The sequence below is a fragment of the Desulfovibrio sp. genome (assembly GCF_041907885.1).
Lineage (GTDB): Bacteria > Desulfobacterota > Desulfovibrionia > Desulfovibrionales > Desulfovibrionaceae > Desulfovibrio.
In genome coordinates, this window is record NZ_JAYRGM010000001.1 from 115,343 (window position 1) to 229,548 (window position 114,206).

The window sequence follows — 114,206 nt, forward strand, 5'->3', positions numbered from 1 at the left end:
TTTTATGACCTTTGCGCGCGATATTGCCCACCACCACCATCAAAAATGGAACGGGCAGGGCTATGCTGGCCCCAGCAACGCGGGCAGGCTTGCGGGTGAGGAAATTCCCATTGCAGCGCGTATTACGGCCATTGCCGACGTTTTTGACGCCCTGGTTTCGCCCCGTTCGTACAAGGCCGCGTGGCCCCATTCAAAGGCGCTGGCGCTTTTGCGCGAGGAGGCGGGCAGCCATTTTGACCCCCATCTTGTGGCCTGCCTTGAAGAAATAATTGATGTTGTGGCCAAGATTTACGAACGCTTTCCCGATGCGGAGCCGGAACAGCCTAACCGCGAACCGGCAGCATGAAGCTGAAGGCTGCAATGCGGCATTTCCTGCGCCAACCCTGGCTTTTTACGGCCATGGTGGGGCTGTGCGGCGGTATTGCCATGCTGGCGCTGTATGTGGTGCAGCCTGTTGCATTGCAGCGCCTTGACCTCAGAATTTACGATGCGCTTTTGCCCTTGCGGCGGTTAAGCCAGCCCTCGGCTGTGCCGGTTGTTATTGATATTGACGAGGAATCGCTGGCCCGACACGGCCAGTGGCCCTGGCCGCGCTATCTTGTGGCCGATCTGGTAGACAGGCTGGCCAGCAGGGGTGTTGCCTCCATAGGGCTGGATATAATGTTTGCCGAGCCGGACAGAACCTCGCCAGCCCGCATGCGCGAAGGCCTGTACCGCGATAGGGGCATTAGCCTTGAGATTGCGGGCCTGCCTGCTTTTTTGGCAGATTTTGACACGCTTTTTGCAGCATCTGTGCGGGCAGCGCCGGTGGTGCTGGGCGCTTTTGCCCGGTATTCTGGCGAGCAGTACCATGGGCCCACGCCCCAGCCGCCAGCCATGATTGCGCGCGGCGGCAAGGATGCGCCCCCTTACGACAGTTTTTTGCCCTTTGCTCCTGGCGCAGTTTTACCGCTGCCGCAGTTTTTTGAAGATGCCCCTGTGGGCTTTGTGAATGTTTCGCCCGATGCCGATGGACTGGTGCGGCAGATTCCGCTGCTGATCAGGTTTGGCGATGCGGTCTATCCCTCGCTGGCCTTGCAGGCTCTCATGCGGGCGCTGGGCACAGATGCCCTGCGGCTCTACACCGGGCCGGATGGCCTGTTCAGCGTGGCGGCGGGTGATTTCAAGATTCCCGTATCGCGTGAGGGCTACATGCTGGTTCCCTTTCAGGGGGGGCGGCGCACATACAGATATATCAGCGCGGCAAGGGTGCTGAACGGTACGGCCACGCAGGCTGATCTGGAAGGCTGCATTGCCTTTGTGGGCACATCGGCCCCTGGCCTGGCCGATATCCGCGCCACGCCCTTCGACCGCGTAATGCCGGGGGTAGAGGTACACGCTGCGGCCATAGATGCCATGGTAAACGGCAACTTTGTGCAGTCGCCCTCGTGGGCACCCGGCGCGCAGGCCCTGATAATAGCCTTTATGACCTGTGCAGCCACGCTGGCTTTTGGCTTTGCCGGGCCACGTGTGTATGTGCCTTCTTCCATCGGTCTGATGGGCGCAACGGTGCTGGCGTCGCGCCAGCTGTTCATGAGCGGGCTGTTTCTCTCGCCCTTGTATGGTCTGCTCACGTCACTGCTGTGTGGTGGTTTGTTGCTGAGCGTGCGTTTCTGGCATGAAGAAAAGCAGAAGATCGTTTTGCGGCGGGCCTTTTCGCGCTATGTGTCGCCTGAGGTGGTCAGGCAGATCAGCAAACGTCAGGGCGATCTGCTGGCAGGCGAAAACCGCGAGCTCTCCATTTTGTTTACGGATATTCGCGGCTTTACAAGCCTTTCTGAATCGCTTTCGCCTCAGCATGTTGTGCAGCTGCTGAACCGCTATTTTACGCCCATGACAGCCATTGTGCGCAGCAGAAGCGGCACGCTGGACAAGTTTATCGGTGATGCGCTCATGGCCTTCTGGAACGCACCCCTTGATGTGCCCGGCCACCCTGCGCTGGCTGTGGATGCCGCCTTGTGCATGCAGGAGCAGCTGGAAGCCCTGAACAGCGAAATTGAGGCCAGTTTTGGCATTAGGCTTGCCATGGGGGCGGGTATTCACACCGGGCAGGCCTATGTGGGCAACATGGGCTCTGACGACCTGATCAACTACACCCTGATTGGCGACAACGTAAACCTGGCCTCTCGTCTGGAGGGCCTGTGCAAACGCTATGGCGTGCCAGTGGTGGTGAGCGAGCATACCATGCAGGGCTGCGGCGATGCCTTTAGCTTTATTCACCTTGATGTGCTGCGGGTCAAGGGAAAAACCAGACCCGTCAGCATCTACTGGCCCATGAGACCGGGTACGGATGAAATTTTTCAGCAGGCCATGCCGCAATGGAGCTTAGCCCGCTCGCAGTACGAGCAGGGCGACTTTGCCGGAGCTGCGGCCAGTTTTGCCGTGCTTGCGGCGGCATATCCTGCTGTGCGCCTGTTTGGGCTGTATCATGAACGGTCGCTCACACTGGTGCAGACGCCCCCCGCAGACTGGGAGGGCATATGGACAATGGAAGGCAAGTAAACACGAACATATAGCTCTGTGGGGGGAGAATCATGATTCGTTATGCGCTGGGGCGCGGGGCCATGGCCCTGTGCCTGATTTTGCTGGTCGCAAGCGCTTGTGCGGCCAAGGATGTGGGACAGGTCATTTCCTTCAAGGCTGGTGTTACCGCACAGCGCGGCGGGCAGCCCGTGGCTCTGGGCATGAAAAGCCCGGTGGGCGATCACGATGTGCTGACCACCGACGCCACTGGGCGCGCGCAGATTCTGTTTGACGACGACACAACCGTTGCCCTTGGTTCCAACACCTCGTTGAGTCTGGAAACCGTGGTGGCCGAAGGCGCAAACCCCGCCTTCAAGGCCAGGATGGGGCAGGGCGTTGCCCGCTTTATCACGGGCAAGATTGTGGAGAAAAATCCTGACGGTTTTTCGGTGGTCACGCCTGATGCCACGGTGGGTATTCGCGGAACCATCTTTGCCGTACAAGTGGGCAACGGTACCACTACAGTCTATGTTACCAACACGACCAAGCAGGTTTTTGTCAACGGAGTGCTGGTTCCTTCGGGCTTCAAGATAACATTGCCGCAAGGCACGCTTAACCCCATGACTCCCGCAGATATGAACCATGTGACCGGCAGTGTGGCGACGCGCGAATCCGGCCCTGCTGGCCCCGCCCTTCTTGCGCCTCCCTCGCCGGTAACGGGAGGCGTTGCAGGTGTTCCCACTGCCTTGGCGCAAACCCAGTTTGGGCAGCAGACCCTTGGTGAAGGGTTCAGGCAGCTGGGCAATGCCAGCGTGTCGGGCACATTATTCAGCGATCTAGGCAACGGGTCTTTTAGTTTTCAGGTCAATCTTGCCAGCGGTGCTGTAAGCAATGGTGTCATGCAGTCTGGTCATTCAGACTTGCCCAGCCCTCTTACTGGGGGAGCTGGCAGTATCAGCGGTTCCAGCCTGAATGTGGGAGGATTCACCGACGGAAGCCACACCGGAACCATGACTGGGTCTGCTCTGCGAACCGGGTCTGGTCTCTCTGTCTCCGGCGATTTTCAGATAAAGGATACATACGCAACAGCTATTGATTGTGGCACGTTTTCCGGATCAGGCAGGTAAAGCAATATGAAGTGTACAGTACAAATTACTGCTGCTCTGCCCAAAGCATGCCACTGCCTTGCGCTTGCGCCGCTGTTGCTTCTCTTGTTGGTAAGCCCCGCTGTCGCCGCAGAGGATTCACCCGGCCTGCGCACGGCGGTGGGGTCTGCAAAGGCAGATGCCGCTGCCCTGATGCAGCAGGGCAAGTATGCCTCTGCCTACGAAATGTACATGCGCCTGCTGCGCGAAGCGCCGGATGACGACGAGGTGAACCTTAACCTCGCCCGCAGCTCCATGCGCAGCGGCCGGTATAATCAGGCGGTAATGGCCTATGAGCGGCTTACGGAAAAGTACCCCAACGAAGCTGTGTTGTTCAGTGAACTGGCACAGGCCTATATGGCGCTTGAAGACCGCAAGAGTGCGGAAAGCGCCATGGCCACAGCACGTTTGTTGAATCCCAACATAAACAAGGCTGACAGCGACAGGCTGCTTGATTCGCTCGAAAAGCGGTATGAGCACTGGCAGATTCATGGTAAGGTGCGCAGCGGACTGCTGTATGATTCAAACGCCACATTTGGCCCCTCAAGTACGTCTATGGATCTTGGTGTCTGGCAGGTAAATGTGCCCGATGCCGAGGCAAAAAATACCTTTGGCGCGTACCTTGGAGCCAACCTTGACGTGGGCTGGAAGGCCGAGCGCGACACCCCCTGGTGGATTGTGGCCGATGTGCAGGGGCTTGCGCGCGGCAATGGCAATCCTTCGCTGGATGACGTTCACAGCCGCACGTCGGAATGGGGCAGGGCTGCCGTAGGTGTACGCCACCTCACGCCAACCACCATGTTTGATCTGCGCTTCAAGAGTGAAGTGTTTGACAACCAGTGGTATCAGAACGTGTCGGCATCCGGGCCGGAAGCCACGTGGCTGTGGGCCGTAACCCCCTCGTGGCATCTGATTACACGCGGAACCCTCGACGCGCGGGCCTACTCGCGTGACGGTGACCGCAACGGCGCGTACTGGACCCTGGGGCAATATGTGCGGCGTTATTTTGGCGAAAGCAACCATGAAATCATGGTGGGCCTGAGCTATGTGGGCGGTAACACGCCAGAAACTGCCGATTACTGCTATACAGGTATTGAGGCCAGCGCGCGCGTTGTGCTCAAGCTGCCCAAGGGATTTGAACTGGCCCCCTTCGTGTCCTTTGAAAAAGACTGGTATAACGGCCCCGCCACCGCGCTGGAAACCACAAACAGGCTGGACCAGAAGTGGCGCACCGGCGCAACCCTTACCTGGCATGTTACCGATGCCTGGTCGGTGGAAACATCGTACCAGTACACGCATAACAATTCAGAAAGCCCGCTCTACAGGTTTGATCAGTCGCTGGTTTCGTTGGGCGTTGCCTGGTCGTTCTAGTGAGAATATGGGCGTAGAAGTCGCGTTGCTGCCATCTGCAATCGATACGTAACTATCTGTGCGCCTGCCCAAAACGGGCAGGCGCACTCTTTTATGCGCGGCAGTGCTGGCAGGGTAAAGTTGACGCACAAAAAAAAGCCACGGTTACCCGTGGCTTTTTTTGATCTGTAAGGATGCATGCCTAGCGGGCGCAGAGCCGCTCCGCAGGGATAATCACAAAATTATGGGCGTGGAGCACTTCAATGGCCTGATCAACCTTGTCAAAGCGGAAGATCATGACCGCGCTTTCTGCTTCGCGCTGTACAAAGGCATACATGTATTCAACATTGATGCCGTTCTTGGAAACAGTTTGCAGCACAGAATCAAGACCGCCGGGAGTGTCAGGCACTTCAACGGCCACAACACTGGTGCGGCCCAGGGTGAAGCCTTTTTCTTTCAGCACAACCTTGGCTTTTTCGTGATCGCACACAATCATGCGCAGAATGCCAAAGTCAGAGGTATCGGCGAGCGAAAGGGCGCGAATGTTGATTCCCGCCTCGGCCAAGGTGTGTGTAACCTCGGCCAGACGCCCGGCGCGGTTTTCGAGAAACACAGAGAGCTGTTCTGTTTTCATGACAAATCCTTTGGGTTCGTCAGGCCTGTTATGCCTTGTGATTGGGATCGTCAGTGGACGTGGGTTGTTTTTTGTCCTTGGGGGTTATGTCAATTTCATCAGGCTCGGATGAAGCACGGCGAAAGTTACGGATTGCCCGACCAAGCCCACCACCGATTTCCGGCAATTTATTAGACCCGAAAAGAAGCAGAACAACAACCAGTAAAAGCAGCAATTCAGGCATGCTTACGCCGAACATGCGGGGAGCCTCCGTTGAGAGTTGGGCAAATAAAGCAAATTACACCCTTAAATATAAGCCCTGAAAAACACGAGGTCAAGATGATTCCTGAAGCCGGTCAGGTTTCAGGCTGTTTCTTGGTGTCAGGCAGAGGCTGTCAAGCAAAGCCTGTTGCCAGGGGCAGTTATTTGCCCATGGCGTTCATGAAATCCTTGTTGGATTTGGTGGCCCGCATTTTGTCCAGCAAAAATTCCATGCTGTCGATGGACGACATGGGAGCAAGAATTTTGCGCAGAATCCACACGCGGTTGAGCACATCGTCGGCCAGCAGCAGATCTTCCTTGCGCGTGCCGGTGCGGTTGATGTCGATGGCGGGGAAAACACGCTTTTCCGAAAGGTGGCGGTCAAGGTAGATTTCCATGTTGCCGGTACCCTTGAACTCTTCAAAAATAACTTCGTCCATGCGGGAGCCGGTATCAATGAGCGCCGTAGCAATAATGGTAAGGCTGCCGCCTTCTTCAATATTGCGCGCCGCACCAAAGAAACGCTTGGGGCGTTGCAGGGCGTTGGCATCAAGACCACCAGAAAGCACACGGCCAGATGAAGGCGTAACGGCGTTGTAGGCGCGGCCCAGGCGGGTGATGGAATCGAGCAAAATAACCACATCGCGCTTGCGTTCCACAAGGCGCTTGGCTTTTTCAAGAACCATCTCGCACACTTGCACGTGGCGCTGCGGGGGTTCGTCAAAGGTAGAGCTGATAACCTCGGCCTTTTTGACCGTGCGCTCCATGTCGGTAACTTCTTCCGGGCGCTCGTCGATCAGCAGCACAATAAGGTAAACATCGGGATTATTGGCGTTAATGGCATTGGCCAGCGATTGCAGCAGTATGGTTTTACCTGTGCGGGGCGGGGCAACAATAAGGCCGCGCTGCCCACAGCCAATGGGAGCCATAATGTCGATAACGCGGTTGGAAAGATTTTTTTCGCCATTTTCCATGACGAGCTGGCGATCGGGATAGATTGGGGTGAGGTTATCGAAAAGAACGAGGTTTTTGGCGTGTTCCGGGGGCTCAAAACCGATTTCGGTAACCTTGAGCAGGGCAAAGTAGCGTTCGCCTTCCTTGGGCGGGCGAATCTGCCCCGAAACAATATCACCCTTGCGTAACGAAAACCGCCTGATCTGCGAAGGCGACACATAAATATCGTCTGGGCCGGGCATGTAGCTGCACAGCGGCGAGCGCAAAAAGCCAAAGCCGTCGGGCAAAATTTCAAGCACGCCATCGCCGTAGATGGAGCCATTTTGTGAGGCACAGGTGGAAAGCAGTGCAAAAATGAGTTCCTGCTTACGCATGGAACTGGCATTTTCGATTTCATACTGCTCTGCCAGCTCCATGAGCTCTTGCATGCTACGCGTCTTCAGGTCTGTGAGGCTCAAGGCGCTGTCGGTCAACAGTGTGGAAGTAGCTTTCTTTTTGCGCATAACAGTCCGATATTTTGATAAGACAAGGGTAACACTTACAGTATTTGCATACTGTAGCGTGGTAGGCGGATGATATTGGGAACAAAAAAGATGTGTGAAATTGCGATTAGCCCATCTTTGCAGTAATGGCAAGGAAAAAATACGTCACATTTCACAAAAAATTCAAAAAAAGCGCGTGCGGCCTATCCGGCAGGATCCGGATCAACTGGCGGAGGCGCGTATAACTCAAGCAGCTCGTCGCGTACCTTATCTTCTTCAACTTCCAGCACTTCCGAAAGCTCGCCCGTGACAAGGCTCATAGCCTGTTCCTGCAACCGTCGTTCCCCAAACGACAGTTCCTTGCTGCGGCCAATGAGCAGCAGCTCGCGCAGAACCTCGGCAACAATGGCCAGGCTGGGACTTTTAAGGCGTTCGGAATATTCGCGAAAACGGCGGTTCCAGTTCTGGCCGGTGTAAACGGCCTTGCCCGATTCGTTGCGCAGCGATTCAAGTATGGTGACTGCTTCGTCCTTGGGGGTTAGCGTGCGCAAACCCACATGGGCGGCATTGTTCACCGGAACCATAAGTGTGACGTTGTTCGCCCGAATGCGCACAATATAGAGCTCACAGACAAGCCCCCCAACGGTTTTGCTGTCTATGCGTTCTATTTTGCCCACACCTTGGGCTGGGTAAACAACGAGATCGTCCGAAGTGAACATGATGCCACCAACACGCCCGTTCAGGGCGCAAATAACGAGACCAGAAGCGATTTAGCTGGAAGTCGCGAATTAAGTGAATATAAAGAAGAGTCTGAAACCAACTCTTCAAACAGCTTAGTCCAAGAAGGAGTAAGAGTCCAGTTGAAAAAGTATTTTGCTCGTATTCATGTATTTGGCAAAAATAAGAGCAGCGCGCAGAAATGCCTGGTGTTGTTGGTGCAGCCTCGCCGCACCAATTTGCCAGCAAATCTTGTAGGGCGTAGGCGCACGGCCTACTACGCCCGCCTTTACTGGCAAAATCCCCTAAGAGGCTTTTCTGGAGGCCCTTACGGCACTTTCCAGGCCTTTATCTGCAAACGTAAAAAGAGTGTCGGCGGCGAGGGCCATTGCAGCTTCTATGTTCCTGGCATCTTCCCCATCGGGGCGGCCCAGAACCCAGTTGGTAACATCTCCCTTGTGCGGGGGGCGGCCTATGCCCATGCGCAAACGGTAAAAATCGGGCGTGCCCAGCAGTTCGGTGATGGATTTAAGCCCGTTGTGCCCGGCATTGCCGCCGCCAAGCTTGAAGCGCAGTTCACCAGCAGGAATATCAAGTTCGTCGTGTACAACCACAAGATCCTGAGGCTTGAGTTTGTGCCAGGCAAGCAGGGGCTGCACACACTGGCCGCTCAGGTTCATAAAGGTTTGCGGCTTGGCCGCAAGCCAGCAACCCCCAAGTTTGGGCAGGCGCAGCCGCCACAGCTCGCACGAAAACTTGCCGCCATTCTGCTGGCTGACCTCACCCTCTCTGCCCGCAAGGTCAACAAGGTACGAAACAAAATCAAACCCGCAATTGTGCCGGGTATGGTCATATTTGGCTCCGGGGTTTCCCAGGCCAACAACAATGCCTTTATAGTCCATGGGGTGCGTCTCCAGACATTACTTCGCTGCTTTCAAGGCGCAGCGGCAGGCCCAGGCCTGCGCAAAAGGCTGCGGCGGTGCGGGCCGTAAACCGGCAGAGCGGTGGGTTCATGGCTGCCAGATGCCCGCCCCCGGCAAGCCACACCAGCTTCTTGGCCGGGGCCTCCAGGCTGTCATACGTGGCCTGGATGATGGCAGGGGTGAACAGGGCGTCGTTGCGGGCACTGAACATGCACACCGGGCAGCGCAGCCGGGTTGGCAGATGCGCGTTGAACAGGCTGGCCAAAAATTGCAGGGGATACGAAAACCGTGCCCTGCGGCGGTTTGAAACCGTGCGCCGAGCCCCGGCCAGAATTCTGTGCGGGGCAAGGTATGCGTGCAGCGGCAGGGGCAGCCTTGGCAACCAGCGGGCCAGCGTGCTGAAGGCTTTTTCAATTTTCTGCCTGTTGTCAGCCAGAGCAGCAAATCGTGTAAGATACACGGCCTCGCGCATCTGCGGCAGCACCCCGGTTATGGGAAAAGCCGCCACAATGCCAGACGATGCCGCCGCATGCGCCAGCGAAAGTATGCCCCCCTGGCTGTGCCCGCATACGGCAATTTTGCTGTAGCCCGACTGGCGCAGCCAGTTTTCCGCATCCAGACCGTTTTGCAGCAGATCATCAAAGGTAAAGCCGGTATTGTGCCGGTTTAACCCGTGGCCGGTCAGGTGCAGAGCCGCCACGGCAAAGCCAGCTTGCCGCAGTGCAGCGAGCATGGGCCGGTACTGGAATGGCGACAGCATGGTGCCGGGATAGAACAGCACAACGCCAGCCCCGTGGTTGGGCCAGATTTCGAGCTGTAGCTCCCGGTTGCGGGAAGGCAGCTTGCGGGTGACAATGGTAAAGTTGTGCATAGAACCGCGCGCATAAAAATGAGGCCGGTTCCTCGCGGAACCGGCCAGAACAGTCGCACGAAGGCCGGAAAAAACCGGCCCAGGGCAAACAGTATTAGCTGGCAGCCTCAGCGGCTTCCTTGGCCTTGGAAATGACGCTGATGATGGCAAAGTTGTGGTCGTACACAGCCTTGACGTTTTCGGGCAGCTCAAGGTCGGCCACGCAGATGGTGGTGTTGATGTCCATGGAGGAGATGTCAACCACAATCTTCTTGGGCATTTCGAGGGGCTTGCTGCTCAGGCGAACGATTTCGCGGTAGGTTTCAAGCTGGCCGCCAAGCTTCACGCCACGGGACACGCCCACGAATTCAACGGGCACATCAACGGTGATGGGCTTTTCAATATCCACACCGTAGTAGTCGATGTGGCTGAATTCTTTTTTGTAGGGGTGGTACTGCACGTCCCAAATGATGACAGGATGCACAGTCTTGGTGCCGTTGTCGTCGATTTCGAGGTCAAACACAGAGGTGCGGCCCGCTTCGGCAAAAATCTTTTCCAGCGGCAGGGCAGGGGCCTGCACAGAGATATTGTCACCCTTGGCGGTGTAGAACACGCCGGGGATCAGATCTTCGGAACGCAGGCGGCCACTCGCGCCTTTGCCGCTACCTTCGCGCTTCTGCACGCTCAACGTTTTTTCAATCTTCATGTCCTGCTCCTTGGCTTACCGCCGCCGAAACGTGCGGAAAAAGTTCTGTTATTATGGAACCGGCCTGGTAGGCTGGTTTGGGTCTAAACACCTGCCGCCCCAGAGGGACTAAACAAACAACACGCTTACCGACGAACCGGTATGGATGTTGTGAATGGTTTTGCCCAAAAGGGCAGCCACAGAAACAACCTCAAGCTTGGAGCAGCGTTCGAGCTTGTCGCCAAGGGGGATGGTGTCTGTGACAAATACCTGCGAAAGGGCCTCTGTGCTGTTGATGCGGTCAATGGCGGGGCCAGACAGCACGGCGTGCGTGGCACAGGCCACAATCTTGGTGGCACCGTTTTTCAGCAGCACATCAGCGCCGGCGCACAGGGTGCCAGCGGTGTCGATCATGTCGTCCACCACAATGGCAAGGCGGCCCTTCACGTCACCAATAACGTGCATGGCCTGAGCCTGATTGGGCTTGTCGCGGCGTTTGTCCACGATAGCCAGGGGCGCATTGAGGCGCTTGGCGTAGGCACGCGCTCTTTCAACACCGCCCGCGTCGGGCGAAACAATAACGATGTTGTCATCATGCAGGCGGCGCAGGGCTTCAAGCATGACCGGCACGGCAAACAGGTTGTCCACCGGACAGTCAAAATACCCCTGAATCTGCCCAGCGTGCAGATCAATGGTAACCACACGCTCTGCACCGGCAACGCTGATAAAATCTGCCACCATTTTTGCGCTGATAGGCGCACGGGGGCTGACCTTGCGATCCTGGCGGGCATAGCCGTAATAGGGAATAACAGCCGTTATTCTGCCAGCGCTGGCCCTTTTGAGGGCATCAAGCATAAGGCAGAGCTGCATCAGGTTACGGTTGATGCTTGGCGGGCAGGTGGGCTGCACCACAAAAACGTCATCACCGCGAACATTGTCGCCTATTTCTATCCGCAACTCGCCGTCGCTGAACGTGGTAGCCAGCGTGGGTGTCAGCTGACACCCCAGATGGTTGCAGATGGCCTTGGCCAAATCCGGATTGGATGACCCGGTGACGATCTTGAGATCGCTGTACATGAACCGCCCTGCCTTGCGCGCCAAAGAGCACTTACGGTTATACATCCTTGCTGCCGTCGCCGGGAGAAAGGCGGCGCTTTATTGCCAGGCCGCCGAAAGCCGACGGAAGGCGCAGTTATACGCCCAAGGCGCGAAGCAGCAGTGCGTGGCTGGGATGGAAGGGTTCGAACCTTCGAATGACGGAGTCAAAGTCCGTTGCCTTACCACTTGGCTACATCCCAATACTTACAGCACATGCGCGTAAACGCGCCTGTTCTCTCCTTGCAGCATGGCTGCCACTGCCTGCGATTCCACATGAAATTCGCGTGCAAAAAGCGCCACAATGCTCGAACCGCTACCACTCATGGCCACGGCTCCTGCTCCAAGGCGCAGCAAGTTCGCCTTGATTTCTGCAAGCTGCGGATGGCGTGCAAACACAACGGCCTCAAGGTCGTTGTGCATGTCCAGATCAATCCGCACCCCGGAGAGAAAAGTTCCATTAGCCTTGCTTTCAGGCTTTGTCAAGCAATTTTGCCCAGGAATAGTGTTTGAAGCCTGTACGGCGGCGTCATAATCAGCATATGCCTGCGGGGTTGAAGCATGAATATCAGGACATACCAGAACAAGGTGCATTCCCGCAAGCGCATCAGGCCCACATGGCTCAATTATTTCGCCAATACCCCGCACGCGGCAGGGCGCGTTTTTGAGAAAAAAGGGAGTATCTGCACCAACAGCAAGGGCAACTGCTGCCAGTTCCTGTTCACTGAGCGGGTCTGGCAGTTTTTTGTTGAGCCATTGCAGCAGGGCCGCAGCATCGCTGCTGCCGCCGCCAAGCCCGGCCCCTGTGGGGATGCCCTTGACTAGCCGCACCTCAATGCCCGGCAGATCTGGCACGCGCCCGGCAAGGGCCGCGTAGGCCCTGGTGAGGGTGTTGTGCTCAAGGTCAATGCCCGGCGTGTCGCAGCGCACCACAATGCCGCTTGTGCCGGTTTCGCTGATGTGCAGCCGGTCGCAGGGGCGGGGCAGGGGCCAGAAAAGCGAATCGAGTTCGTGGTAGCCGTTATCCCGTATGCCTGTAATGCGCAGACCAAGATTCACCTTGCAGCCAGCAACAACTACGCTCATGGGCTTATACCTGATTGATGATTACAGGGTTTCAACCGTCAGGTTGCCGTTGGTGAACACGCATATTTCGGCAGCAATGCGCATGGCCTCGCGGGCAATGGCTTCTGCATCCATATCGGTGTGCCGCACCAGGGCGCGCGCCGCAGCAAGGGCGTAGGGCCCACCGCTGCCAATGGCCGCAACTTCGTCGTCGGGCTCAATCACGTCGCCCGTGCCAGAGAGCATAAGAATGTGTTCCGTGTCGGCCAGCAGCAGCATGGCCTCAAGCTTGCGCAGATATTTGTCCTTGCGCCAATCCTTGGTCATTTCAACGGCGGCGCGCACCATGTTGCCGCGCAGTTCCTTGAGTTTGGCCTCAAAAAGTTCAAACAGGGTAAAGGCATCGGCAGTGGCACCGGCAAAACCCGCCAGAATCTTGCCCTCATGCAAGCGCCGCACCTTTTGCGCGCCGTGCTTCATGATCATGCTCTGGCCCAGGGTTACCTGTCCGTCGCCAGCAATGGCCACGCGGCCATTTTTTCTGACTGCCAGTATGGTTGTGGCGTGTGTTTCCATCATCAGTTTTTATCCCATATTTCCTTGCGCTCTTTATAGGCCGCCTCAAGCCGCTGAAAATCGCGCGGGTTGGCTGCCTTGCCAGACAAGGCCTTGGCCTGGTTAAAATAGCGCTCGGCCTGTTTTTTATTGTTGGAATACAGTGCGCTGTACGCCATGTGAATGTAGGCCCCGGCAGAGTCGCCAGCCTTGCCCAGAGAGCGGGCATAGGCTTCGTGAACTTCTGCGTCTTCGGGCACATAGCGCAGCACTTCTTTATAATACTGAGCGGCTTGCGCCTGCCTGCCGGTTTCATCGAGCATGCGCGCGTAAAAAAATGATGCCATGTAATCGCGTGGATCAAGGCGCATGGCCTGACGCAGCAAGCCATCGGCGCGGCTCATGTCGCCCTTGCGATAGTGGAAGGCTCCGGCCTCGCGCAGTATGAGGGGATCGTTGGGCGAGGCGGCAAGGGCATCGTCAAAGGCCTTGTTGGCCTCGTTGACGCGGTTGATTCTGGCCAGCACAATGCCGCGCCCCATGCACGAAAGGCCGTCCTTGCCCGCAAAGCGCTGCTGTGCGGCCTGCTCGTCGCCATAGCGGGCCCACAAAAGGGTTTTGACACGCGTAAAGCGTTTGTTGTCCTGTGTGCGGCCCTGTACGGCCTTGCCCATGCCCTGGATGCGGGCCTGTAGCCCGTTGATGCGGTCGCCAATGGCGGGGTGGGTGGAAAGGTAGGTGGGCACGTTGGTGCCGCTCATCCAGCTTTTCTGGCGCAGCACCTTGAAGCCGTCCACCATGCCCTGGGGCGGGTAGCCCGCTGCAACAAGGTATTGCAGGCCTATCTGGTCGGCCTCTGTTTCGTCAATGCGGCTGTAGTTGAGCATGGCCGACTGCCCGGCACCCAGTGCGCCCACTGCAAGCGCGCCGCCGCTGGAACCGCCCACCGCAACACCCGCAATGGCCAGCAGCAGTGAACCAATGGTCACAAACTGGGCGCGCTCAAGGCGCGAGGCCACGTGGTGCTGGGTTACGTGCGCAAGCTCGTGAGCCAGTACGCCTGCCAGGTCTTCCTCTTTATCCAGATTCATGATCAGGCCGGTGAACACGTAAACGTAGCCACCGGGCACGGCAAAGGCGTTGAGCGAATTGTGCAGAATAACAGCCGCCTTGAAATTGAACGGCTGCGGCGGAAGGGTTTTAACAAGGCGTTCCACGATCTGGTTGACGTACAGGCTCACTTCCGGGTCTTCAACAATCCCCATATTTGAGCGAACCATTACGTCAAACTTGTGGCCCATCTCCTTTTCGTCCTTGATGGTGACACCGCCGAAAAAGAAGGCCTGGGCAGGCACTGCCACAAGCTGGGCTGCCAGAAACGACAGCATGACCAACAGCGCCAGAACCCGGCGCACGGCAATACGGTGCAACATGTCATCCTCACTGGGCCGCAGTAAAAAAAGCCCGCGCCGAAGACCGACGCGGGCCACGGTTTACTCCAGATCCCAAACCTGACCTTCGGGGGTATCGCGCACGCTTACGCCCAGGTCGGCAATCTCCTGACGCAGTGAATCCGAGCGGGCAAAGTCTTTGCTGACGCGGGCTTCCTGCCGGGCAAGCATGAGCTCTTCCACACGGGCAACGTCAATATTTGCACGGCGGGCACGCTGGCTGCGCAGATCGGCCAGAAAAGCCTGCGGGGGCAGGCCAAAGAGGCCAAGGCGTTTGTTCCACTCCTGCGCACGGGCAAGAAAATCCTGCAACAGATCGCGACCGGCTTCGCCAGCGCGCAGGCCCTTGTCTTCAAGCAGGCGGTTCACAAGGCGCACCTGGGCAAAAACCTGGCCCAGTGCCTGGGCGGTATTGATGTCGTCTTCAAGAGCGGCATCAAAAGCCTTGGGCAGGGCAGCCCATTCCTCGGCCATTTCCGGGGGCAGGGGGGTCTTTTTCCACTTGTCGCGGGCAAGGGCCTTTTGGGCCTCGTGCAGGGCCGTGTACACGCGGTGCTGGGCTTTTTCCGCTTCGTCCATGCTGTCGGCGGTAAAGTCGATGGGGCTGCGGTAGTGCTTGCCCAGCAGGAAAAAGCGCAGGGTTTCAGGCAGATAGTTTTCAAGAATATCGCGTATGGTCTTGAAGTTGCCCAGTGATTTGGACATCTTTTCGGCATTTACCTGCACAAAGCCGTTGTGTACCCAGTAGCGGGCCAGCGAACAGGCGCAGGCGGCTTCTGACTGGGCAATTTCGTTTTCGTGGTGTGGAAAAACAAGATCCTGCCCGCCGCCGTGGATATCCAGCGGCAGATAGGGCTGGCTCATGGCCGAGCACTCGATGTGCCAGCCGGGGCGCCCCTTGCCCCAGGGGCTTTCCCAGAAAGGTTCGCCGGGTTTGGCGGCCTTCCACAGGGCGAAATCGAGGGGGTCTTCCTTTTCTTCACCGGGGGCCACGCGCGCACCCGAAAGCAGGTCGTCGAGGCTGCGGCCAGAAAGTTTGCCATAGGGCTCGTAGGCCCGCACACGAAAATACACGTCGCCCGATGGCGTGGGGTAGGCCTTGCCCGACTCGATAAGGGTTGAGCAGATGGCCTGAATCTGCGGAATATAATCGGTGGCGCGTGGTTCTTCATCCGCCCGCAGCACGCCAAGGCGGTCCATGTCTTCATGGAAGGCGGTAATATAGGTTTGGGCCACCTCGCGCCAGTCGCGGCCTTCCTTGTTGGCGCGGTTGATGATCTTGTCATCCACATCGGTAAAGTTGCGCACAAAGCGCACCTCAAGGCCCATGTGGCGCAGTTGCCGCGAAAGCACGTCAAAAACAAGGGCCGAGCGGGCGTGGCCAATGTGGCAAAGATCATAGGCCGTGATGCCGCAAACATACATGTTTGCCTTGCCCGCGTGAACGGGAACGAATTCTTCCTTTTTGCGGCCCAGTGTGTTGTAGATCAGCATGTATGTCCCTTACCCGGCCTGGCCGGGAAGATTGATCATGTCGATGCGGCGCTGATGCCTGCCGCCCTCAAACGAACCTTCCAGAAAAGCATCAACAATGGCCTGGGCCAGCTCCACACCGATAATGCGCGCACCAAGGCAAAGCACGTTGGCATTGTTGTGCTGGCGCGAAAGACGCGCTTGCAGCTCTGTGGCGCACAGGGCAGCGCGTATGCCCGCATGGCGGTTGGCGGCAATGGAGATGCCTATGCCCGTGCCGCAGATAAGAATGCCCATGCCCTGTTCATTTTCAACCGCGCTGCACAGCTTGTGGGCCAGCACGGGGTAGTCGCAGCTGTCGGTGGAGTTGGTTCCGTCGTCCACCACGTTGATACCCTTTTGGGTAAGAAACTGCACAAGGTGTGTTTTCAGCGCGTAGCCCGCGTGGTCTGAGGCAATGTGGATGGTTTGCATACGTGCTCCTGAAAAGTTGCGGGCGGTGCGTCCGGACTGGCCGAACGCACCGCGTAGTGTCTGTAGGCAGACTGCCCTGATGCCGTCTGCACCAAAAAAGGGCTTGGCAAAAGGGCAGAAGCTATTGCTGCTGCTTGAACTTGGCAAGGGGCAGCAGAGGGGCGGCTTCCGGAAGGGGTAAGGCCATCTGCTCTTTTGTAAAGGGCTGAGAAACTTTTTCCCTTTCCTTGATAAGCACAATGGCGCGTTTGCCATTGCTGTGTGCAAGGTTCAGGCGGCGGGGCAGCGGCGTGGGATCATCAGAATACAGAATCTCCATGCTCCAGCCCTTGCCGTTGGGCTGTTCCTGCCATTCGGTGGGCAGGCCCTGCTCGTTAATGGTCACGCGGCCGCCGGGCTGACCGTTAAGGTCGTACACGGACTTGCCGTCTGTGGTGAGGGCAGATTTTTCAAACTGCTTGCCAAACACGGCGGCGTATCTGCCGTTGAGCAGATCGGCCAGGTGTACAAGGTTGAAGGGAACAGGCACACCCACCTGAAGCAGGGGCTTGGTTGCCCCCTGATAGAAGTAGGCCTTGTTCTCGCTTGGGCTGTACACAAGGAAGTGCTGGCCGTCTTCAAGAATTTTGGCAACGGTTGTACCCACGCCGGCCATCACATCCAGGCGCAACTGGCGCTGGCTGTTGCCCCAGAACAGAGCCGTGACACGCCTGGTGTCACCCTCTGTGCCAAAACGCAGGCTCAGTTGCAGGCGGTAGGGCTCTGCCTTTTCAACAGCACCAATGGCGGCAAATTTTTGCCAGCGCTGTTCAAGGGCCGCACGGTTTTCAGGTGAGGTTTCCAGCACGGGCTGACGGGCGCACGCGCAGAGCAGCGCCAGGCAACAGAAGATAACGAATTTTTTCATAGATTTGAAAGCCGCTGCCGCAATGCTTCCGCATCGTCGGGTTTGAGTTCCATAGCTTTTTGATAGGCGGTACGGGCCTCGTCCTTATGACCAGCCCGAGCGGCGATATCGCCATAGTGTTCCCATATGGAGGCATCCGTGTGCTCGTCCAGCGTGACGGCGCGGCGGATTTCTTTCAGGGCATCATCAATCTTTCCGGCCTTGTAGTAGGCCCAGGCAAGCGAATCAACAATATAGGACTGGTTGGGCGCAATTTCATTGGCACGCACAAGCAGGGTCATGGCCCGGTCGAGATCGCGGTTTTCCTCGGCAAGGGTATAGCCCACATAGTTGAGGGCCTGATAGTTGTCGGGGTGCAGGGCGATGAGCTGTTCCATGGTTTTGAAGGCGGCTTTTTTATCGCCGGTTTCGTCCTGCAACGAGCCGAGCAAAAAGAACACTTCGGCATTGTTGGGCCAGTGCTTGGCGGCTTTTTGAGCTGTTTCAAGCGCCTGCTTCATCTGCTTTTGACGGGCCAGCAAACGCACTTCAACCTCGACCAGCTCTGAGGAATCGGGGCTGGTCTGACTGGCCTTGCGCACCGCAGCAAGCGCCTCGGCATCGCGCCCGGCCTCGGTCAGCAGCTGCACGCGCAGCAGCTCGCCGCGCACTGCCGCCTTGCTGGTGGCGGGAATTTTATCGAGCCACGAAAAAGCCAGATCAAGGTCGCGGCGCTGGTCGTAGGCCAGCTCTGCCAGCAGCAGATACACATCCATGGGTGCGTCACCCTGGGCCACAATCTGCTTGAGCAGGGTTTCTGCCTGCAAAAAGTGGCGTGATTCCATAAACATACTGGCAACAGTAAGGCGGAAGGGCGTATTGTCTGGCCCCTGCTGCATGTACTTGAGCGCCTTTTCGGGCTGGCCCATGCGCAGCGAAATGTTTACGAGGCGCAGCAGCACATCCTGCGAAGAGAAGTTGAGCTTGAGCAGTTTTTCGTACATGCCGCGCGCGGCCTTGAGATCTGGCTTTTGCTCATAAATAAAGGCCAGTTCGGCCATGGCTTCCACAAAATCGGGCATTTCCTTGATGGCACGCTGCAAAAAGGCCACGGCCTCGTTGGGCCTGTCCATGCCTATGAGCGCCCGCGCGTGGTAGTAGTCCACAAGAGGGGTACGCTGCTTGCCGCTAACGCTGTTGAGCAGCTTTTCTGCCTCGGGGTACTGCTTGCTTTTGACCAGCAGCAGGGCCAGCTCCATGCGGGCATCCACTGAATCGGGATGCTTCTTGAGGTATTCGCGCATGAGCTTGACGCCCTGTTCGGGGGTGCCCTTTTCCATTAGGGCTTCGGCGTAGAGCAGATTGAGCGAAATATCGTCCGGCCAGACGCTGAGCGCCTGTTCCATCACCGTGGCAGTATGGGGCGACTTGCGGCTCAGCAGCCACACGCCGCCTTCAAGCCAGATATTGATGGGCATGTGCGCCTTGGCCAACAGTGAAGATGCTGCGGCAAGGGCGTTTTCGTCCTCGTTGTTCAGGGCCTGCGCAAAAACCAGAAAAGCATAGGTATTGAGCGCATTGGGCGAAAGCTCTGTCTCCACCGAACGCAACGACACACCCTTGAGATCAAACTTCTGGGCTTTTGCCGTGGCAGCGGGAGCGGCAGACTCTGCTGCTGGTTCATCCGATTTGTCGGCAGCCTGATGGCGCGCGCCAGAACAGCCGCCGCACCCAAGCAGAGAAAACGAAGTGGCGGCGGTAAGGGCCAGGGCGCACAGCAGCGCAACGTGGTTACGTTTCATATCAGGATTGTATCCATGTGTCTGAAAAGTCCTTGATATCCACAGCAAGATGCTGCCGGATTTTTTCCAGCAGCCGCGCCTCCAGCTGGCGAACGCGTTCGCGCGTGACGTTATACCGTTCGCCTATCTCACGCAAGGTTACAGGCTCGTCCGTGAGCAGGCGGTTGTGCAGAATGTACAGCTCTTTTTCGTTCAGTTTGGGCAGTATGGTCTTGAGCTTGCTGCGCACGAGCCCGGCGATTTCGTCGCTGGCAAGGGTGTCTTCTATGCCGGGGCCAAGGGCGGGCAAAAAGTCCATGCGTGTTGCGCCGCCAGCGTCTTCGCCCACGGGCACGTTGAGCGACATGTCTGTGGATGCCAGCCGCTGGTCCATTTCGTTGATCTGGTCTTCGGTCACGCCCAGGCGTTCTGAAAGCATGGCCGCATCGGGGTCAAAGCCCTGCACAATAAGCTTTTGCCGTTCGCGGTTCAGATTGTAGAACAGTTTGCGCTGCACCTGGGTGGTGCCTATCTTGACCATGCGCCAGTTGTCCATGATGAACTTGAGAATGTAGGCCTTGATCCAGAACGAGGCGTAGTACGAAAACTTGATGCCCTTGTCGGGGTCAAACTTGTTGACCGCGCGCATGAGCCCCACGTTGCCTTCCTGAACTAGATCAAGCACGTTCTGCATCCAGCGGCGCTGAAAATCCATGGCAATGCGAACCACAAGGCGAAGGTGCGACGATACCAGCCGAAAGGCGGCATCCGCATCATTGTGGTCGCGCACGCGCAGGGCCAGCTCGTGCTCTTCGTCGGGTTTGAGCAGCGGAAAGCGGCTCACCTCGCGCAGATACAGGTGCAGGCTGTCGCGTGGGCCAACAGCGGGCAGGCGGGCCGTAGACGGCGCGGGCAGGCCTTCGTGTGCGTCGTCGTCCAGCACAAGGGGGTCGATGCCGTGGTCGTCTGCTTCAAGGTCAATGTCGTCATCAGAGGTGGCGTCAACCAGCGAATCCTCATCTTCCTGCTCGTCATCCACAGAGTCTGCGGGCACTTCCCTGACCTGTGCGCCGTCAATATCGAGAATATTCTTATCTGCCGTTTTTTTTCCGGCAGAGCGTGAACGCGGGGCAGAGGCAGCGCCACGCGTGCCGCCAGTGCCGGAAGCGGGCCGTTTGCGCGCTTTGGGGGCATCCAGAATTTCCACCTCTGGGGTGGAAATTTCGGATTCATCCGCCTTTTTGGCGCGGCGCGGGCTTGGGGGAACTATCGGACTATCTTTTTTCATGATATTTATGCTTGACCATCGCGGCCAGTAACCGGCTGCAATGTTTGATGCTATAGTTTTGATTTGTTCTTTTCAATGTTTTTCAGTAGTAAAAGGCCTGCCGGGGTCTACCCAGATTCTACGGCACGGCTTATTTTGTTGGCTCCGGCGGCGTACAGCCCCGGCTCCGGCTTGCGCGTTGCTGCCCGTAAAAATTGTCGGGCCTGCGGCCGCAAACAACCGAAGCCCCATCATACAGGTAATGCAGGCGGAAGGCAAAGGTGCTCTTTTGCCAGCGGCAGGTGTGCTGGGAACACAGCGAGATCACGATGACATTCAGACAAGCCCTCGGCCTTGGCAGGCCTCTTTTGCTCGACGGGGCCATGGGAACCATGCTTCAGGCCTCGGGCATGCCCGCAGGCGCTACCCCTGAAGAATTCTGCATGGAGAATCCCGATACCCTGCGCGGCATCCACAAGGCCTACCTGGACGCAGGCGTTGACCTGCTTACCTCGTGTACCTTTGGCGGCAATATTTACAAGCTGCCAAAAAGTCTGGATGTTTTATCGTTTAACCGCCGCATGGTTGAAATTGCCAAAGAGGCCGCCGCACAGGCGGGCCGTCCCGTATTTGTGGCGGGCAACGTGGGCCCCACCGGGCACTTTGCCAAGCCCCTGGGGCCGGTGGAGCCGCGCGACCTTATCGCCGCCTTTGCCTTGCAGATTCGCGGGCTTGTGGCGGGCGGGGCCGACCTTATCTTTATAGAAACCCAGTTTGACCTGGCCGAGGCGCGGGCGGCGGTGGCCGCTGCCCGGCAGGAATGTGACCTGCCCATCATGGTTTCCATGACCTTTGAGCAGGGCGTGAGCCTCACCGGCTCTACCCCCACCATTTTTGCCGAAACCATGCAGAACATGGGCGTGGACGTGGTGGGCACCAACTGTAGCCTTGGGCCCGACCAGATGCTGCCCGTGGTGCAGGAACTGCTCAATGCCTGTGAATGCCCTGTTATGGCCGAGCCCAATGCGGGCCTGCCCGAACTGCGCGACAACGTGACGGTGTTTCCGCTGGGGCCGGAAGATTTTGCGCAAAAAACCGCACCCTTTGCCCACATGGGCGCACGGGTGCTTGGCGGCTGCTGCGGCACAACCCCGGCGCACCTGGCGGCACTTGCGCAGGCCTTGCGCGGGGTGGAGAACATCACGCCGCCCCGTGTTTCGCGCAGGGGCATCTGCCTGACCAACCGTTCGCAGATGGTGCGCATTGCCGTGGGCGAGCCACTGACCATCATTGGCGAGCGCATCAATCCCACAGGCAAAAAAGCGCTTACCCAGGAGCTTCAGGCCGGGCTTTTTGACGTGGCCATGCAGCTGGCCGACGCTCAGGTGGACGCGGGCGCTGCCGTGCTTGACGTCAACGTGGGCGCGCCCCTTGTGGATGAAACACAGCTTTTGCCCGAACTGGTTCAGCGCCTTGTGGGGCGGCTGCCCATGCCGCTTTCCCTCGACTCTTCCAACGCCACGGCCATAGCCAATGCCCTGCCGTACTGCCCCGGTTCGTTTCTGGTCAATTCCATCAGCGGCGAAGCAGGGCGTATGGAACAACTTGGCCCCCTGTGCCGTGATTTTGGCGCGCCCTTTATTCTGCTGCCTCTGCAAGGGGCCCATTTGCCGGAAAAAGCCGCAGAGCGCATCCGCACCGTTGAAAGCCTGATCGAAAAAGCCGAGGCCATGGGTATTTCGCGGCGGCTGATGATGGTGGACATTCTGGCGCTTGCGGTTTCTTCCAGTGCCGACAGTGCCTTGCAGTGCCTTGAAATGACACGCTGGTGCGCGGCCAACGGCCTGCCCACCACTCTTGGGCTTTCAAATCTTTCGTTTGGTCTGCCCGCCCGCGAGCTGCTCAACGCCACCTTTCTTTCGCTGGCGGCGGGTGCTGGCCTTACCTCGTGTATCGCCAATCCGTCTGCGCAGCGCCTGCGCGAAGCGGCAGACGCACTCAAGGTTTTGTGCAACCACGATGCGCACGCGTCTTCGTTTATTGCCTCCTATTCTGGCTGGAAGCCCGGTGAGGGCTCTGTGCAGGTGCGGCAGGGCGGCAGCGCGGCAGCCAAAACCCTTGCCGAGGCCGTGCTCAGCGGCGACAAGGAAAACGTGTTGCCCCTGCTTGAAGCAGAACTTGAAAAAGGGGCCGACCCCTTCAGCCTGGTGCAGGAGAAGCTGATTCCCGCCATCACCGAGGTGGGCGCGCGCTATGAGCGGCGCGAATACTTTTTGCCCCAACTTATACGTGCCGCCGAAACCATGCAGACCGCCTTTGCCCACCTTAAACCGCTGCTTGAAGCATCGCGCGGCGCAGAAGAGCGCCCGGTGGTGGTCATGGCCACGGTTGAGGGCGATATTCACGACATTGGCAAAAATATTGTTTCGCTGCTTTTGGGCAACCACGGTTTTGATGTGGTGGATGCGGGCAAGGATGTTCCGGCTGAGGCCATTGTTGCTTGCGCACTTAAGCACAACGCGCGTATTGTCGGCCTGTCGGCCTTGATGACCACCACCATGGTGCGTATGGAAGACACCATCAAGATTGTCAGGGAACGCGGTTTGCCCATCAAGGTTTTGGTGGGTGGGGCGGCTGTTACCCAGGCTTTTGCCGATGCCATTGGCGCAGATGCATATTGCGCTGACGCCGTAGGTGCGGTAAAGGCCGCCAAGCAGTTTGTGTAGCCGCGCCCTGCGTGGTCTTGCTTCTACCCTTAAAAACTTCGGGTAAATTATGAAGAAAGTCATCCTGGCCTTATTGCTGTGTCTTGCCTTGCCGTGTTCGTCACTGGCGGCCCCGTCGGTTCCCAGCCTGAATCTGGTCGGGCTTACGGATATGCTGGCCAAGAACAAGGGCAAGGTTATCATGCTCAATTTCTTCGCCACATGGTGCCCTCCGTGCCGCGTTGAAATTCCAGAGCTTGTGAGTGTGCGCAAAAAGTATGCGGAAAAAGACGTTCTTATCATCAGCCTTTCGCTTGATGAAGACGCCAAGGTAGTGCCGCCCTTTGTGGAAAAAATGAAGATGACCTACCCCGTCTTTATGGCAGACCGCGATATCGCCAAGGCGTTCAAGATTTCGCAGATCCCGCACAATGCCTTTTACAGCAGGGACGGCCAGCTGATTCTCTCCGAGCCTGGCATGGCTGATGCCGAAATGGTCGAAATGGTCTTTAAAAAGTTGCTGGAACAGAAATAATGGAAAATACCCTTGTGGTGCGCAAGGCCCACATGGACGATGTAAAGTCCATGCATGGGCTTTTGCTGCAATGCGCCCAGAAAGGGCTGTTGCTGCCCCGTGCCCTTATTCATCTTTACGGGCACGTGCGCAATTTTATGGTTGCCGAGAACGCAGAAGGCGAAATTGTGGGCTGCTGCGCCCTGGCACCCGTGTGGGAAGACCTGGCCGAAATATGCTCGCTTGTTGTGCGTGAAGACGTGCGCCGTGCTGGCGCTGGCAGGGAGCTTGTGCATGCCTGTCTGGCAGAGTGCCAGAGCCTGCACATTAATAAGGTGTTTGCTCTCACATACCAGGAGGCCTTTTTTGACCGCCTGGGTTTCAAGGTTGTGGACAAGAGCGTTTTGCCGCAAAAAATATGGGCTGATTGCGTACACTGCGCCAAGTATCCCAACTGCGATGAAACTGCCGTTTATTTTGAACTGGATTCCGCTGCACAGGAAGCAGGAGAAGCACATGTCCAAGGCTAAAGATATCAAGGTTAAAGAACTGAAACCGGTGTTTACGCCGGAACAGATTGCAGCCCGAATCCAGGAGCTGGCCAGCGAGATCAATGCAGTTTACGGCGACGAACCGGTTGTGGCGGTTTGCGTGCTCAAGGGTGGCTTTATGTTTTTCAGCGATCTGGTCAGGTTTTTGCATAACAAAAACCTGGAACTGGATTTTGTTCGCCTTTCCAGCTACGGCAAGGGTTCCACCAGCTCAAAGCATGTGATCTTTAGCAAGGATGTAGAGATTGACATTTGCGGCAAGCATGTGCTGATTGTTGAAGATATTGTGGACAGCGGCCACAGCATGCGCTTTTTGCTTGGCCAGTTTGCCGCGCGCAAGGCACGTAGCCTGCGCCTGGCCGCCCTGGTAGACAAGGACGAGCGCCGTGAAGTTGACGTTAAGGTTGATTTTGCGGGCTTTAAGCTGAACCAGGGTTTTATTGTGGGTTACGGCCTGGACTACGCCGAGCATTACCGTATGCTGCCCGGCGTGTTTGAAGTTATTCCCGAATAGGCTTTTCCCGGCTCCGGCAGCCGGTAGGTTTTGGAGTAAAGGCATGGAAATAAAATGTCCCAATTGCGCTAGCCGCTTTAATTTGCCAGATCAGCTTGCCAAGCCGGGCGTCAAGCTGCGCTGCTCGGTGTGCAAAACGGTTTTTACCTATGAGCCCGAGGTGCCTCTGGCAGAGCAGGGCCCACTGCCCGATATGCCCATCAAAAAGAAGCTGCCGCTTGTAAAGATTGCGCTGGCTCTTGTGCTGGTGCTGGCATGCGCGGGCGGCGGCTGGTGGTATTATACCTCCAAGGGTGCGGCAAAGCAGCAGAGCGAGCAAGACATTGCAAAACAGGTAGAACTGCTGACCATGCGTAATGTGCGGCAGTACTATGTGGATAACGAAAAAGTGGGCAAGGTTTTTGTGGTTGAGGGCCGGGTGGTTAACGAGTTTCCGCAGCCAAAGGAACTCATCACCATTGAGGCGGCCATTTACGACAAGGACAAAAAACCTCTGGCTGTCAAAAAACAGCTGGGCGGCGTGCAGCTTTCACTTTTTCAGCTTCAGGTGTTGAGTGAGAAGGAAATGGAATCCTTCCTCAACAACAAGGTGGAGATTCTCACCAACAACACCAATGTGCTGCGTGGCGGCGAAGTACCCTTTATGGTGCTATTTTACGCTCCGCCCGAAGGTGTGGCTGAATTTGGCGTGAGGATCATTGATGCCAGGGATGTGCCAGAACAGGCCGCCCCTGCTGCGCCAGCCGCAGCGCCTGCTGCCCCGGCTGCGGGCAGTTCCGAACAGCCTAAATAGTTAAAGCAAACCCCGGTTGCTGACGCTCAAACGCGTTTGGCAATCGGGGTTTGTTGTGCCTTACACTTCACATCTGGGCCGGGTATACCGGCTAGAGGCCGCACTGCTGTTTGCTGCTGGTGTGGTTTTGTATTTTTGAGGGATGCTGGCTGTACCACAGCTGGCAGAAAAAGGTTTTGTCTGCCCTTGGGGGGTTGCGCGCCTGTGGTCGCAACGCAAGGGCAATGGGAGAAACCGGCCGCATACCGGGTTTTATGCAACAGGGCGACCCTTGCGGGGGTAGCCACAGCCAATTTGCTGCAAATGAAAAACAACAACACACCTGAATTGAAAAGAGCCTTGAAAAACAGGCATGTACAGCTCATAGCACTGGGCGGTGCCATTGGTACCGGCCTTTTTTTGGGCTCGGCAGGAACCATTCAGATGGCAGGCCCGGCAGTTTTGCTGAGCTATAGCCTTGGCGGTTTCATTGCCTTTATGATCATGCGTCAGCTTGGCGAAATGATGGCGCAGGAACCCATTGCCGGTTCTTTCAGCAACCTTGCCCACAAGTACTGGGGCGATTTTCCTGGTCTTCTTTCTGGCTGGAATTACTGGATTCTTTATGTACTGGTGGGCATGTCCGAATTGTCTGCCGTGGCAGTTTACGTGCAGTACTGGTTTCCCAGCATTGAGCCGTGGCAGACAACGGCATTTTTCTTTTTGCTGATTACGGGCGTCAACCTGTGTCATGTGAGCCTGTTTGGTGAACTGGAATTCTGGTTTGCTTCCATCAAGATTTTTGCCATTGTTTCCATGATTCTGCTGGGTTCGTTTTTGCTGTTCAGCGGCCATGCTGGCCCCGATGCGGCGGTGAGCAACCTGTGGGCGCACGGCGGCTTTTTGCCGCACGGCTGGGAAGGCGTGTTTACCGCGCTGGCGGTGGTGGCCTTTTCGTTTGGCGGCCTTGAACTTGTGGGCATTGCGGCGGCAGAGACCGATAACCCCCGCGTGACCATTCCCAAGGCTGTGAACCAGATCATCTACCGTATTCTTATTTTTTACATCGGTGCGCTGCTTGTGCTGCTGACCCTGCACCCCTGGAGCCAGCTTGGCGCTCCTGTGGATAAAAGCCATTGGGCCCAGGCCATGGTGGCAAGCCCCTTTGTGCAGATTTTTGACCTTATCGGCATTCCTTCTGCTGCCCATGTGCTCAATTTTGTTGTGCTTACGGCAGCACTTTCGGTTTATAACGGCTGCGTTTACTGCAACAGCCGCATGCTGTACGGCCTGGCCCTTCAGGGCAACGCTCCCAAGGCTCTTGGCACTGTCAGCGCCCGTGGCGTGCCGGTGTACGCCCTGCTGATCTCGTCGCTTGCCACGCTGATCTGCGTGATCATCAACTATGCCATGCCCGGCAAGGCCCTTGGCATGCTCATGTCGCTGGTGGTGGCCGCCCTTGTCATCAACTGGGCCATGATCAGCCTGACACACCTGAAGTTTCGTGCGGCCATGAACCGGGCTGGCGAACTGATCCATTTCAAGTCGTTCTGGTATCCTTTTACCAACTATCTTTGCCTGCTGGTCATGTGCATGGTTCTCGTCGTGCTTGTGATCATTGGCGAAAGCCTTGCGGTAATGCTTGCCCCCATCTGGATCGCCTTTGTGTGGGTGGGCTACAGGCTCAAGAAACAGACCAAACATCTGCCCCCACGCGCCTAGCAGCGCATCGGGCTGACCACGATTGAAATTTGGCCCGCGTGGCCTGCACGGTGTATGCCGTGCGGGCCACGCGGGTTTGTTTTGGGCATGCGGCAGGCGCGTGAGCATTCCGTAGCGGCGGTAAATGCCAGTACGTGCAGCACGGGGTTTGTGGTATAATTCTTTTGCAGGCAGGCTTGGATAACATTTTGCCGCGCACGGCTATCAGAGGGGCAACTGCGGATTGTATTCGGGGCAGAGGGCGACAGCGCAAGAACAGGGTCAGAAGAGATGGTGGCAAGACCGGGAGCAGCCCTCATGCCCTGCCATTTCTGACCATGCCTCAAATTGGCCTGCTGTTGCCATTGGCCTTTGCTGGAAAAAGCAGAAAGTTGCCGATTTCACAAGATCGGGAGAAGGCAGGGTAGAGTCTGGACTTGTTCTAGACGAGCGGATATTGTCTTGGGACAGATGAACGCCATGGAAAACCATAAAGCGACAATAAAAAAAGGTTCGTGGTTGAACCACGAACCTGAATTTTCTGGTGGGCCATCAGGGACTCGAACCCCGAACCAACTGATTAAGAGTCAGCTGCTCTACCAATTGAGCTAATGACCCGCATTGCGTGAAGAGGTGTTTACGCTTAAGCGGCCCTCCCTGTCAAGTAATTTGAAAAAAAACAGCAAAAAAGAGATATCACTTTGAAATATGCCCAATTGTCTGCATCCGCATTCTTGTCTGTGCGACTGGCAGGCGGTCGGTGCTGGCACGTCCTTTGCGCTGGCATTGCCGCTCTGGTTGCCATTGTTGTTCTTTGTGCCACCGCGCAGGCAGAAGACCTGCACCCCCGGCTGGAAACCGCCGTGGACGGACAAAGCCTGATTGCCGCACTGCACATTGTAATTCCTGCCGAGTTTCATGCTTACGGGCATGAACCGGGCGAGGCGGGCAGGCCCACCACGGTGGCGCTTTCTGTGGACGGTGGCCGCCCACTGGCCGTGCATTATCCTGAGGGGGCGGTGCAGCGCGATTTTTACGACCCTACAGCCACGGTAAACGTTTATGAGGGCAATGTGGCCTTTTACGCCACGCTGCCCGCAGATGCGGCGGGCAAGCCCTTTGTGGCCGATATCAGCATGCTCTTGTGCTCAAACCGCAAGTGCATGCCTGTTAACGAGCAGTTTACGGGGGTTATCCCCCGAGAATCGCCACCGATAAACAAAATGCCCTGGCTGGCGCAATGGCATGAAATGCGGCAGCAGCCACCCATTGTGGCCTCTGCTGCGCACACGGACGCCACTCAGGAAGAGAGCGGCAGCGACGATATTTCGGACGAAATATGGGCCAACGAAAATGCCCAGCCCAATGGCGTATGGGCAGATGATATTGTAAACAAGCTGCCGCCCCCAGATGGCTTTGACGTGCGCCTTTCTCCACGGTTTCTGGATGATGCGCTTGAAATTTCCGGGCTGGGCAAGGCCTTGCTGTTTGGCATCCTTGCCGGTCTGCTGCTCAATGCCATGCCCTGCGTGCTGCCGGTGCTTACCTTCAAGGTAAGCGGGCTGCTGATGGTAGGAGGGCGGGATGCTGCCGGGTTAAAACGCTTCAGGCAGCATAACCTGTGCTTTGCAGCGGGGGTAATGACTCTGTTTAGCGCGCTGGCCCTTGTGCTGGGGCTTGCAGACCTCATGTGGGGGCAGCTGTACCAGAATCAGGCCGTGCTCATGGTAATGCTGCTTGTTGTGTTTCTTATGGGGCTTTCCACGCTTGGCGTGTTCAGCCTGCCGGTTATTGACCTCAAAACCGGGGCAAACAGCAAAAATCCTTGTCTGCAAGCGTATTTTACAGGCCTTGTTTCCACATTTCTGGCAACACCGTGCAGTGGGCCGCTGCTTGGCGGCGTGCTGGGCTGGGCCTTTACGCAGCCGCTCATCATTGTGATGGTGGTGTTTTGGGCTGTGGGGCTTGGCATGGCCCTGCCATACATAATGTTTTGCATCTGGCCAGATTTTGCGCGCATATTGCCCAAGCCCGGCGCATGGATGCATGTTTTTGAGCGCATTGTGGGCTTTATGCTCATGGGTACGGCGCTGTATCTGCTCTCTGTGCTGCCGGTTGAGCGGCACATGCAGGTGCTGACCGTGCTGCTGGTGCTTTCGCTCTGCGCGTGGCTGTGGGGCCAGTATTGCGGCATTACCGCGCCCCCGTTGCGCCGCAAGATCATGAGCGTCATTGGCGTGGGCCTGCTGGTGGCCTCTGTTTTCTGGGTGCTGCGCCCTGTTGCGCCGCTGCCCCAGTGGCGGCAGTTTTCGCCAGAGGCATTTGAGGCAACCCTGGGCAAAAAGCCCATGCTGCTTGAATTTACCGCCAACTGGTGCCCCAACTGCAAGTTTATGGAAGCCACTGTGCTGACAGACGAGCGTATGCGCAAATTGCAGGCGCGTTACGGTATGGAACTGGTGCGCGTGGATCTGACCAATGCCAATGCATACGCAGTGCGTTTGCTGGACGCCCTGGGCAGCAAAAGTATTCCGCTTACTGCGCTTTTTCCTGCTGGCGATGAGGCCAATCAGCCGTTGGTGCTGCGCGATGTGTACAGCGCCCGCACGCTTGAGCAGGCCCTGAACGAAGCGTATGAAAAATAATGCTCTTTTTTGCAGCCTGCCCTATGGTTCTTTACTGTACTGCCGATATTGTCTAATGTGTGAGCATACAGCAGTGCTTGAGATGCAAAAGAGACCAGTGGCCTTGTGGCATCAACTCGTTTGATTTTTGGGCACACGACTGCGGCCTACTTGCGACAAGGGAGCAGACATGGATCTGAGTCAAAAAAAACAGGAAGACGAACTTCTGCAACTGGTGACGTTCAGCATCGGTGAAGAAGAGTTCGGGGTGAACATCCTGAAGGTTCAGGAAATCATCCGCACCATGGAAATTACCAAGGTGCCCCGCGCTCCGGAATTTGTGGAAGGCGTCATCAATCTGCGCGGCAAGGTTATCCCGATCATTGATCTGCGTCGGCGCTTTGGTCTTGCCCCCAAGGGGCATGACAAGAACACGCGGATTATCGTCATTGAAATTAACAATATTATCGTGGGTTTTGTTGTCGATGCCGTTTCCGAGGTATTGCGCATACCCGCGAGCACGGTGGAACCGCCGCCGCCGGTGGTTGCCGGGGTGGACTCGGACTACATCAGCGGCGTGGGCAAGTTGCAGGATCGCCTGCTTATCATGCTTGACCTTGATAAGCTGCTTTCTGGCGACGATCTGGAGATGTTGACGGCCGTGTAGCCCATGGTTCGCACAAGCTTTGGCAAACCTGCGGTTGCATGTGACAGTTGCATGCTGACGCCAGGAATCTCTGGTGTCGTCCGCAAGCTGGCTTTATGCGCTGAGCAGGCCCGACCGTATGATGCGGTACGGCCTGCGGAAAAGGCGCGTTGAAGCACGGTAAGCCGAAGGGTATTTAACAGACAGGCCGGTTGTTCCCGGCCTGTCTGCGTTTGGGCTGCAAAATCTGTTTGGGAGAGGCGTGGACGCACCCAGGGCTGGTGGCAAGGGACAGAGGCGAGGGAAAATGCGCCAGCTGGCGGAGCGTGTACGTGCGCGTATGCCCCGTGCCATGCTTTCCTGGTTACGCCGTTTGCATCAGTCTGGGTAACACGCCTTGGTGGCCAGATGCCAGAGCAGGCCAGATGCCAGCTTTGCGCTTGCCACCCAGATAATCAGGAGGCAGCCCGGCCAATGGATTGGCCAGCCGGGCAGATGCAATTAGGGGGGGCATGCCAAAACAGCCCAAAAGCACAGAAGGGTCTGTTATTCTGCACTACAGGCAAAAAACAAACCTTCAGAGAAAAATTATCAGCAGGCGGGGTTGGGCATGAAAATCCGCAGCCAATATGCCCCTGCCAAATCAGCCAGCCAAAACCCGCAGGCAAGCCGCACAGACTATAGCAGGCATATTGGGGGGGCTGTCTGATCTGTTTTGCTGTGTGGCTTTACAGCTTGCTCATGGCAGGCTGGTTCACGCGGCGGCTTGATCGCAAAAACAGCTCTTCCACAATGACCTTTTCGTAATCGGGCGCAAGGGCCAGATCGGTATGCAGAGCGCTGCAAAGCATGCTTTCGAGCTGCTGGGTTTCTTCCCAGATTTCAAGCAGTTCGTCGTCTGCCAAAGTTTTGACACGTTCTGCAAAGGGCTGTTCGTCAATAAAGGGGATACATGAACCCATTGTGTTCTCCTACTGTGCTGCACGCATGAAGGCGCGTACACATTCCTGCGCCATAAGCGTTTGCGCCATAAGGGCGCAGCCCTGCGAACCAGGGTGCAGCCCGTCGCTCAGATCATTCATATAGTCATTGGCATCAGCCAAAAAATCATACACCTGGGCAAAGGCTATGCCGCGCTTGGCGCACAGTTGCTGCTGCAATTTGCCAAGCTGCCCTATGCGGGCATTTGCTGCGGCATCCTTGATCGGCGGCGGGCTGATGACCAGGGTTGGCGCGACAATTGCCGCTTCTGCAAGCAGCTGATCCATAAGGGTTGCCGCCTGTTGCGGATCAGCTGGCTGGCCGCCGCCGGGGGCAGCCATATCAACCACGCCGGTGCAAAATACAAGGCGCGTAACCATGCCCGGTATGAGCCTGTTTTCCAGCTCGGAGCGCCAGCGGGCGGCTATTTTTGCCGTGCTGTGCCGCCGTGCGCCAAGATTGTAAAAAGTGGCGCGCGGTATGGGGCAAAGCCCGGCCTCGTGTGCCTGCACCGCCAAACGGCTCACCCAGCCACCCGGCATGTGGGCATCGTTGACACCCTGTGTCAGCGAATCGCCAAAAAAGAACCAGGCTGATGTGGTGTGCGGCATTGGCTACTCTGGATACGACTGCCCGTCTGTAAATATCTGCGCAGTTTTGAACAGGCCTATGCGTTGGCGCAGAACTTCCGGCTCTCCCAGGGTTTCAAGAATTGCCATACACAAAAGCATGGGAGAGAGATAACCGTTACCCCAGTCTGCCACAAATGTCACGGCTTCCACTGTCCCGTCGTCGTTGTGTTGCGCAGACCAGTTGCCAAGCATCAGCCGAATGTCGGCAGTGCGGGGGCCTTTTTTGGTTTCTCGCGTAAACATGCGCTCTGGCAGTGCGGCAAACTCGGCAAAGCAGCGGGCAGCGGCTTCGGTTTCTTCTGCCGTGGGCATGCGCAGGGTAAAGGCCTCTGCAACGGCCTGCTCGGTGCGACGGCTTTTTTCCACTGGTTCTATGCGCAGCACGTCCATACCTGGGGGCAGCAGCGGGGTAAGGCGCTCTGCCACCTCTTGCGGGGGCAGATCCTTGTGCAGGGTGAGGGCAAACCATTCGGCCCGGCTTTCTACCCCAACGGGCAGGGCACGGCCAAAGGAGAGCAGCGGCATGGGGTGGAAACCCTGCGAAAAGGCCAGCGGCATGGCGGCACGGCGCAGGGCGCGGTCGAGCACCGCCTGAAGTTCAAGCTGGCTCAGGTAGGCGCTGCCCCCGGCCTTGCTGTGCCATATGCGGTACTGCGCAGCCTTGATGGTCAGCTCTGGCGTAATTTTGGGCGGGCGGCTGGTTTGCGGGCGGCACACAAGGCGGCCTTCTTCGTCGCGGGTGGGGGCATGGGCCATCTGGTCGCGCTGGGGCAAAACAAGCCTGTTGCGGTGCAGTGGCTGACCCGGCTCGTCGCCTGCCGTGGGGGCAGAGGCGTGCTGCATGCGCGAGGGCGCAACCTTGGTATCGCATGCGCCGCACTGGCGGCATGCACCGTAGCGGCAGTCGTCGGTAATTTTTTCCTCCAGCGCCCGTTCACGTTCGCGGAGCAGAAATTCCTCAGAAATACCGGCTTCCAGGTGGCTCCAGGGCAGTGCAGAGCCGGGTTCGCGGGGGCCTGTACACTGCTCGGCACTGATGCCGCATTCTTCCAGCGCTTCAATCCACGGCGGCAGCGAAAAATGCTCCATCCAGCTCGTGAATACAGAGCCCTTGCGGTAGGCTTTTTCGAGCACATCGGCCATGCTGCGGTCTGCGCGCGACAGAATGCCTTCAAGGTGGCTCATGGCGGGTTCGTGCCAGCGAAGCTTGAGAAATTTTTGTCCCTTGAACTGCGTGCGCACCAGGTTGACGCGGCGCTGCATTTCTTCCTGGCTGATCTGCGGAACCCACTGGAAGGGCGTGAAGGGCTTGGGCACAAAGGGCGAAAGGGCCGCCGTTACCTGAAGGCGGGGGCCGCCCCTGCCTGCGGCATCGCGCACCTTGCGGCAGATATCGGCAATGGCCTCAAGGTCGGCGTCCGTTTCGGTGGGCAGGCCGATCATGAAATAGAGTTTGACCAGCCGCCAGCCGTGCTCGAGCAGTTTTTGGGCGTGCAGCAGCAGGCCTTCTTCTGTAACGCCCTTGTTGATGACATCGCGCAGGCGCTGGCTGCCAGCCTCTGGCGCAAGGGTAACGCCCGTGCGGCGCAGGTCGGCCATGCGCTCGATGATTTCGTCATCAATGGAGCCCACGCGCAGCGAGGGCAGCGAAAGGCCAATCTGCTCGCGGGCGCAGCGGTCAAGCACGCCAAAGCTCAGGGTTTTGAGGGCAGAAAAGTCGCCCGTGCTCAGCGAGAGAAATGAAATTTCGTCAAAACCTGTTTCGTTGAGGCATTTGGTCAGCAGATCATTGATATTATCGAGCGAGCGCTCGCGTACCGGGCGGTAAACCATGCCCGCGTGGCAAAAACGGCAGCCACGCGTGCAGCCACGGGCGATTTCGAGCGAAAGGCGGTTGTGTACCGCACCCACAGGAACAACCTGCCGCGTGGGGTAGGCGGCATTGTTGATATCGGCCACAATGCGGCGTGTGGGGCGCTGATAGTCTTCAAGCAGGGGCTTGAGGGGGAAAACAGGGCTGCCTTCTGCATCGTATTCCTGCCGGAACAGCGAGGGCACATACACACCGGGAATTGTGCGCGATTGCAGCAGCATTTCGCTGCGGGTCCAGCCTTCATCCAGCGCTTTTTCAAGCATGCGCAGCACGTCTGGCAGGCTTTCCTCGCCATCGCCAAGAACCATTATGTCCACAAAGGGGGTCAATGGTTCGGCGCTGAGCAGCGCACCGCCGCCCGCAATGACAAGCGGGCATTCGGTGAGGCTCTGCGGCCTGTCTTCCATACGCAGCGGTATGCTCGCCAGATCAAGCATGTAGAGCACATTGGTGTAGCAAAGCTCGTGCGTGATGGAAAAGCTCAGGCAGTGCATGCTGGCGAGCGGCGTATCTGATTCCAGCGTGGACAGAGGAGTGTTGTGGGCGCGCAAAATTTCTGCCGCCTCTTTTTCGGGGGCCATGACGCGCTCTGCCCACCAGCGCGGCTCGCTGTTGACAATATTGTAAAGAATTTTTTGCCCAAGATAGGACATGCCCACATCGTAGGTATCAGGAAAGGCCAGGGCCACGCGCAAACGCACTTCTTCGGGGTTTTTACGGCAGGCGTTGTCCTCGATGCCCGCATAACGGCTTGGTTTGGGCAATAGGGGCAGCAGTGAGCGCATGTCTATCCTTGTGTGGGTTTGAGAAAAGGCGATGGGTGCAAAAAGGGCGGCGCAAAACGCCGCCCCTGAAGTAGCAGAAAAACCGAAACATCAAATTTTTATCCCGCGCATGCGGCTGCCGCTGGGGCAGATCTGCCTTGCAAACGGGCTATCTGCGATGGCTTTTCAGTTGTTACTTGATAAGGCCGCTGCCAGAACCGCCAAAGGGTTCGGAGCTGAACTGCATTCTGCCAAGGCCGCCGGCCACGGTCAGATTGGTGCAAGCTTCGATGTACTTGTCTTGCAGTTCCTGGGGGGTGTTGGCATAGCGATAGAGGAAATTTTTGCCCTCGATGCTGCCCGTAAAGTCAGGTTCAAAAGGATAGCCGTAGGGCAGCAGCATCATCTGCACGCCCTGCTGGGTAGGAACGGTCTGAAGGGTGGCAACCTCGTTCAGGCAGTCCTTTTCGGCATCGTACTTGCCGATGATCAGTTCGCCCGTCACCAGCTTCATCAAACGGATATCATAAGCCATGCTCAACTCCTCGGTAGTCGTTGGTTTTACCTAGGCACTGCCGAAGCGCATGTCAAGGTATTTTATGTTGCCATCGGTCATGAAATGACTACAGTACAGCTATGCAAAATTTTGACGCTACACAAAATATGCCACCCAAGGCCGTGGCAAAATTGCTGGAACCTGTGCTGGGGCATACCTTTGCAAAGCCAGAGCTTCTTGATCTTGCGCTAACGCACAGCTCATGGGCCAACGAATGCGGTACAGGGCAAAATCATAATGAAAGGCTTGAATTTCTGGGCGACGCGGTGCTTGAAATTTGTGTTTCGGCACAACTGTACAGCCGTTTTCCTGATGCGCGCGAGGGCGAGCTTACCAAAATGCGGGCGCATCTGGTAAGCACGGTGAGCCTGGCAGAAAGAGCCAGAAAAATCGGGCTGGACACCATGCTGAAGCTTGGCAGGGGTGAAGAAAGCCAGGGCGGGCGCACCCGCGACGGCGTGCTGAGCGATGCCTTTGAGGCCATGCTGGCTGCTGTATACGAAGACGGCGGCTTTGCAGCGGCGCAGGGGGTTGTGGCCCGGCTTTTTGCCGACCGGTGGCCCACTGCGGCAAGCAAGACCATGCCCAAGGATTACAAAACAAGGCTTCAGGAAGCCTCGCAGCAGCTATTTGGCCAGGCCCCTCTTTATACCCGGCTGGGCAGCCGGGGGCCTGAGCACGCAAAGGTATTTGAAATTGGGCTGAAACTGCCCGATGGAACAGAATTTGTGGCGACCGGCAGCAGCTGCAAAAAGGCGGAACAAAATGCCGCCCAGCAGGCACTTGCCAAGCTTGAAGAGATCAAGAACACCCAAAAATGCTGACACATTCCCCAACATGCCAGCGCAGAGCGGGCATATTCGGGAATGTCCCGGTCCGGGGGCACAGCCCCCGGACCTCCCATCTTTGGTCCACCACAGCCTAGTTTATGATGGCCTAACCGCCGATAAGCTTCATGGCCATCTGCGGCAGCTGGTTAGCCTGCGAAAGCATGGCCACCGCCGACTGTGTCAAAATTTGTTGCCGCACGAACTGCGTCATTTCCGCAGACACGTCCACGTCAGAAATACGGGATTCAGCAGCCTGGAGATTTTCAGCCTGAGTATTCAGGTTGGTGATGGTGTTTTCCAGGCGGTTTTGCATGGCACCAAGGTGGGCGCGGATTTTGTCCTTGGAAACAATGGCCAGGGTGATGGCCTCAAGGGACTTTTGCGCGGCATCCTGAGTGGAAACCGTAGCACCATCGCGCATGCCGCCCGCGTCATCCAGGGCCTGGTTGCCCACGCCCAGCGACGATGCCGTGGTGCTGCCGATGGTGATGTAATAGTAGTCTTCGGCAGAGTCGTTGCCGGTGCCAAAGTGTACCTTCAGCTTGCCAGCCGATGTCATGCCGCTGCCATCGTGCGTGCCCGAAGAAAGCGTACCGTTCAACAGATGGATGCCGTTGAAGTCGGTGGCAGTGGCGATTCGGGTAATTTCCGAAGCCATGGCCTGATATTCCGATTCGATCATCAGGCGCTGCGTAGAATCATACGTGCCGGTAGCGGCCTGTTCTGCCAGCTCCTTCATGCGGGTGAGCTTTTCGTCAATGATACCCAACGCGCCGTCGGCGGTCTGGATCATTGAGATGGCGTCGTTGGCGTTACGCGCGCCCTGATGCAGAGTGGTAATATCTGCACGCTGCAATTCGCGAATTGCCAGGCCAGCAGCATCATCGGCGGCACTGTTTACACGAAGGCCCGATGAAAGGCGCTGTGTTGACTTGCCCAATGCCGCGTAATGCGAATTTAAATTTCTGGCCGTGTTGGCGGCCATCATATTATGGTTAATGACCAAAGACATGGGACACCTCCTGGTGGTTACTAAGCTGTACTCGCCGAGATGCAATCCATGTGCCAATAAAAAATATTCAAATTTTACAGTGTGTTATATTTACAAAAAATAAAGGGGAAAATTTTTCCTGCGGCAAGAAGGAATTTTTGACAGTATCACAAGGCGCTCAATATTCTGGCAAAGGCATAAATTGGGGGCCACCAGGCTGCCAGCGGCTGCGACATATGGCTGGGCAAAAGTGGGGCACACAACGGTGTATGAACATGTGCCAAGAGATATCGGCTTGAATCAGAGAGTCGTGGCACGGTACGAAACCATGCTTTGCCGACTGGCTGCCGCAAAATATGCGAAAAATTCTGGAAACTACCAATAATTCTGGACACTACTCACTACTCACTGCCTGCGCAGAGGAGGCCGTGCCAGTGGTGGGCAGATGTGCCAAAATCCTCAGTTGGGTGCATAACAACGTCAAAGCCCCGGCCTGACCTACCATGTGCATGGAGAGGTTCAGACCGGGGCTGAATTTTATGCGGCGTATGCGCTAGTGGGGAATGATGTTGGCCAGAAAATCCTTGGCGCGCTGGGTGGCGGGGTTGTCGAAGAACTTGTCCTTGGAGGAATCTTCAAGGATAGAGCCGTTCTCCATAAACAACACCCTGTTGGCCACCTTGCGGGCAAAGCCCATTTCGTGGGTAACAACCATCATGGTCATGCCCTCGTAGGCCAGTTCAACCATAACGTCCAGCACTTCGTTGATCATTTCGGGGTCAAGGGCTGAGGTGGGTTCATCAAACAGCATGGCAACAGGGTCCATGCACAGGGCACGGGCAATGGCCACGCGCTGCTGCTGGCCGCCCGAAAGCTGCGAGGGGAACTTGTCTGTCTGCGGTTCAAGGCCCACGCGTTTGAGCAGCATAAGGCCCTTTTCCATGGCTTCGTCACGGCTGCGCTTGAGCACTTTTTCCTGCGCCAGTACGAGGTTGTGGATAATGCTCAGATGCGGAAAAAGCTCAAAGTGTTGAAAAACCATGCCCACATGGCTGCGCAAACGGGCGAGATTGGTTTTTTTGTTGGTCACCTCTGTGCCATTAACAAAAATCTGACCAGACTGCACAGGCTCAAGGCCGTTTACGGTTTTGATAAGCGTGGACTTTCCCGAACCGGAAGGGCCACACACCACTACGACCTCGCCCTTGTGTATGCGAGTGCTACAGTGGCTGAGCACGTTGAAGTCACCGTACCACTTGGATACGTTTTCCTGAATAATCATGGCTTCATCGGTGGGATTGATCATAGCTTGAGTCTCTTTTTTACCATGGTTACGGTGACTGAAACACAGAAGCACACTATAAAATAGCCCGATCCTGCAAGCAGCACCATATCGATTTCGTAGCCGGTCGTTTTGCCAATGTTTGAAGCAGTGCGGAAAAAATCCGCCAGGCCGATGATATAGACCAGAGCCGTATCCTGAAACAGAATCATGCCCTGGGTCATCAGCAGGGGAGTCATGACGCGGAACGCCTGGGGCAGAATCACATAGATGAGCGTTTGCGACTTGGTCATGCCAAGCGCAAGTGCTGCGGAATACTGCCCACTGGAAACGCTGCGCATGCCCGCACGCACAATCTCTGCATAGTAGGCCGCCTCAAAGGCGGTAAAGGCCACAATGGCAGAAACAAGCCGTATGTCGGTTTGCGGCGAAAGGTTGAAAAACGAGCTCAAAAACTGCGGCACAATAAGGTAGAACCACAGCAGTACCATCACAAGGGGGATGGAGCGAAAGCAGTTTACGTATGCGGCAGAAAGCCAGCGCATGGGGGCGTACACAGAGATGCGCGCCACAGCCAGAAGCGTGCCCAGCACCATGCCCAGCGCAATGGCCGTAACGGTGATTTTAAGCGTAACCATTGCACCCTGGCCGAGCAGGGGCAGGCTCTGCTGAAGAATGCTCCAGTCAAAGCTAAACATTTTTGCCTCCTGTACTCGTGGAGGGCAAACGCATCTTGTTCTCCAGCAGTTTCATGGAACGCATCACCACAAAGTTCAGCAAGGCGTAGGCCAGCGTAACCGCGATAAATGATTCGTAGGCATAGCCCGAAAATTCCAGCAGGCGGTTGGCCTGGGCTGTGAGCTCGATAAGACCGACGGTAGACGCAACAGCCGAGTTCTTGACCATGTTGAGCATCTCAGAGGTCAACGGCGGAATAATGATGCGGTAGGCGTTGGGCAACAGAACATGCCGGTATGTTTGCGGCAGGGTAAGGCCAAGGGCCAGGGCGGCATAGCGCTGACCGTGCGAAAGCGCCTGAATGCCAGACCTGACCTGCTCACAGACGCGCGCGCCTGTAAAAAATCCCAGCGCGCATGTGGATATGATAAAAAATTGTATGTTGGGGTTCAGCTCTGCTTTAAACCACACACTGGCCTTGTAGGGCAAAAGGTCGGGTGCTGCGAGATACCAGATAAAAAACTGAACAATAAGAGGAATGTTGCGAAAAATGGTCACATAGGTTGCGCCAATGGTGCTGAGAATCTTGTTGGGCAGCGTGCGCAAAATGCCAAATAGAGAGCCCAGAACAAAAGCCAGAATCCAGGCGCAGACAGACAGGGCCACTGTTGTCAGAAAGCCATCCACCAGCCAGCTGAAGTAGGTGACGTTTCCAAACGGCGCCTGTTCAAAAAATATGCCCCAGTTCCAGTTAGCCTGCATTCGTTGGTTCCATCCCTGTGTAGTAAGCGTATATCATGTGCTGCGGGCTTAACCGCATGCTCTGGCGCGCTGCGTGCAGCGCGCCAGAGCACACCAAAATCAGTTCAGGGCCTTGTCGTTGGGGGCCTTGAAGAGAGCCTTCATTTCATTGGACATTTCAAAGTTCATGTTCATGTTCTTGGGCGGAATGGGCTGCATGAACCAGCGGTTGAAAGACTTTTCGGCATTGCCGTTGCCCTGTTCGGCAGCAATGCTGGCGTCAACCAGCTTCTTGAACTGGGCGTCGCCCTTGCGCACCATGCAGCCGTAAGCTTCAAAGCTCTGCGGCGTGCCAACAATGATCCAGTCGGCGGGCTTTTTGGCCTTGGCGCGTTCACCGGCAAGCAGGGCGTCATCCATAAAGAAGGCCACAGCGCGGCCAGATTCCACAGTGCGGAAGGCATCGCCGTGGTCTTTCACGCTGATGATGTTGACGGCAAGGCCCTTCTCGTCGTTCATCTTGTTCAGCAGCTTTTCAGAGGTCGTACCGGCGGTCACGGCCACGTTTTTGCCCTTCAGGTCGTCAAAGTCCTTGATGCCAGAATCTTTGTTGACCAGCAGGCGGGTGCCGATGATGAAGAAGGTGTTGGAGAAGTCAACCTGCTGCTGACGTTCCAGGTTATTGGTGGTCGAGCCGCATTCAAAGTCAAACGTGCCGTTCTGGATCAGGGGAATGCGGTTCTGCGAAGTGATGGGCACGTAGCGAACCTGCAAGTTGGGCATGTTCAGTTCTTTTTTTACAGCATCAACAATCTTGTTGGAGTAATCCTGAGCATAACCGATGACATTCTGCTGAAGGTCATAGTAGGAAAAAGGCACGGAAGATTCACGGTGACCCACCACAATAACGCCCGTTTCCTTGATTTTTTTCAAGGTACCGGTGAGCTCTTCTGCCTGCGCCTGACCGCCCTGAACAGAGGTCAGAAGAAGCAGAGCCGCCAAAGCGGACAAAATGGATTTCTTCAGCGCCATGGTTTCCTCCTGGAATGGCATTTACGGAAGGCGACGCCACTGTTGCCAAACAAAGCGCCGCGCAAGGAATGTTCAGCAAAAACTTTACCCAGCGCCGTCAGAAGCATGTGTCAACACATACCATTCTGATGGGTGAACGCCGCACACGGGCGGGCATTCAGGTAACCAGCTTTTCCCGGTTCTCCTGCCAGAGTATAATGGCTGCACACATGGCATGGCCTGTAGGGGCAGCCAAACACGCCGGGTGCGCAAGCAATATAGCGCACGCCGAATCACGCCACTGTAAACGATAAGACATCAATCAGCAAAGAAAAATACTGCAAAACCACCAGAGCCGTTTGGCGGCCCATGGCCCGTCGCTGATTGGTGCCTTGGGGGGGGAAGGCGCCTCTGCACTGTGCCAGAGTACATGAACCACAAGCAGTTATGTGGCGGCGAAATACATACAGCAGAATTTTCGTTAAAATACCTCGTCATCATTATAAATCTTGGGCATGCTGTCAATAAGCTCGTTGCTGTACGCCGGTTGAGCGCTGCTGAAATATGGAAGAGGCAGGGGCTGAATGCAATTTTTTTTGGTTTTGTGCTATTGGGTTGGCTTGTGTTGTCCGATAAAGAATAATATGACTAAACAACTCGGTTAATGCCGTTTTGACAGTTTTTTGCCCTCCCCCTGGAGTTCGCTTTTTAAAGGATGGGTTTATGGTATTTGTTTCCCATGCGATTGCTGTAGCTTTGCTGATTTCGTTGGCTGTTGCAGGCAAGATTGACGGTTTCTGGTGGCTGGCTTGGGTGGGTGTGGCCTTATGCCTGGCGGCAGATGCGGTGGTGTGGGTGCGTACTCTGGCAACCTCTGGGCAGATGCGCCAGCAGATGCAACAGGCGACCGGCGGTGGCGCAGCAGGCACAAGCCTTGCGGAAATGCTTGGTTCGTGTCTTGAACACATGGGCCGTGCAGATAAGCAGCTTGAGGCCGAGCGCCAACGCACCGCAGAGCTTGATGCAAGCCGTGCCGATCTACAACAAAAACTGCAAGCGGCGCAGGCTGAAAATGCCTCACTGGTTGACAAATTTGAGCGTGGGGAATCTGTGTTGCACAAGGCACACACGGTTTGCGCCAAGCTTTCTGCCGAGGCAAAAAATCTTGCGACACTCGTTTCTGAAGTAAACCAGGGGGTTGCTGTTCAACGCGACCGCCTGCACGAAACCGGCGGAGCCATGGATACGGTTTCGCAGGGCGCTCAGGAATCTTCCATGCGTGTGCGTGAACTTTCTGAAAATGCCCAGTTGGCCAGCGCCAGTGCCTCGGCCAGCAAGCAGGACGTAGACGGGGCTGTTGATTCCATCGGCAAGCTCAAAGACACCATCGTGCTTCTTAAGGAGGCCATGGCTGGACTGGGTGAAAAAGCCAGCAATATCGGCAAGGTAATGGCCGTCATTAATGAAGTGGCCGACCAGACAAACCTGCTTGCTCTCAATGCCGCCATTGAGGCCGCCCGTGCGGGCGAAGCCGGACGGGGTTTTGCGGTTGTGGCCGATGAGGTGCGTAAACTGGCCGAAAAGACCATGGGAGCCACCAGAGAGGTGGAAGAAGCCGTTAAAGCAATACAGCAAGAAACGCGGCGCAATGCCGACACGGTAGAGACGGCTTCGCAACTCAGCCTTGAGGGGGCCAATTCCGCATCCCTGGCTGGTGGCCGCCTTGGCGAAATTCTTGAAGCCATGTCTGGTACGGCGCAGCATCTGCACGCTGTGGCGGCTACGACAGGCGTGCAGTCTGACAATATTGAAGATGCCAACAAGGCTCTGGATGAAATACGCGTTGTGGCAGAGCAGACATCTGGCAACATGCAGGTGTTTACCGCAGCCTTGCTGACCTTTCAGGGTGGCATGGAAGAGCTTGATATGATTGTTAATGCCATGGTCAGCGGTGACTATGAGCGGGCAGCTTCCAGCAAGTTTGTGCAGTGGACATCAAGCATGGATCTGGGAATCGGCGAAATTGACCGCCAGCACCGCATGCTTGTTGACTATATCAATGATCTGCACAGCGCCATGTCCAACCACCGCAGCGCGCGCGAGTTGCTCGAAATTCTGCACAAGCTGCGCGATTATACCAGCACGCACTTCAGGGATGAAGAAAAGCATTTCGTTCACACCGATTACCCCACAGTCAAGGATCACCTTCAGATCCACAGGGAATTTGAAGCCAAGGTTGATGAAGTGGAGCGCGGCATCAAAGAAGGCACTATTACATTGAGCATGGACTTGCTGTCGTTTCTTAAAGACTGGCTGGTCAAGCATATTATGGGCATGGACGCGCAGTATGTGCCCTATGTCAAAAAGAGCAAGGGCGCGGCATTGGCCAAGGGCCGCACCCGCTGACAGTTATTTAAAGTGCGCCGTAATAAGGCCCGTTTTGTCCGTAAGTGTCTAATAACACAGAAGGGCACACGGGCCTTTTTTGTGGTGTGCCGGTTTTGCTGTATTTCATTGCAGAATACCACAAAATTATTCATATTACCCATTGGGAAAACTCGGCGCTACAGCCTTGCAGATTGCGGCAGCTCTGGCGTGAATGGTGTCGTACTTGCCTGTGTGGCACATGACCGTGCGCGCACAGCTCTGTTACAATTTGCGGAGAAAAAATGCCTATTCAGCATGTTGCAACAAATAACCGCCTTTGTGTGCTGGTCTGTGTACTGGCAAGCATGCTGTTGTCTGGCCATGCATGCGCCTTTGATACCGTTGGTGTGCAGCAGGATACGGTGGTGCTCACATCCGCAGAGCGTGCCTACATTAAAGATCACAAAAAAGTTACCCTCTGCGTTGATCCTGACTGGGTTCCCTATGAGCGCATAGACGCGGTCGGCAGACATGTGGGCATTGCCGCCGACCTTTTGTCGCTGGTTTCTGCCCGAACGGGCATCGAGTTTGAGCTTGTGCCCACACACGACTGGAACGAAAGCCTGAATTTTTCCAAAACAGGCCAGTGCCAGGTTTTGAGTTTTCTGAATCAGAGTACAGAGCGCAGCGAGTGGCTTATTTTTACATCGCCACTCTTCAGTGATCCAAACGTATTCATCACGCGTGAAGAGCATCCCTTTATTTCTGACCCTGCCGCGCTGGAAAACGAATCCATTGTCTTCCCAGAGGGTACGGCCATGGAGGGTATGGTCAGAGAGCGTTACCCAAACCTTGAGATCAAGCTTGCCAAGTCAGAAAACGAAGCCCTGGAAATGGTTTCTGCCAGGCGCAGTTCCATGACCATGCGCTCGCTGATTGTTGCGGCGTACACCATACGCAAGGACGGTCTGTTCAACCTTAAAATTGCCGGGCAGCTGCCCATGTATACCAATCACCTGCGCATTGGCGTGAGCAAAAGCGAGGGGGTGCTGCGCAATATTCTCGATAAAGGTGTGCAATCCATAAGCCCGCAAGAAAAGGGGCGGGTGGTCAACCAGCATGTGGCAATCAACGTGCAGACCGTGCTTGATCCCCGCTGGTTTTTTGCTGGCGGCGGTCTGGCGGCAATTATTGCAGCCCTGTGGGGATACTGGACATACCGGCTTCGCAAGCTCAATGCCGCCCTGTTGCACCTTTCCAATACCGACAGCCTGACCGGCCTTGCCAACAGGCAGAAACTGTCGAGCTGCATGGCCGAAGCAATGATACGCTCGCACCAGTTTGATCTGCCTTTTTCAGTGCTGCTGCTTGATGTGGATAATTTCAAAAACGTCAATGACACGTATGGACATCTGGCAGGCGACGCCGTTTTGCGGGCGTTGAGCGCCATTATCGTCAAAGAGTTGCGTGTGCAGGATACGGCTGGCCGCTGGGGAGGAGAGGAATTTCTTGTCCTTTTGCCAGAAACAGGAGCCGAAAAGGCAGTAGAGCTGGCAGAAAATCTGCGTAACAAGGTTGCTACGCATATGTTTGCTGCTGATCTGCACTGCACCATAAGTATTGGCGTGGCAGAAATGCGGCATGGTGATACGCCAGATACCCTTGTTCATCGGGCAGATACTGCGCTGTACAGTGCAAAGAAGGCTGGCAAGGACAGGGTTGCTTTGGAAGAAGAGCAATTATTTATTATCGAATAGTAAATAAACTGATTGTGTACTCAGATTATTTGTTGCTACACTTGCCTGTATTCCTGTTTTGAGTTATTTTTTTACTAATTTACGCGCTACATGAGCCGCATTCAATAGCTATCGGCTTTATCTTGTTGTCTATATTGCTTGCTGCATCAATGTGTTTCTGCTGTTCTGCCTTTTTTGCACCACACGCATTCTGATGCTGCGGGGTTCATATGTCAGAGGCCCATCCAAGCTTTCGCCCACAAACATCCATCAACGTTCCCTCATGGCTTCAATCGTACAAGCCCTTATGGGTTATTGCCCTGATTGATCTGCTTGTGCTGGGAATCATCCTCTTTGCTCTCTCAATAAGCCGTGAACGCGACTTTGAAACAGCAGCCAACACCCTTGAAAATGTCTCCCGCTCCATTGACGACATTCTTTCCTGGCGGTTTGAAAAAATTCACCTGGCGCTTCTTAGCACTGTAGACGAGGTGGAGAAGCAGGCGCACAATGGCAGCGTTAGCTGGGACAGTCTGGAGGGCTTTGGCCGCACCCTGGACGAAAGACTGCCAGAAACCTTGGGGTTTTTGCTTACCGATAGCCTGGGGCGGGTTATCTATGCCTCGCCGCGTGCCCTCACGGGTGATATATCTGTTGCCAATGATGAGCATTTTATTCAGCTGCGCAACAATCCCTTGCAGAGGCTTGCCATATCCAAACCCTTTTATGGTCATGCGTGGCCGCACCCCATCATTGTGCTCTCCATGCGCTACACGCAGCCCAGCGGCGAGTTTGGTGGTATTGTTGCCTGCGCTGTCTCCATAAACATGTTTTCAGCCGTGTTGAGTTCGGTGGATATTGTGGGCCCCTCTGCCATGGCCACGCTGTGGGATAACAAGCTTGGTCTGATAATTCAGCACCCGGAAGGGCAGTTTTATCTTGCTTCCAAGCCTTCGCCCCCGTTGCGCAAACTTATTGAGCAGGATGCCCCACCCACCATTTATCACCATAACCGTTCGGATTTTGATAATAAAAACAGAATTGCCTTTTTTCGCAAGCTCAGCCAGTGGCCGTTGTATCTTTCCATAGGCATATTTGAGCAGGACATACTGGTAAAGTGGCGTCAGGAAGTTTTTTCATTGGGTTTCCTGGGGCTGGTGTGTTTGTTCATTTCATTTTGGGGCGGCATTGCCTACTCGCGGCATGTTAACGCCCTGGCCGTGGGCGAAAAGCGCTACAAAGGCCTTTTTAACAACATGCATGCGGGCCTGGCCCTGTTTGAACCGGTTTTTTTGCATTCCGGTGCCATTTGCGATTTCAGGTATGTTGAGATCAACAAAGCCTACTGCACCATATTCAGGGCGAATCAGGAAGATGTAATCGGAAAAACCCTGCTGCACAGAATTGCTGGCAAAACCAGCAATGCCGCGCAGTGGCTCAACCCACTCATCAATACGGCCGAAACCGGCGAACCAGCTCGTTTTGATTTTTTTCTTGAAGGCAACAACCTGTGGATAGACGTGGTGGCCTACCGTCCCGAAGCGGGCAAAATTGCCATCATGTGCATTGATGTAAGCGAAAGCAAGTTTGCCCAGGCGCGCGCCAGCCGTGTTTCGCAAATGTATGCGGCCCTGAGCAGATGCAACCAGGCCATTGTGCGCTGCTCTACACGCGAAGAGCTGTTTGCAGACATATGCCGGGCAGCAGTGGAAGCTGGCGGCATGAAGGGGGCCTGGATAGGGCTTGTGGACAGCCAGACAGGCAAGGTAAACCCCACAAGCTCGTTTGGACTCAATGCCGATGATCTGCGCCGGCTCCATGTGTCAGTCTGGGAATCAGACCCCTACGGCTCTGGCCCCACCGGCTGCGCCATCAGAAACAACGAGGCCATCTGGTCAAACAATTCCACGGCCGACCCGCGCCTTGTGCCGTGGTGGCAGCTGGTGCAAAAAACCGGCTTTCTTTCAGTGGGGGCCTTGCCCTTGCGCCAGAGGGGAGAGGTCGTGGGCAACCTGACCCTCTACGCCATGGAAGCGGGAGCCTTTGATCCCGAAGTGCGCGAGTTGCTGGGCGAAATGGCCACCAACCTCAGCTTTGCCCTTGATAATTTTGCCTGGGAAGAAGAACGCCGCCGCAACGAGGCCAGAATCAACGAGCTTGCCTTTTATGATCAGCTTACCGGCCTTGCCAACCGCCCCTTGCTTACCGAGCGCATCCGGCTGGCCGTGGCAGCTGGTATGCACAGCAATCAGTACAACGCCCTGCTGTTTATTGATCTGGACAGTTTCAAAACCATCAACGACACATTGGGCCATGATCAGGGTGACACCCTGCTGCAACACGTGGGCAAGCGCTTGCTGGCGCTTGTGCAGGCAGAGGACACCGTGGCCCGTTTTGGCGGTGATGAATTTGTGCTGCTGTTGCAAGGCGTTTCTGACAGCCGCGATGAAGCGGTAAAAAAAGTTGCCTTTATCAGTCGCAAGGTGTTGAGCTCGGTACGGTCGCCCATTGTGGTAAACGGTGTTACTTGTCACTGTACTGCCAGTGTGGGGGTGGCGTTGTTTGGCTCTCAGGGCATTACGCCCGAAGAGCTGCTCAAGCAGGCAGATCTTGCCATGTATCAGGCCAAGGATGCAGGCAGAAACACCGTGCGGTTTTATGACCCGCAGATGCAGATGGTTGTTTTGGAGCGCATTGCCCTTGAGCGCGAGCTCGAAGACGCCATTGGGCTTGAGCAGTTTGTGGTACACTATCAGCCACAGGTCAACGAGGCCAATCAGGTGGTTGGGGCAGAGGCCCTCATACGGTGGCAGCACCCCACGCGAGGCCTGATAGGCCCTGCAGAGTTTATTCCTCAGGCAGAAGAAAACGGCATGATCGTGCGTATCGGCAACTGGGTGCTGCGCCAGGCCTGCGCCCAGCTGGCAAACTGGGCCGAGCAGCCAGAATTTTGCGGGCTTTCTCTGGCGGTAAACGTGAGCGTAAGGCAGTTTCGTGAAAGCGGATTTGTAAGGGATGTGATCGCGGCTGTACGCCAAAACGGCATTGATCCCAGCCTGCTCAAGCTGGAAATAACCGAAAGCCAACTGGCGCTCAACATGGAAGAAATTATCTCAACCATGGTTGAGCTGGGCAACCTTGGCATACGTTTTTCGCTGGATGATTTTGGCAAGGGCTATTCTTCCATGACCTATCTCAAACTGCTGCCTCTCGATCAGCTCAAGATCGACGGCTCGTTTATCCGCGACCTGCTTACCGATTCCAACGATGCGGCCATAGCCGGAACCATCATTGCGCTCTCGCAGAGCCTTGGCTTCACTACTGTGGCCGAATGCGTGGAATCACGCGAACAGTACAATGCCCTGCTCGAAATGGGCTGCAAGACATTTCAGGGCTACCTTTTCAGCCCGGCGCTTTCGGCAAAGGATTTTGAACAGTATATCGCCGATGCGGCAAAAGGGCCTTTGGCTCTGGCAGTTTAGGCACAGCCGTTCAGCAGATCGGGCAAAAAATAAGGGCGGGGTTAAACTCCGCCCTTTGCAGTCTGCATGCCTGTGGCCGCGCTAGGCGTTGCTGCCGTCCATTTGCTGCCATTTGGCGAGGTGGCTTTCAATATGTTGACAAATCGCCGCCTGTTCGTCCCTGCCCTGGCCTGTAATGCTTATGGGGCTTGCAAAATTGTAGCGTATGGCCATGCCAACCTTTACCGGGCCCAGTTCCTTGATTTTTTTGCCCTGGCCCCAGGCGTCGGTTTTAAGCGCAAGCGGCACAATGGGAACCCCTGCCTTTTTTGCAAGCTTGACGCCGATGGAGTTGAACATCTGCGGGTTAAACTCGCGCGAGCGGGTGTGCTGCGGAAACACTATGATGGAGATGCCCTTTTTCAGGCGTTCCAGGCCGCCCTCAAGCACAGCGGCGAGGTCTTCGCGCGGGTTGGTGCGGCCAACTACAATGGGGTCGCGCGAGCACATTACCGGGCCAAACAGCGGCATGGTGGTAAGGCTTTTTTTGACCACAAAGGTCACGGGGCGGCGGGGACGAATCATGGCGGGCAGCATGAATGTTTCCAGCGTGCTCATGTGGTTGGCCACAAACAGGCAGGGGCCGTCCACCGCTTCAATGGCATCCATTCCTTCCACCTCGATGGGGCAGCCCATGCGCTCAATGAGGTCTGAAACCCAGGCACTGGCATAAACCCATGCGGTATCGTCGCACTGCCCCTTGGAGGCACGCGCGCACAGCCAGCGCACCGGGCCGAGAAAAAGGCGGCTGTAAAAGCTGAGCGAGGGCATCATGCGGCTGAAAAAGCCCGCACTGGCATGTTGGCTGCTGTATGTGTCGCCCGTAAGAAACTTGGCTTCAAATGCGCCGTCAACAAAGGGATTCATGCCTATTCTTCCGTTTTTTTGATTTTGTGCAGTTTGCGCCACCATTGACTGAGGCGAGGTTCATCGCCGTTGTCGCGCGGCTGATAGAACCTTCTGCCCTCCAGCTCCTGCGGCAGATACGATTGTTCTATCCACGATTCCGGGTAGTTGTGGGGATACTTGTATTCCTTGCCGTAGCCCCATTCCTTTTGCAATTGTGTGGAGGGGTTGCGCAGGTGCAGCGGCACGGGCCGTGCGCCGTTAAGCTTAACCTCACGTGCTGCATTAAGGTAGGCGGCATAGGATGTGTTGCTTTTTTTGGCCAGGGCCAGATAGGTAACAGTTTCTGCCAGCGGAATGAAGCCTTCGGGCATGCCCACAAATTCCACCGACTGCTGGCAGGCCACTGCCAGCCCCAGGGCGTTGGGGTCAGCCAGGCCAACATCTTCAGAGGCGGAAAGTATCAGCCTGCGGCACACAAAACGCGGGTCTTCGCCGCCCTCAAGCAGACAGGCAAGGTAGTACAGGGCCGCATCCACATCGCTGCCGCGAATGGATTTGATGAGGGCCGAGGCCAGCTCGTAATGGTTGTCGCCGTCCTTGTCATGCCGAATGAGCACCTCGGGCAGCGCCGCCTTGATGTGCTCCAGATCGCGCCTGTCTTCGGGCAGGGCGCCCACGTATTCCACAAGGTTCAGCAGTGTGCGGGCATCGCCGTGCGATACGCCAGCCAGCAAATCTGCCACCTCGTCTGTCATTTGCAGTTGCAGATCGTTTGCGCCGCGCCGGGCCAGTTCCATCAGCTCTGTGCGGCCAAGAGGCCGCAGCCGCAGCACATGCAGGCGCGAGAGCAGCTGGCGCGTTACGCTGAACGAAGGATTTTCTGTGGTTGTGGCCAGCAGGGTAAGCTCGCCCGATTCCACCAGCGGCAAAAAAAAGTCTTGTTGCGCCTTTGAAAATCGGTGCAGTTCGTCCAGCACCAAAATTTCCACCCCGGTCAGCGAACGCCGCAAATGCTGCAAACCGGCCTCTGGCGCGCTGAGTCGCAGATAGGGCTTGCCGGTTGATTTGGCCAGCAGCAGGGCAAGGGTTGATTTGCCGCAGCCGGGCGGGCCAAACAAAAGCAGGCTGGGCAAGCGCCCAGACTTCATGATCGAGCGCAGCCGGTCGGCAAGGTGGCTCTGCCCCAAAAAAAGCGCGAGGTCATCGGGGCGCATGCGCTCTGGCAGCGGCTTGCTTACCGTCACCTTACGCTCCCTGGGGCGGCATCAACCTTACCGGCAAGCTGTGAGGCCCACCAGTGTACGCCAAGGCAGAGGGTGGCGGCGGTTTCACACCGCAGCACGCGTGCGCCGAGGCTTACAGGGGTAAAGGCAGCGGCTTGCAGGGCCGCCAGCTCACGTTGCGAAAAACCGCCCTCTGGCCCAACCACATAGACGGTAAGGCCTGGCTGGCCCGCCATTTCAGGGGTGAGCATGTGTACGCCGTCCTGAAGTTCCCAGGGCAGAATGCGGTGATCGGCTGCGTGCGAAAGATGGATGAGCTGATCCACACCGCCGGAAAGGGCGCGAACCTCTGGCAGCCAGGGGTTGCCGCTCTGCTTGGCCCCGGCAATCATCTGGCCCAGACAGGCTTCTTCTGCCGTGGCAGAAAGCTTGCCCTGGCTGTGGTCGCCCTGCCAAAGCCACACGCCGTGCGCGCCAAGCTCAACGGCCTTTTCCATAAAAAAGCCGCGCCGCACAGCCTTGCTGTAGGCCAGCGCCACCACGGCCTGCGCTTGCGGGGCAGGGGTGACGGTTTCAGAAACACGCTCAAGCTGCACGTTTTTTTTGCCAACCTTGCGCACCACAAAAATTCCCGAACGGCCTCTGCCGTCGAGCAGGCCAACTTCCGTGCCGGGTTCTGCCCGCAGAACCTGGCCGAGGTGGCGGGCTTCCTGCCCTTCAAGATTGGCCGTAGGCCCCCAGAATTCAGGGGCCAGATAAAAAAACGCTACGCTCATGATCCCACATTTTCCTTGCTGCTGCGCGCCTTGCGCACAGCCTTGAACCCGTCTTGCAGTGAAACAAGACGCCTGTAATTTTTGCGAATTTCCTGCCCGGCCGGGGTAAGCGAGTCTTCCGGCGGTTCCACATATTTGCGTTGCAGGTAGCTGTCGCGCAGGATTCTTTCCACACAGTCAATGACCGCGTCAACCAGACCGGGGAAAAAACTGACTATTTCAAATTTCAGTTCGTTAAGCAGATTGAGCGCCTCACGAAACATCTGCTGATAGGTGATGCGCGCACCCTTGAAGGTGCGCTGGCACAGGTCTTCGAGAATGCGCACGCGCCGGGCCTGCTGAATGTAGCTGAACCGCGTGCAGACCTCCTGATACAGTTCACGCAGATTCTCGAAGGCCTCGTCGTTGTCGGGCGAGAACAGATAATTGCTCAGCACCTTGCTGACGTTTGAGAAAAATTCGTCGCTGTAGCTGATCATGCGCCGCTGGTGCTTGGTAAGCCAGCTATAGAGGAACTTGAGCCTTTTTTCGTGCGTGCCCGTGTTTTCCACCACCTCGGTGCGCTTGTAGATGATGCGCCCCGTGTATTCGCCGCGCACAATATCGTTGAGGCGCAGGAACATGTTGGAGGTGTCCTTGATGATGTTGAGCCCGGTGAGCGCCTTGCCCGTAATGGGGTGCAAAACCTCCTGGGCCACAACCGAGAGGGCACGGTCTTGCCGCACGTTGCTGGGGTCAAAGGTGTGCTGGCGGTACTTGATGCGCAAAATGACCACCCGGCGCGGCTTGTCGAGAAAGAACCCGTCGCGGTCGATGCAGCTCAGCACTTCGTCCTGGTCGGCATCCACCGCCACAAGCGCCACTTTTTCCAGCAGGGGGTAACGCGTGTTTTCGCCATTGGCCATGTAGGTGGTGATGGTTCTGTCTGTCTGCCCAAGCACGCGCAGCAAAAAGCGCTCGCCCATCTTGTGCAGCTTGCGGGCAAACAGGGCGCTTGAGGTGCGGCGCTCGGAAACAATGGGAAAGCCGTACAGCTCCATAAGATACTGATACACAAACATGCGGTTGCGTTCGTAAATATCGCTGTCGCCGTATACAAACTTGCCTATGCGAATGCCAAAACGCTTGAGCTCGCTGTCGATATCCGAAGGAAACGAGGCAAAAATGCCAGCCAGGTGAAACTGCCTGTCTGCCCCCCAGGCCAGCACGTGGGCCCTGTCCATGCTGAGCAGGTAGGGCATGAGCGAGGGATAGGTTTCGAGCAGCACCGTGTCGGTAGAACGGAACTGCTGGCGAAAAATATCCTGATGCACGCGGGGCAGCCGCGATGCCAGGGTTTGCAGATTCTGCACCATCACCTGGTTTTCAAGCGGGCAGCATGCGCCGTCGCCCTCGGTAATAACCGGGTGCAGGCTGTCGAACTGAAAAATTTCCGAAAAATAGTCGAGCTGACGGGCAAAGGCCACCATGGCAAAACCCGGCAGCTCTTTGTATTCAAACATGTCGTTGTCAAACGAGGGCAGCAGCTCGCGGGCTTCGACCAGGGGATAGTTTTTGTTTTCCTGATACGGCTTGACGAGGCACAGCCGAATATGCACGGCATCAAGCAGATTTTTGAGAGCGTTGAGGTCGCTGACGGCAATAGAAGAGGACAACTGGGTAGCGTCCTGCCAGGGCAGGCCGTCCTTGCTGAATACCTCTTGCCATTTGATCATCAGTTTTTTCCTTATGGTAATTTGTTATTTACTACCCGCTTTTTAGAAATTTTTCCAGTGCCAATACAGGGGGTATCCGCAAAAGCGGCATCAGCAGCGGCTGCTGTGGTTTTTGGGGGATGGGTGTTGCCCTGCCGTACTGTTTGGGGGTGCAGGGTATGGAGCAAACAGCGGTGCAAAAGAAGTTGCGGCGACGCATGCCCTTTGCTACAAGAAATGCGTTACCCAAGAGCCGTCACGCTGGTGGGCGGCCTCACCATCAACCCCATGTGCCCATGACCGCCAACTCTGTTGAAAAGCATATTCTGAGCATCGTTTGCAGCGTTTTTGACGCCTATTCTGTGGTTCTTTTTTTGCCGGATGAAGAAGGCGAGGCCCACCACCTTGCGGCTGCCTTCAGCCTGGGCGAAAAAATTACCCCCAACGCATCGGTGCTGCCCGGCAAGGGCCTTGTAGGCTGGATTATCCGCAACCGGCAACCGCTGCTCGTGCCCAATTTTGATCAGCGGCAAAGCAACCTTGGCTATTACAGCGGCGGCGAAGAGGCCAATATCAAGGCCTTTATGGGCTGCCCCGTTCCCACGGGCGGCGCGCTGTGCGTTGACAGCAAGCGGCAGTATTCATTTTCGGACAAAGACCACAAGATTCTGCAGATGTTTGCAGAGCTCATTTCGCGCCAGCAGGGTTCTGCGGGGCGGCAGGAGCTTGCTGGTGATATTCCGCGCTATTTTGCCGAGCTGTCCGTTATTCAGGATCTGCGCTTTCGCTACAAGCGCTGGCCGCAGTTTGTGCAAAATTATCTGCGCATCATGGTTGAGGCCACAGGTTTTGACTATTGCGCGTTTGCCTCGGTGGACGAGCCAGGCGAAACCTATTGTGTCGAAAGCGAATCTGCCCGCCTGCTGCTGACAGGCGAGGAACCGCTGATTCTGCCCATGGGCAGCGGCATTACCGGCTGGGTGTTTCGCAACGACCAGCCCGTGATAGCAGAGGGCATAGAAGGTGCCCCCGCTGCTGTGCTGTTTGGCAAACTGCCCGACATGCCCGATTTTCAGGCGGCCATCTGCATGCCTGTTATGGTCAACAAAAGCACACGCGGCGTACTTTGCCTTGCGCACACAAGCCCCCGCCAGATAGACGAATCATTGCGCAGCTTTGTGCGTCAATCTGTTGACCATCTGGCCCTGTTTTTGGAAAACCTGTATCTCAAGATGCGGCTTAGAACCATGCTGCCCAGAGCGCGGGTACACAGCGAGGGCCCCAAGGCTTTTGATCCCGACACCGCTCCCGTGCCGCCTTCTTCAAAAGAATATTAAGTATGATATTACGGCGTTTTTTCAGATTCTTGTCAAAAGACATCGCCATGGATCTTGGCACTGCCAACACCCTGCTTTACACCAGGGCGCATGGCATAGTGATCAATGAGCCATCGGTGGTGGCCATTGATACGCACAAGAATTCTGTTCTCGCCGTAGGCGCTTCCGCCAAGGAATACCTTGGCCGCACGCCCCAGCGCATCAAGGCCGTGCGCCCCATGAAGGACGGCGTCATCGCCGACTTTGATATCACCCGCGAGATGATCTCGTACTTTGTGCGCAAGGCCATCACCGGTATGCGTCTGGTCAAGCCTTCCATGGTTATCTGCATTCCCACGGGCATCACCCAGGTGGAAAAGCGCGCGGTCATCGACTCGGCCATCATGGCGGGCGCGGCAGATGTGGCCATGGTTGAGGAACCCATGGCTGCGGCCATTGGGGCTGATCTGCCCATTCACGAGCCCCTGGGCAACCTGGTGCTTGATATTGGCGGCGGCACAAGCGAGGTGGCCGTTATCACCCTGGCGGGCATTGCCAATGCCCAGTCTGTGCGTGTGGCGGGCGATGCCATGAACATGGCCGTGCAGCGGTACATGCGCGATGTTTTTCGTATGGAAGTTGGCGACAACACGGCAGAAAATGTAAAGAAAATACTTGGTTCCGCCATGCCCATGCCCAACGCGCCCGTGCTTGAGGTTTCGGGCAAGGATCTGGTGCGCGGCGCACCCCGGGTGGTAAAGGTTACAGAAGGCCACGTGCGCGAGGCCCTGCGCGAACCTGTGCTTGCCATTCTGGGCGCAGTGATGCGCGCTCTTGAAAAGACCCCACCCGAGCTGGCGGCAGATATTTATCGTAACGGCATGCTCATGGCGGGCGGCGGTTCGCTGCTGAAGGGCCTTGACCAGTTTATTGCCAGAGAAACGCGCCTCAAGGTATTTGTGGACAAAGACCCGCTCACAACCGTGTTGCGCGGCACTGCGCGGGCCATGCTGGACAGGCAGCTCTACCACTCTGTATTTATCAACTAGCTCTGTTTTATGGTGTTTTTTGTCTTTCGGCAGCGGTAGAATGCCTTGTTGCCCTGCCAGAGGGCCGCTGGGTTTGCCCCCGTGCAAAATGGCATGTCTGTTGTGCCAGAAAACAGAACGACACCGTAAAACCAGCTTCCCTGAACATTGAATTTCAGGTCTTGCCACGGGCATCTGCAACAGGCCGCGTCAATCCCAACTTAGAACCCTACGCGCTGCGGGGCAACAGCCCTGCGGCTTCTGCGCGTTGCAGCAGTGCTGCCGCACATAAAGGAACAGACATGTTTGCATCACAGGATATTTTGCAAGGCTGCATGGAAATTGTGCGCCAGAGCGGCGACATCATACGCGAGCACTGGGCCAAACCCAGCAACGTGCGGCACAAGGGGCGCATTGATCTGGTTACCCAGACCGATCTGGCCGTGGAAGCTTTTTTGAAGGAAAAACTGGCTGATCTTGTTCCCGGTGCGGCCTTTATGGCAGAGGAGAGCAGCCAGAGCGAGCGCGAGCCAGACGGCCTGTGCTGGATCATCGACCCAGTGGACGGCACAACAAATTTTGTTCACCGTATTCCGCAGGTGGCTACCTCTGTGGCCTTGTGGAACAAGGATCATGTGGAACTGGGCGTGGTCAACATTCCCATGATGGGTGAATGCTTCTGCGCCCGGCGCGGGCAGGGGGCTTTTTTGAATGGCGCTCCCATTGCGGTAAGCCGGGCAGAATCCATTGGTGATGCCCTGGTGTCCACGGGGTTTCCCTACGACTTCACAGGTCGGCTCGAAAGAATACTAGAGCGCCTTGCCATCATGCTGCCCAAGAGCCAGGGCATGCGGCGCATGGGTGCTGCGGCTGTGGACATGGCCTACGTGGCCTGCGGCAGGGTAGACATGTTTTATGAAGAAGGCCTGAAGCCCTGGGATTTTGCCGCTGGTCTGCTGCTGGTGGAAGAAGCCGGGGGCAGGGTTACCAACATGCGCGGCGAGCCCCTGCGATTTGGCGATGTGCTGCTGGCCTCCAACGGTCTGGTACACGCTGAGGCCGTGGAGCTGCTTGGCCCCACAGACGTTTTGTAGGCTGCCGCACGGCCCGCACTGTCAGCGCGGGCGCATCAGCCCTGCCTGCAAAACCGTGCGCAAAAAAGGCGACAGCAGTTCGCCAAAATGCGTGCCCATGCCCCGCAGCTCGTCGTAGTCAACCAGCATGTGCAGGTCGGGATCGCGCACGGCTGTAGACGCCAGCGATACTGGCATGCGGCCTTCGTAAAGTTCAACAAAAGCATTAAAGCTTTCTGGCCCCGGCGGGGAAAGGCCCAGCGGCAGAATGCGGCCATCGTGGCCCCAGTCGTCAAAAAAAAGCTGCTGTGCCTTGCGTTCGCTCGATTGGCCAGCGGGCAGGCGTCCAAAGGACGACAGGCCCCAGCCAAGCCCTGGCCTGTGGGTGAGTAGGGCGCGGCCAAGGCGGTCGCGCACTAGCAGGCCCACGGCCCGATGGTGCAGGCCCTGCCGCAGCACATCCTCCTTGCCCATGACACACAGGGGCGTGTTGTTTTTGTCCACAACCTCCAGCAGGTCTGGAGTGTTGCTTAATGAAGGATAAAGGCTGATTTGCATGAGAGCTTCCACAGAGCGCGACGAACGCCTTCAGGTGCTAGGGCCGCAGCATGCCGCCGCCATGTATGAAATTGAGCGCCAGTGCTTTCCCTTGCCCTGGTCCATAGAGCAGTGCGCGGCGGCCTTTGGACAAAAGGCTTTTTCCGCGCTTGGGCTGTTTCGCAACGAGGCGCTGATTGGCTATATATCAGTGTACCACACGCTGGACGAACTGGAAATACTCAACCTGGCCGTTTTGCCGCACGAGCGGCGGCGGGGGCATGGGCGGCGTATTTTGGGCGTGGTCTTGCGCCTTGCGCGTAAAATGGCTATAAATAAAATCTTGCTTGAAGTCAGGGTGGGCAACAAGCCCGCCATTTGTCTGTATGAAAGCTGCGGCTTCAGGCGAGAGGGCGTGCGCAAAAAGTATTATACCGATACCGGCGAAGACGCTCTTATCTATCTTTGTTCCATCTGATTTTCGAGGAAGCCATGCAAAAGATATTTGCCGCCAACTGGAAGATGTATAAAACCCGCGCCCAGGCCAGCCAGAGCGCAGGTGAACTGGCCAATGGCCTTGGCCAGTTGCCAGCCGGGCACGAAGTTGTTGTTTTTGCTCCATTTACCTCCATCAGCTGCGTGGCCGATGCCTTTAACGGCAAGCCCGCGCTCTCAGCCGGCGGGCAAAACTGCTACCCGGCGGAAGAAGGCGCATTTACGGGTGAAACCTCGCCCGCCATGCTGCGCGACGCTGGCGCAAGCTGGGTGCTGACCGGGCATTCCGAGCGCAGGCACATCATGGGCGAAGACGACGCGCTTGTGGCCCGTAAAACCATTTTTGCCCTGGAACACGGCCTCAACGTGCTGCTGTGCATTGGCGAAACCCTCGACGAGCGCGAGGCTGGCAAACTCAATGCCGTGCTTGAAAAACAGCTTTCTGCCGTTTTTTCGGCCATGCCAGAAAACCTGCGCGGTGCTGCCCTTGTGGGCAGGCTGGCCGTGGGCTATGAACCCGTGTGGGCCATAGGCACGGGCAAGGTCGCCGGGCCGCAGGAAGTGCTGGATGCCCACACTGTAACGCGTGCCCTGCTGCAAAAACTTGTGGGTGAAACAGCAAACAGGCTGCCCATTCTGTATGGCGGCAGCGTCAAGCCGAACAATGCCGCTGGGCTCATGGCCCTTGACAATGTGGATGGCCTTCTGGTAGGTGGAGCGTCTTTAGAAGCACAAAGCTTCTTACAAATTATCGGGGCCTAAACCCCACTTCGGGCGCGCCATCGGGCAGTGGCCGGACGGCGAGGAGGAATTCGTGCAGACTCTCATTCTTACGCTGCATATCATTGTGTGCGTGTTGCTGGTGATTCTTGTGCTGCTTCAGGCGGGCAAGGAAGGCATGGGCGTGATTTTTGGCGGTGGCAACAGCTCTGTGTTTGGCAGCGGCGGCGCGGGCAGCATTCTTGCCAAGCTCACAGCCCTGATGGCCGTGATTTTTGTCGTCACCTCTATCAGCTACACCCTTGTGACCAGCTCGCGTCCTTCCAGTCAGTCTACGATTCTTGACGTGAAGATTGAAGAGCCTGCTGCTCCCCGGCCCGCAGCCCCGGCCGTTAAGCCCGGCGCGGATGCAACCCAGGCCCCTGTGGCTGCTCCTGCTGCCCCTGTCGCTCCTGCCGAGCAGAAAGCACCGGCGCCTGCGGCCCAATAACGGCAGCTTCGTTTACTGTTAAAGCCGCGGCCTGTGCTGCGGCTTTTTTTATTAGCTTAACCGAAGGGTGGGGCTGTTATGTCTGATGCAGACGCTTTTGGTGCAAATCCGTTCCGCACGCTCAATGCCAAGCAGTTTCCTGAAAAGCAGAAACAGGGCGGCGCGCCGCGCAAGCCCGCGCACCAGGGCCATGGCAAACGTGTGATTGCCGCGCCAGCCCCTGGGCAGAATGTGGAAGTTTCGGATGAAGACAGCGAGCTTTTTTTGAACGCCGTAAGCAGTGTCAAACCGACAAAGGGTGCGGCTTCCAAAAAATCCGCATCGTCAGGCACAGGCTTTTCGCTTGAAGAACGTGGTGCGCTGACCAGCATGGCCGATGCCCTGGGCGAAGAACGCGGCAAACCCAAGGACGCTGCAAAGGGCAGGCAAGGCTCTGCCGCGCCCAAGGTTGCTGTTGCCACCCAGGGCAAGGTGCTGGCTGGCGCGCAGGGCAAGCAGCCCCCACGCGTGCAGGCAGCGCCCTCTACCCCCGAAGAATATTTTGCCAATGCCGCCCAGCAGGATATGGACGAGGATGCCGCCGCCTTTTTGACTGCCATGGGTTCGGTAAGCCCGCTTACTGGCAGCGGGCGCGATATTGTTCCTGCGCCAGAGCCGGGCACACCGCCGCCGCATGCGGATACAAGCCTGCAAGATTTTTTGGATGGCAAGCTGGAATTTGCCCTCAGCTTTACGGATGAATACCTTGAGGGCCATGTGGTGGGACTTGACCAGATGATTTTGAACAAGTTGCGCGCCGGAGGCCTGAGCCCAGAGGCCCACCTTGACCTGCACGGGCTCAACGCCATGCAGGCCTTTGAAGCCCTGCGCGGCTTTTTCAAGGGCAGCTGGTACAAGGGGCTGCGCACGGTGCTGGTTGTGCCGGGGCGTGGCCGCAATTCGCCCGACGGCTTTGGCATTCTGCGCGAAAAGCTGCAAAGCTGGCTGACCCAGGATCCTTTCAAGCGGGTGGTGCTGGCCTTCTGTACGGCCCAGCCGCACGATGGCGGCCCCGGCAGCGTGTATGTGCTGCTGCGCAAATACCGCAAAAAGGGCCGCATTTACTGGGAAAGAATGCCCGCAGATTCTGATCTGTACTAATTGACGATAAAAATGGCCGGTTTTCCCGGCCATTTTGTGTTTTTGAGGGGCAGGCGGCGGCAGTGCTGCCGGTCAGCCCATTTTGCGCGAAATGTCAGAAAGCCTGTCCAGCAGGCGGTCGTAGTAGGGGTCGTCCTGTTCCAGATGAATGGGGCGCTGAAAGCGAACCTTGGCCTGCGTGACCATAAAGCGCACTCTTTGCATCTGGCGCACGCGCTCCTGTTCGTCCTCGCAGTGTTCGAGCAGGTCAACCAGCCGGTTGATTTCCTTGCGTTCTGCAAGCTCTGGGGGCAGGCAGCCAGCATTGCGCAGAATTTTGTAGGCCATGCGCATGTCTTCGGGCACGTGGCTGAGGTCTTCAAGCTCCAGCGGCCTGCCAGCACCGGGCAGATTGTCAAAAGCACCCTGCGACTGGGCTTCCTCAATGCGGCGCTCTGCCACAAGCTGGATTACAGACCAGGGATTGGCTTCACTCATGGTTGTTCCCGTCCTGCATGTCTTCTGGCAGTATCTGGGGCACAGCGTCGGGGCTGTCGCTCCACAGTTTTTTCCATTCCATAAGCAGGCGCAGCGCGTCCAGGGGGCTGAGCTCGTCGGGGTTGAGATTGCGCAGCAGCAAGACCAGCGGATGCTCAGATCGCGGCGGTGCGGCGGCAATTTCTGGTAGCTCAGGTTCTTTCTTGGCGGGTTCTGGCAGATTCAGGCCGGGCAGGGAAACCGCAGAAACCACGGTTTTGCGCGCGCTCTCGCGTCCACGTTCCAGCCCCTGCAGGATGGCTCTGGCCCGCTGCACCACCGGGCCGGGAACACCGGCAAGGCGCGCCACTTCCACGCCGTAGCTGCGGTCTGAAGGGCCGGGAACCAGCTTGTGCAAAAAGAGAATGTCGTTGTTGTACTCGCGTATGGCAATGTTCATGGTAAACACGCCGGCAATGCGGCCTTCGAGCGCGGTGAGCTCGTGGTAGTGGGTGGCAAAGAGCGTGCGCAGTTCGCCGCCAGCGCGTTTTGCAAGGTCTTCCACCACGGCCCAGGCAAGGGCCACGCCGTCGTAGGTGCTGGTTCCGCGCCCGATTTCGTCCAGGATCACAAGGCTTCTGCGGGTGGCCTGACGCAGGATGCGGGCCGTTTCCATCATTTCAACCATAAAGGTGCTCTGGCCCTGGGCAAGGTTGTCCGAGGCGCCCACGCGTGAAAACAGGCGGTCTACCAGCCCCAGACGGGCGGCGCTGGCCGGAACCATGGAGCCCATCTGCGCCAGCAGGCAGATTATGGCCACCTGTCGCAGCACGGTTGATTTGCCAGCCATGTTGGGGCCGGTGAGCAGGCACAGGCGACGCCCGGCATCAAGCCTGAAATCGTTGGGCACAAAGTTGGCCCGCCCCAGCATGGCCTCAACCACAGGATGCCGCCCCTCGCGGATGTCGAGGTTGGCCTCTTGGTCAAGTTCGGGTCTGCACCAGTTGTTGTTGCGGCCCACCTGGGCAAGGCTTTGCCAGTAGTCGAGCTGGGCCACCATGTCGGCAGCATGAATGATACGCTCGCGCTGGCTGGCCATGTGGCTGCGCAGCTCCTGAAACAGCGTGTACTCAAGGCTTTTGCGCTTGTCCGATGCAGACAGCAGCTCTTCTTCCAGCTCCTTGAGCTCCACGGTGGTAAAGCGCTCTGCGTTGGCAAGGCTCTGCCTGCGGATGAAATGGAAGGGCAGGGCTCCGCTGTGGGCCGCACGCGTAACCTCGTAATAATAGCCAAACACGCGGTTGTAGCCCAGCTTGAGCTTGCTGATGCCCGTTTTGGCCTGTTCGTCGGCCAGCATGGCTTGCAGCTTTTGTTCGCCGTGTTCGGCCAGGTCAAGCAGGCGGTCGAGCTCTGCATTATAGCCGTTTTTGAACAGGCCGCCGTCTGTGATGACTGCTGGCGGGCTGTCCACAAGGGCGCTTTGCAAAAGGGCCGCGCAGTCGTCCATATTGTCCCACGATTTGAGCACCTCGGCGAGGCTTTTGGGCTGGTCGGCTGCCGCGCTGGTTGCGCCTGTACTGGTCAGCGCGCTGAATACGTCCGGCAGGGCAGCCAGACTGTTGCGCAGGGCGATGAAATCGCGGGGTGCGCCCTGATTCAGGCTGATGCGGGTGGAGAGGCGCTCCAGATCATAAACATTTTTAAGGGCCTCGCGCAGGGCGGCGCGGCGGGCATCATCGGCATGAAAATACGCCACCGCGTCCTGTATGCGCGTGATGGGGCCAAGCTCGCGCCAGGGGTGGCGCAGCATGTCTTCGAGCAGCCTGCCGCCCATGGGGGTCATGGTGTCGTCAAGCGCGTGGCGCAGGGTTCCCTTGCCCTTGCGTCCGTTAAGCCGGGCAAAAATTTCGAGGTTGCGCTCGGTAACGTCGTCAATGATCAGGCGGCGGCCAAGGTCAAGGGGGGCAAAAGGCATGAGGTGGTCGGGATTGCGCATCTGGGTCTGGCCCAGGTAGGCAAGCAAGGCCCCGCAGGCGCGCATGAGCTCTGGCTTGCCCTCAAGGCCCAGCGCCCCCGCCTCGCGCACACCCTGAGCCGCCACAACGCGCTCTGTGGCGCGTTTGAGCTCAAAATGGGCTGCTGGCATGCGCACAAGGCGTATGCCCTCAAGAATGCAGCGAGGGGGCAATTCTGTGCCTTCAGGAACCAGTAGCTCGCGGGGGGCCAGTTTTTGCGCCCACTGCCACAATTCGGCCTCGCGTCTGAATTCAACCCCCGACCACTGGCCGGTCGAAATATCGGCCCAGGCCAGCCCGCCAGCCCCCCCGGTGGACGAAGGGCACATGGCCGCAAGATAGTTGTGGCTTTTGCTGGCCAGATTGGCGTCTTCCAGCACTGTGCCGGGGGTGATCACGCGGGTGACAGCCCGCTTTACCAGCCCCTTTGCCGCCTTGGGGTCTTCTGTCTGGTCGCAGATGGCCACATGGTAGCCCTTGTCGATGAGCTGGGCCACATAGCCCTCGACGGCATGCCACGGCACACCGCACATGGGAATGGGGTTTTCCGTATCCTTGCTGCGGCTGGTAAGGGCAATCTGAAGTTCACGCGCCGCCACCTTGGCGTCGTCGAGAAACAGTTCATAAAAGTCGCCCATGCGGTAAAACAGCAGGGCATCGGGATGCTCTGCCTTGATGCGCATGTACTGCTCAAACATGGGGGTCAGCTTTGCGGGAGCTTCAGACATATGGATTTGTGGGGGTGACGGTGAAGGCCGCACAGTTGCGGCCACAAAAAAATGGTGGCGCTGCCCAGACATCAGCCGAACAGCGCCACAAAACCGATTGCAAAAAAACTAGTGCTTGTCCGGATCGGGAGCCAGGGATTCTTCGGCAGCGGCAGCAACAGCAACGGGGGCCGCAGCTTCGGCCTTGCCGTTCTTGCTCAAAAACTGGGCACGGGCCGTGTCTGCACCAAGCTTTTTCTTGGTTTTTTCCAGCTCGCGTTCAAGGCTGCTGATCTGCCACTTCTGCTTCATCAGGCGGGCAGTAAGGTTGACCTTGTCCCACACCAGAAAGCCCAGGGTCATCAGCGCGCCACAGGCGAAAGCCGCAATGACCAGAAAATAGAAGGGCAGCGCGATGGAAGACATGGCGGGAACAAAGAACAGGTTGAGCGTGAGCACCATGCTCTGTGAAAGGGCACCCTGGTTCTGAAAAAAGAACACGAGCGCAAGAAAGAACACGACCGCGAGCAATAATACCTTGATATACCGCATAGACATACTCCTCAGGCTAAATAAAGCTATCTCAAAAAAACTTCACGGGCTTTTTGAGAATGCCGCATCGCCCAAGAGGGCACAGCATCGCGCTCTCCAGCCGGTCTTTGTCGCCCCCAGCGAAAAAGACAATCCCCGCCACAGGGTCAAGCCGCACGTTATGTGCCGCTGCCTTCCTGCCCCGGCGTGGAACCAGCGCGGTTGCCGATAGCCGCGCCATTCGTGAAATACGGTTTCATTACCGAGTAGGTTCGGCTCAAATGTTCGGGCATGGTGCGCACTTCATCAAATACTGCCATAAATGAAGAATCGCCGTTCCATCGCGGAACCAGGTGAAAATGCAGATGCTCGCGTATACCCGCGCCCGCAGCCTGCCCCTGGTTGAGGCCGATGTTTATGCCTTCACAGTTAAAGTGTTGCTTTAAGATTGTGGTGCAAAGTTGAAGAAGATCCATGATTTCATGGGTTTCCTCCGGCTTCAGGTCTGCCAGCATCATTACATGCCTGTAAGGGCAAACCATGATGTGCCCGTTATTATACGGGAACTTGTTCATGATTACAAAGGCCCTTTGCCCCCGGTGCAAGACCAGCCTTTGTTCGTCCTCTGCCGTATGGTCTGGCAGGCAGAACACGCAGGAATCCGGCTTGGGGCCAAGAATATATTCGATGCGCCATGGAGCCCAAAGTTGTTTCATAGTTGTTTTCTATACACCTCTTATAAACGCTGGGCAAGTGAAGAATTCCGACTGGTTTGTTCTTCATTGCCAGTGGCTGATATTTCGTTTTTTGCGGCATCTGCCGTTTCTGTCACCACCAGATTGCGGGCAAGCGCCAGCTGCTGCTCCTGGCTTGTGGCCTGACCGTCAAGCTTTGCCGCCAGCACGGCCTCAAGAATACGGCCAAAGGCAGGCCCGGGTTGCAGGCCCATGGCGCGCAGATCTTCGCCGCTTACATTGGCTTTTTCCCTGCGCCACTGGGTGATGTAGCGCGATATGTTTTTTTGCAGCGCGGCATCGCTTACGTCGGCCATGAGGTAGAGCAGAAATTCGAGCGAAAGTGGCCGCAGCATGGCGCAAAGGGTGCTGATTTTTTCCTGTGTGGCATCGTGGTCTTTTTGCCACGATTCAAGTTTGCCCCGCAGATTGCGCATGTGCTCTCGCTGCCTGAAAACCTCTGCCCGCTGGGGTTCTGGCAGGCCCATGCGCTGGTAGTGGTTGGCGGTATCGGCATAGCTCATATTGTGGTTGAGGGCCAGAAAATAGGCCAGCCACGGCTGCGCGGCCTGCTCAAAATACAGCAGCCTGTACCAGGTAAGAGTCTCCTGAAGCCGCAGCAACAGGCTCTTTTTGGTAGGGTTGAGTGAAAGCAGGGGGGAGATTGCCTCAAGCACGCCAAGCTGGTCGAGCCGTGCAATGCAGGCCGTGGGGTCATCCTCGTCACAGATGTGCTGAAATTCGTGGAACAGCCTAAAACCAGAGAGCTTGTCCATGAGATTGAGCTTGAGGGCGTTTTTGATGAGCTTTTCCGTGCCTGTCCCGATATGGAAGTTGTAGCGCTGCTCAAAACGCACGGCACGCAGGCAGCGGGTGGGGTCTTCAACAAAGCTCAGGGTGTGCAGAACACGTATGATCCGCTCTTTTATGTCGCGCTGCCCGCCAAAAAAATCCACCAGCTGGCCAAAGGGCTCGCAGTCAAGCCGCACGGCCAGCGCGTTGATGGCAAAATCGCGCCGAAAAAGATCCATTTTGATGGACGAAAGCTCCACCGTGGGCAGGGCTGCCGGGTATTCGTAATATTCCAGCCGGGCCGTGGCTACGTCTATGCGTGCCTCTGCCCCGTTTTCGTCCTTGTAGATGACCACCGAGGTCAGAAATTTCTGGTGTTCGCGCACCCGGCCATTGAGTTCCTTGGCCAGCGCCCGTGCCAGCGTGATGCCATTGCCCTCAACCACCAGATCAATATCCTGATTGGGGCGTTGCAGCAAAAGGTCGCGTACAAAGCCGCCAACAGTGTACACCGGCAGGCCGAGCTGCCGGCCAAGCCTGCCCGCAAGATGCAGCAGATCGCGGCTGGCGCGGGGCAGCCTGTCCTGTATGATTTTGCCGAGGTTGCGTTCCTTGCTGCCAGTGGTGCGCGGTTCGGGCATGTGGCCCGGTTCCTGGGCAAATACGTTGATAAGGTCGGTGCGCGTAACCACGCCGATGACCCTGCTGCCGTCCACAATGGGTACAAGCCGCTGGCGGCCGCCCACAATGGTGCTTGTAAGATCCTTGAGCGTTGCCTCGGGGGGCAGGGTGGTTATGCGGCGGGTCATGTAGTCTTCTACCGTGGCAGCCCCAAGGCCGTGGGCGCTGGCGCGCGAGGCCGTAAGGGCATCGAGCAGGCCCACGCACTGGCGTGTGCCGGGTTCGAACACCGGCACTGCCTTGAGCCCAAAATGCAGCATGAGCTCGTCGGCTTCGTGAATGGTGGCGCTGGCCTCGACACCCACTGCCGGTGACGACATGTATTCACGCGCGGTCTTGTCGGGGTAGGCCTGGGCGTACAGATGCCGCAGAATCACGTCGCGCACTTCGTGTACGGTCATGGTGCGCACAGAGGCCGAGGCCGCGTAGGCATGCCCGCCGCCGCCAAGGGCCGCGCAGATGTCGCCCACGTTGATGGATTCGTTGCGGCTGCGAGCCACCACCTGAATGCGGTCGTCCATAAGGCCGATGGCAAAGAGCACGGGAAATTTTTCCATTTCCATGAGGCGGTGCGCCAGATAGGCAAAATCACCCAGATAATGTTCCATGGCCGCTTCAGAAAGCGTAACCTGAACATTGTTGATGCTGTATGTCTGGGTGGATTCAAGCAGGCTGTTGAGCGCCTGAATGTGCAGGCTTGTCAGCTCGTGGGCGGCAAGTGCGTCGATGCGGTTCACATCCATGCCCATGCCCAGCAGCCAGGCGGCAGCCTGAAAATCGGCCTGCGTGGTGGAAGAATAGGTAAACGAGCCCGTATCGCCGTAAATGCCAAGGCCCAACAGGGTGGCGTCGTCTGCGCTCAGGCTCAGGCCGCGCCCGGCAATGGCCTGCACGATGAGGCTGGTAACCGAGCCAATGTGGGCCATGTGGGTGTGCGGGCTTGTGATGTCGTCGGTGGAGTCGGGGTGGTGATCCCACAGTTCAACGGTCACGTCATCCCTGTCGAGCAGCTGGGCAACATGGCTGATGCGCCCGCGCTGGCGGGTATCCACAACCACCAGACGCGTTATGTCCTTCCACGGAATAGCCGCTGTTTCCACAATGCCCAGCGCTGGCAGATCCAGCCCGGCAACCAGTTTTTGCAGACCGCGCTCCTGCGTGCCGGGAAAGAGCAGCACGTGGGGCGCGTACAAAAAGCGCGCGGCCAGCATGCCGGCAAAAGCGTCAAAATCTGCGTTGGCGTGGCATGTGACAAGGGTAATGCCCTCTGCATTCTGCTGGGTGGGAACCTCGGTAGCAGAGGAAGCTGAAGAAGTTGCCGCCTGTGGCGGAGTTTCCGGCGCGGGAATCACTGGCGGCTCCGGGGATGGAATTGGTGGTGTATGCCCCGCAGGCGGTCTGCCTGCACGTGGGTGTAAATTTCTGTGGCGCTGATGTCGGCATGACCCAGAAGCATCTGTACGGCACGCAGATCTGCGCCGCCTTCAAGCAGGTGCGTGGCAAACGAATGCCTGAAGGTGTGCGGCGAAATGGCCCGGCGAATTCCCGCCTCAAGAGCGTATTTTTTGACCATCTTCCATACGTATTGTCGCGTGAGCCCCCGGCCAGAGCGGTTTACAAACAGCTGGTTGCCCGTAGGCGTAAATTCGGGCCTGCATGTGGCAAGGTACTGGGCCAGCATTTGCTGCATCTGGTCGTGCAGCGGCACAAGCCTTTCTTTGGAACCCTTGCCAAATACGCGCACCAGACCGCGCTGCATGTCCAGATCGGGCACGCACATGGCGCACAGCTCTGAAACGCGCAGTCCGGCAGCGTATAAAAGCTCAAGCATGCAGCGGTCGCGCTTGCCGCACTTGTCGCGCAGGTCTGGCTGGGCAAGCAGGGAATCCATTTCGTCTCTGGTGAGCACCTCTGGCAGGTGCTGGGGCAGCTTGGGGTTTTCAAGCAGCTCTGCCGGATTTTTTTTCAGTCTTCCTTCGTCTACGGCAAAGGCAAAAAATGCCCGCAGGGCCGAGAGCCTTCGGGCCAGGGTGCGCCCGGTGTTTTGCCGCGCCCGCAGCCAGGCGAGGTACAAAAAGATTTCCTGTTCGTCGGGGTCACGCAGGGATTCTGGGTCTGAACCTTGCGCAAGTTCCTGACGATACAGAAAAAAGCTTTCAAGATCCTGCCCGTAGGCCTCTACGGTGTTAGAAGACAGCCCGCGCTGGGCCAGCAAAAAATCTTGCCATATGGGCAGCAGGCTTGCCAGGGCAAGGGTTTTGGTGCGTGGTTGTGCCATGCGATCATGCTAGCCGCCTTGGCACAATGGGGCAAGTGCTTTGCCCTGAATGTGGGCAGGGGAACCCGCCAGAATATTTCGTAATCGGGCGCTGGCTGTTGGGGCTTTATCCTTGCAGACAAAAAAGGTATAATTTGCGGATAAGGACTAACAATTCAGCAACAGCGCGGGAATATGATGGCAGACCAGCCGGTTTTACGGGCCTATGTGAGCCTTGGCTCCAACTGCGAGTCAGCGGCGGCCATGCTTGAGGAAGCGCGCGCCGCCCTGGCGGCCTTGCCCCATATGCTGTTGGGCGCAGTTTCACCAGTTTACCGCACTGAACCGCAGGAATACGCCGACCAGCCCTGGTTTCTTAATCAGGTGGTTGAGCTTTTTCCGGCTGAAGTCTGGCAGCCGTGCAGTCTTGTGGATGCCCTGCTGGAGCTGGAGGTCCGGCTTGGTCGGGTGCGCAGCGCAGACCCGGCCCTTCGGTACGGGCCGCGTGTGATTGATGCCGATCTGCTGGTTTTTGGGCAGGTGCGCAGCACAGACCCGCACTGCATTGTGCCGCATCCGCGCCTCACTGCCAGGGCCTTTGCCCTGCGCCCGCTGCTTGACGTGGCCCCCCGGCTTGTGGTTGATGGCTTGCCCGTCAGCCAATGGTTGGAGCGGCTTGACTGCCGCGTGGAAGGGGACAGAATTTTTCAGTGACGCGTGTTGCCCTCTATGATATTGTCTTCCACGGCTTTTACAGATGCCTTAAAGGGCTGCACCCCAGCCGCATGCGACCCGTGCCACGGGATCAAGGAGCATAACAGATGGTAAAGTGGCTTATTCTGATTTTGGCGGGCTACGCCCTATATCGCCTTTTTGCCAATGATTTGATCAAGAAGAAAAAGGAAAGCAAGCAGGAAAGCGCCGCAGAAACCGAGCGCAAAGTTGCTGCCGGTGAGCTGGTGAAAGACCCGGAATGCGGCGCATATGTTGCCGTGGACGGTTCTATTACCGTGCGTGACGGCGAAACGGTACACCGTTTTTGCAGCTACGAATGCCGCGACAAGTTTTTGCAGCGCCTTCAGGAAGGTGGCCGCGAACTGCCCCCGCGCGAAGAATAGTTTTTTCTCACCACAAAACAGCCCGCCCCCATCGTCTGTTGTTCCTGTTATGCTTCTGTGAGCTGGCCGGGGCAGACTGGCTGGCTAGTCTGGCGCGTCATAGCGTGCTGACCGGGCAAAATGCGCGTATATCAAGCGGCAAATCAAGGGTACCCACAGCTGACCCTTGATTTGCCGCTTTTGCCTTATTGCCAGTAATCCCCAGGGCTGTATCCTCCCGCGCCGCTGTAGGTGTGGCGTGCATGGCGGGCGGCTTCTTCCCTTTCTTTTTCCTTTTCTCTCGCAATGGCCATGAACAGCCGAATGCGGTTGAGCTGGTTGGCCTCGCTGCTGCCGGGGTCGTAGTCGAGTGCCATTATGTTGGCCTCTGAACGCTGGCGGCGCACGGCCTTGAACGCTCCGCGCCCCACCACATGGTTTGGCAGGCAGCCAAAGGGTTGCAGACACAGAATATTGCTGGTTCCGTGTTCCAGAAATTCCAGCATTTCGGCTGGCAGCAGCCAGCCCTCGCCAGCGCTGTTGCCAAGCGACATAACGCTTTGGCCCAGGCGGGCCAGGTCGTCTATGTGGGCCACGGGCATAACGTGGGCGCTCAGCGGCGAGGTGTTGAGCGCGCCGCGCATGTATCGCCGCACTCCTTCAATACGCCGCATCACAAGGCTGTTGCCAAGAGCCGCCCAGGCGCTGCCGCCCTGATACCGCCAGTCGTACACCGCGTCGCGCAGGCAGTAGAGCATAAAGTTGGTAAAATCTGGCAGCAGGGGTTCGCCTCCCTCCTGTCTGATCTGTTCCACAATATGGTTGTTGGCGTCAGCATGGTAGGTAAGCAGAATTTCACCCACCACGGCAACGCGGGGACGCGGGGTCAGCTGGGTGTGTATGCTGGCAAAGTCACGCACCAGCCGGGGCAGAAGTTGTCGCAGGGCGGATTCGTCTCCCTTGCGGATTATTGGCGAGATGGTTTGCAGCCAGTGCTGCACGCGGTCTTCTGTCTGACCGGCGGTGCATTCGTATGTTCCCGTAAACAGCGAAAGCCTTTGCAGCATGTCGCCCGCAAGCATGCCAAGCAGCATGCGCCAGAGCATGGCCTTGTCTGGCCGCAGGCCCGGCTGGCTTTCTGTGCCGGAAGAATTGATGGTGAGCACGGGAATGGGGTCGTAACCGCATTCCAGCAGGGCCTTGCGCAGCAGGGCCGGGTAGTTGCTCGCCCGGCAGGGCCCGCAGGTTTGCGAAAGCAGCAGAGCCGTGCGGCGCGGGTCGAGCCCGCCACTGCGCAGGGCATGCAGCAGTTGTCCAATGGCCACAATGGCAGGGTAGCAGGCATCGTTGTTTACATAGGCCTGCCCAAGGCTTACCGCCTCGGTACTTACGGTGGGCAGCAAACGCACGGTATGGCTGTTGCCAGCGATGGCCTCGGTTATGAAGGGCAGATGCAGTGGGGCCATTTGCGGCACAAGAATGGTGTGCGTGCCAGCATCGCGCTTGCTGAACACCGGCACGCCGGGCGTGGGTGCGCAGTTTTTTGCCCGATCGGCAGTGCTCACCGCCAGCAGTGAGCGGATGCGGATGCGTGCCGAAGCCAGGGCGTTGCCCTCGTCCATCTTGATGAGCGTGTACAGCTTGCCGTGGGCGCGCATGAGTTCGCGCATCTGGTCGGCGGTGATGGCATCAATGCCGCAGCCAAACGAGGTGAGCTGCACAAGCTCCACACGGGCATTGCCGTGGTCGGCCTCGCAGGCCCACAGGCCCGCCCGGTAGAGCCGCGCCGCGTAGGTCCACTGGTTGCGCGCCCGCAGGGTAAAGGCCATGCGGTGTGCTATCCAGCTGCGCGGCAGGGCGTCCTCGCTCACCACGGCAGTACCTAGCGAGGCGATAAAGTCGGGCAGGCCGTGGTGTACCTGCGGGTCGGTGTGGTAGGGACGCCCGGCAAGCACCACCATTGTGCCCCTGTTTCGCAGGGTTTCGCTGTAGATGTGCTCTGCCTCGGCACGCAGCTCACGCAGATAGTGTGCCTGCTCATGCCGTGCGGCGCGCACGGCGGCGCGCACTTCTCCCCTGGGCAGGTTGAATTCGCGGCACAGGTTGCGCACAAGCGACGCCGTGTGGGTGAGGTTAACAAAGGGCGCGTGCAGCACAGCTCCAGCATCCTTGATTTCTGGCAGATTCTCGCGCACCACCTGCGGGTAGCCGCAGGCCACCGGGCAGGAGAATGAATCGCACATTTCGGCAAATTCCTGCGCCTCGCGGGGTATGCAGGGAAAGAATATGCTCTTGATGCCGCTTTCCAGCAGAGCCAGCACATGGCCGTGCGCCAGTTTGGCCGGATAGCAGACACTCTGCGAGGGAACAGAAGACAGGCCCGCCGCAAACAGGGCCCGGCTGGTGGGCGGTGAAACCTCAACCCTGAAGCCCAGCGAGGTGAACAGGGTGAACCAGAAAGGATAGTGGGCGTAGACGTTGAGCACCCTGGGTATGCCCAGCCTGCCACGTGGGGCGGATTCGAGCGGCAGCGGCTCGTAACGGAAAAGCCGCTGGTTTTTCCAGGCAACAAGGTTGGGGGCGGTGACTGTTGCGCCGCGCCGCGATTCGCTGAACCTGTCGCACCTGTTGCCCGCAATGTGGCGCGAACCGTGCGAGAAGCGCGTTTCGGTGAGCAGGCAGTTGTTGCCGCAGTCGCGGCAGCGAAAGCTGCGCGTGCGCATGGCCAGGCCGCGTATGTGCGAAGCCGTGATGGACGAACGCAGGCTTGTGCATTCAGCCTTGTTGCGGGCCTCAAGCGCTGCTCCGTAGGCTCCCATAAGGCCGGACGAGGCAGGCCGGTGTACATGACGGCCAAGGGTGCGCTCCATGGCGCAGAGCAGGGCATCGTTGAGAAAAGCTCCGCCCTGAACCACCACATGCTCGCCCAGTTCTGCTGTGTTCTTGATGCGCAGCACCTTGTCGAGAGCATTACGCACCACAGAATAGCACAGGCCTGCGGCAATGTCGGCAATGGGCAGGCCGTCTTTTTGTGCCTGGGTGACGCGGGAATTCATGAATACCGTGCAGCGCGAGCCAAGATCAGCCGGGTGGGCCGCGTAGAGCGAAATGGCAACAAATTCCTGCATGCTCAGCCCAAGGCCACGGGCAAAACTTTCCAGAAACGCACCGCACCCGGCAGAGCAGGCTTCGTTGAGGCTCACGTCGCTGATGACGCCGTTATCGATCTTGAGGCACTTCATGTCCTGGCCGCCAATATCAATAACATAGCTCACTTCGGGAACCAGCCGAGTGGCCGCCTTGAAATGGGCCAGGGTTTCCACCAGCACGCTGTCCACCCCGAGGGCAGATTCTGCAAGGTGCGCCCCGTATCCGGTTGCCCCGGAAGAAGAAAGCCACGCCCCTTCTGGGATGCGGTCGAGCATGTCGGCCAGGGGCGGCAGCAGGGTTTGCAGGGGGTTGCCACCGTTGGAGGCATAGCACGAATCAAGAACGCGCTGCTCGTCATCAACCAGCACGGCCTTGACCGTTGTTGAGCCCAGGTCGAGCCCAAGAAAGAGCGGGCCGCGAGCCGTGCATATATCCGCGCTGGGCAGCACGCTTGTGGTGGCGTGCCGCTGGCAAAACCGGGCGTATTCGTCGTTATCGGCAAACATGCCGGGCAATATCTTGTCTGCGCTCACCCTGGGGGTGTGCGAAAGGCTGCCCGCCAGCACTGCCAGATCGGCAAGATTGTGCGGCAGGGCTGAATCTTCGGCTGATATGGCGCAGTGGGCAGCGCCAATGGCAGCCGTACACTGCGCATGTGGCAGGTGGGCAATGTGCTGGGGTGCAAGGTCGAGATTGTTGACAAACAGCTTTTTCAGCTCTGGCAAAAAGTGCAGCGGCCCGCCCAAAAAAGCCACCTTGCCCGTAATGGGTCTGCCGCAGGCAAGCCCGCCGATGGTTTGTTCAACCACTGCCTGAAAGATGGATGCCGCGATATCTTCGCGAGAAACACCGCCGTTGAGCAGGGGCACGATATCTGTTTTGGCAAAAACGCCGCAACGCGAAGCAATGGGGTACAGGGTTGTGTGGCGCGAGGCCAGATCGTTGAGGCCGCCAGCATCGGTGCTGAGCAGGCGGGCCATCTGGTCGATGAATGCCCCGGTTCCGCCAGCGCACGATTCGTTCATGCGCAGTTCCACATCCTGCCCAAGGTAGAGCAGTTTTGCGTCTTCGCCGCCAAGCTCGACCGCAACCGAAGTATCGGGCGCGCCGTGTGCAATGGCGCGGGCCGTTGCCAGCAGTTCTTGTACAAAAAGAATGGAGAGCTGATTGCTGAGATCTAGAGCGCCGGAGCCTGTCATGGCGCAACGCACGGTGGCGGAGGGGTAGAGCTGTGAAACCTCGGCAAGCAGATTTGCCAGGGTGGCGCGAACCGCCGTGCCGTGACGGCAGTAGCGTGTTTCGGCAACTGTGCCGTCTGCGTGCAGCAGCGCCAGTTTGACTGTGGTGGAACCGATGTCCAGACCAAGATAAAATAGTGGTGGAGACACGTACAAGTCCTCACATGATACAGGTGTATGTGATTCGGGCCTGATGTCTTCGTGAAAGCCATGTCAGAGATCATTGGCATTCTTTCATAGATTCAGGCTATACTTGAACGTGTCTAAAACACAAGCCCTTCTTTGCAAAAAAGAAAGGCCTGTGCAACTGATCAGTTTCCAAAGGAAGCGTATCGTTGCACAGGCCGTGAATTACAGGCCGGAGAGCGGGATTTACCGCACTGGCATTAGCAGTATTGCACCTATTGCTGGGTCATCGAGGCATCAATGCGCCCGGTGATGTTGTCGCGAATCCACTTGGGATCAAGCCATTCCAGCGGGGTTACTTCCACACCGCCCACCAGAATGCCAAAATGCAGATGGTCGCCAAAGGCAAGGCCCGTGCTGCCGGTATGGGCTATGGTCTGGCCTTTCTGCACCACGTCACCCACTTTGACGAGCTGGTCGTTGAGGTGTGAATACAGCGACATGAGCCCAAGGCCGTGGTCGATAACAATCAGGTTGCCGTAAATGCCCAGGTTGCCGCAAAATACCACGCGACCGCTGTTGGCGGCGGGCACTTCGGCATTGCGCACAGAGGCAAGGTCAAAGCCCAGGTGGTAAGATTCGCCCACGGGCTTGCCCTGATAGCTGAAGAAACGGTGGTCGCCAAAACCGGCGCGCGGGGCAGAGCGGGGCAGGCGTTCAAACACGCCGCTCCACAGCATGGCCGAGGCCGTGTCGCGGCCTATCTCGCGCAGGGTCTGCACATTGGCATTGCGCACCTGATTGTTGATATACAGGTAGCATTCAAGCGGGTTGGTGGCATCTGGGGCCAGATCGCGCAGCTTGCTTTCTACTGCCAGCAAAAAGTTGTCTGTCACTTCAATGCTGTCGCTCTTGAACACACGTTCAAATGTCATGACTGTCAGATGACTTTTGGTAACGTTGCCAGCAAGGTCTGTGGCGGTAATTTCGACGCTGTTCTTATAATCACGCGCCGTCATGGTATAGGGAAACGGGAAAAAGCAGATATAGCTGCCGTCTTTTTGCAGATAGCCGGGTACAAAATAGCCAGCCACCAGTACACCGCTGCTGGATACTTCTTCGTCAATGGTGTAGCGCACCACGGCAGTGCCGCCCCGGCGAACGTTGGGGGGCAGGGTTTTGACAGAAATGCGCGGCGGTTGCGTATCAAGGCGCATGGGCAGCTGGATGGTGCGGGTATTGCCCTGGCCAAATCCGGCAAGCGAGCCGTCTGTGGCGCGAATTTCAAGCTCAAACGCGCCCTCGCGCAGGTTGGCGTCCTTCATGGGAACGTCCACCTCGCGCTCTTCAACATATTTGTCAAAGTGCTTGCTGTAGATCACATTGAGAACGTTGTTCTTGCGCACGCCCACCGAAATGGAACGGATGCCGGAAGGGTCCTTCATGCGTACCTTGAGCACGCTTGCGGGCGAAACCTTGCCGGTGTTGGGCGTTACTTCTACAACCGGGCCGTCCAGATCCTTAAAAAAGACATAGCCACCCAGCACAAGCAGGGCGACCACCAAAATACCCAGTACCGATGAAAACAGACTTCTTTTGCGCATTGCCGACTCCTCAATCTCGCTGCCCGAAGGGTTGCATAAAGAAAGGCAAGTTTCAAGGAAAAGTCTGGAACTTCTCTTGATCTGTCCAAAACACGCAACGGCGCGCATTGACTTGGCGTAAAAAATCTGTTTTCACTTCCGCAGTATGCAGTACGGTAAATATTCTGCGGCTGGGGGTGTTCCCCGTGAGCCTTCTCCTTCCGTGGATCCCAAACGTCTACGGCGTCGTATGGTGCGCGAACAGCTCGAAGCGCGCGGCATAAGCGATCCGGCGGTGCTTGGGGCAATGCTTGCCGTGCCGCGCCATCTTTTTGTGCAGGAAGCGCTGCGCTCGCAGGCCTATGAAGACACCCCCCTGCCCATCGGTTACGGGCAGACCATTTCACAGCCATATATTGTAGCCCTGATGACACAGCTGCTTGAAGTGCAGCGGGGCATGCGTGTGCTTGAAATCGGCACGGGCTCCGGCTATCAGGCCGCAGTGCTGGCCACCCTTGGCTGCACCGTGTTTACCGTTGAACGCATGCGCGAGCTTTATCAAAACACCTCTGGCCTCTTGCGGCAAATGGGACTTAGGGGTATCCACATGCAGCGGCGTGATGGCACGCTGGGCATGCCCGAAGCCGCTCCATTTGACCGTATAATTGTTACCGCTGGCGGGCCGGAAGTGCCGCGCCCCCTTGTTGAGCAGCTTGACGAGGGCGGTATAATGCTTATTCCCGTAGGGGCCAAGCCTCGCACGCAGCGCCTTGTGCGCGTGCGCAAGGAACAGGGACGCGTTAGCAGCGACGACCTGGGGCCGGTAGTTTTTGTGGATCTGGTGGGTGACCACGGCTGGTAGACAGACCGTTGCCAAACCCGCCATAATTGAAGGAGATGTCATGGGATCCTGTTCATCCTGTTCTTCTGCGTCATCTTGCTCCAGTGCAAAGGGCAATGGCGGCAACGGGGAATGTAATGACCCTATGGCCAAGCAAGACCGCGCAATAGCCGACTGCCTGGGCCATATTCGCCACAAGATATTTGTCATGAGCGGCAAGGGCGGCGTGGGCAAAAGCTCTGTGACCGTCAATACCGCCGCAGCGCTGGCACGGCGCGGATTCAAGGTTGGCATTCTTGATGTCGATATCCACGGCCCCAGCGTGCCCAATCTGCTGGGCCTGACCAGCACTGTTGAAATCGACGAGCCCACCCAGCTGATGATTCCGGCTGCGTACAACGAAAATCTGTCGGTCATCTCGATGGATACGTTTTTGCAAGACAAAGACCAGGCCATTCTGTGGCGTGGCCCCAAAAAAACTTCGGCTATCCGCCAGTTTATTGCAGACGTAAAGTGGGGCAATCTGGACTTTTTGCTCATCGACTCCCCTCCAGGAACCGGCGACGAGCACATGACTGTCATGCAGTCCATTCCTGATGCCCTGTGCGTGGTGGTGACCACCCCGCAGGAAATTTCGCTGGCAGACGTGCGCAAGGCCATCAACTTTTTGCAGTACACCAATTCCAACGTGCTTGGCGTGGTGGAAAACATGAGCGGCCTTGTGTGCCCCCACTGCCACGCAGAAATTGACCTGTTCAAAAAGGGCGGCGGAGAAGAGCTGGCCAAGCGCTACGGCCTCAAGTTTCTTGGCGCTGTGCCGCTTGATCCCACCACGGTGGTTGCGGCTGACAAAGGTATTCCCGTGGTGTACCTTGATGCGGAGAGTGCGGCCAAGGAGGCCTTTCTCAAACTGGCAGATTCCATTGCCTCCGCTGCCGATGGCAGCCTCGAAGCACTTGCCAGCACCCACCGCTAAAGGCATGGCGAGCATGGCTCGGTAGAAATGCAGGCTTCCCTGGCGGTCGGGACCGGTCGCCGGGGGAGCTTTTTTTCTCCTTTTCTCTCGTATTCTTTTATGGTAACGCTTTAAAAAATTCGCACGGAGCGCCTGAGAGGAAGAATGCTTAATCTTGCTAATAAAATTACACTGTTACGCATTTTAATGACCCCTCTTGTGGTTCTGCTGCTCTATTTTGAAGGCCCTGTTGCCTGTATTTTGGCCACACTGGCCTTTATTTTTGCCTCGCTCACCGACTGGGCCGATGGATATATTGCCCGCCGTTCCAACATGGTAACCAGCATGGGCAAGTTTCTTGATCCGCTGGCCGACAAGGTGCTGATCTGTTCGGTGCTGATCATGTTTGTCAAACTTGGCTGGGCTCCTGCCTGGGTTGTTATCATTATTGTGTGCCGTGAGCTTGTGGTTACCGGCCTGCGCGCCATAGCCATTGACGAGGGCATTGTTCTTGCCGCCGACAAGTTCGGCAAGGCAAAAACAGTGCTTCAGATTTTTGCCATTGTGCCGCTTGCGCTGCACTACCCGCTGTGGGGTATGGATTTGCAGCCCCTGGGGTTGGCGCTGCTGTATGTGGCCCTGGTGCTGGCCGTTGTTTCAGGTTCCAATTATTGCTATGATTTTTACCGCAATACGCGTAAACAGGCAGGCTAACGGGTACAACGCATGAGCACGTTGCAGATCCGTCTCAAAAACTGCATCCAGACCATTCTGGAACTGGAACCCGACATGCGCGCCGGGGTCTGGGGCCGTCATTTTGATGAAGAACTGAGCACTCTCAAGGATTATCTGCATCAGGTAGATCAGATGAATCTGGCAGAGGAGGATGTTACGCGGCTGGAAAAAGCCACGGCCACATTTTTGGCCGAATTGCGGCTTTCGAATGGCGATGGCGCACAACCACAGCGGCTGTTACAGTAATGTTCTGGCGCACGTTTATTCTGGTTGTGCTGGGCCTTGTGAATGTGGTGCTGTTTGCACGCATGGTTTGGGGCCCCACCGGGCTTATCGAATACCGCGAGCTCAAGCAGCAGTATGCCGAGCTTGATAAGCAGATTGCAGCACTTGATGCGGAAAACCTCTCTCTGAGCCGCGAAATTCGCCTTTTGCAGTCAGACAGCCAGTATATGGAAAAGGTCATTCGTCAGCGCCTCCACTATGTTCGCGACAACGAGGTGCTCTATCTTTTTGGCGATGTGGCGAAACCGGGGCGGGAGCAGAAACCATGACGGAAAAAATTGAATGGTACAAAGAAGTCCTGGAGCTTGAGCCCAATTCCAAGGTCTTTTTTCCGTTGGCCCGTCTGCTGGCAGATGCCAAGCGCATTGACGAGGCAGTTGAAATTCTGGAGCAGGGCCTCGCCCGCCACGAGGAATTTCTTGAAGCCAGGCTGTACCTTATAGAACTGCTGCATTCTGCCAACAAGCTGGAAGCCTGCGAGAAACAGGTTGGTCGGCTGACAAAAATGTTTTCTACCTATGCCGGTTTCTGGCAGGCGTGGGCCGCGTGCATCAATGCCGCTGGCGATGCCCCGGATACGGCGGCTGTGCTGCGTTTTCTGGCTCTCAATTTTTCGAGGGGCCCGGTTTCTCTGCACGATGTGATCAACCAGGGGCTTGCGTCCATGGCTGGAGGTGGGGTGCAAGCCCCGGCGCAGCCGTGTGCGCCAGCGCAGCCTGTGGATGCCGAACCCGTACTTTCGCAGCCAGTGAGTTTGCAGCCAGAAGGTTTGCAGCCAGAAGGTTTGCAGAATGTCCAGCCGCAATCACCGGCCAGCAGCGATGCCGTGACGGAAATTGCAGATGTAGCACCGGTTGCTTCGGTGGCGGCTGCCGCTCTTGCAGGGCATGTTGCAGCCGAATACGCAGCTGATGCTGTTGCTGCTGGCCCCGGCGCTGTGTACGATGCTGAAAGCGCTCTGGGCGCGGCCGATCATGAGATTCTTCACGATTCCATTGATTTTGATCCTGATCTCGCCATGGCCGATGATGACGCGCTGCCGTCTGAGGCCGATGAGGGCGTTTCCCCCATGGTGGCCCGTGGGGCAGATGCCTACGCCGCCTATGCTGCTCCGGTTACGCAGACCGAGGCTGTGGTTGTGGATGAAGCGGACGAAGCCGAAGAGCGTTTTTCGCTGCGCACGCGTTCCATGGCAGAAGTATTGGCCGAACAGGGCGATATCAAGGGCGCGCTTGATATTTATCATGAACTTGCAGCCGCAGCGGTGCATTCTGAAGAAAGCGCCGATCTGCGCCAGCGCATAGCTACGTTGACTGCCCGCCTGGGCAATGTCCAGACGGTGGACGCCGTCCAACCCGCAGCTTCGGCAGAACAGGCCAGCGGAAAGGACAAGCTCATAAGCATGCTTGAAGCTTTGGCAGAACGTGTTGAAGCCAGAGCGCACAGTTAATGAGGGAGATCACTGTGTTGAAATCATATGTGCGTTATATCTTTTTGCTGGTATTTGCTGCATCGCTTGTAACGGGTTGCAGTTCATATCAGCCTACCAAAAACGTCTGGAAATCCACAAAGTCGTTTTGGAACACTTACGTGAGCCCCCCGGCCACTGTGGATTTTGATGAAAAAGGCAACCTTTCGCCCCAGGCGCTTTCCCTCACGCACAGCATGATGGGGATTGACGTTGAGCTGACGCGCCTTGAGCGGGTCATGCTCAATGCCGACAAGCCCCCGACGCGTGAATGGCTTACGTCGTTCCTTGGTTCGTTCCCCTGGATCAGCGGTTTTGCCGGCGTGAAGTACGACGGAACCATCCTTGGACAGGAACCCGCCAATCCCACGAAGCCGCTTGATTTCATCCCGCTGCTCTATGAAGACAAAAAGCAGAGCACCCGCGCCCTGCGTGCCGATGTGCAAAATTCGCCCTACGGGCCTGAAGTGCTGCTTGCCTCGCCGTTGTATGACGGTGTGGACTTCCTGGGTGTGGTTGTAGCCAACTTTGATATGCGTTCGCTCATGCAGTATTCGCATACGCCGCAGGAAGTGGTAATTCTTTCGCCCCAGGCCCTGCTCTGGCCCGGAAAGTACGACTTTGCCTCAACGCCCCTTGCTGGTGTGAACTGGGACGAAGTTGTTACCAAGAGTTCGTCGGGTACCTGCTCAAACGTGAACGGCAAGTTCTACTATAATGTTCGGTATCTCGGTAATGTCCCCCTGATCTTTGCGGTGGCAGAGTCGGGCAACTTCCCGCAGGGCAATGGCAGTGTTGATCAGGGCCTCACCTTCTTCCCCAAGGAACGCCCCAAGCTTCCCCCGCCGCCGCATGTTGAACGCAAGAACAAAAACCGCTTTGAAGAAAGCCAGAACGTGGACGTTACGCCCGAACAGGCCACCGGCGCTCCTGCCCAGGCCTCTGGCAAGCCCACTGGCGGTGCTGATATTCAGCCCGGCAGCAAGGACAGCATGCTGCTTCGGCGTAAAAATGCCGAGCGCCACAAGGTGCAGGAACGTCAGCTTGAAGGTGAAAACACCTCTGTTGACCGTGCGCCACGCCCGGCCAAGAGCAAGAAGGAAACCCCGCCCACGGGCCTTGGCATAGCCCCCGATGCTGATACCTCTACCTTGCCCGGTGGGCGTCCCAGCCCCTTTGGTCCCAAGGATGGTGAGGCTGCCGATAGCCCTGCTGATAGCCCTGCAAAGCCTGCGGAGAGCACCGCAAAGCCTGCGGAAGCCAAGCCTGATTCGGGCAGCGCAGGCAGTGAACCGGCAGCATTGCCGGGCGGGCGGCCAAGCCCCTTTGGCCCACGGAACTGACGCACTCAAGCTTAAACTTGCGCCGCCCCGGGGCGGCGCAAGTCTTTTGAAATGTGTTTCCCTGAAGCGCACAGTCCTGGCAAAGCATTTTGCCGGGCAAGCAGATTGCGGCGCGCAGACCTCTGGCTGCTCTTTGCAACCGATGGTTACTTTCAGGGCTAAATGTTCAACTGTTCCTCTCAATTTTCTGGATGTTGTAAGGAGCCCCCAATGGCTGACATCACGGTTACGGAACACCTGCTGCTGCACCAGAAGCGTACCCCCCAGGCAACGGGCCAGTTCACTGGTCTTCTGTACGACCTGATTCTTTCAGGCAAAAGCATTTCGCGGCGTATTGCAAAGGCTGGCCTGCTCGACATTCTCGGCGGAACCGGCGAGGTGAACGTTCAGGGCGAAAATGTGCAGAAGATGGATTCCATCGCCAACCGTATCATGCTTTACCGCATGGAGCGGTGCGGTGCTCTTTGCGCCATGAGTTCGGAGGAAGAAGCCGACCTTGTCCGCGTGAGCCAGGAATTTCCACGCGGCGACTATATTCTCATTTTTGATCCGCTGGACGGATCGACCAATATTGATGTGAATATCAATGTCGGTACCATTTTTTCCATTCTGCGCAGGCCAGAGGGCCACACCGGCGAGGTGAGCATTGATGAGGTTCTGCAACCCGGAGTAAAGCAGGTTGCGGCCGGTTATATTCTGTACGGCCCCTCCACCATGCTGGTGCTCAGCACAGGGCAGGGGGTACACGGATTTACCCTTGATCCGGGCGTGGGCGAGTTTTTGCTCTCCCATCCTGACATGCGCATTCCTGAGCAGGGGCATATCTATTCCGTCAACGAGGGCAACTGGAAAAACTGGGACGCTCCCGCCCGCGAGGCCGTGACGTGGTTTCATGGTTGTGAAACTTCTGACGGCAAGCCCTATTCTTCGCGGTATGTTGGTGCCCTTGTGGCCGATTTTCACCGCACGCTCATCAATGGCGGCATCTACATGTACCCGCCCGATGCCAACAAACCCAACGGCAAGCTGCGCCTTATGTGCGAAGCCAATCCCTTGGCTTTTTTGGCAGAGCAGGCTGGTGGCAAGGCAAGCGACGGGCATGGGCGCATACTTGAGCGTGTGCCGGACAAGCTGCACGCGCGCACGCCGCTCTACATCGGGTCTTCACTGGATGTCGAAGCAGTGGAAAAAATTTACGCGCGGCATGCGGGCAGGTAAGATTTCTGGCAGCCCTCGCACTGTTGCGGCGGCTGCCTTCTTGTACCGGCCTTGTGCCGAAAATGGCGAAATGAATGCTGTGCCTTGGAATTGAAAGTTCTTGTGATGAAACGGCCCTGGCCCTGGTGGAAGACGGCAGGCTGGTTGAAGCCGTGCTGGCAAGTCAGGCAGATGTGCATGCCCTGTTTGGCGGGGTAGTGCCAGAGCTTGCCTCTCGCGAGCACTACCGTTTTGTAGGTGCGCTTTTCGATGAGCTGATGCAGCGCAGTGGCAGGGCCAATACCGAGATTGACCTCATTGCGGCCGCCCGTGGTCCTGGTCTGCTTGGCAGCCTGCTTGTGGGGGTGGCCTTTGCCAAAGGGCTGGCTCTTGGTCTGGGCAAACCCTTTCTTGGGGTCAACCATCTGCATGCCCACCTTCTGGCAGTGGGGCTCGAGCACGAACTGCGCTTTCCGTCATTGGGGCTGCTGGTTTCAGGCGGGCATACACATCTGTACCGTATGGAATCGCCCTGGGATTGCCGTTTGCTAGGCCGCACACTTGATGATGCGGCTGGCGAGGCCTTTGACAAGGTGGGCAAGTTTCTTGGACTTGCCTATCCGGGCGGCAGGCTCATGGATGCTCTGGCGCGGGCGGGTACTGCACAGAGCAAGCTGTTTCCCCGTCCATATCTTGATAATGACAATCTTGATTTCAGCTTCAGTGGTCTAAAAACCGCTGCCACAGGGCAGGCTGCGCAGTTGCTGGCTGGGCAGGAATGGCCACGGCCCCTGACCAGTATTGACCATGCGCCCCAGGCCTTAAAGGACTACTGCGCCTCGTTTAACCTTGCGGTTGTCGAGACTCTGTGCGCTAAAACAAAACGCGCGCTTGACCGCAACCCTGATCTTGAAAATCTGATAATGGCAGGTGGTGTGGCCTGCAATTCTTTGTTGCGCGACAGTATTGGGCAGCTCATGTCGGGCAGGGGAGGTCGTGCCTTTATTCCCAGCGGCCAATTATGCACTGACAATGCTGCCATGATTGCACATGCGGCATGGCTTTTGGGGCGTAACGGTTACAGCCACAAGCTGAATATGGAAACCATACCCCGTGGCAAGGCCATACCAAACGATATGCTGTGCAGCTTGTGCTGAAATGGTCAAGAAACCATGCAAAACAAGAGATTGTCTTGACAGAGGGCACATTGGTATCTACTCTTACTCAATACAGAAGCATACACTTTAAATGCTCTTCTGTTCGCGTCACGGGTTAATGTGGTCGTGGCGCGACACAAAGCAACGTAAGGAGATAGTTATGGCTGAACAGGTCACTGACGCCACCTTTGAAAGCGTTGTGCTCAAGTCTGATCTTCCGGTTCTGCTCGATTTTTGGGCTCCCTGGTGCGGTCCCTGCCGTGCAGTAGGCCCGATCATTGACGAACTGGCAACCGAGTACGACGGAAAGGTGCGCGTTGTAAAAATGAACGTGGACGAAAATCCGGCCACGCCCACCAAGTTTGGCATTCGCGCTATCCCGACTCTTGTCCTTTTCAAAAAAGGCGAAACGGTTGAGCAGGTAACCGGGGCCGTCACCAAGGCTGCCCTTAAAGACCTTATCGATTCAAAGGCTCTGGCATGAATGAATATGATGCCGTTGTCATAGGCAGCGGCCCTGCTGGTATTACGGCCTCAATGTATCTGGCCCGCTCTGGGTGCTCTGTGCTCATGCCTGAGCAATTGGCAGCAGGCGGCCAGATTCTGCAAACTGAAGCCATGGAAAACTATCCCGGTTTTCCCAAGGGCATCAAGGGCTATGAGCTGGCGGATCTTTTTGATGCGCACCTGGCCGGTCTAGCTGTAGACCGGCCGGCCGCATCAGTAGAATCTGTAACCGGTTCTGCTGGGCATTTTGTGGTTTGCGCCGGTGGTGTGGATTACGCAGCCAAAACGGTTATAGTTTGTTCTGGCGCGCATCATAAGCCGCTGGGGCTGGAAAACGAAGACAGACTGCGTGGGCACGGCGTGTCGTATTGCGCCATCTGCGACGGCAATTTTTTTCGTAACCAGACAGTGGCGGTAGTAGGCGGCGGAAATTCTGCGCTGGAAGAGTCGCTTTACCTTGCAAAGATTGTAGGAAAGCTCTATCTTATCCATCGCCGCGATGAATTCCGCGGGCACAAGATTTATCAGGATAAGCTTGACGCCCATGGCGACAAGATCGAGATTCTGCGCAGCAGTGTTGTTAGCCGGTTGCACGGCGATAACGAGCTCACAGGTCTTACGGTTAAGGAACTGAAGACCGGTCAGGAACGCCATTTGCCTGTAGACGGACTTTTCGTCTACGTAGGTTATGAGCCTTCCACCGGCTTTTTGCCCGCAGAGGTCATACGTGACGAGCAAGGCTTTATTATCACCGACACAGAAATGCGCACCAATGTTTCGGGCATTTTTGCAGCTGGTGATATTCGTTCCAAGCTTTGCCGTCAGGTAATCACTGCCGCCGGTGACGGCGCAACTGCCGCGCAGGCGGCGTTTGTCTTTTTGGAACAGCTCCATGCATAAAAAACTGCTTCGCTCCCTTTTGCTTGTAATAAGCATGTTTGCGGTTTCCGGTTGCGGCATCATTGATATGATATACCTGCCGCCGGCGGAAGATACCGCCCAGGAGGTTTTTGAAGCCGCCAATGACGCCATGAGTGAGAAAAACTTCGTGCGCGCCGTGGAGCTGTACAACAAACTTCGCGATACCTACCCCTTCAGCCCCTACACGGTTGATGCGGAACTGTCGCTGGCAGATGCCTACTACCTTGACGAGGAATACGAACTCGCAGCCGAAACCTACAAGGATTTCGAATCGCTGCATCCCCGTCACGAAGCTATTCCCTATGTTCTGTACCAAACTGGCATGTCGCTGATGAAGCAGTTCCGCTCCATCGACAGGGCCACCACAGAACTTAAGGAAGCTTACGACTACTTTGACCGCTTGCGTCAGACCTTCCCCGACTCGCCCTATTCCAAGAGCGCGGAAGAGCACATGCGCGTATGCCGTCAGCTGATGGCCGAGCACGAGCTGTATATTGCCGACGTGTTCTGGCACATGAAAAAATTCGGCCCTGCCTGGCATCGTTACGAATACGTAATGGCCAACTTCAAGGATGTGCCTGAAGTGGCAGAGCATGCCAAGGAAAAGAGCTTGGCTGCCTACCATAACTACCGCGAAGCCCAGTCGGTGGAAGTGCGCGAAAACCGTGAGGGCAGCTGGAAGAAGTGGTTTACCTGGCTGTAAGATTTCGCAGCAGACGTTACTGAAGTTGCTCTAAAAATTACAAACCGGCTGTTTTGCAAAAAACAGCCGGTTTGTGTCGCATTGGGGCACAGCATACATATGGTATGCTGTGATATATGTGCAACTTAACGTATCGCGCTTCGGGCAATTCTTGAGCAGAAAATCTGCGCCTGGCAGCTCTGCCATTACCAGTCTTTTTTTTCACAATAAAGTCGCAAAACAGGGTGCGTTATGGATATGCATGCCAGTGGTACAGATGAAAAGAGCCGCGCCGCCATGTATTCTTTGCTAGCAGCCTTGGCTCTCACCAGCGTCAAGCTTGCTGTTGGGCTGTACACCAACAGTCTTGGTGTGTTGTCCGAGGCCTTGCACAGCGGCCTTGATCTTCTGGCTGCGGCCCTTACCCTGTTTGCGGTCAAGATTTCGTCCAAACCCGCAGATTCACGCCACCCATACGGGCACGGCAAGGCAGAAAATCTTTCTGCACTGGCGCAAACATTGCTGCTGTTTGGCACATGCGCCTGGGTGGTGTACGAGGGTGTACACCGCCTGACCTCTGGCGGCAGCCCTGTTGTGCCATCGCTCTGGGGTGTGGGGGTCATGGCGTTTTCCATGGCCGTTGACATCAACCGGGTGCGCGTTTTGCGGCGTGTGGCAAAAACTTTCAACAGTCAGGCTCTGGAAGCCGACGCGTTGCATTTTTCTACCGACATTCTTTCTTCAGCCGTAGTACTTGTGGGTGTGCTTGCCGTTTGGCTTGCCCAGGCCTTGAATCTGCCCGAACCCTTGAGCAGGGTGCTTTCGCAGGCAGATACGGTTGCGGCCCTGCTTGTGGCGGCCATTATTTTCAGGGCCAGCATGCATATGGCTTCTGATGCGGTTGACATGCTTATGGATACCGGCTCATCGCACGCCAGCGAGGCCATTGTGTCGGGTGTTAAGAGCATTGCGGGTATATCTGAGGTCAGACGGGTGCGAGTGCGCACCAGTGGCCCGCAGAGCTTTGTTGATCTTACGGTTGGTGTTGCGCCGGGCCTCAAGGTCAGCGACGGGCACAGGCTGGCCCATGAGGCAGAAGAAGCTGTGGCAGCGATTTTACCCGGTGCTGACGTGACTGTGCATGTTGAGCCCCGCAAGTCGTGCCGCATTGACGAGAACAATCCTTTTGCGCTTGTGCAGCTTGTGGCCTCTGAGCACGGGCTTGCTGTTCACGATGTGCATGTACTGAGCGCCGACACGGCCTGTCATATTGAGTTGCATGTCGAATTGCCCGGCCAGATGCCTTTTGACCGTGCCTACGCGCGCGTAAAGGCCTTTGAGGACACCCTGCGCGAATCTTTGCCTGGGGTTGAAATTGTAAGCCATATGGAACCCAAGGCCCCCAGTGCGGCTCTTGAGCCAGGGGCATCTGTTTCTGTGCCTTTTTCAGAAATGGCATGGCGTGAGATTCAGGCCGCAGTAGAAAGCGAACCCCTGGCTGGCAAACCGCACAAGTTTTCTACCTATGTGCTGCCAGAGCAGGGGGTCTGTATTTCGTTTCACTGCAATGTCAGTGTGGGCTTGTCGGTGGAAGAAGCGCACAATGTCTGCACACGGCTTGAAAAACGCATTCGGGCCGCAGTGCCACAGCTTGGGCGCCTGAGCATACATATGGAGCCAGCAGTGGTTACAGACACCAGCTGCAAGGGCCAGCCAGCCTGATCGTGGGCGGCTTTATGGCGTGATCCTTTCAGCCCCGTCAAATTCGGCTGTCTTGCTGGCTGGCAGCAATAAAACGTTGCCAACCCGTTGCCAGTCCAGTGCCAGTCCAGTGCCGCGCCAGTGTTATGTGATTGCAGCTCACGTGCGTGCCTGGGCTTGCAGCCTGCTCATAGCCGGGCATACTGACCGCAAAGCGGCGTGGGTAAGAGTGGACGCAGTAAACCCACAGCCGCCATGTTTGCTTTGCGAGATTTGCCTGGATACGGCACAGCACCAGGCAGGGCCGCTATCAGCTGTTAATCGCTGTTTTCTGCGTCCTGCTGTTCTTCCTGTCCGGTGACATCAGCTGTGTCCGGGGCCGCACGTTGAGGCACGGCTGTTTCAACCAGTACACGCCACAGATTGTCTATGCCATAGCGGTTGCTGGATGAGGTGACCACAGGGCGCGTACCCAGCAGCTCCTGCCATTCGTTCTGGCGGTTGGCGCGTTCGCGCTGGCTGCATTTGTCGGCCTTGGTCAGCACTGGCACAATATTCAGGCCATTGGTGCGTGCAAAGGATGCGAGATTTTTATCGAGCATCTGGGGTTCAAGGCGGCTGTCGAGCAGCAGGGCAAGCGCTTTGAGGCTGCTGCATTCCACCAGATACCGTTCAAGCAGGCGTGCCCACTTTTCGCGTTCTGAATGGCTGGCACGGGCATAGCCATAGCCCGGTAGATCAACCAGATAGAAATTGTGGGGCGTAACCTTGTAATAATTTACCGAGCGGGTTTTGCCGGGGGTAGAGCTGACCTTGGCCAGTTTTTTGCGGCCAGCCAGGGCGTTGATGAGCGATGATTTGCCCACATTTGAACGTCCCGCAAGGGCTATCTGCGCCTCGGGCATAGATATGAGCTGCTCAAGCGTATAGGCTGTAGTTTCTAGGGTGAGAACGGGATTCATGGTAAACCTCATGTGATACTTTAACTTTGTACCTTGACAAGCAAGCTTGTTTCAGCAAATATTTTCAATTCGGGGCTGAAGCTTTCAGCCAAACTTCCGTATAAGGTAGCCGCTCTTGCCGCAGTTGGCAAATGACCGGCCTTACTGCCAGCCAGCGCCGGTTTGCGGCGACATGTAGGAGGACAAATGTTTTCTACCACAGACTTTCGTAAGGGTCTGAAGATCGAAGTTGAAGGAACCCCTTTCGAAATCGTTGATTTTCAGCACTTCAAGCCCGGCAAGGGTGGCGCCATGGTGCGCACCAAGCTGCGTAATATCCTTACGGGCCGTATGCAGGATATAACCTTCCGTTCTGGTGAAAAAGTCGGCAAGCCCGACCTTGAAACCCGCGACATGCAGTTTCTGTATCGTCAGGAAGACGACCTTATCTTCATGGATATGACCACCTACGAACAGCTGCAAATGCACATCACCACCACCGACGGCAAGGAAGGCTTCCTTAAAGACGGTCAGGAATGCCGCGTGCTTCTTTACAAGGGCAGCCCCCTTGATATTGATATTCCTTTGAGCCTGGTGCTGGCCGTTGTTGAAACCGAGCCCGGCGCCAAGGGTGACACCGTAAGCAACGTCACCAAGGCTGCCAAGCTTGAAACCGGTATTTCGGTTCAGGTGCCGATTTTTGTCAACGAAGGTGATCGCATCAAGGTTGACACCCGCACCAAGGAATACCTGGGCCGGGAATGATGACCGGGTCGGGAGGGTAGCCCTACGGACGCCCATAAATTTGGCCGCGAGCTTTTTGGCCTTTTTCTTATCTTCTGGGCGCTGTTGCTCTTGCTCAGCCTGCTCAGTTTTGACGCCAACGACCCCAGTCTTAACCATGTGGTCAGCGGCGCAGTCAAGATAAAGAACAAGGCTGGCCTCTTCGGCGCGTACACTGCGGGTTTTCTGAACGACGTGTTTGGCGTGGCCGCCTATCTCTGCCCACTGATTTTCGGTGCGCTGGGGGCGGCCTACGTTTCTCCCTCGTACAGCCTGCATTGGTCGCGCTGGCTTGGCTTTTTTCTGCTCACCATCTGTCTGCTTGTCATTGGCGCTGCCGCAGATATCACCGTGGGTGACATGTGGGGCGGTGGTATGGTTGGCAATGCCCTGCACATCAATGCCAGCCGGTTTTTGAGCCCCGGCGGTTCGGCCTTGGTGTGGCTTTTTGTTGCACTTGTGGGCATGCAGCTTGCCGGCAATATATCATGGTTCAATGTGGTTGCCCGCGTGCTGCAATGGGCACAGGCGCGGCTGGCCGCACATCAGGGCCAATCTGCGCAGTCTGCACCGGTAAACGAACGGCAGCCCGAACAAGCCGGTGGCGAACGCTCCTGGTCGTGGCGCAATCTGCGTTTGCCTTCCATGGAATTCTGGACACGTTGGCGCGACCGTCTGGGCAACATTCAGCCCACGGCAGATTCGCTGCCAGAAGTGTTTGAAGAAAAAAAATCTCGCTCTGGTCAGGACAGGTCAGAAAGCAGCCGTGCGCATCAGGTTGATGCGGATGACCCTTTTGCCGTGGCTCACGACCTCAACGGCGTGACCATTTCGCCTGTGCTGGATGGGGCTGAAAATCCCGCCCCGCAGGATGCTTCCCCTGCTGAAGCGGATGAGCAGACTGAAACGGCAGACTACGAGGCCCAGCAAGCCCCAGCCGCACAGCGCACGGTTGAAAAGCCCCGTGCTGCCGCCCCTGCTGGTGCAGCCGATGCTCCCAAGAAACAGGGCGGCCTGACGGGGCTGCTCTCTGGCATGGCAGGCCGCAAGGCTGCCATACCGCTGCCTGGGCTCGATTTGCTTGCGCCGCCCGTAAAGGTGGCTGGCAATTCCAACAAGGAAGACCGCGAGGCAAGGGGCAAGGCCCTCATTGCCTGCCTGCGCGATTTTGACATTCAGAGCGAGCTTGTGCATGTCACGCCAGGGCCTGTGGTTACCATGTACGAGGTACGGCCAGCTCCCGGCATCCGGGTGAGCCGCATAGCCAACCTCAGCGATGATCTGGCGCTGGCGCTCAAGGCCGTGGCAGTGCGCATTCAGGCACCCATTCCCGGTACGGATACCGTGGGCATTGAAATACCCAACGATAACCGCGAAACCGTCAATTTCAGGGAGCTGGCAGCCAGCGAACCTTTCCGCAAGGGCTGCGGCCCTCTGACCATGATTTTGGGCAAGGACATTGCGGGCAAGCCCATCATGGCCGATCTTACCCGCATGCCGCACCTGCTTGTGGCGGGCGCAACGGGCGCGGGCAAAAGCGTGTGCCTCAACGGCATTCTCATAAGCCTGCTGTACCGCACGCAGCCCAAGGATATGCAGCTGCTGCTCATTGACCCCAAGCGTATCGAAATGGCCGTGTACGCAGACGAACCGCATCTGGTGCATCCTGTGGTCACGGAAATGAACGAGGCCAAGAACGCCCTTGACTGGGCTGTTCACGAGATGGACCGGCGCTATGAGGCCATGGCGCGCCTTGGGGTGCGCAATGTGGCGGGCTTTAACCAGAAGCTGGCCGCCTGCAAAAATGATCTGCCGCCGGATTTTGCCGACCTTGAACCCTTGCCCTACCTCGTTATTGTTATCGACGAACTGGCAGACCTCATGATGACCGCCGCCCGCGAGGTGGAAACCAGCATCGTGCGCCTTGCGCAGCTGGCCCGCGCCGCAGGCATTCACATGATACTTGCCACGCAGCGCCCCAGTGTGGACGTGGTGACAGGGCTGATCAAGGCAAACTTTCCGTGCCGTATATCGTTTCAGGTCACTTCCAAGCACGATTCGCGCACCATTCTTGATCAGGTGGGTGCGGAGCATCTGCTTGGCAGGGGCGACATGCTTTTCAAACCCAGCGGCGGCCGTTTGCAGCGTTTGCACGGCCCCTTCCTGAGTGACGAAGAGGTGGCGTGCGTGGTGAGCTACTGGAAGCGCCAGCTCAGCCCCTCGTACAAGGTCGATTTTGCCCAGTGGGGGCTCGATTCTGGCACTGGCGGTGGCACTGGCGGCGGGGGTGATGCAGCGCAAGACCCCTTGTACGGCGAGGTGCAGGCCTTTGTGAGCGATCAGGGCCGCGCATCCATATCGCTTGTGCAGCGGCGCTTCAAGATTGGCTTTAACCGGGCCGCCCGCCTGGTTGAACAGCTTGAACACGACGGTATCATCGGCCCGGCCGACGGCAGCAAGCCGCGTGCCGTGGTCAAGTAATTGCAACATTTGGCACAACTGACGGCTTTTGCCGTGGAGGTGTTATGCGCATAAAAAGTATTTATATTCTGGCAGCCGGGCTTGTTCTTATGGCGGCAACTGCTGCCCAGGCTTCAGATATAGCAACCACAATTCAGGCGCGGTATGAAAAACTGCGCACGTTTTCTGCCACTTTTGAGCAAACCCTCACCCACAAGGAAAGCGGCTCTGTTGAAAAGCGGCAGGGCAATCTGCTGTTTCAGAAGCCCCTGCTCATCCGCTGGCAGACCGACAAACCCCACGAAGAAACCCTTGTTGTGACCAACAAGGAAATTTGGGATTACCTTGCGGATGAAGAAATTGCCTACCGCTATCCCCTTGAGCTCGTGCGCGATTCCCGCACAATTATTCAGGTGATTACTGGGCAGGCCGCGCTGACCAAGGATTTTGACGTCAAGGAAGCCGGTACGGAAAACGGCCTCGCCAAGCTGCACCTTTACCCCAAGGAAGCCGCACCGCAAATGGTTGAGGCCCTGTTGTGGGTTGAGCCTGCCACCGGCTATATTCGCCGGGCCAGCATTATCGACTTTTACGGCAATTCCAACGACGTGCGCTTTACGCAGTTCAAGCCCGATACCTCGCTCAAGGCCTCTGATTTCACCTTTACCGCGCCCAAGGGTGTGGAGGTGGAAGACCGCATTGACCGCAAGGTGCAAGAGCGGGAGCTTTTCAAATAGATTTTGCTGATACGCAAAAAAGGCCGTGGTGCAGAAACGCCACGGCCTTTTTTTATTCTGTTTTGCCTGATTTTCAGACGCAAAGCTGTTTGAAAATTTCTGTGGCATCCTTTTCAACAATGGGAAAGGATGCCTGCAATTCTTCCGGCACACTCACAGGCCTTCCGCTGGCCATGTCAATAAATACCCACTGCGTTTCGGCCTCGGCCAACAGGGTTTTTGCCGCTGTGTTCCAAAAAACGTACCGGCGCACGCTGCGCCGGGATGCGTATGCGGCTATCCAGGTGGCGGCAGTGATCACGTCCCCCATAAAGGCGGGGCGCTTGTAGGTGATGGTATGCTGGCGCACCACCCATCCCTGACCGATGCTTTCATAGCGCTCCATGGGCCAGCCGCAAGCGGCAGAGTGGGCCACGGCCACATCCTGCATCCAGGCCACGTAGCGCAGATTGCTGACTCGCCGCTGCATGTCTATGTCATCTTGCCCAACAACAATCTGCTGCGTGTATATGTTTACCTGAGCCATATGTCCTCCGCGTGTGTGATGGCGCAGAACATACGCCTTGAATGCTAAACATTAAAGACACGCGGGCTTACATACATAGCCCGCGTGTCTTTAATGTTTAGCATTAGGTTGAGCTGTTTGCTGGTCATGTCAGCTCAGAGCTGCATGGCAAACCCCCTACGCATAGTTTTGGGCCAGTGTATCAAGCACCGCCGCTGAAAGGTGACGGGGCTGGGCACGCAGGCTTGGGGCAACGCCCCATTGCAGCAAAACTTCCAAAGCCTTGTCCTGGGCTGCCTCAAAGCTTTCGCTCACAGGTGTTGAGAGCGGGGCGGCCAGGGTCATGGCCGCAGGCTGCACACCAATGAGGGTGCAGTGGTTGGGTGCTGTGCCACGCAGTGCGGCAAGGCCCATTACTTCCGAAAAGCTGTTCTGGTGCGGGCCTATTTTCTGTGCGGTAACGTAGGCGGGCACGTTGTCACGCAGCAAAATTTCGCCTGGTTCAAGGCCAAAATCCACCGCATCCAGCACCAGCAGCCTGTCGGCCCGTTCCACAAATGTCAGCAGGGTTTGCCCTTGTGTGCCGCCGTCCACAATTTCCACATTTTCAGGAAAATCCCAATGGGCGTAGAGCCTTTGCGCCAAAAGCACGCCAAAACCCTCGTCGCCGTACAGTATGTTGCCAAGACCAAGAATGATGATCTGTTCCATGTGCTTTCCCGGTTCAGGAGAGGGCGCCCCCAGCGGGACGCCCTACGATATGTGCAAAGGCCTTGCTACGGCTTGCGCCGCTGGCGGAAACCGCTGAACATGGACGAAACCAGAGTTGTCTTGCCCATGATTTCTTCGCGTATGACCATGTACAGATGTACTGTCACAAAGGTGATGAGCAGCAGCATGCCCAGGCGGTGCAGGCTGCGTGTCATTTGCCCGTTACCTCCAAGCCAGTTGTTTATCCAGTCCTGCACAAAGGCAAAATAGCGTAGAAACGGTACGTGGCTGTCCTGGGCGTACATGCCAAGGCCCGTCAGCATGATAACAAGCATAAAGATCATGCCCGTACCCATGCCAATCTGTGCCAGCGGATTATGGCCGATATGCGCGCCGCATTCCTTGTTCAGAAACAGATACCAGCGCACATCCTGCCACAGGTCGGCCCACCAGTCCTTGCTCCACACTGGTATGATGATGAGCTCGCGTGAATAGCGGTTGCCCAACACAAGGCCATAGATGTAGCGCAATACGGTTGAAATGATCAGCACAAATCCCGCAATAAAATGCGCCATGCGGGTATAGCCCATGTAAAAAGTGTTGTACGGCTCGCCAGTGACTGAAAGCCATGGTTTGCCAATAATATAGCCAGTAACGATAAGCACGCAAACGCAGGCAACCATAACCCAGTGCCATATGCGGATGGGCAGCTGGTACACATAGATGCTCTTGCCCATGGGCATTTGCGGCAGCATATGTTGTTCGCTCATGACGTTCTCCCGGCGGAAGGCTTGTATTCCCGGCTCGGATTGCCCGAACGCTAGAAGCAGTTGTCTGTTCGCACGGATATGAGCTCTGACCCATCCGGCCCGATTATGTGCGTGGAGCAGGCCAGGCAGGGATCAAAGCTGTGCAGGGTGCGCAGAATTTCAAGCGGCTGATTGGGAACCGCCATCTGCGTGCCCATGAGCGATGCTTCATAAGCGCTGAGCTGTCCGTCGGGGCTGCGGGGCGCTCCATTCCATGTTGTGGGAACAACACACTGGTAATTATGGATTTTTCTGTCTTTAATGGTTATCCAGTGGCCCAGCGCGCCACGGGGAGCCTCGGTAAAGCCCACGCCGCGCAAGGCTGTGGTGGGCCAGCTTTCGGGCTTCCACAGTTTGGTGTTGGCTGTTGCGCGGTTGCCGTTCTTGAGGTTGGCCACAAGCTTGTCGTAAAAATAGCGCATCTTGTCTGCCGACCACACAAGCTCAAGCGAGCGGGCGGCAATGCGCCCAAGGGTTGATTGCAGGGCAGAAACCGGGGCCTTGGCCTGGCCAAGAAAATCATCGATGAGGCCATTGATTTCGTTGTCTTTTTTGGCGTAACCCACAAGCAGGCGGGCCAGCGGGCCCACTTCCATCTGATGGCCGCGCCACAGCGGTGTTTTAATCCACGAATACCGGTCGCGTTCGTCCACCTGCTTGAGGTCGGTGGGCGTACCCTTGATGTTGGGGCCGGGGGCATAGTTGGGCTCGGTCACACCGTCAAAGGGGTGCAGGCCGGTTTTGCCGCCGGGGTAGGGTTTGTACCACGAGTGCGCCACTGTTTCCTGAATTTCTTCGGGGTTGTGCAGATCAACGGGCAGCACTTCGTTGAAGTTGCCGTTGATGATGGCCCCGCGTGGCAGCAGCAGGCTTTTGTCCGAATAATCGTTGGCAATGTCGGGTATTGCGCCGTAGGCAAGCACAGAAAGTTTGGAAAGCCCGCCGCCGATGTTCAGCCAGTCGCCGTAAAAAGCGGCCAGCGCAAGGGTATCGGGCATAACCACCTGCTGGGCAAAGGTGCGGCAGCGTTCGATAAGCTGCAAGACCAGCTCCAGCCTTTCCTGATTTATCACGTCAGACGCGCCGTGCGCATCCAGATTGAGCGAGCAGGGCACACCGCCCACAAGCCAGTTGGGATGAGGGTTTTTGCCGCCAAAAATGGTGTGTATCTGCACCATGTCTTTTTGAAAATCGAGCGCTTCCAGATAGTGGGCAACCACCATCAGGTTGGCTTCTGGCGGCAGTTTGTAGGCCGGGTGCCCCCAGTAACCGTTGGTGAAAATGCCAAGCTGGCCCGATTCGATAACACGGGTAAGGCGATCCTTGATGGACTTGAAGTAACCGGGCGATGAATTGGGCCAGGGCGTGAGCTTTTGCGCGAGCTCGGAAGTGGCCTTGGGGTCTGCCTTGGCGGCAGAAACCACATCCACCCAGTCAAGACCGGCCAGATGGTACAGGTGTACCAGGTGGTCGTGGTACATGAGGCACAGGTGCATGATATTGCGGATGATATTGGCATTGTCGGGAATTTCAATGCCCAGGGCATCTTCTACCGCATGCACCGAGGCAAGGGCGTGCGTGCCCGTACACACGCCGCATATGCGTTCCACAAAGGCCCAGGCGTCGCGCGGGTCGCGGCCTTTGAGGATGATTTCTATGCCTCGGAAGATGGTTCCGCACGAAACAGCGTTGGTGATAATGTTGTTGTCGTCAAGGTTGACCTCGCAACGCAGGTGACCCTCGATGCGGGTAACCGGATCAACAACAACGCGGCGGCCAGAATCCTTAACGGCATAACCCTGTGAAGTAGTATATTCGTAGGCCATGGGGTATTTCCTCAGCTGTTGGAGTCGGTGTCAGAGGTTCCCTTGCTGTTCTTGCAGGCCGCATGGCGCACCATGCTGGCAACGCCGTGCGCTGCCACACCCGCCGCCACGCCCGCCACAGCGGCAACGCCCACGGTTTCTGCCGTGGCATTTGTGCCCAGGTGCGGAATGGTGGTTATGCGGTCATAAAACGATCCCTGATCCCAGAAGTTCTGTTCCGAACAGCCAATGCAGCCGTGGCCAGACTGAATGGGGAAGGACACGCCGTTATTCCAGCGTGTGGATGGGCAGGCATTGTAGGTGGTGGGGCCTTTGCAGCCCATCTTGTACAGGCACAGGCCAGCGCGCGCGCCATCATCGTCCCATGATTCCACATATTCGCCCGCGTCAAAGTGGGGCCTGCGGTAGCAATGGTCGTGCACGCGCTTGCCATAAAACATTTCGGGCCTGCCCTGCGAATCAAGAGTGGGAAGGCGGTCATAGGTAATGATGTAGGTCAGAATTGAACTCATGACCTCGGGGATGGCCGGGCAGCCGGGAACCTTGATCTGCGGTTTGTTGGGAAAGAGCTTGTGCAGCGGCGTTGCGCCCGTTGGGTTGGGGTTGGCAGCCTGCACGCAGCCCCACGAGGCGCAGGTTCCCCAGGCTACGAGAGCTTTGGCGTGTTCCACGCCTTCCTTGAGCTTTTCGTAAAAGGGCTTGCCGCCGTCAATGCAGTACATGCCCTGGCCATTGAGCGGCACGTTGCCTTCTACTGCCAGAATATACTGCCCCTTGTATTTATGGATAGCCTCTTCATATGCGGCATTGGCCTGATCACCGGCAGCCGCCATGATGGTATCCTGATAATCCATTGTTATCATTGAAAGCACAATGTCGGTTGCCAGCGGGTGGGCAGTGCGCAAAAACGATTCTGTGCAGCAAGAGCAGGAAAGCCCGTTGATCCAGAGTACTGGAAGCCGGGGTTTGGTGGACAAAGCCTGGGCGATTGCCAGATCAGCACCAGGGCCAAGGCCTAGCGCTACGGCGGTAAGCGCACAGAACTTCATAAAATCTCGGCGGCTGACACCACGATTACGCAAGATTTGTTCGGTAGTTTCGAGATGAGCCATAAGTACCTCGAGAAGAACATTGTTGCAGGGTTTTAATGCACAACTTTCCGCTAAAGCTTATAAACTCCTTTAAATGCAGCGTATCGCATGCGCAGTTTTTTCTGCACTATTGCTTATGGGAATTACGAAATACTTTTCTTTGTGGTTGTGTTATTCAGGTCGTTCATGACACCAACGAGAATGTCGGTCTGTTTGCGCAGTTCTCCAAGCACAGCTGTTGCCTGATCCATGGCTGTTGAGGTCATAAGGGCAAGCTGATTGATGTCTTCAAGGCTTCTGTGGATGGTTTCACTGGATGCGGATTGCTCTTCAGAGGCCGTGGCAATGGACTGGGCCTGGGCTGTGGATGCGCTGGCAAGCTTTACAAGTTCCTGTAAGGCATCACCCGACTGACGGGCAAGCACGGTGACAGATCCAATGGTTTCTGCTGTCTGCTCCACATGGGTAATGTGCTTGCGCGTGCCGCTCTGAATGGCATGGATGGCTTCCCCTACCTCCTTTGTGGCCAGCATGGTCTTTTCGGCCAGTTTGCGTACTTCGTCGGCCACAACGGCAAAACCCCGGCCTGCATCGCCAGCCCGTGCCGCTTCAATGGCAGCATTGAGGGCCAAAAGATTGGTCTGGTCTGCTATATCACTGATCACATTCAATATTTGTCCAATGCCCTCGGCCTGCTGACCAAGCACGCCCATGTCAATCTTCATGTCATCAGACTGCTTTTGCACCTGACCAATGGCGGAAATTACATTTTCAACAACAGACGAGCCTTTTGTGGCCTGCTGGTGCGAGTTGTCGGCTGTTTGAGCGGCATCCGCAGCATTTTTGGCAACTTCAACCACGGTAATGCTCATTTCCTGCATGGCGGCGGTGGTGCTTTCAAGACTGTTTGACTGATTTGTCGCGCCTTGTGTGGATGTTTGCACCTGTTCAGAAAGAGCATTAAGAGCAATGTTGAGCGATTCAACAACTCCCTGAATCTTGTCCACTGCCACCATAAGGGTGTTTGCACGCTTACTGGTGGCTTTTTCGGCCTCTTCTGCTGCTACACGGCACTGATCGGCCACCTTGCCCTTCTCTTCAGCAATGGATTGCTGTTTTTGGGCTGCCTGAATCTGTTCTTTGAGTCGCGCAACCATTTCGCGCAGCACGTCTGCAAGGCCGCCGATTTCGTCACGCTGATGCACCGTCAGCACGGCGTCAAAATCGCCCTGGGTTACGCCCTGGGCATAACGCAGGGTGCTGCGCAGGGGTCTGCCAATGGTTATGCAGATTCTCCAGCCCAGCAAAATTGTCAAAAAGGCAACCACCAGCGCTCCAGAGCAGGCAACCACAAGCTTTTGCTGGGCAGTGCGTACATCTGCCCTGGCAGTTTCAAGCAGATTCGCTCCCCACGATTTTTCTACTTCCATGAGGTTGTCTATGCGCCTGGTGGCGGCGGCAAACCATTCCTGTGGTTCCACCTCAAGATTTGACTTCTCAAGATTTGCGTATGCCGTATCACGATAGCGCGTTACATCGTCGTCGGCGGTCTTGAGTTTGTTTTGCAGCAGAGCCTGGGCTTTTTTGCCACCAAGCTCTTCAAACGAGCGCAAATAGGTGTTTTGCGCGCTCACTCGGTACAGCCAGTCGCGGTACAGCTGCTTGCTGAACGTGCCCGCAGAAAAGGCCGCGTTGAGCGTGGCCCGCTCCTGTCCGGCAATTTCCTTGCCGTGCATCAGCTGCAAAATGGATGTGAGAGCCTTGTGGCTTTGTTCGTTAAGACCTGAAATTGCAGTTATAAATTCGTTGATGCAATTGCCGTATGCAGCAATCGCCTGAAGTGCGTCGATTCTTGTATCTCTGGCTGCTGCGCGCACATCGGCAAGCTCTGCAAATTTTTTAGAGGCAGATGAAAAAAGTGGACTGAATGCGTTGTTCTCGTGGCTGTTAGCATCGGCAAGGGTAGCGGCAAACTGTTTGTATGCCGCGTCTGACTTTTTTTGCTGATCGGGAAGTTCAACGGAAAATTTTTTGCCCTTGCTGCCCACGTAGCCTGCTGTATAGCCCCGTTCTTTCTGAACCTCATGTATCAGTTCACCAGCAGAAAGACTCACAAGCATGGCGCGCTCTACAAATTTGAGCTCGTCTATGTCCTTCCAGCGTTCAACGCTCTCAACAGCTACAAGAAACAGAAATGTTGCCATCGGCAAAATGAGCAACAAGCTGAGCTTGCGGGCAATTTTTAGATCTGCAAGCATGGCGGCCCTCCTGACGATTGTTTCTGACTCAAGTTATGCGTTGGCGGTGGGGGGGGTCCTATTTAATGTTAACGACAAACATGTATGGCCTTTTATTTTAAAAAATTTAACATAGTGAGATGAATTATTGATACAGATACCATAAAAAAACAAATAACAACCACGTCATAAATAAATTTGTGCCTAACATTATGTTTGCATTAACAATAATTATAACTATATGGAATGGAAATATTTTTTTATGATGTTCAAGTGCATGACACAATTGCATAGGTTTTTTTATGATAGCATATTACTTTACTAATAATTTTTAGCATAGTTTTGCTTTAATACAACATACTAGTTTAACACATAAAAAATTATAAAATATTGCTTTCATGTATTTTTGATTTTATCTATCGCAGCTTGAGCCGAGCTTGTGTGTTATTAAAATTTATTTTGTATCACTGTGTTCTGTGCAGTTAAACTGATCAGCCAGCCAGGTCAGGCAACGCACAAATACGCACGGCCTCGCACTGGAGCCAGTGCGCAGAAAAAGTAAATGTTATATGAGTGCTGTTATGTGCAATTGTGGTCGATTAAGCTGAATTGCCATTACTAATGTAAAATTAATGAATAAAAATTTTTCAAAATGTCTTAATGCAATATGAAGTGCCGTAGCATTGTGTGTTCACAAATTTTATAAAAACGTAAATTGCGACATGTTGATCTCGCATTTTTATACAACAGATAATTTATTTTTTTACATATGATTGTTGGGTTACTATTTTGTGCGGGGCAATTTTAAAATATGAGTATTTGGCTTTGGTGATTATCCATTTTCCGAATAAAACTCCCAAAGACATTTTTTGTCAGGTACGTTATGAATCTGAAGAACTGGCAGATGACCAGGCAACTATCATCAACAAGGGGTGCGACATGGGCATTCAACGTTTTTTACCCTGCAACACCTGGCAAGCCTCTGTTTCAGAGGCGGGCTGGCTGCCGTTTTTGCGGCTACGGCGCTCGGGTGCAACAGCCATGCTTGGCTTGTGCTGCCTTATGCTGACCCCAGGAATTTCTGCTGTTGCTGCGCCACGCACCGTGGGCGATTTCAGTATTGATCTGCCTGCTGGCTGGAAAACGGAACAGGAAGGCAGTGGGCTGCTCTTTAGCTCGCCCAAGGAAGGCTGCTATATCACCGTGCTGGAGAAGGACTGCTTTAATGGCGATCTTGACCTACTGGCCAAGGCCTCTGCCAACGTGACTGGTGGTAACGATTTGCGCACGCTGGGCGAGGGCAAGGGTGTTGTTTTTGCAGACAGGGGGGCCCGATCCTGGGTTGGCCTGCTGGATAACAAATACATGGAAGTGACCGTTGCCCATAAATGCTCTGGGGTGGGGCCAATTATCAAGAGTCTCAAGCTTTCGGCCAAGGCCAGTGGCGCAGATGCGCTTGATAAGCTGCTGACTGTGGTGCGCAGCCCCGAAAATGCCAAATGGCTTGCGACCGGTGAGCGCCCTGACGATGCCAAGGTGGTCGAGCCGCCAGACCCCACGGGCGATATGCCCAACTTTACCGCTCTGGGTGATGGTTCTGCTGCCCCAGTGCCGCAGGAAAAGGCCGTTCCCGCAGGCTGGCGCACAACACGCGCCGGGCAATGGACAATCTATGAAAAGACGGAAGACAAGGTGTGGCTTGCCGTTGGATTGTATCCCCTCAAAAAAGACCCAGAAGGGCAGTGGGGAGCCTCACTTATAGAGCTTGCCCGCAAGCTTGGTGGCATCAATATCAGCACTGGTGAGGGGATGGTTGATTTTATGACGCGCGAAGGGGCCTTGGGAACAATGCAGAACACAGATACAAACACTGTTGTTGAAATGTATTATCCAGAAGAAGATGCCAGCCTCGCAGAACTGCGGGAAGCACTGCACTAGTGTACACAATTATTTTTTTTCGATTTATTATAGCAGCTTATAAGGAGCCAGTAAATGCAGATGTTAAAGGTTTGTGCGGTATGCCTTGCCGCACTGCTGCCCCTGATGCCTTCGACGGGGCAAGCGGCGGGTATTGTGTTAAAAAACAGTATGAATGCTGACATAAAATCGGTCTTTTGCGTAGGCAACAATGGCGAAAGGCTGTCTGTGGTCGAGGGGCTGCCCAAGCGTGCTACCAAAACTGTTGCAGCGGCCAAGTTTCCAGAGCATTCATGCACGCGCATTGGCATAACCATGCAGAACGGCGCCGGGTGGCAGTATTATCACGATCCCGAACCGGGCTCGGCCAAGGAAATCGAATTTTCGCTGGATTCAGCTGGCCAGAACGAAACCCGTAAATATCCATCAATGTTGATCACGCTGCCAGGCAACGATGCCTACGTGGCACCGGCGGGCGTGCCCATGTTTATTCTTGTGCAGCTCATGCGCAAGGGCATGGACCAAACCCGCTGGAAGGAATTTGCCTTTCCCGGGTATGAGACGCTTAAAGATCCCGGTGCGTTTGCCGTGTGCTTTGCAGACCAGTCTTGGAGTATTGCAGAGGGCGGCCTGAAGTTTGTGGGTTCTGGGGGGATACTTGAAACTGTTTCCATGTCGGCCCCTTTTGCCAACACAACTTTGGGCGCGGGCTTTGACGATCTGAAAAATAACGGCTGGCTGCCCCTTATGCTGGAGGCCAACGGTCAGGCCAGTGTGTTCTGCCCAGAGGGAGCGGCCATGGCCCCGCAGGGCACAGTCGTTGACTGCCCCCAGACCAAGGATGAGATGTGGCAGGCATTTGAAGCCCTGTTTGTGAGCAGTGTGGATAACCCGGATAAACCCGTGCGTATTGTGCTTGGCAGTGAGGGGCTGACCCTTGCCATGAATCTGAATCTTGATGCAGCCCTTGCGGATATTGTCCTTGCACGCAAACCAGCGGCTGTGAAGTAGCGGGCACTGCTGCAAACTGAAAGCGCGGCCTGTGGCGCTAGCGTAGAAAGCTGCAAAAATCGAGGCTTATACATCCGTTGCGGAACGTATAAGCCTCGATTTTTTTGCAAATTTTGCAGGCATGCGTGGTGACAGCAAAAAACAGACAGGCACAGTGCTGACCTACAGGCCGCCGCCTCCGCCCCCGCCAGATCCGCTGCCCGCGCCGCCGCCCCCCGAACTGAAACCGCTGGCCGAAGAAGTGTTGGCAGAAGCGGAAGATGCGCTCACTGCGCTGCCAAAACCATTGGAAAAATCGCTCCAGCCGTTATGCCCATGCACCAGGGCGACATCAACGCCGCAGTCTTCCAGCGCGGCAGCCTGTAGCTGGTCGGCAAACCTGTTGCACCAGGTTTTCTCCAGGCCCAGCACCAGCGCGTATGGCAGCAGGCGGCGAAACACTTCGGCTGTGTCTTCCGGCTGTTCATCCTGCGCGCCAGCCTGCTCCATGCGCGGCAATTCTGCGGTGCGCATGTACATGGCAAGCCCTTCGATTTCGTCCAGAACGGCGCGCGCGGCAGGGCTTGGCGCTTTGATTATGGCAGTGAACACAATGGATGTGATGATCATGAGCAGAAGAAACAGCCATTCAAGATCATAAAAATAAAACTGAAGAACCAGCGCGGCCATGCCCGCCAGTGGAATAACCTCAAGCCCCATCATTCCCATGAGGGATATTGGATACTGACGCCTGAGCAGCAGGGGGAGCAGCAGCGTTGCGCAAAACGCCGCGCAAACACCTAAAAGCAATACCGTAAGCAGCAGTTGCGAGCCTGACGGGGCAAGCAATGAAAGGTCCATCTCCCAAAAACTTGCCGCAAAGGCCAGCGGAAGCACCAAAAACCAGCCCAGCACCGCAACCCATGTGTTCAACTGCCATGCACCCTTGAAGTTTTGCTTCAAGCTTGTCTTGGCGGCACTGAAAATATTGCGGATTTCTTCATCTCTGGGGCGCAGCACCAATCTTTCACCATTGCTCGCACAGCGCGCAAGTTCACGGTATACGGCCTGTTCTTCTGCGGTAAGCTCAGATCTGCGCTCATTTGTGCCTGTGGTCAGCTCGATCGCGTAGGTTTTGGCATCCGCCCTGGTGATGCGGCACAGCCCCTTGAAGGCAAGACCCAGAAATGCGGCGGCAAGCCCCCGGCCGGTGATGCGGGCCGATTTGTACAAAAATTCGACTGCCAGTGGAGAAAGTGTTTGCGGGGCAGCACCGGCTTCTGATTTTTTGCCCCATTGAGCGGTTTGGGGCGGGTAGTAGCGGGCGATGATGGCCCCCTTGGGCGGGTCTATGCCAAGCCGCTGCCAAAGCAGAAAATAATAAAGAAAAACAGCGCAAAAAGCCAAACATTGCGTGGGCAGACTGGGGTTATCGTACAATACTTCAAAAAGCAGGCCCCGCGCCTTGATGGCACGTTCTGCCTCCTGCTGGGCTTTTTCAAAAGCCTCGTTCTCACGCTGCTGCTGTTGCGACAAGGCAAGTGCAGGGTTAGCAATACTGTTTTTGTCAAAGGATACCGCAACTGTCAGCTGCGCCCCTGGTTCCAGCGGGCTGGCGAGTGTAAAGGTCGCCTCGTTGGCATGTGGCCTTGCAATGGTGATGCTGTCGGTATTTTGGGAGCCTGCCAGGCCCGCCCACGCGGCGGTTTGCTGCACGGCCACTCCCTGGGGCAGAACAATGCGGCACGAGGCAGCGCGTATGGGAAAGCCCCAAACCCCCGTGGTGTTCCAGTTGAGTTCGCCGTTGGATTCGTAAAAGCGCAGATGCAGAGATGTGTCGTATTCCAGATCAAAGCGGTGCTGCCCCTGTGAGAGAGGCCCTTTGCCCCGCATGAGCACCCGTATGTTGTCATCGCTGGTTTCAGTTTCAACCTGTTTCAGCGGGGAACCGTCAATGCTTGCAGATGCAACAGTAAAAGGAACCGTGCCGTTGTAGTTCTCTGGCCCGGAATAGAGCAGGGGAATCTCCCGGTATATTCCTTTTTTAATCTGATTGCCTTCCGCATGCACCACGATTGTTTCGCGAACATGCATGCTGCCATCTTTATTTATTGTGATGGTAGATGAAAAGCTTTCAATGCTTTCCTGTGCGCATGTTTCACTATATAAGACAGATATGAAAAATAGCAGGGTGCAGGCAATAAATGCAATGCGAAAAGTCAGTACACGGGCGATGTGGAACGTGTGCATGGCGTTATCCTTGCGGCAGGCCCTGTTTGCACATTTGTCTGATTTTTTTCTAAAGTTCCATGTCGTTATTGCGCGCTTACATCTGGAACAGCCCGCTCAGCTGGTGAATCAAGCTCAAAATATGTCGCAGGCGCAAAGTGGAAAAATCCGGCAACAATGTTGCCGGGAAACTGGCGAACACGGTCATTCTGCTCGCGTGCTGCGCCATTGTAGTAGCGGCGGGCCATCTGGATTTCGTCTTCAAGCGAGGCGAGGCTTAGTTGCAACTGGCGGTAGTTTTCGCTGGCTTTCAATTCTGGGTAGGCCTCGGCAACGGCAAACAGTCTGCTTAAAGCCCCGGACAACGTGCCCTCTGCCTTGGCCTGCGCTGCCACGTCACCCTGCACAGAGAGCGAGCGGGCGCGCGCGGTGCTTATTTCGTCAAACAGGTTCTTTTCATGGCTGGCGTATTGCCTGACAGCGCTGACCAGATTGGGCACAAGGTCGTGCCGGCGCTTGAGCTGCACATCAATGCTGCTCCAGGCTTCTTCCACCATGTTTTTGCCGCGCACCAGGGCATTGTACAGGGCTGCAATGGCTGCCAACACAATCACGATCGCCCCTATGCCAATCAAAATGCCGGTGCTCATATGAACTCCTTGAATTTGTTGGGAGCCAGCGCGGCTCGTGAAACAGCGCATTGCGCAGTCTACGCCATGCGGAGAGCGGGGCGCGGGCCTGTTCATGCTGCCATAAAAACTGGCATATGCGGGGTGTTCGGTCAATGGGGGAGAGGTCTGCCTGCAATGATTACTGCTAATAATCAGGCAGCCACATTTGTAGATAATCGGCCAATGGTTCTGATGTACAAGCCGCTGGCCGAGCTGGTGAAGAATGTTTACTAGAAGATATCCCCGTAATCAGGAATTCCCCACTGATTACAGCGCCAGAGCAAAGCAGTTTCGCAAATCCTGCATGTTGCGTTGCGGCACACCAGCGGCAAGAAAGGTTTCTTCCCAGTTTTGCCGGATTGTGCCCTTGATTTCGTCAACAAGTGCCTGTGCTTCAGCAGCCTGTATGCCAAAGTGTCTGCCAGCCGCCAGCAGATTGCTTACGGTTGCTCTGCGTCCTTCTGGCCCTATGCCAAGATGCGAAACGCGGGGGCTGTCGTCCATTGCTGGTTGTGGAACCACATCATAAGCTGGCGAAAGCGCCCACCCAGCCCGGCCATTGGGCGCAGGCAGCAACAGAAAGCCATGATTGCGCAAATGGTCGTCCGAGTTGTTGCACAGGGCATTGTAGACCATGCGGCGGTACAGCTCGCGCATATCCTGCTGTATTGCGGATGCCGCATAAAAATCGCGCCGCATGCCCGTGGCTATGTCTGTGTAGCTGGCTGGTGATTCCAGCCTTGCAGCGCCGGTCAGTGTCATGGCTGAAACAAAGGGGATGCGTAGCACCGAGTTTTTACTGCGCTTTCTGTCAAACCGCTCAACCAGCAGAATATCGCGGTTGCCCATAACCGTGATCCGTTTTGTGTCAGCAACGCTTATGCCGCACAGCCTTGCCAGCCGCATGTTTGCATCTTCTATGCGGCAAGTGGGCCACGCCTCGCGCTCCTTGCTGAATTTGGCAATCCAGAATTTCCCCTCAGACTCAAAAGAGGCCTTGGGCCTTGCGCCGCCAATGGATGAGCCGCGCACAAAGAAGCGCCTGTATTGCGGCTCAAGCTGGTCTGCCTGCTCAACATCATCGGTAGCCATAAGCATGCCCGACAGGTCCAGCTCTGCCCCTGGGAGATTCATGGCCCAGTTGGGAACATCTGTAAAAGGATGCACCTCTGGCGCACTGCTGAAACCCAGGGCTCCTATGCGGTCTGGCCCGGCATAGAGCATGTAGTCGAAATCAGAGAGCTTTGCCCCGTAACCCTCGGCGGCAATATCAAGTATGTGGCGGCCCCAATCATCCGGGCAGGAATCGAGAATTCCGTTGAATAACGCGCCGCCCAGCGGCCCTTCATAGGTGTGTTCCCTTTGCAGGGGCAGTGCTACGGGGTCAACGGCCACGGCATCGGGCCGCTCAAGATAGCGGTTGGAATACTCAAAAAGGCACTGGCTGAATCTGCCATCCTGAATATAGCGCAGGCGACCGGCAACGATAAAGCGCCCTTCAAGGTGCATATGCACATAGGCCACGCGGGTTGTCATGGCAGCCTCACTTAAAAGTCGTAGGAAATTTTATCCTTGCTGCCAGTTTTGCCTTCAAGGCGTCTGCGTTCGTGGGCAAGGCCAATCATGTCTGTTTCCATGGCTGCTACACTGTCCATGTCATTTTCAAGCCCAAGGGTGAGCAGGGCAGTGGCCAGCGTGCCAAGGCTTGTGCCGGGAATGCCTGCCTCTAGCCTTTGCAACGAGCCCACAGAAACCAGCATAAGCTTGGCCATTGCGTGCAGGGTTAGACCCCGGCGCTTGCGCGCCAGCTTGATTCTGCGCCCAAGCTCCTCAATCTTTGCCAGAGTTGCCGGGGGTAACGCAGTGATGGATGATGAATTTTTAGCCATAAATGATATTTTTTTAGCGATTTTTATCAATATATAGCTAAATTTGAAAAGGTCAAGGGGGGTATTGCCCTTGAGTGCAACCTTTGGTGCGGGTATTTCCAAGGGTAGGTAGAAAATATTTTTTTGTTACTTATCAATTTTCTTGTCGTGCAATAATTTTTCGACAATGTGCATTATCAGGATCACTTTCTAAACCTTTTTGCGCAACAAAGACAGCTTTTGGTAAATTTCCAGAATTCATATACAACCATGCAATTCTTGAGTAGTCATCGGCAGACCATGAACTAGTAAATTGCTCCATGTACTCAGCAAGCGAACTAAGTATTCTTTTTTTATCTAGTGTATCAATAATATCTCGATTTTCTGTAATATATCTATTTATGTCATTTGCTGAAGTGCTTATGTCATGCAAGTTAGAACATGATTTGGAAAATTGTGTTTTAGCATGGATATATTTAGTTCCATCACCTTCTTCATGGTATATAGATGCCATTAGTTCCCAAGCAAAACATTTATCTTCGCTACATATATCGTCATTCACAAGAAATAATTCTAAATAATTTTTAGAAATATTTCTGTGATTAGTTCTAAGTAAAAATGCAGCGTGTAAGAGTATCTGGGGGAATTTTTTTCCTATGTATTCAATAATATTTTGTTTTTCAGCTAATGGCATAGAATCATTTTGAATTAGCCCGTTTACAATTAATTTTAGTCGTTCTATGGCTTGTTGGACTGTTTCAGTATTTTGTCTGGCTCCCAATAAGTGGAGAAGTTTAATGTCGTCTTCAACAGTGTATTGATATGGTGAGGATTTGAGCTTTTTTTCACCGTAAACACGTGATGCAAGTGGCACATTAAGTACTAATGAGCCATTTTCTAGCTCTTAAGATTCAATTAAAGAAAAATTTATTACCTCGTCAATTGCATTATCAATATCCATCTGTGTGCTGTCGGAACGCATCAAAATTGCTTTTATGGCAACTTCTGGAATGTCTGAATTCCATTGGCAAAGAGTAAGATATACTCGCTGTGCTGCAGCACTGAGTTGCAAAAATGTTCGATCAAACAGAGCTACTAGAATGTCTTCTCTGTCTGCTATGACTCTCTTAATGTTAGCAATGCATCCATCCTTAGCAACTTGGCCAAGATAAATCTTTATTATATACGGATGACCGTCAGAAAATTGAATAATGTTTTGTATTGATGACTTTGTAATAATATTTGATATGTTGAGTTTTTTTGCGTGACTCTCAATTAACTCTTTCGCTTCAAAATCAGTCATTCCTGTAATTTCAATGGGGTAATCACTTTTGAATTTTCTATGACGTGTTGTAATGATAACTTTGTTAGGCAATTCGATGTTTGTATTGAGCCATGTATAAGTATCTTCAGGTGTTGTTAATGTTTCGAAGTTATCAAATATATATATTTTTCCTTTTCCTTCATAATGTTCCCGAAGCTGTTTAGTAAAATAATCGATTTTTTGTTCTACGGTCGTTAAGTTTTGATCAGGTTGCATTAGGTTGATGTATTGTTCGCTGATGTCTTTTTTTGTTAAAACAGCTACTTGTACAGATTTTGGGCCGTTTTCTTTTAAGTCAATATCTCTAGCACTAAACCAAATCGTTATATCGAATGGGGGATTATCCATTTTTGACATTTCATGAAGTATAGATAGGAGAATCGTTGTCTTTCCAATTCCACCTCTACCAGAGAGGGTGATAACTGGATTTCTTTTGTCTAATATTATTCTTGAAATTTCTTCTTCAAGAGAGTTTCTTTTTATATATCCATCCATTAATTGGGGCATGTTAGAAAAGAAATTTCCCTGAACCTCAAATCCATCTAGGCCGTATGTCTCACTTTTGGGAAGTTCTTCTGGTGGAATTGAGTATTTTTCGTAACTTTCAATTTTTGTTTTACCTGTTAGATACGATAACAGTTCAAACCCATTTCCAGATGGACCATTTGGCAAAAAAACGTCACACAATTCAGGATCCGTGTAGATTAGTTCCAACTCCCTTGGAGTATTGCAAAAAACATATGCGCCATTGGGGTACTTCTGGGATCCGCCTTTATTTTTCAGATAGTTAAAAGAATCAGCGTTATTAGAAATTTTTGATACACGATAGCTCCCGTTTAAGTTTTTATATAAAAATGCTGATTCAAATTTTAGTATACTTAAATTCTCAGCAATTATGTCTATCGATGCACGCAGCTTGAGGCAAGCATTAGATAATTGTTCAGGAAGCTGCGCACCATGTCCTCGTGTTTTGTTTCTGAGGTTTGCAAAATCTTTATACCAATCAATTAAAGATACTTTTTGCACATAGCTAGAAGGTATTGAAACATTTCCCCTCACATCTTGTAGTAAAACGTGAGCTTGATGCTGCCATGAGCCAGAATTAACTTTATGAATTAATTCATTCAATTTTGGTTTTATTTCATCTATTATATCGAGGTACTGTTTACCGGTCAAAATGTGTTCTAGACATGAAGACCAGTCTCCGATGCTAGATGATCTAACAAGTTTATGATATATGCGGTAACGATTTCTTTCCTTGCCATTAGTCAATACAGATGCAACATATAATAGAGTAATTTTAGTTAGTAACTCTCCATAATACATGAGAGAAAAAAAATATGCATTATCAGAATTATCCTTAGCCGCATCTACCCTTTCAATCATTTTTTTTATAAAAATATTTGGCATATCTCCCTCCATGTGGAAGATTTTTGACAATTTTAATTTAATTCTGCGTAGATAATATTAACAATATGAATTTTATATCACGACTAGTTTTTTTTTGCAATTTTGCTAAGCTAGTTTGCTTTTTTACATATTTTAATCACGGATAATTACACCGTTAACTTAGTAGCCACAAAAAAGTGGCTTATACGTCTTATCCAGAGCGTATAAGCCACTTTAATTTGTGGGGGTGGTGGAGGCGGGGGGAGTTGAACCCCCGTCCGAGAACTGTCCACTCGAAGCATCTACAGGTTTATGTCAGGAATTAATTTCACCGTGGTGGTAGCCCCTGACCGGGCGCATCACGGCAATCTCGCCGGTAAACTCCTCGCGGAAAACCCCGGTAAGAACCGATTTCCGCCAGCCTGATAAGTGTCGCCATTCAGGGTTATCAGACATGGCCCTGAATGACGTGACCGCCTAGGCGGTCGTTGCCTCGCTGTTTTTAGGCAGCGTAAGCGTAGTCGTAATCGTTGTTGGCAATTACTTTTGTTGCCGCTTTTTACGAGGCCAGCGGCGCCTCGACCTGCCGCTAAGGCTTCCACGTCCCCGTCGAAACCAGTGCGCCCCCATTGGGTCAATCAATACAATAAGTCGCTTATGCCGGTTTGGCAAGCACTAACGGATGTAGAAATGTGACAGCGGCCCTTTGAGGCACATGTGGTAGTGCTCCAGCAGGGGGGCTGCGTCATCCATCTGATCCAGCATGTCGTTTTGAATCTGGGTTGCCAGTTCCACGCCGTGCGAAAGCATGGCCACCTGCGCCATTTCTTTAAAACTCTTTTGCAAATCTGGCTTGCGGGCGATTATGTCACACAGCAGGGAGGCGTCGTTGTCTGTACCCTCGACCATCAAGCTGCCCTCTGGCGAGAGGTACAGATGCAGGCGGTCTTCCGGGCGCAGATGGCGCTCTTCAAGCTGCGTATTCAGCATGTCCATAAACGCTTCCTGAAGCTCGTCCAGTCGCGCCTCTAGCGCGGTAACAAGCCCTTCGCCATCCTTGGCCAGGCAGTTCAGCGCCCGGACAGATGTTTCGTCCAGGCCAGAAAGCGCCTTTCCCGTGGTGGGATAGTGCCGTGCTTGCGAGGTTGCCTCGGTAGCGCCAGATTGCATGTGGAGCATGGCGCTTATGCAGTTGTTATTATCGGTAGTCACATGCTCCCCCTGTGGCTATGGTCAATTTTGCCTTGCCCTTGTTTGCCTTGGGTATAAGCAAAATGAGTGCCAGAATGATTCAAGGCCGTAAAAACGGGAAAAAGTTTAGAAAAAGTCAAAAAAATGTCGGTGAAAACCGGGACACCGCCCGTATTTGCCGTGAGAGCGGCCTTTTACAAACAGGATGTATTTGCAAAATGACGGTCAGGCGGCAAATTTTGCAGAGCCGGGCTGCGTATATGGTGCGGAGGTCAGGCCTCAAGGCTTGCGGCCAGCGCCTCGCCCTGTGCGCCGCCTCCAGCCATGCGGGCCAGCTCTGTGTGCCGGTCTGCCTTGCTGAGGGGAGAGCAGAGGGTAAAGGTTTCGCCATTGCGCACAACCTTGACGATCTGAAAATGCCTGCGCGCGCGGGCCGCCAGCTGCGGCCAGTGGGTGATAAGCAGCATCTGGCGTTTTTCGGCCAGTGCGTAGAGCTTTTCTGCCAGCTTGTTCAGGGTCATGCCGCCCACGCCAGCGTCAACCTCATCAAAAATAAAGGTCGCGCCTTCGTCATCCTGCTGCACGCTGGCAAGCGCCAGCAAAAAGCGTGAAAGCTCACCGCCAGAGGCAATTTTATCGAGCGGCTGCGGGGGCTGGCCAGGGTTGGGGGCCCACAAAATACGCCCGCGTTCATCGTGTACGCCGGGCCAGATTTCCTGCGCGGTAAAATCGGGAATAACCCGCACCTGTTCTGAAAAGCCCAACTGACGGAGTTCGTTTTCAAGATTTGACGCAATGGCAGCTGCGGCCTCGCGGCGCGCCGGTATGATGCGGGATGTCACGGCGGCCAGCTCTGCGGCAAGAGCTGCCGCTTCCTTGTCCAGGCGTGTTATGTCGAGGGCGCACACATCAAGAAAGGAAAGGTTCTCTGCAATTTCTTCGCGCAGGGCCAGAATTTCAGGCAGGGTGCGGTGCAGCTTGCGTTTGAGCTGGGCAAGGGCAAAAAGGCGTTCTTCCAGATGGTCCATATCTGGCATTTCGTCCAGCCCCGGCAGGGCCGGGGGCCTGCGCAGCCTGCCGCCCAGGTGCGCCAGCTGCTGGCGCAGCGCGCCCACGGCATCGGCATCGGCCTGAAGTGAATCATCCTCGCGGGCCATGCGCAGCAAGAGTTTTTCGAGCTGACCGAGCTGGTCGATCACGCCTTCCTGCTCGTCGCCTTGCAGCAACACAAGCGCCTGCTCGTAATTTTCCTGCTGGTGCTCCATGGAGCGGGCCAGGGCGCGGGTTTCTTCAAGGCGTTCTTCTTCACCTTCTTCAGGGGAAACCTTGTCTATTTCCTGCTGCTGCATTTCAAGCAGCTCACGGCGTTCCACAAGTCCGGCCTGTCTGCTGACAAGAGCCGCACGTTGCGCCGCGTTGGCCTGAAGGCGGGAAAGCAGATCGTCCCGCTGGGAAATTTGCTCTGGGCAGCTTATGCCGCTTTCAAGCAGCCGCGCCTGAAAGGCAGATTGAAGCAGTTTTTGCTGGGCGTGCTGGCTGGTGTGGGCCACAAGGCGGTTGCGCAGGTCGCGCAGGCTGTCCTGCGAGCGCAGCTCGTCGTTGATATACAGGCGGCTGCGGCCTGTTTCTGCCACAATTTCGCGCCGCAAAACCATGTCGGCCTCGGCGGTGCTGAACAGGGCCTCGACCTGTGCGCGCTCTGCGCCAGCCCGAACCATGTCTGCCGACAGCTTGTCGCCAAGCAAAAAGCCCAGCGCTTTAAGAATAAAGCTCTTGCCCGCCCCGGTTTCACCCGTAAGCACGTTCATGCCGGATGAAAATTCCAGTTCCATGTCTTCAATAAGGGCCAGATTGCGAATGCGCAGGTATTCAAGCATGGCTTCAACGTGTTGTTATGGCGGTTTATGTATGTTAAAGTTTAACTTTAACTTTCAAAAAAATATTCTTCAATTTCAGTCTATTGGCGAAGCCTGGGATCAAAAATATCTCTCAGGCTTTCACCCAGCAGATTATAGCCCAAAACAGTAACCAGAATGGCCAAACCGGGGTACACCGACAGCCAGGGCGCAGTTTCAATCACGGCCTTGCCGTCCATAAGCATGTTGCCCCAGCTTGCCGCAGGCGGCTGCACGCCAAGGCCAAGAAAGCTGAGGCTTGATTCTACCAGTATTGCCCCGGCAACGCCAAGGGTGGCTGTTATCAGCACCGGGGCAAGGGCATTGGGCAGAATGTGCCGAAACAGTATGCCAGCGGTAGAAGTGCCCGCAAGCCGCGCCGCATCGACAAATTCACGTTCGCGCAGGCTGAGGGCCTCGGCGCGCACAAGGCGGGTAACGCCCATCCACGAGGTAAGCCCAATGACCACCATTATATTGGTAAGATTGGGCTCCAGAAAGGCAATAACCGCCAGAATAAGAAAGAATGACGGAAAGCAGAGCATGATATCAACCACGCGCATGATGCATTCGTCCACCCAGCGCCGAAAATAACCGCTTATCAGCCCCAGAACCGTGCCAATGCTCACCGAAATGCCCACGGCCACAAAGCCCACCCACAGCGAAACCCGCCCGCCGTACAGCAGACGCGAAAAAACATCGCGCCCCAACCGGTCTGTGCCGAGCAAAAAGCGGGAGGAGGGCGGCTCCAGAATATTTTGCAGATGCAGGGCGTTGGGGTCAAAGGGCGCAATCAACGGCGCCAGCAGGGCAGCCAGCGACATGCCAAGCACAATCACCAGACCAAGAGCCAGCATGAGATTGCGGCCAAGCAGCCTTTTGACAGCACGGGGCAGCATCAGGCGTTGTCCTTGGCGTTGCGTATGCGCGGGTCGGCCAGCCCGTAGCAAAAATCGGCCAGCAGGTTGCCAGCAAGGGTAAGCACAGCCCCCAGCACCAGGTTGCCCATGATCATGGTGTAGTCACGCGCCATGACAGCGCCGTAAAAAAGCTGGCCCAGGCCGGGCAGGGCAAAGATTGATTCAATGATGACACTGCCGCCAATGAGCCCCGGCACAGAAAGCCCAAGCAGGGTGATGACCGGCAGCAGGGCGTTGCGCAGGGCATGCCGCCAGATAACGGCCCCAGCGCCAAGCCCCTTGGCCCGCGCAGTAAGAATATAATCCTGCCGCAGCACCTCAAGCATGCAGGCCCGCATATAGCGCGACATGCCCGCCAGGCCGCCAACCGTGTATACCAAGGTGGGCAGGGCCAGATGCCGTGCCAGATCGCAAAATTTGCCCCACGCGCTCAACTGTTCGTAATTCATGGATGTAAGGCCAGAAATGGGCAACCATTGCAGCTCTATGCCAAAAAACATCATGAGCAGCAGGGCCAGCCAGAACGAGGGCATGGCAAAGCCCAAAAAAACCAGCACGGTAACCGACTTATCCAGCAGGGAATTCTGCCGACAGGCAGAAACAATGCCCACGGGAATGGCTATGAGCAGGGTCAGCACCAGCGAAACAACGTTCATGCCTACCGTAAGCGGCAGCCGTTCAAGAATTTTGGTC

The 114,206-nt window shown here is 55.9% G+C and carries 98 protein-coding genes, 2 tRNA genes and 1 other RNA gene (2 of these 101 running past the window's edge); 43 read left to right on the forward strand and 58 right to left on the reverse strand.

Annotated elements, in window-relative coordinates; genetic code table 11:
- The 4 genes in view from ACE3NW_RS00455 to ACE3NW_RS00470 are tightly spaced (at most 32 nt apart) and all read left to right on the forward strand, a layout consistent with a single transcriptional unit that may run on beyond the window.
- Positions 1 to 346, forward strand: partial view of an HD domain-containing phosphohydrolase gene (locus ACE3NW_RS00455; RefSeq protein ID WP_374279413.1) — the end only. Its footprint begins 1,709 nt before the window's first position; the window shows 346 of its 2,055 coding nt (coding positions 1,710-2,055); the start codon falls outside the window, past its left edge; its stop codon occupies positions 344 to 346.
- A gap of 14 nt (positions 347 to 360) precedes the next feature.
- Positions 361 to 2,541 carry a CHASE2 domain-containing protein gene (locus ACE3NW_RS00460; protein WP_374279414.1) on the forward strand — a complete coding sequence of 727 codons (2,181 nt, stop codon included), beginning with the start codon at positions 361 to 363 and terminating at the stop codon, positions 2,539 to 2,541.
- A 32-nt stretch (positions 2,542 to 2,573) separates the two neighbouring features.
- A complete protein-coding gene (locus ACE3NW_RS00465; RefSeq protein ID WP_374279415.1) occupies positions 2,574 to 3,629 on the forward strand; it encodes a FecR domain-containing protein in 1,056 nt (351 codons plus the stop codon).
- 6 nt (positions 3,630 to 3,635) lie between these two features.
- Positions 3,636 to 5,018 carry a tetratricopeptide repeat protein gene (locus ACE3NW_RS00470; protein ID WP_374279416.1) on the forward strand — a complete coding sequence of 461 codons (1,383 nt, stop codon included), beginning with the start codon at positions 3,636 to 3,638 and terminating at the stop codon, positions 5,016 to 5,018.
- 181 nt (positions 5,019 to 5,199) lie between these two features.
- On the opposite strand, the gene ACE3NW_RS00475 is transcribed toward ACE3NW_RS00470, so the two are convergent.
- The 17 genes from ACE3NW_RS00475 to ACE3NW_RS00555 all read right to left on the reverse strand — a co-directional run bounded on the left by ACE3NW_RS00475 (position 5,200) and on the right by ACE3NW_RS00555 (position 20,550).
- Positions 5,200 to 5,631 carry an ACT domain-containing protein gene (locus ACE3NW_RS00475; protein WP_374279417.1) on the reverse strand — a complete coding sequence of 144 codons (432 nt, stop codon included), beginning with the start codon at positions 5,629 to 5,631 and terminating at the stop codon, positions 5,200 to 5,202.
- Between the two features lie 28 nt (positions 5,632 to 5,659).
- Positions 5,660 to 5,869 (reverse strand): twin-arginine translocase TatA/TatE family subunit, encoded by a 210-nt coding sequence (locus tag ACE3NW_RS00480; RefSeq protein ID WP_291332008.1) that lies wholly within the window; start codon positions 5,867 to 5,869, stop codon positions 5,660 to 5,662.
- A 163-nt stretch (positions 5,870 to 6,032) separates the two neighbouring features.
- Positions 6,033 to 7,328: a transcription termination factor Rho gene (rho, locus tag ACE3NW_RS00485; protein WP_374279418.1), complete on the reverse strand. Its 1,296-nt coding sequence runs from the start codon at positions 7,326 to 7,328 to the stop codon at positions 6,033 to 6,035.
- A 182-nt stretch (positions 7,329 to 7,510) separates the two neighbouring features.
- On the reverse strand, positions 7,511 to 8,026 hold the full coding sequence (locus tag ACE3NW_RS00490; RefSeq protein ID WP_374279419.1) for a CarD family transcriptional regulator: 516 nt from the start codon (positions 8,024 to 8,026) through the stop codon (positions 7,511 to 7,513).
- 303 nt (positions 8,027 to 8,329) lie between these two features.
- A complete protein-coding gene (gene pth / locus ACE3NW_RS00495; protein WP_374279420.1) occupies positions 8,330 to 8,926 on the reverse strand; it encodes an aminoacyl-tRNA hydrolase in 597 nt (198 codons plus the stop codon).
- Entirely contained in the window at positions 8,916 to 9,818 is a 903-nt protein-coding gene (locus tag ACE3NW_RS00500; RefSeq protein ID WP_374279421.1) for an alpha/beta hydrolase, read from the reverse strand. The genes pth and ACE3NW_RS00500 overlap by 11 nt, the downstream gene beginning before the upstream one ends.
- Before the next feature lie 94 nt (positions 9,819 to 9,912).
- A complete protein-coding gene (locus ACE3NW_RS00505) occupies positions 9,913 to 10,503 on the reverse strand; it encodes a 50S ribosomal protein L25/general stress protein Ctc (protein WP_374279422.1) in 591 nt (196 codons plus the stop codon).
- A gap of 108 nt (positions 10,504 to 10,611) precedes the next feature.
- The gene (locus ACE3NW_RS00510; RefSeq protein WP_374279423.1) at positions 10,612 to 11,559 is read right to left on the reverse strand and encodes a ribose-phosphate diphosphokinase; all 948 of its coding nucleotides are present in this window, start codon (positions 11,557 to 11,559) and stop codon (positions 10,612 to 10,614) included.
- 146 nt (positions 11,560 to 11,705) lie between these two features.
- Positions 11,706 to 11,780: transfer RNA gene (locus ACE3NW_RS00515), tRNA-Gln, on the reverse strand.
- 4 nt (positions 11,781 to 11,784) lie between these two features.
- Positions 11,785 to 12,663, reverse strand: a complete 879-nt coding sequence (gene ispE, locus ACE3NW_RS00520) for a 4-(cytidine 5'-diphospho)-2-C-methyl-D-erythritol kinase (protein ID WP_374279424.1) — start codon at positions 12,661 to 12,663, stop codon at positions 11,785 to 11,787.
- A 21-nt stretch (positions 12,664 to 12,684) separates the two neighbouring features.
- The gene (hslV, locus tag ACE3NW_RS00525; RefSeq protein ID WP_374279616.1) at positions 12,685 to 13,218 is read right to left on the reverse strand and encodes an ATP-dependent protease subunit HslV; all 534 of its coding nucleotides are present in this window, start codon (positions 13,216 to 13,218) and stop codon (positions 12,685 to 12,687) included.
- A gap of 2 nt (positions 13,219 to 13,220) precedes the next feature.
- Positions 13,221 to 14,630: a M48 family metalloprotease gene (locus tag ACE3NW_RS00530; RefSeq protein ID WP_374279425.1), complete on the reverse strand. Its 1,410-nt coding sequence runs from the start codon at positions 14,628 to 14,630 to the stop codon at positions 13,221 to 13,223.
- Positions 14,631 to 14,690: 60 nt separating this feature from the next.
- A complete protein-coding gene (gene cysS, locus ACE3NW_RS00535; protein WP_374279426.1) occupies positions 14,691 to 16,142 on the reverse strand; it encodes a cysteine--tRNA ligase in 1,452 nt (483 codons plus the stop codon).
- Between the two features lie 9 nt (positions 16,143 to 16,151).
- Positions 16,152 to 16,595, reverse strand: a complete 444-nt coding sequence (gene rpiB / locus ACE3NW_RS00540) for a ribose 5-phosphate isomerase B (RefSeq protein WP_374279427.1) — start codon at positions 16,593 to 16,595, stop codon at positions 16,152 to 16,154.
- 121 nt (positions 16,596 to 16,716) lie between these two features.
- Positions 16,717 to 17,502: a hypothetical protein gene (locus ACE3NW_RS00545; protein ID WP_374279428.1), complete on the reverse strand. Its 786-nt coding sequence runs from the start codon at positions 17,500 to 17,502 to the stop codon at positions 16,717 to 16,719.
- Complete coding sequence (locus tag ACE3NW_RS00550) at positions 17,499 to 19,283, reverse strand: tetratricopeptide repeat protein (protein ID WP_374279429.1); 1,785 nt, start codon at positions 19,281 to 19,283, stop codon at positions 17,499 to 17,501. The genes ACE3NW_RS00545 and ACE3NW_RS00550 overlap by 4 nt, the downstream gene beginning before the upstream one ends.
- 1 nt (position 19,284) lies before the next feature.
- Entirely contained in the window at positions 19,285 to 20,550 is a 1,266-nt protein-coding gene (locus ACE3NW_RS00555) for an RNA polymerase factor sigma-32 (protein ID WP_374279430.1), read from the reverse strand.
- Between the two features lie 308 nt (positions 20,551 to 20,858).
- Between ACE3NW_RS00555 and ACE3NW_RS00560 the strand changes: the two genes are divergently transcribed.
- The 6 genes from ACE3NW_RS00560 to ACE3NW_RS00585 all read left to right on the forward strand — a co-directional run bounded on the left by ACE3NW_RS00560 (position 20,859) and on the right by ACE3NW_RS00585 (position 27,307).
- On the forward strand, positions 20,859 to 23,255 hold the full coding sequence (locus ACE3NW_RS00560; protein WP_374279431.1) for a homocysteine S-methyltransferase family protein: 2,397 nt from the start codon (positions 20,859 to 20,861) through the stop codon (positions 23,253 to 23,255).
- A gap of 49 nt (positions 23,256 to 23,304) precedes the next feature.
- Positions 23,305 to 23,769, forward strand: a complete 465-nt coding sequence (locus ACE3NW_RS00565) for a TlpA family protein disulfide reductase (RefSeq protein WP_374279432.1) — start codon at positions 23,305 to 23,307, stop codon at positions 23,767 to 23,769.
- On the forward strand, positions 23,769 to 24,278 hold the full coding sequence (locus tag ACE3NW_RS00570) for an N-acetyltransferase (RefSeq protein ID WP_374279433.1): 510 nt from the start codon (positions 23,769 to 23,771) through the stop codon (positions 24,276 to 24,278). The genes ACE3NW_RS00565 and ACE3NW_RS00570 overlap by 1 nt, the downstream gene beginning before the upstream one ends.
- Positions 24,265 to 24,813, forward strand: a complete 549-nt coding sequence (hpt, locus tag ACE3NW_RS00575) for a hypoxanthine phosphoribosyltransferase (protein ID WP_374279434.1) — start codon at positions 24,265 to 24,267, stop codon at positions 24,811 to 24,813. Before ACE3NW_RS00570 ends, hpt begins: the two co-directional genes overlap by 14 nt.
- A 43-nt stretch (positions 24,814 to 24,856) precedes the next feature.
- Positions 24,857 to 25,606 (forward strand): zinc-ribbon and DUF3426 domain-containing protein, encoded by a 750-nt coding sequence (locus tag ACE3NW_RS00580; RefSeq protein WP_374279435.1) that lies wholly within the window; start codon positions 24,857 to 24,859, stop codon positions 25,604 to 25,606.
- A gap of 339 nt (positions 25,607 to 25,945) precedes the next feature.
- Positions 25,946 to 27,307, forward strand: coding sequence for an amino acid permease (locus ACE3NW_RS00585; RefSeq protein ID WP_374279436.1), 1,362 nt, complete (start codon positions 25,946 to 25,948; stop codon positions 27,305 to 27,307).
- 521 nt (positions 27,308 to 27,828) lie between these two features.
- Here ACE3NW_RS00585 and ACE3NW_RS00590 read toward each other — a convergent pair.
- A tRNA-Lys gene (locus tag ACE3NW_RS00590) sits at positions 27,829 to 27,904 on the reverse strand.
- Positions 27,905 to 28,026: 122 nt separating this feature from the next.
- Here ACE3NW_RS00590 and ACE3NW_RS00595 point away from each other — a divergent pair.
- Both ACE3NW_RS00595 and ACE3NW_RS00600 read left to right on the forward strand, forming a co-directional pair.
- The gene (locus ACE3NW_RS00595) at positions 28,027 to 29,931 is read left to right on the forward strand and encodes a cytochrome c biogenesis protein CcdA (protein WP_374279618.1); all 1,905 of its coding nucleotides are present in this window, start codon (positions 28,027 to 28,029) and stop codon (positions 29,929 to 29,931) included.
- Between the two features lie 169 nt (positions 29,932 to 30,100).
- The gene (locus tag ACE3NW_RS00600) at positions 30,101 to 30,577 is read left to right on the forward strand and encodes a chemotaxis protein CheW (RefSeq protein ID WP_374279437.1); all 477 of its coding nucleotides are present in this window, start codon (positions 30,101 to 30,103) and stop codon (positions 30,575 to 30,577) included.
- A gap of 707 nt (positions 30,578 to 31,284) precedes the next feature.
- Here the strand turns inward: ACE3NW_RS00600 and ACE3NW_RS00605 are convergent.
- The 4 genes from ACE3NW_RS00605 to ACE3NW_RS00620 all read right to left on the reverse strand — a co-directional run bounded on the left by ACE3NW_RS00605 (position 31,285) and on the right by ACE3NW_RS00620 (position 35,341).
- Positions 31,285 to 31,518 (reverse strand): hypothetical protein, encoded by a 234-nt coding sequence (locus ACE3NW_RS00605; protein WP_374279438.1) that lies wholly within the window; start codon positions 31,516 to 31,518, stop codon positions 31,285 to 31,287.
- Positions 31,519 to 31,527: 9 nt separating this feature from the next.
- Positions 31,528 to 32,148: a GDSL-type esterase/lipase family protein gene (locus ACE3NW_RS00610; RefSeq protein WP_374279439.1), complete on the reverse strand. Its 621-nt coding sequence runs from the start codon at positions 32,146 to 32,148 to the stop codon at positions 31,528 to 31,530.
- 3 nt (positions 32,149 to 32,151) lie between these two features.
- The gene (locus tag ACE3NW_RS00615) at positions 32,152 to 34,827 is read right to left on the reverse strand and encodes a TIGR03960 family B12-binding radical SAM protein (RefSeq protein WP_374279440.1); all 2,676 of its coding nucleotides are present in this window, start codon (positions 34,825 to 34,827) and stop codon (positions 32,152 to 32,154) included.
- 172 nt (positions 34,828 to 34,999) lie between these two features.
- Positions 35,000 to 35,341 (reverse strand): hypothetical protein, encoded by a 342-nt coding sequence (locus ACE3NW_RS00620; protein WP_374279441.1) that lies wholly within the window; start codon positions 35,339 to 35,341, stop codon positions 35,000 to 35,002.
- Positions 35,342 to 35,469: 128 nt separating this feature from the next.
- Here ACE3NW_RS00620 and rnc point away from each other — a divergent pair, with 128 nt between their 5' ends.
- Positions 35,470 to 36,186, forward strand: coding sequence for a ribonuclease III (rnc, locus tag ACE3NW_RS00625; RefSeq protein WP_374279443.1), 717 nt, complete (start codon positions 35,470 to 35,472; stop codon positions 36,184 to 36,186).
- Positions 36,187 to 36,298: 112 nt separating this feature from the next.
- Here rnc and ACE3NW_RS00630 read toward each other — a convergent pair whose 3' ends face one another.
- From ACE3NW_RS00630 to ACE3NW_RS00650, 5 genes are all read right to left on the reverse strand, one after another.
- Positions 36,299 to 37,204, reverse strand: coding sequence for a flagellin (locus ACE3NW_RS00630; RefSeq protein ID WP_374279445.1), 906 nt, complete (start codon positions 37,202 to 37,204; stop codon positions 36,299 to 36,301).
- A gap of 532 nt (positions 37,205 to 37,736) precedes the next feature.
- On the reverse strand, positions 37,737 to 38,465 hold the full coding sequence (locus ACE3NW_RS00635) for an amino acid ABC transporter ATP-binding protein (protein WP_374279620.1): 729 nt from the start codon (positions 38,463 to 38,465) through the stop codon (positions 37,737 to 37,739).
- 20 nt (positions 38,466 to 38,485) lie between these two features.
- Complete coding sequence (locus ACE3NW_RS00640) at positions 38,486 to 39,163, reverse strand: ABC transporter permease subunit (protein ID WP_374279446.1); 678 nt, start codon at positions 39,161 to 39,163, stop codon at positions 38,486 to 38,488.
- Positions 39,156 to 39,905, reverse strand: coding sequence for an amino acid ABC transporter permease (locus tag ACE3NW_RS00645; RefSeq protein WP_374279447.1), 750 nt, complete (start codon positions 39,903 to 39,905; stop codon positions 39,156 to 39,158). The genes ACE3NW_RS00640 and ACE3NW_RS00645 overlap by 8 nt, the downstream gene beginning before the upstream one ends.
- Positions 39,906 to 40,004: 99 nt before the next feature.
- Positions 40,005 to 40,916, reverse strand: coding sequence for a glutamate/aspartate ABC transporter substrate-binding protein (locus ACE3NW_RS00650; protein ID WP_374279448.1), 912 nt, complete (start codon positions 40,914 to 40,916; stop codon positions 40,005 to 40,007).
- 702 nt (positions 40,917 to 41,618) lie between these two features.
- Between ACE3NW_RS00650 and ACE3NW_RS00655 the strand changes: the two genes are divergently transcribed.
- From ACE3NW_RS00655 to ACE3NW_RS00665, 3 genes are all read left to right on the forward strand, one after another.
- The gene (locus ACE3NW_RS00655) at positions 41,619 to 43,301 is read left to right on the forward strand and encodes a bacteriohemerythrin (RefSeq protein ID WP_374279449.1); all 1,683 of its coding nucleotides are present in this window, start codon (positions 41,619 to 41,621) and stop codon (positions 43,299 to 43,301) included.
- A gap of 263 nt (positions 43,302 to 43,564) precedes the next feature.
- Entirely contained in the window at positions 43,565 to 45,019 is a 1,455-nt protein-coding gene (locus tag ACE3NW_RS00660; protein ID WP_374279450.1) for a diguanylate cyclase, read from the forward strand.
- A gap of 209 nt (positions 45,020 to 45,228) precedes the next feature.
- Positions 45,229 to 48,480 carry an EAL domain-containing protein gene (locus ACE3NW_RS00665; protein ID WP_374279451.1) on the forward strand — a complete coding sequence of 1,084 codons (3,252 nt, stop codon included), beginning with the start codon at positions 45,229 to 45,231 and terminating at the stop codon, positions 48,478 to 48,480.
- A gap of 81 nt (positions 48,481 to 48,561) precedes the next feature.
- Here ACE3NW_RS00665 and ACE3NW_RS00670 read toward each other — a convergent pair whose 3' ends face one another.
- From ACE3NW_RS00670 to ACE3NW_RS00685, 4 genes are read right to left on the reverse strand one after another with little or no spacing between them, the layout of a single operon-like run.
- Complete coding sequence (locus ACE3NW_RS00670) at positions 48,562 to 49,386, reverse strand: lysophospholipid acyltransferase family protein (RefSeq protein ID WP_374279452.1); 825 nt, start codon at positions 49,384 to 49,386, stop codon at positions 48,562 to 48,564.
- A 2-nt stretch (positions 49,387 to 49,388) separates the two neighbouring features.
- Entirely contained in the window at positions 49,389 to 50,612 is a 1,224-nt protein-coding gene (locus tag ACE3NW_RS00675) for a replication-associated recombination protein A (protein ID WP_374279453.1), read from the reverse strand.
- Positions 50,609 to 51,367: a 16S rRNA (uracil(1498)-N(3))-methyltransferase gene (locus ACE3NW_RS00680; RefSeq protein ID WP_374279454.1), complete on the reverse strand. Its 759-nt coding sequence runs from the start codon at positions 51,365 to 51,367 to the stop codon at positions 50,609 to 50,611. The genes ACE3NW_RS00675 and ACE3NW_RS00680 overlap by 4 nt, the downstream gene beginning before the upstream one ends.
- The gene (locus ACE3NW_RS00685; RefSeq protein ID WP_374279455.1) at positions 51,364 to 53,082 is read right to left on the reverse strand and encodes a hypothetical protein; all 1,719 of its coding nucleotides are present in this window, start codon (positions 53,080 to 53,082) and stop codon (positions 51,364 to 51,366) included. The genes ACE3NW_RS00680 and ACE3NW_RS00685 overlap by 4 nt, the downstream gene beginning before the upstream one ends.
- A gap of 275 nt (positions 53,083 to 53,357) precedes the next feature.
- Between ACE3NW_RS00685 and ACE3NW_RS00690 the strand changes: the two genes are divergently transcribed.
- The 3 genes from ACE3NW_RS00690 to ACE3NW_RS00700 all read left to right on the forward strand — a co-directional run bounded on the left by ACE3NW_RS00690 (position 53,358) and on the right by ACE3NW_RS00700 (position 56,499).
- Complete coding sequence (locus ACE3NW_RS00690) at positions 53,358 to 54,398, forward strand: GAF domain-containing protein (protein ID WP_374279456.1); 1,041 nt, start codon at positions 53,358 to 53,360, stop codon at positions 54,396 to 54,398.
- A gap of 2 nt (positions 54,399 to 54,400) precedes the next feature.
- Positions 54,401 to 55,426: a rod shape-determining protein gene (locus tag ACE3NW_RS00695; RefSeq protein WP_374279457.1), complete on the forward strand. Its 1,026-nt coding sequence runs from the start codon at positions 54,401 to 54,403 to the stop codon at positions 55,424 to 55,426.
- A 281-nt stretch (positions 55,427 to 55,707) separates the two neighbouring features.
- Positions 55,708 to 56,499 (forward strand): inositol monophosphatase family protein, encoded by a 792-nt coding sequence (locus ACE3NW_RS00700; RefSeq protein ID WP_374279458.1) that lies wholly within the window; start codon positions 55,708 to 55,710, stop codon positions 56,497 to 56,499.
- A gap of 21 nt (positions 56,500 to 56,520) precedes the next feature.
- On the opposite strand, the gene ACE3NW_RS00705 is transcribed toward ACE3NW_RS00700, so the two are convergent.
- Positions 56,521 to 57,036, reverse strand: a complete 516-nt coding sequence (locus ACE3NW_RS00705; protein WP_374279459.1) for an NUDIX hydrolase — start codon at positions 57,034 to 57,036, stop codon at positions 56,521 to 56,523.
- Here ACE3NW_RS00705 and rimI point away from each other — a divergent pair.
- The 4 genes from rimI (at position 57,035) to ACE3NW_RS00725 (ending at position 59,860) form a co-directional block, all read left to right on the forward strand.
- A complete protein-coding gene (gene rimI, locus ACE3NW_RS00710; RefSeq protein WP_374279460.1) occupies positions 57,035 to 57,493 on the forward strand; it encodes a ribosomal protein S18-alanine N-acetyltransferase in 459 nt (152 codons plus the stop codon). The two genes, ACE3NW_RS00705 and rimI, sit on opposite strands and share 2 nt — an antisense overlap.
- A 14-nt stretch (positions 57,494 to 57,507) precedes the next feature.
- Positions 57,508 to 58,272, forward strand: a complete 765-nt coding sequence (tpiA, locus tag ACE3NW_RS00715) for a triose-phosphate isomerase (protein WP_374279461.1) — start codon at positions 57,508 to 57,510, stop codon at positions 58,270 to 58,272.
- A gap of 52 nt (positions 58,273 to 58,324) precedes the next feature.
- Positions 58,325 to 58,720 (forward strand): preprotein translocase subunit SecG, encoded by a 396-nt coding sequence (secG, locus tag ACE3NW_RS00720; RefSeq protein WP_374279462.1) that lies wholly within the window; start codon positions 58,325 to 58,327, stop codon positions 58,718 to 58,720.
- 78 nt (positions 58,721 to 58,798) lie between these two features.
- A complete protein-coding gene (locus tag ACE3NW_RS00725; RefSeq protein WP_374279463.1) occupies positions 58,799 to 59,860 on the forward strand; it encodes a Smr/MutS family protein in 1,062 nt (353 codons plus the stop codon).
- Between the two features lie 72 nt (positions 59,861 to 59,932).
- Here the strand turns inward: ACE3NW_RS00725 and ACE3NW_RS00730 are convergent, their stop codons facing one another.
- The 6 genes from ACE3NW_RS00730 to xerD all read right to left on the reverse strand — a co-directional run bounded on the left by ACE3NW_RS00730 (position 59,933) and on the right by xerD (position 68,054).
- Entirely contained in the window at positions 59,933 to 60,337 is a 405-nt protein-coding gene (locus ACE3NW_RS00730; protein WP_374279464.1) for a DnaJ family domain-containing protein, read from the reverse strand.
- Positions 60,330 to 63,059: a DNA mismatch repair protein MutS gene (gene mutS, locus ACE3NW_RS00735; RefSeq protein WP_374279465.1), complete on the reverse strand. Its 2,730-nt coding sequence runs from the start codon at positions 63,057 to 63,059 to the stop codon at positions 60,330 to 60,332. The genes ACE3NW_RS00730 and mutS overlap by 8 nt, the downstream gene beginning before the upstream one ends.
- Before the next feature lie 108 nt (positions 63,060 to 63,167).
- Positions 63,168 to 63,590: a LapA family protein gene (locus ACE3NW_RS00740; protein WP_374279466.1), complete on the reverse strand. Its 423-nt coding sequence runs from the start codon at positions 63,588 to 63,590 to the stop codon at positions 63,168 to 63,170.
- A 158-nt stretch (positions 63,591 to 63,748) separates the two neighbouring features.
- Positions 63,749 to 64,285: an HIT domain-containing protein gene (locus ACE3NW_RS00745; protein ID WP_374279467.1), complete on the reverse strand. Its 537-nt coding sequence runs from the start codon at positions 64,283 to 64,285 to the stop codon at positions 63,749 to 63,751.
- A gap of 20 nt (positions 64,286 to 64,305) precedes the next feature.
- The gene (locus ACE3NW_RS00750; RefSeq protein ID WP_374279622.1) at positions 64,306 to 67,038 is read right to left on the reverse strand and encodes a CBS domain-containing protein; all 2,733 of its coding nucleotides are present in this window, start codon (positions 67,036 to 67,038) and stop codon (positions 64,306 to 64,308) included.
- An 86-nt stretch (positions 67,039 to 67,124) separates the two neighbouring features.
- Positions 67,125 to 68,054 (reverse strand): site-specific tyrosine recombinase XerD, encoded by a 930-nt coding sequence (gene xerD, locus ACE3NW_RS00755; RefSeq protein ID WP_374279468.1) that lies wholly within the window; start codon positions 68,052 to 68,054, stop codon positions 67,125 to 67,127.
- Between the two features lie 177 nt (positions 68,055 to 68,231).
- Between xerD and folK the strand changes: the two genes are divergently transcribed.
- Both folK and ACE3NW_RS00765 read left to right on the forward strand, forming a co-directional pair.
- Positions 68,232 to 68,747: a 2-amino-4-hydroxy-6-hydroxymethyldihydropteridine diphosphokinase gene (gene folK, locus ACE3NW_RS00760; RefSeq protein WP_374279469.1), complete on the forward strand. Its 516-nt coding sequence runs from the start codon at positions 68,232 to 68,234 to the stop codon at positions 68,745 to 68,747.
- Between the two features lie 107 nt (positions 68,748 to 68,854).
- Entirely contained in the window at positions 68,855 to 69,151 is a 297-nt protein-coding gene (locus tag ACE3NW_RS00765; RefSeq protein WP_374279470.1) for a transcriptional regulator, read from the forward strand.
- A 185-nt stretch (positions 69,152 to 69,336) separates the two neighbouring features.
- Here the strand turns inward: ACE3NW_RS00765 and ACE3NW_RS00770 are convergent, their stop codons facing one another.
- The gene (locus ACE3NW_RS00770) at positions 69,337 to 73,668 is read right to left on the reverse strand and encodes an acyl-CoA dehydratase activase (RefSeq protein ID WP_374279471.1); all 4,332 of its coding nucleotides are present in this window, start codon (positions 73,666 to 73,668) and stop codon (positions 69,337 to 69,339) included.
- 251 nt (positions 73,669 to 73,919) lie between these two features.
- Positions 73,920 to 75,248, reverse strand: coding sequence for a M23 family metallopeptidase (locus tag ACE3NW_RS00775; protein ID WP_374279472.1), 1,329 nt, complete (start codon positions 75,246 to 75,248; stop codon positions 73,920 to 73,922).
- A 229-nt stretch (positions 75,249 to 75,477) separates the two neighbouring features.
- Here ACE3NW_RS00775 and ACE3NW_RS00780 point away from each other — a divergent pair, with 229 nt between their 5' ends.
- The 13 genes from ACE3NW_RS00780 to ACE3NW_RS00840 all read left to right on the forward strand — a co-directional run bounded on the left by ACE3NW_RS00780 (position 75,478) and on the right by ACE3NW_RS00840 (position 87,040).
- Positions 75,478 to 76,089 (forward strand): protein-L-isoaspartate(D-aspartate) O-methyltransferase, encoded by a 612-nt coding sequence (locus ACE3NW_RS00780; protein ID WP_374279624.1) that lies wholly within the window; start codon positions 75,478 to 75,480, stop codon positions 76,087 to 76,089.
- A 40-nt stretch (positions 76,090 to 76,129) separates the two neighbouring features.
- Positions 76,130 to 77,044: an Mrp/NBP35 family ATP-binding protein gene (locus ACE3NW_RS00785; RefSeq protein WP_374279473.1), complete on the forward strand. Its 915-nt coding sequence runs from the start codon at positions 76,130 to 76,132 to the stop codon at positions 77,042 to 77,044.
- A 144-nt stretch (positions 77,045 to 77,188) separates the two neighbouring features.
- Entirely contained in the window at positions 77,189 to 77,737 is a 549-nt protein-coding gene (pgsA, locus tag ACE3NW_RS00790) for a CDP-diacylglycerol--glycerol-3-phosphate 3-phosphatidyltransferase (protein ID WP_374279474.1), read from the forward strand.
- Between the two features lie 12 nt (positions 77,738 to 77,749).
- A complete protein-coding gene (locus ACE3NW_RS00795; RefSeq protein WP_374279475.1) occupies positions 77,750 to 78,004 on the forward strand; it encodes a hypothetical protein in 255 nt (84 codons plus the stop codon).
- Complete coding sequence (locus tag ACE3NW_RS00800; protein ID WP_374279476.1) at positions 78,004 to 78,312, forward strand: septum formation initiator family protein; 309 nt, start codon at positions 78,004 to 78,006, stop codon at positions 78,310 to 78,312. Before ACE3NW_RS00795 ends, ACE3NW_RS00800 begins: the two co-directional genes overlap by 1 nt.
- Positions 78,309 to 79,493, forward strand: coding sequence for a tetratricopeptide repeat protein (locus tag ACE3NW_RS00805; RefSeq protein WP_374279477.1), 1,185 nt, complete (start codon positions 78,309 to 78,311; stop codon positions 79,491 to 79,493). Before ACE3NW_RS00800 ends, ACE3NW_RS00805 begins: the two co-directional genes overlap by 4 nt.
- 140 nt (positions 79,494 to 79,633) lie before the next feature.
- Positions 79,634 to 80,854, forward strand: a complete 1,221-nt coding sequence (locus ACE3NW_RS00810) for a hypothetical protein (RefSeq protein ID WP_374279478.1) — start codon at positions 79,634 to 79,636, stop codon at positions 80,852 to 80,854.
- A 210-nt stretch (positions 80,855 to 81,064) separates the two neighbouring features.
- On the forward strand, positions 81,065 to 82,072 hold the full coding sequence (gene fbp, locus ACE3NW_RS00815; protein WP_374279479.1) for a class 1 fructose-bisphosphatase: 1,008 nt from the start codon (positions 81,065 to 81,067) through the stop codon (positions 82,070 to 82,072).
- Positions 82,073 to 82,146: 74 nt separating this feature from the next.
- On the forward strand, positions 82,147 to 83,208 hold the full coding sequence (tsaD, locus tag ACE3NW_RS00820) for a tRNA (adenosine(37)-N6)-threonylcarbamoyltransferase complex transferase subunit TsaD (protein ID WP_374279480.1): 1,062 nt from the start codon (positions 82,147 to 82,149) through the stop codon (positions 83,206 to 83,208).
- 160 nt (positions 83,209 to 83,368) lie between these two features.
- Positions 83,369 to 83,692, forward strand: coding sequence for a thioredoxin (gene trxA, locus ACE3NW_RS00825; protein ID WP_374279481.1), 324 nt, complete (start codon positions 83,369 to 83,371; stop codon positions 83,690 to 83,692).
- Positions 83,689 to 84,615, forward strand: a complete 927-nt coding sequence (trxB, locus tag ACE3NW_RS00830; protein WP_374279482.1) for a thioredoxin-disulfide reductase — start codon at positions 83,689 to 83,691, stop codon at positions 84,613 to 84,615. Before trxA ends, trxB begins: the two co-directional genes overlap by 4 nt.
- Positions 84,608 to 85,339: an outer membrane protein assembly factor BamD gene (locus ACE3NW_RS00835; protein WP_374279483.1), complete on the forward strand. Its 732-nt coding sequence runs from the start codon at positions 84,608 to 84,610 to the stop codon at positions 85,337 to 85,339. The genes trxB and ACE3NW_RS00835 overlap by 8 nt, the downstream gene beginning before the upstream one ends.
- 231 nt (positions 85,340 to 85,570) lie before the next feature.
- Positions 85,571 to 87,040 carry a cation diffusion facilitator family transporter gene (locus ACE3NW_RS00840; protein WP_374279484.1) on the forward strand — a complete coding sequence of 490 codons (1,470 nt, stop codon included), beginning with the start codon at positions 85,571 to 85,573 and terminating at the stop codon, positions 87,038 to 87,040.
- Positions 87,041 to 87,336: 296 nt separating this feature from the next.
- Here the strand turns inward: ACE3NW_RS00840 and yihA are convergent, their stop codons facing one another.
- On the reverse strand, positions 87,337 to 87,981 hold the full coding sequence (gene yihA / locus ACE3NW_RS00845) for a ribosome biogenesis GTP-binding protein YihA/YsxC (RefSeq protein ID WP_374279485.1): 645 nt from the start codon (positions 87,979 to 87,981) through the stop codon (positions 87,337 to 87,339).
- A gap of 186 nt (positions 87,982 to 88,167) precedes the next feature.
- Here yihA and efp point away from each other — a divergent pair, with 186 nt between their 5' ends.
- The 3 genes from efp to lolA all read left to right on the forward strand — a co-directional run bounded on the left by efp (position 88,168) and on the right by lolA (position 91,940).
- Positions 88,168 to 88,725, forward strand: coding sequence for an elongation factor P (gene efp / locus ACE3NW_RS00850; protein ID WP_374279486.1), 558 nt, complete (start codon positions 88,168 to 88,170; stop codon positions 88,723 to 88,725).
- Between the two features lie 69 nt (positions 88,726 to 88,794).
- The gene (locus ACE3NW_RS00855) at positions 88,795 to 91,224 is read left to right on the forward strand and encodes a DNA translocase FtsK (protein WP_374279626.1); all 2,430 of its coding nucleotides are present in this window, start codon (positions 88,795 to 88,797) and stop codon (positions 91,222 to 91,224) included.
- A gap of 44 nt (positions 91,225 to 91,268) precedes the next feature.
- Entirely contained in the window at positions 91,269 to 91,940 is a 672-nt protein-coding gene (lolA, locus tag ACE3NW_RS00860) for an outer membrane lipoprotein chaperone LolA (protein WP_374279487.1), read from the forward strand.
- A 73-nt stretch (positions 91,941 to 92,013) separates the two neighbouring features.
- Here the strand turns inward: lolA and ACE3NW_RS00865 are convergent, their stop codons facing one another.
- The 6 genes from ACE3NW_RS00865 to ACE3NW_RS00890 all read right to left on the reverse strand — a co-directional run bounded on the left by ACE3NW_RS00865 (position 92,014) and on the right by ACE3NW_RS00890 (position 99,140).
- Positions 92,014 to 92,466 (reverse strand): acyl-CoA thioesterase, encoded by a 453-nt coding sequence (locus ACE3NW_RS00865; protein ID WP_374279488.1) that lies wholly within the window; start codon positions 92,464 to 92,466, stop codon positions 92,014 to 92,016.
- 156 nt (positions 92,467 to 92,622) lie between these two features.
- Positions 92,623 to 93,156 carry a HyaD/HybD family hydrogenase maturation endopeptidase gene (gene hybD / locus ACE3NW_RS00870; RefSeq protein WP_374279489.1) on the reverse strand — a complete coding sequence of 178 codons (534 nt, stop codon included), beginning with the start codon at positions 93,154 to 93,156 and terminating at the stop codon, positions 92,623 to 92,625.
- A gap of 65 nt (positions 93,157 to 93,221) precedes the next feature.
- Positions 93,222 to 93,926 (reverse strand): Ni/Fe-hydrogenase, b-type cytochrome subunit, encoded by a 705-nt coding sequence (gene cybH, locus ACE3NW_RS00875; protein ID WP_374279490.1) that lies wholly within the window; start codon positions 93,924 to 93,926, stop codon positions 93,222 to 93,224.
- A gap of 50 nt (positions 93,927 to 93,976) precedes the next feature.
- On the reverse strand, positions 93,977 to 95,791 hold the full coding sequence (locus ACE3NW_RS00880; protein WP_374279491.1) for a nickel-dependent hydrogenase large subunit: 1,815 nt from the start codon (positions 95,789 to 95,791) through the stop codon (positions 93,977 to 93,979).
- Positions 95,792 to 95,802: 11 nt separating this feature from the next.
- On the reverse strand, positions 95,803 to 96,903 hold the full coding sequence (locus tag ACE3NW_RS00885) for a hydrogenase small subunit (RefSeq protein WP_374279492.1): 1,101 nt from the start codon (positions 96,901 to 96,903) through the stop codon (positions 95,803 to 95,805).
- Between the two features lie 122 nt (positions 96,904 to 97,025).
- Positions 97,026 to 99,140 carry a methyl-accepting chemotaxis protein gene (locus ACE3NW_RS00890; protein ID WP_374279493.1) on the reverse strand — a complete coding sequence of 705 codons (2,115 nt, stop codon included), beginning with the start codon at positions 99,138 to 99,140 and terminating at the stop codon, positions 97,026 to 97,028.
- 918 nt (positions 99,141 to 100,058) lie between these two features.
- On the opposite strand from ACE3NW_RS00890, the gene ACE3NW_RS00895 reads away from it, so the two are divergent.
- Positions 100,059 to 101,057 carry a hypothetical protein gene (locus ACE3NW_RS00895; RefSeq protein WP_374279494.1) on the forward strand — a complete coding sequence of 333 codons (999 nt, stop codon included), beginning with the start codon at positions 100,059 to 100,061 and terminating at the stop codon, positions 101,055 to 101,057.
- A 150-nt stretch (positions 101,058 to 101,207) separates the two neighbouring features.
- Positions 101,208 to 102,047 (forward strand): hypothetical protein, encoded by an 840-nt coding sequence (locus tag ACE3NW_RS00900; RefSeq protein WP_374279495.1) that lies wholly within the window; start codon positions 101,208 to 101,210, stop codon positions 102,045 to 102,047.
- A 162-nt stretch (positions 102,048 to 102,209) separates the two neighbouring features.
- Here the strand turns inward: ACE3NW_RS00900 and ACE3NW_RS00905 are convergent, their stop codons facing one another.
- The 11 genes from ACE3NW_RS00905 to ACE3NW_RS00955 form a co-directional block, all read right to left on the reverse strand.
- Positions 102,210 to 104,276, reverse strand: a complete 2,067-nt coding sequence (locus tag ACE3NW_RS00905) for a DUF2207 domain-containing protein (protein WP_374279496.1) — start codon at positions 104,274 to 104,276, stop codon at positions 102,210 to 102,212.
- Between the two features lie 65 nt (positions 104,277 to 104,341).
- Positions 104,342 to 104,905, reverse strand: a complete 564-nt coding sequence (locus tag ACE3NW_RS00910) for a LemA family protein (RefSeq protein ID WP_374279497.1) — start codon at positions 104,903 to 104,905, stop codon at positions 104,342 to 104,344.
- A 288-nt stretch (positions 104,906 to 105,193) separates the two neighbouring features.
- On the reverse strand, positions 105,194 to 106,462 hold the full coding sequence (locus tag ACE3NW_RS00915) for a type II toxin-antitoxin system HipA family toxin (RefSeq protein WP_374279498.1): 1,269 nt from the start codon (positions 106,460 to 106,462) through the stop codon (positions 105,194 to 105,196).
- An 11-nt stretch (positions 106,463 to 106,473) separates the two neighbouring features.
- Complete coding sequence (locus tag ACE3NW_RS00920; protein WP_374279499.1) at positions 106,474 to 106,815, reverse strand: helix-turn-helix domain-containing protein; 342 nt, start codon at positions 106,813 to 106,815, stop codon at positions 106,474 to 106,476.
- Positions 106,816 to 106,948: 133 nt separating this feature from the next.
- Positions 106,949 to 107,668, reverse strand: coding sequence for a hypothetical protein (locus ACE3NW_RS00925; protein WP_374279500.1), 720 nt, complete (start codon positions 107,666 to 107,668; stop codon positions 106,949 to 106,951).
- Between the two features lie 30 nt (positions 107,669 to 107,698).
- Positions 107,699 to 109,528 carry an NB-ARC domain-containing protein gene (locus ACE3NW_RS00930; protein WP_374279501.1) on the reverse strand — a complete coding sequence of 610 codons (1,830 nt, stop codon included), beginning with the start codon at positions 109,526 to 109,528 and terminating at the stop codon, positions 107,699 to 107,701.
- Between the two features lie 227 nt (positions 109,529 to 109,755).
- Positions 109,756 to 110,135: a transfer-messenger RNA gene (gene ssrA, locus ACE3NW_RS00935) on the reverse strand.
- Between the two features lie 47 nt (positions 110,136 to 110,182).
- Positions 110,183 to 110,719: a hypothetical protein gene (locus ACE3NW_RS00940; RefSeq protein ID WP_374279502.1), complete on the reverse strand. Its 537-nt coding sequence runs from the start codon at positions 110,717 to 110,719 to the stop codon at positions 110,183 to 110,185.
- A gap of 251 nt (positions 110,720 to 110,970) precedes the next feature.
- Positions 110,971 to 112,575: an AAA family ATPase gene (locus ACE3NW_RS00945; protein ID WP_374279503.1), complete on the reverse strand. Its 1,605-nt coding sequence runs from the start codon at positions 112,573 to 112,575 to the stop codon at positions 110,971 to 110,973.
- 80 nt (positions 112,576 to 112,655) lie between these two features.
- On the reverse strand, positions 112,656 to 113,492 hold the full coding sequence (locus ACE3NW_RS00950; protein ID WP_374279504.1) for an ABC transporter permease: 837 nt from the start codon (positions 113,490 to 113,492) through the stop codon (positions 112,656 to 112,658).
- A protein-coding gene (locus ACE3NW_RS00955) for an ABC transporter permease (RefSeq protein WP_374279505.1) crosses the window boundary here: on the reverse strand, positions 113,492 to 114,206 show its 3' portion. 317 nt of this gene lie beyond the right edge of the window; 715 of the gene's 1,032 nt are visible here — the last part of the coding sequence; the start codon falls outside the window, past its right edge — the gene reads right to left on this strand; the stop codon is at positions 113,492 to 113,494. Before ACE3NW_RS00955 ends, ACE3NW_RS00950 begins: the two co-directional genes overlap by 1 nt.

What these genes read in the sequence shown, in the direction of transcription:
- ACE3NW_RS00605 (WP_374279438.1), bottom strand. Translation starts at nt 31,518, where the DNA reads ATGGGTTCATGTATCCCCTTTATTGACGAACAGCCCTTTGCAGAACGT.
- ACE3NW_RS00600 (WP_374279437.1), top strand. Translation starts at nt 30,101, where the DNA reads ATGGATCTGAGTCAAAAAAAACAGGAAGACGAACTTCTGCAACTGGTG.
- ACE3NW_RS00640 (WP_374279446.1), bottom strand. Translation starts at nt 39,163, where the DNA reads ATGTTTAGCTTTGACTGGAGCATTCTTCAGCAGAGCCTGCCCCTGCTC.
- ispE (WP_374279424.1), bottom strand. Translation starts at nt 12,663, where the DNA reads ATGAGCGTAGTTGTTGCTGGCTGCAAGGTGAATCTTGGTCTGCGCATT.
- ACE3NW_RS00470 (WP_374279416.1), top strand. Translation starts at nt 3,636, where the DNA reads ATGAAGTGTACAGTACAAATTACTGCTGCTCTGCCCAAAGCATGCCAC.
- ACE3NW_RS00890 (WP_374279493.1), bottom strand. Translation starts at nt 99,140, where the DNA reads ATGCTTGCAGATCTAAAAATTGCCCGCAAGCTCAGCTTGTTGCTCATT.
- ACE3NW_RS00670 (WP_374279452.1), bottom strand. Translation starts at nt 49,386, where the DNA reads ATGAATCCCTTTGTTGACGGCGCATTTGAAGCCAAGTTTCTTACGGGC.
- hpt (WP_374279434.1), top strand. Translation starts at nt 24,265, where the DNA reads ATGTCCAAGGCTAAAGATATCAAGGTTAAAGAACTGAAACCGGTGTTT.
- tsaD (WP_374279480.1), top strand. Translation starts at nt 82,147, where the DNA reads ATGCTGTGCCTTGGAATTGAAAGTTCTTGTGATGAAACGGCCCTGGCC.
- ACE3NW_RS00490 (WP_374279419.1), bottom strand. Translation starts at nt 8,026, where the DNA reads ATGTTCACTTCGGACGATCTCGTTGTTTACCCAGCCCAAGGTGTGGGC.
- ACE3NW_RS00920 (WP_374279499.1), bottom strand. Translation starts at nt 106,815, where the DNA reads ATGGCTAAAAATTCATCATCCATCACTGCGTTACCCCCGGCAACTCTG.
- ACE3NW_RS00580 (WP_374279435.1), top strand. Translation starts at nt 24,857, where the DNA reads ATGGAAATAAAATGTCCCAATTGCGCTAGCCGCTTTAATTTGCCAGAT.
- ACE3NW_RS00630 (WP_374279445.1), bottom strand. Translation starts at nt 37,204, where the DNA reads ATGTCTTTGGTCATTAACCATAATATGATGGCCGCCAACACGGCCAGA.
- ACE3NW_RS00550 (WP_374279429.1), bottom strand. Translation starts at nt 19,283, where the DNA reads ATGAAACGTAACCACGTTGCGCTGCTGTGCGCCCTGGCCCTTACCGCC.
- ACE3NW_RS00740 (WP_374279466.1), bottom strand. Translation starts at nt 63,590, where the DNA reads ATGCGGTATATCAAGGTATTATTGCTCGCGGTCGTGTTCTTTCTTGCG.
- rnc (WP_374279443.1), top strand. Translation starts at nt 35,470, where the DNA reads ATGCCACCCAAGGCCGTGGCAAAATTGCTGGAACCTGTGCTGGGGCAT.
- cybH (WP_374279490.1), bottom strand. Translation starts at nt 93,926, where the DNA reads ATGAGCGAACAACATATGCTGCCGCAAATGCCCATGGGCAAGAGCATC.
- ACE3NW_RS00780 (WP_374279624.1), top strand. Translation starts at nt 75,478, where the DNA reads ATGGTGCGCGAACAGCTCGAAGCGCGCGGCATAAGCGATCCGGCGGTG.
- ACE3NW_RS00865 (WP_374279488.1), bottom strand. Translation starts at nt 92,466, where the DNA reads ATGGCTCAGGTAAACATATACACGCAGCAGATTGTTGTTGGGCAAGAT.
- pgsA (WP_374279474.1), top strand. Translation starts at nt 77,189, where the DNA reads ATGCTTAATCTTGCTAATAAAATTACACTGTTACGCATTTTAATGACC.
- ACE3NW_RS00695 (WP_374279457.1), top strand. Translation starts at nt 54,401, where the DNA reads ATGATATTACGGCGTTTTTTCAGATTCTTGTCAAAAGACATCGCCATG.
- ACE3NW_RS00650 (WP_374279448.1), bottom strand. Translation starts at nt 40,916, where the DNA reads ATGGCGCTGAAGAAATCCATTTTGTCCGCTTTGGCGGCTCTGCTTCTT.
- ACE3NW_RS00930 (WP_374279501.1), bottom strand. Translation starts at nt 109,528, where the DNA reads ATGCCAAATATTTTTATAAAAAAAATGATTGAAAGGGTAGATGCGGCT.
- ACE3NW_RS00900 (WP_374279495.1), top strand. Translation starts at nt 101,208, where the DNA reads ATGAATGCTGACATAAAATCGGTCTTTTGCGTAGGCAACAATGGCGAA.
- ACE3NW_RS00805 (WP_374279477.1), top strand. Translation starts at nt 78,309, where the DNA reads ATGACGGAAAAAATTGAATGGTACAAAGAAGTCCTGGAGCTTGAGCCC.
- ACE3NW_RS00885 (WP_374279492.1), bottom strand. Translation starts at nt 96,903, where the DNA reads ATGGCTCATCTCGAAACTACCGAACAAATCTTGCGTAATCGTGGTGTC.
- pth (WP_374279420.1), bottom strand. Translation starts at nt 8,926, where the DNA reads ATGGACTATAAAGGCATTGTTGTTGGCCTGGGAAACCCCGGAGCCAAA.
- ACE3NW_RS00615 (WP_374279440.1), bottom strand. Translation starts at nt 34,827, where the DNA reads ATGCGCTCACTGCTGCCCCTATTGCCCAAACCAAGCCGTTATGCGGGC.
- ACE3NW_RS00545 (WP_374279428.1), bottom strand. Translation starts at nt 17,502, where the DNA reads ATGAAAAAATTCGTTATCTTCTGTTGCCTGGCGCTGCTCTGCGCGTGC.
- ACE3NW_RS00705 (WP_374279459.1), bottom strand. Translation starts at nt 57,036, where the DNA reads ATGCAAATCAGCCTTTATCCTTCATTAAGCAACACTCCAGACCTGCTG.
- efp (WP_374279486.1), top strand. Translation starts at nt 88,168, where the DNA reads ATGTTTTCTACCACAGACTTTCGTAAGGGTCTGAAGATCGAAGTTGAA.
- ACE3NW_RS00620 (WP_374279441.1), bottom strand. Translation starts at nt 35,341, where the DNA reads ATGGCTTATGATATCCGTTTGATGAAGCTGGTGACGGGCGAACTGATC.
- ACE3NW_RS00660 (WP_374279450.1), top strand. Translation starts at nt 43,565, where the DNA reads ATGCCTATTCAGCATGTTGCAACAAATAACCGCCTTTGTGTGCTGGTC.
- ACE3NW_RS00635 (WP_374279620.1), bottom strand. Translation starts at nt 38,465, where the DNA reads ATGATTATTCAGGAAAACGTATCCAAGTGGTACGGTGACTTCAACGTG.
- lolA (WP_374279487.1), top strand. Translation starts at nt 91,269, where the DNA reads ATGCGCATAAAAAGTATTTATATTCTGGCAGCCGGGCTTGTTCTTATG.
- ACE3NW_RS00835 (WP_374279483.1), top strand. Translation starts at nt 84,608, where the DNA reads ATGCATAAAAAACTGCTTCGCTCCCTTTTGCTTGTAATAAGCATGTTT.
- ACE3NW_RS00685 (WP_374279455.1), bottom strand. Translation starts at nt 53,082, where the DNA reads ATGATCAAATGGCAAGAGGTATTCAGCAAGGACGGCCTGCCCTGGCAG.
- ACE3NW_RS00655 (WP_374279449.1), top strand. Translation starts at nt 41,619, where the DNA reads ATGGTATTTGTTTCCCATGCGATTGCTGTAGCTTTGCTGATTTCGTTG.
- rimI (WP_374279460.1), top strand. Translation starts at nt 57,035, where the DNA reads ATGAGAGCTTCCACAGAGCGCGACGAACGCCTTCAGGTGCTAGGGCCG.
- ACE3NW_RS00775 (WP_374279472.1), bottom strand. Translation starts at nt 75,248, where the DNA reads ATGCGCAAAAGAAGTCTGTTTTCATCGGTACTGGGTATTTTGGTGGTC.
- xerD (WP_374279468.1), bottom strand. Translation starts at nt 68,054, where the DNA reads ATGGCACAACCACGCACCAAAACCCTTGCCCTGGCAAGCCTGCTGCCC.
- ACE3NW_RS00460 (WP_374279414.1), top strand. Translation starts at nt 361, where the DNA reads ATGCGGCATTTCCTGCGCCAACCCTGGCTTTTTACGGCCATGGTGGGG.
- ACE3NW_RS00945 (WP_374279503.1), bottom strand. Translation starts at nt 112,575, where the DNA reads ATGCTTGAATACCTGCGCATTCGCAATCTGGCCCTTATTGAAGACATG.
- folK (WP_374279469.1), top strand. Translation starts at nt 68,232, where the DNA reads ATGGCAGACCAGCCGGTTTTACGGGCCTATGTGAGCCTTGGCTCCAAC.
- ACE3NW_RS00610 (WP_374279439.1), bottom strand. Translation starts at nt 32,148, where the DNA reads ATGCCGCACACCACATCAGCCTGGTTCTTTTTTGGCGATTCGCTGACA.
- rho (WP_374279418.1), bottom strand. Translation starts at nt 7,328, where the DNA reads ATGCGCAAAAAGAAAGCTACTTCCACACTGTTGACCGACAGCGCCTTG.
- rpiB (WP_374279427.1), bottom strand. Translation starts at nt 16,595, where the DNA reads ATGCAAACCATCCACATTGCCTCAGACCACGCGGGCTACGCGCTGAAA.
- hslV (WP_374279616.1), bottom strand. Translation starts at nt 13,218, where the DNA reads ATGGAAACACACGCCACAACCATACTGGCAGTCAGAAAAAATGGCCGC.
- ACE3NW_RS00905 (WP_374279496.1), bottom strand. Translation starts at nt 104,276, where the DNA reads ATGCACACGTTCCACATCGCCCGTGTACTGACTTTTCGCATTGCATTT.
- ACE3NW_RS00475 (WP_374279417.1), bottom strand. Translation starts at nt 5,631, where the DNA reads ATGAAAACAGAACAGCTCTCTGTGTTTCTCGAAAACCGCGCCGGGCGT.
- ACE3NW_RS00700 (WP_374279458.1), top strand. Translation starts at nt 55,708, where the DNA reads ATGTTTGCATCACAGGATATTTTGCAAGGCTGCATGGAAATTGTGCGC.
- ACE3NW_RS00570 (WP_374279433.1), top strand. Translation starts at nt 23,769, where the DNA reads ATGGAAAATACCCTTGTGGTGCGCAAGGCCCACATGGACGATGTAAAG.
- trxA (WP_374279481.1), top strand. Translation starts at nt 83,369, where the DNA reads ATGGCTGAACAGGTCACTGACGCCACCTTTGAAAGCGTTGTGCTCAAG.
- trxB (WP_374279482.1), top strand. Translation starts at nt 83,689, where the DNA reads ATGAATGAATATGATGCCGTTGTCATAGGCAGCGGCCCTGCTGGTATT.
- cysS (WP_374279426.1), bottom strand. Translation starts at nt 16,142, where the DNA reads ATGCTGATCTACAACACACTGGGCCGCAAAAAGGAAGAATTCGTTCCC.
- ACE3NW_RS00690 (WP_374279456.1), top strand. Translation starts at nt 53,358, where the DNA reads ATGACCGCCAACTCTGTTGAAAAGCATATTCTGAGCATCGTTTGCAGC.
- ACE3NW_RS00725 (WP_374279463.1), top strand. Translation starts at nt 58,799, where the DNA reads ATGTCTGATGCAGACGCTTTTGGTGCAAATCCGTTCCGCACGCTCAAT.
- ACE3NW_RS00915 (WP_374279498.1), bottom strand. Translation starts at nt 106,462, where the DNA reads ATGACAACCCGCGTGGCCTATGTGCATATGCACCTTGAAGGGCGCTTT.
- ACE3NW_RS00800 (WP_374279476.1), top strand. Translation starts at nt 78,004, where the DNA reads ATGTTCTGGCGCACGTTTATTCTGGTTGTGCTGGGCCTTGTGAATGTG.
- ACE3NW_RS00565 (WP_374279432.1), top strand. Translation starts at nt 23,305, where the DNA reads ATGAAGAAAGTCATCCTGGCCTTATTGCTGTGTCTTGCCTTGCCGTGT.
- ACE3NW_RS00665 (WP_374279451.1), top strand. Translation starts at nt 45,229, where the DNA reads ATGTCAGAGGCCCATCCAAGCTTTCGCCCACAAACATCCATCAACGTT.
- ACE3NW_RS00530 (WP_374279425.1), bottom strand. Translation starts at nt 14,630, where the DNA reads ATGTTGCACCGTATTGCCGTGCGCCGGGTTCTGGCGCTGTTGGTCATG.
- ACE3NW_RS00895 (WP_374279494.1), top strand. Translation starts at nt 100,059, where the DNA reads ATGGGCATTCAACGTTTTTTACCCTGCAACACCTGGCAAGCCTCTGTT.
- ACE3NW_RS00480 (WP_291332008.1), bottom strand. Translation starts at nt 5,869, where the DNA reads ATGTTCGGCGTAAGCATGCCTGAATTGCTGCTTTTACTGGTTGTTGTT.
- ACE3NW_RS00840 (WP_374279484.1), top strand. Translation starts at nt 85,571, where the DNA reads ATGGATATGCATGCCAGTGGTACAGATGAAAAGAGCCGCGCCGCCATG.
- ACE3NW_RS00510 (WP_374279423.1), bottom strand. Translation starts at nt 11,559, where the DNA reads ATGTACAGCGATCTCAAGATCGTCACCGGGTCATCCAATCCGGATTTG.
- ACE3NW_RS00880 (WP_374279491.1), bottom strand. Translation starts at nt 95,791, where the DNA reads ATGGCCTACGAATATACTACTTCACAGGGTTATGCCGTTAAGGATTCT.
- ACE3NW_RS00560 (WP_374279431.1), top strand. Translation starts at nt 20,859, where the DNA reads ATGACATTCAGACAAGCCCTCGGCCTTGGCAGGCCTCTTTTGCTCGAC.
- hybD (WP_374279489.1), bottom strand. Translation starts at nt 93,156, where the DNA reads ATGGAACAGATCATCATTCTTGGTCTTGGCAACATACTGTACGGCGAC.
- fbp (WP_374279479.1), top strand. Translation starts at nt 81,065, where the DNA reads ATGGCTGACATCACGGTTACGGAACACCTGCTGCTGCACCAGAAGCGT.
- yihA (WP_374279485.1), bottom strand. Translation starts at nt 87,981, where the DNA reads ATGAATCCCGTTCTCACCCTAGAAACTACAGCCTATACGCTTGAGCAG.
- ACE3NW_RS00505 (WP_374279422.1), bottom strand. Translation starts at nt 10,503, where the DNA reads ATGAAGATTGAAAAAACGTTGAGCGTGCAGAAGCGCGAAGGTAGCGGC.
- ACE3NW_RS00730 (WP_374279464.1), bottom strand. Translation starts at nt 60,337, where the DNA reads ATGAGTGAAGCCAATCCCTGGTCTGTAATCCAGCTTGTGGCAGAGCGC.
- ACE3NW_RS00950 (WP_374279504.1), bottom strand. Translation starts at nt 113,492, where the DNA reads ATGCTGCCCCGTGCTGTCAAAAGGCTGCTTGGCCGCAATCTCATGCTG.
- ACE3NW_RS00785 (WP_374279473.1), top strand. Translation starts at nt 76,130, where the DNA reads ATGGGATCCTGTTCATCCTGTTCTTCTGCGTCATCTTGCTCCAGTGCA.
- mutS (WP_374279465.1), bottom strand. Translation starts at nt 63,059, where the DNA reads ATGTCTGAAGCTCCCGCAAAGCTGACCCCCATGTTTGAGCAGTACATG.
- ACE3NW_RS00910 (WP_374279497.1), bottom strand. Translation starts at nt 104,905, where the DNA reads ATGAGCACCGGCATTTTGATTGGCATAGGGGCGATCGTGATTGTGTTG.
- ACE3NW_RS00645 (WP_374279447.1), bottom strand. Translation starts at nt 39,905, where the DNA reads ATGCAGGCTAACTGGAACTGGGGCATATTTTTTGAACAGGCGCCGTTT.
- ACE3NW_RS00680 (WP_374279454.1), bottom strand. Translation starts at nt 51,367, where the DNA reads ATGAGCGTAGCGTTTTTTTATCTGGCCCCTGAATTCTGGGGGCCTACG.
- ACE3NW_RS00795 (WP_374279475.1), top strand. Translation starts at nt 77,750, where the DNA reads ATGAGCACGTTGCAGATCCGTCTCAAAAACTGCATCCAGACCATTCTG.
- tpiA (WP_374279461.1), top strand. Translation starts at nt 57,508, where the DNA reads ATGCAAAAGATATTTGCCGCCAACTGGAAGATGTATAAAACCCGCGCC.
- ACE3NW_RS00465 (WP_374279415.1), top strand. Translation starts at nt 2,574, where the DNA reads ATGATTCGTTATGCGCTGGGGCGCGGGGCCATGGCCCTGTGCCTGATT.
- ACE3NW_RS00500 (WP_374279421.1), bottom strand. Translation starts at nt 9,818, where the DNA reads ATGCACAACTTTACCATTGTCACCCGCAAGCTGCCTTCCCGCAACCGG.
- ACE3NW_RS00765 (WP_374279470.1), top strand. Translation starts at nt 68,855, where the DNA reads ATGGTAAAGTGGCTTATTCTGATTTTGGCGGGCTACGCCCTATATCGC.
- ACE3NW_RS00745 (WP_374279467.1), bottom strand. Translation starts at nt 64,285, where the DNA reads ATGAAACAACTTTGGGCTCCATGGCGCATCGAATATATTCTTGGCCCC.
- ACE3NW_RS00555 (WP_374279430.1), bottom strand. Translation starts at nt 20,550, where the DNA reads ATGAAAAAAGATAGTCCGATAGTTCCCCCAAGCCCGCGCCGCGCCAAA.